The following is a 115343-nucleotide window of genomic DNA, read 5'->3' as shown; positions in this document are numbered from 1 at the left end:
CGAGTTAATGAAAACGAGGTAGAAGGAAAAAAACCAAATCCAGCCGTGTTCAATCCCCCAAGCTTCCATACCTTTTCGAACGGCTTCAGGTCTTCCCGGTTCCTGCAGGAGCAACCAAAGTCCAGCCAGCACTCCTGTCAACATAAGAACGCCAAATGCAAGTCCGTATAAAGTACCCTGCCATTCAAAACTTCCCCATGCGAAACGCCAGTGCTTTCGCAAATCACCTTCCCACCATCCGTGAATGACGGGAATACAGATGCAAACGAGCACATGAAAAGAAAAGAACGTGACAATGACGCTATGCTTTTCCATCAGTCCGTAAAAGATCGTGAGTGTCGCAGCAAATCCATACACGATCAACAGTAGCAACGTTCGTTTTCGCGCCATTTACGAATAGCTCCTTTTGGGCGTAATGGCCGCAGTATTGTGTTAGTTTGTCCGTTATGAATACGAAGAATACCCACAAAGACAATAAATATACAAGCGTTTGCATGAATGCTATACTAGAGAAATCGTTTTTTATCAAATGAATGGATCTGTTCAAATTTTTACCTATCTAACGAATGTTTGGAGTGGCTCTCATGTTATGGCGTAATCGTACCTTTCTGCTTTTAATGAGCGGAGAGATCGTCGCGGGAGCGGGCATGTGGATTTCCATTATTGCCAATCTTTCGTTCATGCAGAAACTCGTTCCTTCTGATACGGTGAAGGGCTTGATTCTCATGTGTGGATTGGTGGTCAGCATCCTCCTTGCCCCTAAAGCGGGTGTGGTAATTGACATGTACGACAAAGGCAAGATCATGCTGTTTGCCAGCGTGGTCCGAACACTCAGCCCAGTCTTCATGTTCCCCGCTCTTGCAAACGATTCTCTTCTGTGGATGATCGTATCTTTGATCGTGATGCAATGCTCTGCTGCGTTTTATTTTCCAACCGTGCAGGCTTCCTTGCCAGCCATCCTTTCCCAGGACGAGTTACTCAAGGCGAACAGCGCATATTTGAATATTTCTACCCTCTCGCGTATTGGGGGAACAGCAATCGGGGGTATACTCGTTGCCTCCATGGACCTGTCCATGCTGTATGTGTGCTCCATCATCGCGTATGCTGTACTCGCTGTCGTCACGCTTTTTCTCCGCATTCCGCAAGTGACTTCTCGGAAAATTCAGGAAAAGGTGGAATTTCGCGAAGTACTGACGATCTCGCGACAGGACCCGGCCTTGTTTGTCGGATTGATTAATAACGGGTTGATCACCTTGTTCCTTGGCGGAGTGAACCTGATGATCTTGAACTTTAGCGAGCTGCAACAGGAACCTCAGCTCATGGGATGGATCTATGCAGCAGAAGGAATCAGCATTTTGATTGGGGGTCTCTTGGCAAAACGTTGGATAGGCCGAAGAAACCTCGTGGCAGCGTCCACCATCATGCTCTTTTTCTTCGCGCTGTCCCAGTTTGGCATGTCATTCGCCGATAACAAATTCATGGTGCTTGCTTCCTTCTCCGTGTTCGGCTTTGTCGTTGCTTTCTTCTTCCCGGTCATCGCAACGATTTTCCAGAAGCGCCTGCCTCCACACCAACAAGGGCGATTCTTTTCTTTCAAAAGCATGCTGGATCGTGGATTCTTCTTGTTGGCTCTCGCGATTACAGGAGTCGGGCTGGACCTTCTCGGCATTAGCGGCTACCTCCTCTTCATCGGCTCGGTGACATTGCTCTTTGGCTTGTTGACTTTCTTATACAGTAAAAAGCATAAGCTGGATGTTCGCTCCCACGATGAAGCAGCTGCCTAGCCTCGGAATGTAACATACCATGACAAACGCTTTCCCACAGACCATGCTTTGGTGTACACTAGTGAAAGTATGTTGAACACTTATGGAGGCGTTTTTCCATGCAGATCCTTTCCTCTCCCGTTTTGGGAATCCTGCTGCCTCTCGTGATGGCTATCGCAGTGATCTTTGTGAGAATGCGTCGGCAAAAAAAGCCGGCTTCTGCAAAAAGCATTATTTTACCACCCTTCTTTATGGCGACAGGCTTTGCGATGTTTTTGTTCCCAGAGGCGCAATTACCGCCCAAGTTTGATATTGCTGCCTTTGTGGTTGGGCTAATCTTTTCGATTCCGTTGATTATGACTTCACGCTTCGAAATCATCGGGCAAGATGTGTATTTAAAACGGTCCCGTGCGTTTTTCTTCATTTTGTCCGGTCTGTTGGTCATCCGGTTGATTATTAAACTGGTGATCAATGACAGCTTTACACCGATTCAAACGGGTGGACTGTTCTTCTTGCTTGCATTCGGTATGCTCGTGCCTTGGCGTATCGCGATGCTGGTGATGTACCGGAATTTAACCAAAAAGACGTTTGGCACCTAATAGAAAACCACCTCTAATCCGAGGTGGTTTCTTACATGAGTCAGTCATCAAAAAAGAAATCTGCATTCGCTTCACATCTGTTTGCGACTCCAGAGCCAGTCGGTAATTCGTAAGGCTTCCCTTTCCCACAAACATTGATGGGGTACCCTTCCGTCGGAAGTTGATCCCTGGTAATGGTTTTGATTTCTTTCCCCAGGATCACATATTTTTGCTGATACTCGTTAGCATCTTTTATCCATTCTCCATCGAATCTGAGGGTATACCCTTCAAATGGTTGTTCCAGAGAAAGGTTTCGAACCTGAACCTCATCCAAAACTTCAAAAAATCTCGAAGCCTCTACAAATTCCACATATTCTAACCCTTCAACTCCAATTTTCTCAGCGCGGATTATATATCGATTTGTGTCAGCAGAAAAATTGATATCATAATAAACAGAGCCCTTTTCCGAAACGTCGACTACATAATAGGACAAGCGATCTATCTGACCACTTTTTTGATAATCCGCCCTAAAATATACCAGACGTGCATACTCGTCGATTTTGATTTGATCTCGTATCGTCATCCAATCGTTTGTGAAATCAACTTGAAACATATTGTTGCTGGCAGCCACTACATCTCGTGGACGTTCAAACAGCTCCCTCTCCACTGCTGGAAAAATCACATGCATGATGAGGAAAAATGCTAAACCGAGATAAGCGGAACGGTTTTTTGTTTTCACATTCGTCACCGGACGGAAAAGCAAAAGAAATAGCAAAAAGCCTAAAGGTAACGGGATCTCGTTTACCTTAAAAGCAAATGCCCCTAACCAAAAATATCCAACAACTTTCCATCCCAGGTTTGTTTCGGTTTCTTCACGCTTTTTGTAAATAAAGACAAGCAGAACAATTAGAATTATGGTCAATAAGATACTCATTATGAGCATCCCTATCACCTTCACTTCCTCAGATCAAAACTCTACATAAAACGGATGCTCTTCTTCTCGCAAACACAACTCAATGCGTTGCCGAAAATTTTTCCATGTTACCTTCTCCAGCGCTTCCTCTACCGGAAAAAAGCCTGCCTCCAAGCATTCCGGGGTCGTGATCAATTCTCCACCGACTGGTTTTGCCAAAAATAACGCACTGCAGAGGCTTTTCCTAACATTTTGAAAAATACCGCAAAACTTCGTCACTTCAATCTCTAGCCCGCACTCTTCCTTCGTCTCTCGAATGGCTGCCGCCATGAGAGATTCGCCCTCTTCTACTTTTCCACCGGGCATTTCCCATCCTCTGCGCGGACCCTTAATCAATAAAATCTCCTGACGCTCATTGATGATAATCGCTGCTGCAGAAATCATATGCCGAGGTGATCCCATAAGTACGCCTCCATCTCTTCTAACCGACTATTCCAGCGCTGCTAGAAAGTAAGATCCTCCACCAATCTTATACTCGCTATTTTTGCTTGCTCCTGCCAGCCTCGCAAAAAACGGTCTTTGCCCGCGATTTTTTAATGCAGTCTGCGCCAGTCCCTCCTCAGTCGGTTGGCAAAGCACTACATTTCCACCCGGAAGTTCAAATTCTTGGCAGATAGCCCCCAGTTCTTTATCGTGGAATACTGCGCTCTTCTTCCATCCAAACCAGCTTTGCCAACGTGCGGTTGCTTCTTCCAGATCCTTTACGGCAAAGCCTACTGACTGGAGATGGGCTGCACCGTTTGGATGTGCGCCAATGATCCCACGATTCGTCAAATCTTCCAGTCTCTCTTCATCCGTTTGCGACCATTCAATGAGAAATGGCGGTAGAAGGGCACTATCTGCATCTTCGAGGAACAGCATCCGCCACCGAAGCGTCGTGCCATCATCACGCGTACGACTTCCCGCAACAGGTCCAGTAACCTGCAACCCTTGACTTCGCAGGCGCTCTGCCCATGCATCCATCTCGTTGGTCCGAAGCGCAATCTGACCGAATCCTTCTCCCTTTGCTTTATCCTCAATGCATTGACGTACGAGCGGATTATCTGATTGTCGAGCAAGCTCTTCGCGTTCAACCGCCAAAAATTCAACATACGAAAGCCCGAAATAACTAAGGCTATTCCATGTCCCCCAAGACGCATGACGCCCTCCAGCTACCGCATGAAATCCCGCTTGGCAAAATTGTTCCGATGCTTCCTGTGGAGTTCGCTGTACAAAATGAACCAAATGATCAAAAGTTAATCGCACCTTTTTTCGCCTCTTTTCGTATTACTTATAGGATATCAAAATTCATTTATGTAAGGATAGAAATACAAGGGGGAAAAATGAACGATACCAGATCAAGCCGGGTAAAAGCTCGGCGCAAGCAATCACGCAGAAAATGGGTACGGGCTGGAAAGAGCACACTCCTATTTAGCGTGTTGGCCATCTTCGTCGTCGGAACCTACTACCTATTCCAAATTGCCATGGATGGAGAACATGCCAACCCGGACACGCAGCCTGCTCCTGACAATACGGTGAACCAAAAGTCTAATGTGCAGCTCACTTTTGTTGGTGACATTATGATGTCAGGGAATGTAGAGAAAACCTTACTCGCAAACAGCTATGACTACCCATATAAGCATGTAAGCTCGCTCTTTTTGCAAGATGACCTCACGATTGCCAATTTGGAGACGCCGGTCACTGCCACAGGTGTTGCTGCACAGAACAAGGCGTATGTCTACAAGTCATCGCCACTTGCTGTTCCTGCCATGAAAAACGCTGGGATTGATGTGGTGAATCTCGCCAATAATCACTCCATGGACCAAGGAGTCCCGGGATTGCTGGATACTTTTGACGCTTTGGACGAAAACCGGATTGAATATGTCGGCGCCGGTAAGGATGCCAGCCGTGCCTATTCACCTGTATTCGTTGAAAAGAATGGCATCAAGATCGCGATTCTCGGCTTCAGCAGGGTCATTCCCGAAACAAGCTGGTTTGCAGGGGATTCCCAGCCAGGTATGGCCGCTTCCTATGATCCGACGCTGGCAGTGAAAGCGATCCAAGATGCGAACAGCCAAGCGGATCTCGTCGTGGTGATTGCACACTGGGGCAAGGAACGCTCCGATTATCCTGTCGATCATCAAAAAGAGCTGTCTCGTGCCTACATCGATGCTGGTGCAGATTTGATTGTCGGTGGTCATCCCCACGTACTTCAAGGCTTTGAACGATACAACGACAAATGGATTTCGTACAGTCTTGGCAATTTCATTTTCACACGATCAAACGAGCCTAAGACATGGGAGACGATGGTCCTGCAAGCAAGCTGTACGAAAAACGCTGATTGTGAGCTGACGATGCTCCCCGTTCACGCAGAATTGGGACAAGCCGTACCGATGAACGAAAGCAACGGCGCTGCCCTGCTAAAACGCATTGAATCCATTTCGGAGAGTGTCGACATACAAAGTGACGGGCGTGTACAGCCGCGTGCAAAAGCAGTGGAGACTGCCCCCTGACAAAAGAAGCCGTGTTTCCAGGTAACTAGAAATACGGCTTTTCTTCTTATTATTCCTCTAACTTACGCAGATTCGATAATGGGGAAGCAGCGCACATCTAAGCCAAAATCATTTTTCAATAGGGACTCATGCTCTTCATTGATTCCTGTCACGATCAAACCTGCACGCAAGACGCCACCCAAGTCGAATTGGACTTTTAGCTTATGCACGTTTACTCCTGCCTGCTGAAGGAAATGCAAGACACGATCTGGCGTAGCAGTATGACATGAGCCCTCAAGATAGCAGAGGACGTGTTCTGCCGAGTCCAACGTGACTCCAGCTTTGTCAGCCGTTTTTTCTTTCCAGGTAGGATGCGGTGTGAATGGCTGCGTCAATAAATAGGCCAAATCCTCGACGACAGCACTTGCTGTAGGGAGCTCTCCTGCCCCTCTTCCTGTAAACAACAAGTCTCCCACGATGTTGCCGGATAGTTGTACAGCATTAAACGCGTCGTGGATTTGTGCCAACGGATGGCTCAGCGGAAGCATGGTTGGTTCAACAGATAGGCGAATTCCTTTTTCAGCTTGATAGGCCTGCGCGATCAGCTTGATCCGGTACCCCAGCTCGCTCGCAATCCAAATGTGACCTGCTGACAAATCTGCAATTCCTTTGCGAACAACATCAGCTAAAGGCAGCGATTCCCCGTAAACAAGCTGTGCCAAGATATACAACTTGTACATAGCATCAAAGCCTTCCACATCCGAGCGAGGGTCTGCTTCCGCATAGCCAAGCTCCTGCGCTTGCTTGAGCACCTCCTGGTAAGAGAGCTGCTCTGCCTCCATTTTCGTCAAAATGAAATTCGTTGTTCCGTTGAGAATACCGCGAACCCCTTGAATATCGTTCGTGCGAAGGAACTGCCTGAGCACGCTCAAGATCGGGATGCCCCCTGCGACACTCGCTTCATAGGCAAGATGTACTTGATGCTGATTTGCCAAATCGACTAGCTCTGTTCCTTTTTTCGCCAGGAGTTCTTTGTTGGCAGTTACTACATGGCAGCCCTTTTCGATCAAAGCACGGACGTAGTCATAGGTAGGTTCTACACCGCCCATGACCTCCACCACGATGTCCACATCGCTTCTTAATACATCCTCAAAGTCAGTTGTCAGTAAAGCAGGGTCGACTTGAACCGCCCGCTCTTTTTCCGAGTCACGTACCAATGCTTTGACGATCTCAATTCGTTTTCCCAGACGAGAAGCCAACTTCTCCTGTTGCGAACGGATCGTTTTGATTACGCCTCCACCCACTGTTCCCAATCCCAATAATCCCACGCGTACCACTTCTGCACTCATTCTGACCACCCCATACCCCGAATTTTAGATAAAAAGAAAAGCCATCTTCGATAAGAAGAAGGCTTGTTAGCAGCTAATGCTCCCCCTCCTTATCTCCCAGGACGTATATGTCCTGCAGGAATTGGCACCTTGTCACAAAATATGTGTGACGGTTGCCGGGCTTCATCGGGCCAGTCCCTCCACCTCTCTGGATAAAGAAAATATGAAATTGAAAAAACCTTCTTCGCTAAGAAGAAGGTTCATCTACTAATGGAGTAACCCGCTTCTTATCTTTCGAGACGAAACGTCTCGCAGGAATTGGCACCTTGTCGCAATATGCAACGGTTGCCGGGCTTCATCGGGCCAGACCCTCCACCTCTCTGGATAAGAACCATTTATGCTGTTGAGCTTTATTCTAAGAAATTCCAAGGCAAGCGTCAACAAAATTCTTTCTTTTCTGATTGCATGCTGATTTGGCAAGGCTTTCAGTTGTGGGTGAACAGGCTTTCTACCTCTTCCATACTGCAGCACGTGCAATGAAACACGCCCTAAGGAACCTGTTTCCACCTATGAAATTGTCTTTTCTCACTTCTACTCTCAGATTTTGCCTTACCCCAAATACCGCTCTTTTAAAATGGTACTGTGGTGAGCTTCATGTCCTGCAATCGCATAGGCCAACGTCCTTGCAGATAGCTTGTTTCCGTTGGCAAGTCCTGTACGCAACCACGCTTCTGGAGAGATTCCGCGGACCTGCGCGATGGTGGAGGCCCGGACAGCCTTATACTCTTCCAATAAATCTGAGAAGTCTCTTAGCTGAAAACATCCGTGTTCGACAAAAGCATTCTCATCAAAACCGACGAGGGGTGTCTGATCTCCTCTCGCGATTCTCAGCAAACGATAGCTCATGATGCGTTCTGCATCGACGAGATGACCCAAAACCTCTTTTACCGTCCATTTGCCTGGTGCATACCGATAATCAATTTGCTCGGGCGCAAGTGACGAAAATAGCGCTACTTGCCTCTCTCCTTGCTGCGTGAGGATCGTTTGCAGCTCCCCCTCTGGTACAAGTCCAATATAATAGTCGAAATAAGCAGCGTATTCATCGCGCTCTGGTCGTCTGAGCATGTGCTTCCCACTCCTCGTTATTTATTTTATCTGCAAAAAAGCCACGCTTACACCAAGCCCACTATGAATGAACCCGCCTGATCTTCATAGGGGTGACTGTCACCATTACACGCTATGTAAGCCTTCAAACAATAGGACCCTTGCCGGGGCTGCATCCGTGCCGATCAGCTTGAGTGGTGCAGCTACCAGAAAATACTCACCTGGCGGGACCTCTGCGAGCCGCAAGCCTTCCACGACAATGACTCCCGCTGCAAACAGCTTTTTATGTGTGGGGTGCCCTTCCTGGCTGCGTTCGATTCCAAGTGCATCGGTACCAATGCCCCGTACCCCCAGCTCACTTAAATATTCCGCACCTTCCTCTGACAGAAAGATGAATTCAAAAGAAAACGCCTCTTCAAATGAGTTTTTCGTTTTAAACAGGACAAAATCTCCTTGCGCAAGATCGAAGCTCTCCAAGTCGGAGCGAGTGATCCTGTCCTCTACCGCTGTGAGATCGAGAACCTTGCAACTGCCTACCAGCTTCTCCAATGAAATACTCTCAAATGTATCACCAGCATTCACCATGTGCAGGGGAGCATCTACATGGGTACCCGTGTGAAGGTCCATGTCGATTCTCGATTCTGTTACATAGCCACTGGTAGCAGTACGTATTTTCGGCTGCTTTTCCGGCTTGTTTTTATACACCGTCATTCCTTCGTATACGGTGGCGGTAACATCATACATTTTCATCCCAAACGCCCTCCCCTTGCTTACTGTTTTTTTCGATCCGCTGGAAAAACAATCCCCATCTGTCTTCTCGCTTCATCCATGACCTGCATGGCCATGGATCCGCTGGAAAAACAATCCCCATCTGTCTTCTCGCTTCATCCATGACCTGCATGGCCATTTTAGAGACTTCATGCGAATTCGTTGCAGATTGTCTGCCCCCGCTCCTCGCCAAGTGCAGGAATTCTCTTATTTCATAATGCATGGTCTTCGGGGTTTGAGGCCTTGTCACTTGCTCGATTCGTCCGTCCCTGTAACGAATGTCCACTTCTTTGAGATGATTGATTCGATCGATCACCATCGTAGCGTCCTCCCCTTGAATTTCTGCTGGCTGATAGGAGGTCGTAATTTTCGAGAAGCTAATGATCGCATCCATCTCTCGATACTTCAAAAGCATACTGCCTTCCCCGTCCACGCCAGAATCGAGCACAATTCCTTCTGCTTTGATGTCGTCTGGTCTGCCAAAAAGGATAAGTACCGGATAAAGACAATAGATTCCGATGTCCATCAAGGCTCCGTTTGAAAAAGCAGGATCAAAAGCACGTAAAACCTTCCCTTCGCGATAGGCGTCATAGCGCGAAGAATATTGGCAATTGCTAGCAATAAAGCGTCGTACTTTTCCCAGCTTGTGCAGGTTGTCTTGTATCGCAAAAAAATTGGGCAGCAGCGTAGATTTGACAGCCTCCATGAGCAGCACGTCATTTCTTTTCGCTGCTTCGATCATTTCTTCTACCTCAATCGCATTGGAAGCCAGTGGCTTTTCACACAATACGTGCAGCCCCGCATCCATGCATTGGATCGCTTGTTCAGCGTGGCAGGAGTTGGGGCTCGCAATATAGACCGCGTCAATCTTTTTGCTTGCAGCCATTTCTTCTAGGCTGTTATAGGCGAATGGAGCATGGTACTTGTCAGCGAATTCCTTGGCGCGTTCGATGGTACGTGAATAAACAGCCTGAAGGGAAAATCCTTCTACTTCTTGACCAGCCTGGATAAATTCCTCGGTAATCCAGTTCGTTCCGATTACGCCAAATCGCATCTCATCCGCTCCCTTTTCTTTTGTCTATCTCGTTGCAGTGACCGGTACTCGTTCTTCGACCTTATCCAGCCACCACACGAATCCGTCTGCTTCAAGCAATTGCTCTGCGGCCTTCGGTCCGAATGAGCCAGCTTCGTACGTAAAGAGCGGCACCAAATTTTCAGCGAAGGCTTCCAAAATCGGTGTCACCCACTCCCACGATAGCCGGACCTCATCCCAATGCGCAAAGTAAGTGGAATCCCCTCGGAGTGCATCGAACAAGAGCAGCTCGTACGCTTCTGGCACGTCTTTTGTCCCTGCACTGAAATCTACCGTCACCGGCTCAATCTTACCGCTATTTGTCGGATTCTTTCTATTTACTTGCAACGCGATTCCTTCATATGGATTCACGCTAATGATCAGCAAATTAGGCAATGTTGTTTCATTTTGCTCCTGATATAGCTGCTCGTGCGGATTTTTAAACTCAATGACGATTCTCGTTGATTTTTCTTGCAGTCTTTTTCCGGTGCGAATATAAAATGGCACCCCTTGCCAAAACGGATCATCAATCCAGACTCGAGTCGCAATGTACGTTTCCGTCATGGATACTGGATCAACACCAGGCTCGTCCCTGTAGCCAATGACAGGCGTACCTTGGATATGTCCTGCACAATACTGCCCGCGAACGACATGGTTGTGAACTTCTTCTGTCTTTATCGGGCGAACGGCCGCCATCGCCCTGCGCTTCTCTTCGCGAATATGTGCCGATGTGATCCGCTTTGGGAGTTGCATCGCGATCATCATCAGCATTTGAAGCATATGATTTTGCAGCATGTCACGCAGTGCACCGGAATGGTCATAGTATCCAGCCCGATCCTCAACCCCAACGGCCTCGTTTGCTGTAATCTGCACATTGGCAATGTATTGGTTGTTCCAGAGAGCTTGGAAGATTGGATTGGCAAATTCGAGTGCCTCGAGGTTTTGAACCATCGGTTTTCCCAAGTAATGGTCAATGCGATAAATTTCTTCTTCCAAAAATGCTTTCCCTAGCTTTTCATTCAATTCTATGGCGGATTGCAAATCATGTCCGAATGGCTTTTCAATGATCAGACGTTTCCAGCCTGTCGTTGAACCGAGTCCGCTGGCTTTAACATTGGTTGCAATTCCCTCGAAATATTGCGGGGCTACTGACAAGTAAAACATCCGGTTTTGCGGGATCTGCAGCTCTTGCTCTCTTTGCAGGACCAGATGATGTAACGTTTCATAAGCACGCGGTTCCATGACATCTACTTCCGCATAGCGACAAGCAGACAAGAAAGCGTCCAGCTCGTGGGAATCAATCTCGGTGCGACGGGAAAACTCATGGACAGACTGGCGAACCGAGTCCTGAAATTCGTCATCAGACCAGGCCCTTCTCCCCACACCGATAATCGAAAAGGCAGCAGGTAACTTTTGATCTACATATAAGTTAAAAAGTGCAGGGAAAATTTTGCGTTTGGCTAAATCTCCTGTCGCGCCAAAAAGGACAAAGGTCATCGCTTCCATCTACTTTTTCATTCCCTTCATACCGTACGCCGTAATGATGGTTTTGTGGTTACACTGTTATTATTCGAGAAAATCACTGCTTTATCAATACGCAGGGTTACGAACGACGCAAGATTGCACGTACCGGACTTCCATCTGCTTCCATCAAAAGCAGCGGCAGTGCGATCAGTTCGTAATCACCCGATTCCACATGATCGAGCAGGAGCCCCTCCAAAATATGAATATCATGCTGGTGAAGTCCATGATGAGCAGCCAGTTCCTTGCTGTCCAACGGATCGACGGATGGGACATCCACTCCAATCAACCGAATGCCTTTTTTGGCGAGGAACGCTGGCAAATCTGCTCGCAGATGACAGATGGTTGACGGAAACTGATTGGGGTCGCTCCATGATAACGTTTTGAGCAGCAAGCGTTCCACCCCCTCCAGATCAATCTGGGCAAAATCTTCTGGACCAATGCTGGAACGTCCAGTAAGCTCTACCACTCTTGCCTTTCCCATGTACAGGTCCAAGGGCAATGCCGCCATTTTTCGGCCATCATCATCGAAATGGAATGGAGCATCCACATGTGTACCCGTATGTACACTCATCGTTATTTTACCGACATTGACTGAGCCACTCTCCGCTTTGGGCCAGTTTACGACATAGTGAAAGGGAGTGTCCCCTGGCCAGGTCGGCATACCTGCCATGAGCGGACGGGATATATCTATTATTTTCATCGCGTATCCTCCACCTTCCAGCAACTGTTCGCGCCTATACTCAGCGTACAAAAAAGAGAATATTGAGTCAATATTCTAATATTTGTGTCAAAAAAGAAGACCGCAGCCTTACAGAGAGCCGACAGTCTTTTCGTTGATTTCAGATTCTACTATGAAGAGACAGGTAGTCCCACACTTCATCATAAATTCCGTTGTAATCCACTTGTTTCAAATGTTCCTTCAAGGTCCTCAACCACTCAATGGTTGTTGGATAGGTAGCTGCAATAGCCTCCCGTAGATCGCTCATCTGAATCGGGCGATCTACCCCTTTTGTTACGATATCATGCCATACCTGCTCCGTCGCAAGCTCCACTACATACTCGATGTCTGCCCCCGAATAAAACTCTGTCCATCCTGCTAATTGTTCATAATCGAGCATCTCAGAAGGACGGTCCTCCAGTTTTAAGCGAAAAATATCCTCCCGTGCTTGCCGATCTGGCGGTCCGACAAAAATCCAGTGATCAAAACCAGCCGCTCGGAGCAGGGAAGGCTCCAATTCCCATGGAACGTTGGTTGCGCCCATCAGGACGAATCGTTCGTCGCACTCGCCTGCCTCCGCTATCTGCTGAAGCCATTTGGAATCGATCCCCTGTCTACGTTTGGAGTTCGGATGCTCTTCGTCATGGCTGGAAGCGTCTAGCTCATCTAAAAAGAACAGAAGCCGTTTATCGGCAGGGACTGTTGCCAGTAAGTCATGGATGTTGAACTGCCTGTTCGAAGTATGCATACGTCGACCGCCTGTGATCTCCATGGAGAAAAAACGAGCTTGGCATTCTTCTGCGGTTGCTTTTGCTAACAAAGATTTTCCGCATCCCGATGGTCCGTAAAGTAAAATGGTACTTTTCTTTTGAGGCAGCCGTTGCGAAATAGGATGTAGGAGTCTTTGAAAGATTGCCTCTTTTACTCGTCCAAGCCCGCCGACCATTCCAAAACCCGCTGTTTTCTTAACGAGTTGAACCGATTTCGCGGTGGTCTTCCCTTTGCCCCCTTCGATGACGCGTATCTTAGGTGGAAACATCGTCGTATATGTAGAGGAATCCTTCTGGCTGATCCCTTTTAACGTCCGCGAAAATGGGGATTCCTTTTGTAGCTTGTTGAGCTCGATCACAATTTTTTCCTTCATCGCTTCATTTCCATAGGCAAGCGCCTGCGTAAACGCCTGTAAAGCCTCCGTACGATCCCCCTGCTCAGCATGCTCTAACCCTAATAACAGCCATACTGGCGCATTGCGTTGATCGCTCGTCAACATGCTCTTCAGTATTTCTATCTTCGTCATCTGCTTCATCCTCTGCGATCGTTCTGCTTCAAGCGATCGTTTAGTATCACGGACATATCCATTATAATGCATACGTCTCGCAAGAAGAATACGAAAAGTAGGAAAAGATGGAAGAAAGGGCTGTGACTGTCATTTTAAAAAAGACGCCTCCTGCTACACAGCATCGGGCGTCCAAGCTACGGTTCCTATCCTCTCGACGGAAAATTTCCGCCTCTCACACAAATGATAAACGAGAGTCCGAGATAGGGTTGCATATTATTATGTGGTTGAGTCCCGCCTGTCATGCCGATTGCCTCTGGGCTAAGCTGTGTTCCATCACTCGTGTTGGAGTAAGGAATGACAGCTCCTCGGCCAACGGTAGAAGACCATTTCGCTCCTGTTGGTGTATCCTCTGTAGGAGTTACGCACGCATTCGGAACATGAGTATGCGCCGGAATATCGTTTTGCAGCAGCGTGATGTTGGCAGCACCACCTGTCTCACCTGCCACACGCGGTGTCAATCCAGGTCCTTCCCCCTGGTTCATCGGGGCTGTAGCTCTTAAGTTAGGAAGGGCGAATGTCGTTTTGCCATCTCCACCATACTTCGTGCCCAATATTGAATACAATACAGGATTGGAAGAGATCGGGATCAATTGTCCATCACAAAAAGCCCAGTCCCTCGGTGCGAAATTGCCACCGAAGATACGAATTTCTCCAATATACGGATCCATATGATAGTACCTCCTCTAGTCTCTTGACGGGTAAATCCCTTGAATCGCGATACAAAAATTCCCGACCAAATACGGCTGCATATTATAATGAGGTGCACTGTTTCCTATCGTTTGCAACGCGCTCTCGCTCATCGTCGTATCAGGGGTTGTCCCATAGGTTGTAGTGGAAGCTTGTGCCCAGTAGTTCCCAGCGCATACTTTTTCATTGGCAGCTGCATTTGAGCCGGTTGCCGTATGGGTATGGGCGGGTATCTCGGTTGTCGTTAATACATGCGTTTCTTCGCCAGCTAACATACCAAGCGGTACGATTGGACGATCCTGTTGATTGTTTTTATGAACAGGGACACGCCCTCTTAAATCGGGTAGAGCAAACGTGGTTGTCCCGTTCCCCCCATAAGTAACTCCTAGCAAGGAATACAGTGCCTGGTTTCCGTTGATAGACAGCACCGCACCATTACACAAAGCCCAACCCTTTGGCGCAAATGAAAATGGAAAAAATCGAATTTCTCCAAGAAATGGTTCCATCTAAAACCCTCCTGTTCGATTGGAATGTTAATTTTGTTGAGGATAAATCCCATACAGAGCGATGATGAAATTAATAACCGTATACGGCATCAGGTTACTGTGTGGTTGATTTCCACCTACAGCACTCAAGCTGGACGCGTTCATCACTCCATCAGGTGCATTCGCTGAATATTGCTGCGCATTCTTTGCCCATACCGCATTGGCAGGGCTGTTCTGCGTTCCTGGCTGCGATGATGCGTGGACCGTATGCGTATGCGCGGGCAATTGCGGGACGGTTAAGACGACTGATTCTACACCATTTTTTTCACCCATCACGTAGGTAGTTCCTGTACTCGGATTTTTGCCTTGATGGAGCGGGATACGTCCCCGTAAATCAGGCAACGCAAAAGTCGTTTGTCCATCCCCGCCATATGTGGTTCCAATCAAACTAAACAGCGTGTCGTATTCAGAAATAGATAAGATCTGTCCATTGCATAATGCCCATCCTTGTGGTGCATAATCTCCTCCAAACATCCTGATTTCTCCAAGAAATGGCTCTGCCATGTTGCTTCCTCCTTATGTAAAGTGGTTATTTCCCTTGTCGAACGAACAGATTGGTCATTTTTGCAGAAGTGGCTGCCATTCCATTTGGATATACAGACCCGTTGAGTCTGTCACGCTGAAATGGAGTCGTTCATATAGTCGAAAGGCGGGATTCCCTTGTAGAACACATAAACGGATTGGTAATTGCAAAGCTAGTGCCTCTTTTTGCAGATCGCCAATCATACCTGAACCAACACCCTGTCCCCGATAAGCAGGCAGCAAAGAAATATCTACGAGATGCAGTGCATCTCCTCTCGCATCTGTAATCATACGACCGATAGGCTGCTCGGATCGGAGAATGATTTGATGATTTTGAGCGGGAAACTGCATTTGGTAAGATTTCTGCTGCATGATAAACTGCGACTGTAAAAAAGCAAACTTTTCCGACTCACTCCAACCCCAAAGAGCCATTTCTTCGGTTCTCGTAGAACAGTACAATTCCCAAATAAAGGCTTCGTCTTGCTCATATTCAAAAGGTCTGGTATGTACCATAATCCTCCTTGCATGCAATCGTTGTACTTTTCTGTCATTTGATCGGTTACCTGCTTGCATCCTTTCAGGCCTGGATACGCCGACTTGTCCTTCCTATGTGTGTACTGCTCTTCCTCCTTCGAACTTTTTCTGATATCCTGCCTGATTTAATAGCCATCATGAATAATGATATCATTAGCCAATTTCCTTCTAACACTAACTAAAGTTAGCTCTTTTGCATGAAAAACGCTTCGGCAGCAAATCGTCTTGAAAATATTAAAACAAGCGGGCCTAGTGAGCCGACAATATACTCCAGTTCTATCGATCCGAAGGGGTCCAGATTATGATCCACGACGAAACAAAAAAGAGTAGGACGGTTTGACCGCAGCCCTACTCTTCATCATGTATCTCTTCTTATTCAAAAAAAGTACGTGGAGATTTCCGCCATTCGCCCAATACTTTTTCCTGTTCGCTAGTAATGACTCCTTGCTCTGATGCTACTTCCAAAAGTGCTGTGTAATTCGAGATGGTGGAGCAAGGAATGCCTGCTTCCTCAAACAAGGCTTGGGCATCCGGGAATTGGTAGCTGAAAATGGCTACGACCCCCAGTACCTCTCCACCCTCATCCTGTACCGCTTGCGCTGCTTTCAAGGAGCTGCCTCCTGTGGAAATCAGGTCTTCAATTACGACTACCTTTTGACCAGCTGCCAATGCGCCCTCAATCTGATTTTGGCGACCGTGGCCTTTTGCCTTGTCCCGTACGTATATCATAGGCAGATCAAGCAGATCTGCAACCCATGCAGCATGTGGAATGCCAGCAGTCGCTGTTCCCGCCACGACTTGCGCATCTGGGTACTGCTCTTTGATCAAATCAGCAAATGCTTTCGCAATAGCACGGCGCACATGCGGATAGGACATCGTGATCCGGTTGTCGCAGTAGATCGGGGATTTGATCCCGGACGTCCATGTAAAAGGTTGCTCCGGTCGCAGATGAACTGCCCCGATTTCAAGAAGATTCGCTGCAATTTGCTTAGCGGTTGTCATTGTCGTCATATCACTTATTCCCTCCAGCTGGCTACTTTACGAACGGTCTTTTTCCACTGCTTCGACGATACTTTGCCAAACCCCTACCGGATCTTTTGCACCCGTAATGGCACGTCCGATCACAAGGTAATCGCTGCCCAAGCGGAATGCCTGCTCTGGCGTCGTGATGCGCGTCTGATCGCCTTGATCCGCTCCCAGTGGACGAATACCTGGCGTAACGGCTACAAATGCGTCTCCAGCAGCTTTTTTGATCATCGGTACTTCTAGTGGAGAAGCAACGACCCCATCCAAACCAGCTTGCTTGGTCATCAGCGCATAGTGCACCACAACATCTTCTACCGCACCTGGAATCGCCAATTCTTGATTCATCGTTTGCAAACCAGTGGATGTCAGCATCGTCACACCGATCAGGAGGGGACGAGCAGCACCTGCCGCTGTCCCTTGCTCCAAGCCTTCTCTCGCTGCCGCCATCATGGCTACGCCGCCTGCCGCATGAACGTTTACCATGTCTGCTCCCAGACGCGCAAGGCTTCTCATCGCGCCTTTAGCGGTATTGGGAATATCGTGAACCTTCAAGTCGAGGAATACTTTGAGTCCTTTTTCCTTCAAGAAGGAAACGATCGCTGGCCCTTCTGCGTAAGCGAGCTCCATCCCCACTTTTACATAGCGGATATGCCCCTGTAGAGGCTCGATGCACTTCTTGACTTCATCCAGTGAGGAAAAGTCGAGCGCAACAATCATGCGTTCGCGAATATCGGTTAGTTGTTGTTGCACGCTGCTCTCCCCTTTTTATACAGTTACTGCCACTTTTGCACCAGCACGCTGGGCTGGCATTGCTTCTGTAGAGAATGTGATCGTCTCCAGCACGTGCAGGAGAGCGGAAGCTGTATCCAGTGATGTCAAGCATACGGCGCCGTTCTCTACTGCTTCCCGACGAATACGGAAGCCGTCGCGTTGTGGCGTTTTGCCTTTTGTCAGTGTATTGAGTACGATGTTCGCTTCGCCTGTATGGATGACATCCAACAGGTTTGGCGTGCCTTCGGACAATTTGCTTACGCGTGTGACTTGCAGTCCCGCTTGCTCCAAATAATCGGCTGTGCCTGCGGTCGCCATCAGCTTGAAGCCGAGGTGGCGGAAGCGTTTCACGATGTCTAACGCTTCTTCCTTGTCTTTATCAGCAACAGTCACGAGTAAGGTGCCTTGTGTCGGGATATTCATGCCTGCTGCGACCAATCCTTTGTACAACGCTTTTGCCAGCGTGCTCTCGCGACCCATGACTTCTCCGGTCGATTTCATTTCAGGGCCGAGCGTAATATCGACGCGGCGCAGCTTTGCGAAGGAGAAGACTGGTACTTTGACAGAAACCATCGACTCCTCTGGATGGTAGCCCGGTGTAAAGCCTTGTTCGATGATCGAGTGACCAAGGATCGCTTTCGTTGCGATGTTCGCCATTGGAATCCCCGTTACTTTGGAGAGGAATGGCACCGTACGAGACGAACGCGGATTGACCTCGATTACGTATGGGCGGTCTTTATAGATGACGAACTGGATGTTGAGCAAGCCTTTGATTTGCAGGGCACGCGCCAGCTTCGTCGTCATGTCGATCAGTTCATCCTTGATCGCTTGGGACAAGGATTGCGGAGGATATACAGCGATAGAGTCACCAGAGTGCACCCCTGCGCGTTCGATATGCTCCATGATGCCTGGGATCAGGACGTTTTCGCCGTCGCAAATTGCGTCGACTTCTGCTTCCACCCCGACCATGTAACGATCTACCAGTACGGGGTGATCAGGATTTACCTTCACCGCTTTTTCCATATACTCCAACAGTTCGGACTGGTTGTAGACGATTTCCATCGCACGTCCGCCAAGTACGTAGGATGGGCGAACCAGGACAGGGAAGCCAAGACCTTCTGCTGCTACAACTGCCTGCTCGACTGACGTTACCGTTTTGCCTGGTGGTTGAGCGATTTCCAGCTCGCGCAGCAGCGCTTCGAATTTCTCGCGATTTTCCGCTGCGTCGATGTTTTCCAGACTCGTACCCAAGATTTTGATTCCGCGTGCAGCCAGCTTGTCAGCCAGGTTGATCGCGGTTTGTCCGCCGAATTGTACGATGACACCCTCTGGTTTTTCCACATCGAGAATGTTCATGACGTCTTCAATGTACAGCGGCTCGAAGTACAGGCGATCAGAAGTGTTGAAGTCTGTAGAAACGGTCTCCGGGTTGTTGTTGATAATGACCGCTTCATAGCCCGCTTCTCTCAGTGCCCAGACAGCGTGGACAGTTGCATAGTCAAACTCGATTCCTTGACCAATGCGGATTGGTCCGGAGCCCAGCACGACCACACGTTTTTTGCCAGTCTCGATGCGCTCGTCTTCCACTTCATACGCGGAGTAGTAGTACGGTGTTTGCGCTTCGAATTCTGCCGCGCAAGTATCTACCATTTTATATACAGGTACAAAGCCTTTTTCTTTGCGCATTGCGTGTACCGCTTCTTCTGTCTCACCGCACAGCTCAGCAATTTTGCGATCCGTGAAGCCCATGCGTTTAGCTTCGTACAGCTTTTCACTCGTCAAGCCTTTTGCCAGTTCCGCTTCAAAGGCAATCATTTTATGGAACTTGTGCAGGAAGAACAGATCGATCTTGGTCAGGCTGTGCAGTTGTTCGATCGTCCAGCCACGGCGCAGTGCTTCTGCCAGCAGGAAGAGGCGTTCGTCATCCGCGTGCACCAGTCGTGCTTTCAGTTCTTCCTCGCTGATTTCGCCTGCTCCCTTGATCTCGATGTGATAGCTGCCGATTTCCAAGGAACGGATGGCTTTCATGATCGATTCTTCAAAAGTCCGACCGATCGCCATGACTTCTCCGGTCGCTTTCATTTGCGTACCGAGCTTGCGGTTGGCGGATTGGAACTTGTCGAACGGCCAGCGTGGAATTTTGCTGACGATGTAGTCCAGTGTAGGCTCGAAGCATGCGTATGTTTGGCCTGTCACCGGGTTTTTCAGTTCATCGAGTGTGTAGCCAATTGCGATTTTGGCTGCCATTTTTGCGATTGGGTAGCCCGTTGCCTTGGAAGCCAGTGCGGAAGAGCGGCTCACACGCGGGTTTACTTCGATCACATAGTACTGGAAGCTGTCCGGGTCGAGTGCGTATTGTACGTTGCAGCCACCCTCGATACCGAGCGCCCGTATGATGTTCAGTGCGGACGAGCGCAGCATTTGATATTCGCGGTCAGCCAGTGTTTGGCTAGGCGCTACTACGATGGAGTCACCTGTATGCACGCCGACTGGGTCGATGTTTTCCATGTTGCAGACTACGATGCAGTTGTCGTTGGCATCGCGCATCACTTCGTACTCGATTTCTTTCATGCCGGCAATGCTTTTCTCGATCAAGCATTGCGTAATCGGAGAGTATTTCAATCCGCTTGCAACGATCTCGCGGAGGGTTTCTTCATCTTCACAAATTCCGCCGCCTGTACCACCCAAGGTGTAGGCAGGACGAACGATGATCGGATAACCGATTTCATTTGCAAAATCGACAGCTTCTTCTACCGTGCTCACGATGACTGATTCAGGTACTGGCTCGCCCAGTTCATTCATGAGGGAGCGGAACAGGTCGCGGTCTTCTGCTTGCTTGATCGATTCCAGCTTGGTTCCGAGCAGCTTTACATTTTCTTGCTCGAGCACGCCTGCTTCTGAGAGGGCAACAGCCATGTTCAAGCCTGTTTGACCTCCAAGCGTAGGCAGAAGTCCATCCGGCTTCTCTTGACGAATGACGCGCGCTACGAATTCAGGTGTGATTGGCTCGATATATACTTTGTCTGCCATGTTTGTATCGGTCATGATGGTCGCCGGGTTGGAGTTGATCAGAACTACCTCCATGCCCTCTTCTTTTAACGCTTCGCAAGCTTGCGTGCCCGCATAGTCAAATTCTGCAGCCTGCCCGATGACGATAGGTCCAGAGCCGATTACGAGGATTTTTTTCAGATTATCTTGTTTTGGCATGAGTTTTTTCCTCCTTAGCGGTTTCCATCATCGCAAGAAACTGGTCGAACAGGTAGCCGGAATCATACGGCCCTGGAGCTGCTTCTGGATGGTACTGTACTGAGAATGCATTCTTTGCTGCATGTCGTACGCCTTCGATGGTGCCATCATTGAGTGCGATATGTGTAACTTCCAGTTCCGTGCCTGCCAGTGAGTCTTCTTTGACTGCATAGCTATGGTTCTGGGATGTGATATAGGTGCGTCCGGTTGGCAGCTCTTTTACCGGATGGTTGCCGCCACGGTGTCCAAATTTCATTTTCGTCGTGTCAGCGCCAGATGCCAGTGCGAACAGCTGGTGACCGAGGCAAATTCCGAACAGCGGATATTCACCCAAGATTTCGCGAATCATCTCTACGGCTTGCGGTACATCCTTCGGGTCTCCAGGGCCATTGGACAAGAGGATCCCATCCGGCTGAATGCGGCGAATCTCTTCTGCTGTCACATTGTAAGGCACAACGACTACGTCGCAGTTGCGCTTGGTCAGCTCGCGCAAAATCCCGTGTTTGGCACCGAAGTCTACCAGCACTACCCGATGACCTGTACCTGGGCAGCTGAAGACGCTTTTCGTAGACACGCGTGATACTTGGTCTGTCATCAATGTCGTGCCGTTTAAGGCAGCAACCAATTCAGCCAACGGGGCTTCACTGGTTGTAATCATGCCCTTCATCGTGCCGTGGTAACGAATTTTTCTCGTCAGCATTCGAGTGTCGATACCAGCAATGCCTGGGATGTCGTATGTTTTTAGCAGTTCATCGAGCGTGTTCGTATTGCGCCAGTTGCTTGGCGCCTCGCAATGCTCGCGAACAACGAAGCCGTGAATGTATGGACGAACAGCTTCAAAGTCGTCTCGATTGATCCCGTAATTTCCAATCAGCGGGTATGTCATGGTGACGATCTGTCCGCAGTAGGATGGGTCGGACAAAACCTCCTGATAGCCAGTTAGCCCTGTATTGAAAACCACTTCCCCGTAGGACTCCTTTGTCGCTCCAAATGCCGTCCCGATAAATTCTGTTCCGTCTTCCAAGATCAATCTTGCACGCATCTATGCTCCTCCTCCATTGTCGCGTAAAAACTTGTGTCTCTTGTCTGTCAGTCGTTTTTACACGTTTTGATATACGATCTTCCCATCTACCAGCGTCAGGGTTGGCCAGCCTTTGCATGCCCAACCAGCAAATGGTGTGTTGATTCCTTTACTTGCGAATGTGCTTGGGTCAATTGTTTTTTCTGTTTCCAGATCAATCACCGTCAGGTCTGCTGGTGCGCCTACTTCCAGGCGTCCGTATGGCAGTTTGAATGCTTCTGCTGGCTTCACGGTCAACAGCTCAACCAGCTTTTTCAAGGTCAGCTCTCCAGTTTGCACGAGATTTGTGTACAGAAGCGGGAATGCTGTCTCCAGTCCGACGATTCCAAATGGTGCGCGGTTCATCCCGTTTGCTTTTTCCTCTTGGGTGTGTGGTGCATGGTCTGTTGCAATCATGTCAATGGTGCCATCTTTCAATCCTGCAATCAGTGCAGCGCGATCCTCACGAGAGCGCAGCGGCGGGTTCATTTTCCAATTCGTATCCAAATTGTCCGGGATATCCTCGTCACACAGCAAGAGGTGATGCGGACTGACTTCACACGTTACATTTACGCCAGCGCTTTTCCCGTCTCGTACCAGACGCACCGACTCTTTCGCGCTGATGTGGCATACGTGGTAGTGCACACCTGTCTGTTCTGCCAGCAAAATATCGCGGCCGACGTGGATGGACTCTGATTCAGAAGGAATTCCAGGGAGTCCGTGTCGAGCTGCTACCACCCCGTCATGCAAGGCTGCTCCCGGGATCAACAGGTCTTCGTCCTCGCAGTGAGCAACGATTGCGATACCGAGCTCTGCTGCTTTTTGCATGGCCTTTTTCATCATCGCTGTGGATTGCACACCCACACCGTCATCTGTCAGCGCGAAGATCCCCGCTTCTTTTAACCCAGCGAAATCCGTCAGCTCTTTTCCCAATTGGCGAACGGTAATCGCACCATATGGGATCACGCGCGCCATACCAGCCTCGCTCGCTTTGTCAAGAATGTAGGTCACGGTCTCGACACTGTCGATGGACGGTCGTGTGTTCGGCATGCATGCTACTGTTGTAAATCCGCCTTGGACCGCTGCTTTTGCTCCTGTTTCGATCGTTTCTTTATGTTCAAAGCCTGGTTCACGCAGATGGACGTGGACATCGATGAGGCCTGCGCTAATCATACCGCCGTGGCAATCGATCCATTCATGCCCATCGCGATCGAGCGTTTCCCCCATCGCTGTGATTCTTCCCTTTTCCACCAATATTTCCATCGGGGTAAGCTCCCCCGCCTGATTTAGTACGTTGCCGTTGCCAAGGATGATTCCCATGTCATTTCGCTCCCTTTCAAAAGAGTTTCTAGAACTGCCATTCTTGCTGCGACTCCGTTGGTCACTTGGGTTTGAATCAAGGACGTTTCGCTTTCTACCAAATCGGTATGAATCTCAACCCCGCGATTGACGGGTGCCGGATGCATGATGACTGCGCCGGACTTCATCATTTTGGCTCTTTCCAGAGTCAGCCCGTGTGCCTTGTGGTACTCTTCCTTCGATAGATAGAGGGATTCCGCATGGCGCTCCAGCTGAACGCGCAGCATCATGACCACATCTGCGGTTTGAACCGCTTCTTCCATTTCCACGATTTTGACACCTTGCGGAATATGCGCCGGCATCATCGTAGCTGGACCTGAGAGCAGCAGATTCACGCCGAGCTTCGGCAGCGCATGCAGATGAGAACCGAGTACGCGGCTGTGGCGCAAGTCTCCAATGATCGCTACCGTGAGACCAGAGAGCTTGCCAAACTTCCTTTTCATGGTCAACAGATCCAGCAGGCATTGGGTCGGGTGCTCATTCGTTCCATCTCCCGCGTTGATCAGCTTCAGGTCTACGCTTTCTGCCAACTCTTGCAGCAGGCCTTCCTTCTTGGTGCGGATAACGGCTGCTTCCACGCCCATTGCTTCCAAGGTGCGGATCGTGTCATAGACCGTCTCGCCTTTTACGGTAGAGGAGGTTTCCGGAATGAAGTTCAAAACATGTGCGCCCAGTCGCTTTTGTGCTACTTCGAAAGAAAAGCGGGTTCTGGTGCTGGCCTCGAAGAACAGATTCGCGACAAAACGTCCGCGCAGGATATCCGCTTGCTCAGTTGGTCTGGCAGCCCAATACTCTGCTCGCTCGAGGAGCTGGATGATTTGTTCTTTCGATAAGTCTTTGAGGCCAATCAGGTGCGCTACATTTTTCATCATGAATCCCTCCGATTCTTTATGTTCAAAAGAAAAAGCTTCTTGGCATCGCTTTGCATCTGGAGGCAAGCGAGACAAGAAGCTGGTTGAGTGCCTTTTTTGGGCAGCCAAAACAGCGTTCTTTGCCTTGCCAGCCTCTCTGGACTGGATTTAAAGGATTGGGAACGTTTAGGCTATTTGTTTTTGTTCTTCGCGGTGCGCTTCGCCCATCGCGGACTCTTTTCCCGGAAGGATCAGGTGCAGAATAATTCCCAGGAAGGTAGAGAGTGCGATATTATCGATGGTCAGATCGTTCAGGAAAGCGATACCTGTACCTGCAAAGCTGATTTTGTATCCGCCGATTCCCGTGACGAGGATGACCGCTGCGAGAATCATGTTGCGCTTGTCTGCAAAATTCACTTTGTGCTCGACGTACATCCGCAAGCCTTGTGCCGCGATGATACCGAACAGGATGATGGAGACACCGCCAAGTACCGGCGTTGGGATCGTCATCAAGAAGGCACTGACCTTACCAGCGAAGGCGAACATAATCGCGAGCACAGCAGCCAAACCGATGACGACGCGGCTGTATACCTTTGTAATCGCCAGAACTCCGATGTTCTCACCGTACGTCGTTGCAGGTGGACCGCCCATAATCGCAGCGAGTGACGTTGCAACCCCGTCCCCAAGCAAGCTGCGGTGCAGTCCAGGGTCTTTCATCAAATCACGATCCATGACTTTGCTTGTTACCAGCAAGTGACCCAGATGCTCCGCCAGTGTGACGAAAGCGACTGGTGCGATAACCAGGGCAGCGATCCATGCGCTCGGATTCGCCATTGCACTCGTTACCTCTGCAAATTTGAAGTGGGAGGTGAACATTTCACTGAATCCAACAACCCAAGGAGCATCTTTCACTGTTTGGAAATGAATCAGATCAGGGTGACGCAGCAGCGTATATACATAACCAGAAACCATTCCGATCAAGATTGGGATAAGACCAAGGAAACCGCGCAGCATGACCGCAGCTAGCACTGTTACGACTACAGTAACGAGCGAGATTTCAATCGAAGTCAGTGACATTTGCGATTGACCGTCTACGGTGACTTTCGTTGCCATGTCTACTGCTACGCCAGCCAGGCTCAGACCGATCACAACGATGACGGATGCGATGACAACTGGTGGCAGTACCCGATCGAGCCATTTGACTCCTGCCTTCTTCACAATCCCGGCGACGATGATGTACACAATCCCGGAGAGGAAGCAGCCCAAGAGTGCCGTCCCTACGCCATGCGATTGACTTACGACGATAATCGGACCGATGAAGGCGAAGGAAGAACCGAGATAGTTCGGAAGCTTTCCTTTTGTGATCCACAGGAACAGAAGTGTCCCGATCCCACTCGCCAAGAGGGCCGTTGCAACATCCAGACCCGTCAAGATCGGTACGAGTACAGTCGAGCCGAACATCGCAAACAAGTGTTGAATACTAAGTGGCAGCAATCGCGAAATATGTGGTGTTTCGTCTACATCGATGTAATTTTTTTGGCTCATGCCTGTATGCCCCCTGTTTTGTTTCTTTCATTCAAAAAGCTTCTTTTATACAAAAAACCTCTTTGTGCGGACACAAAGAGGCTAGCTTCGCCATACTCATGGGAAGTTTGTTGCCTCTTGCCGACCTCACGGGATCGTTTTTAAAGAGGAGTTATTTTATTTTTACAGGAGCTGTCGGATGGACACAATGTCCATTACATCCACTTCTGCCAATTGTACATCGACAATTTCCGTTCGAGCAGTTGGGAGGTTTTTTCCGACGAAATCAGGGCGGATTGGCAGTTCGCGATGACCGCGATCAACTAGGACAGCCAGTTGAATCATTCGTGGGCGGCCGTTATCGATGAGTGCATCCAAAGCAGCACGAACGGTGCGTCCGGTATAGAGAACATCGTCCACCAGAATCACAGTCTTGCCTGTGATTTGATCCGGGAGCTTGGAGCCTTGCAAAATGGCATCTTCGGACTTGTGTTGCAGATCGTCACGATAGAACGTAATGTCCAGCTCACCGACTGGTACCTTCACATTCTCGATCATTTCGATTCTTTCCACAAGACGTTGCGCGAGGTAAATCCCTCTGGTCTTGATGCCCACGATAATGAGATCCTCAACGCCTTTGTTTCGCTCGATAATTTCATGTGCGATTCGAGTGAGCGCGCGGCGGATCGCCGCTTCATCCATAATAACGCTTTTGTTGATCATCTCAATATCCCCCTTCTCGACGGGAACAGTGGACCTTACGAAAAAAGGCTCCTTGTCAGGAGACAAGAAGCCCTCGGACAAACTGACCGGACTATTAAAGTCCCGCCTATTTGTCATTCCGTGCCCTTGCCAGCCTCACTGGACTGGATTTAAAGGTTCCATTCGTCATGTAGAATTATGTCACGATTCTGGACGGGTGTCAATGCAGCACGAAAAAGTCTAACTATTCCCAATAGACGCTGACCCACGGCGGCAAATAGTTGGCATAATAACCAATGTCCCCTGTAATGTCTTTGATGAGCTCGATTTGTTTGTCCGCATCCTCGCCTATGCCTTGGATAAACAGGGAGCCATGCTCCGCTCGATCCAAGCGCAAGAAAAGGAGTTGTCTCCCATCTGGAGACGGCGCAGGATAGTAGTCCGCTGTATTTGCTTCCCCTTTTGTCACCTGCTGCTCAGCTCCATCTGCGGACCGCCGCCAGATGCCTTGTTCCGGTACCATGACCTTCTTTGGATCGTATGAATACTCTGTAGCCAAGCCTCTGGTGAAAAGCAGCGAGTACGGAGCTTTTGGAATCCATACCGGATAAGTATCTACCACGATGGGACCAGGACTGACTGTTTTGACCTTTCCTGCTCGATCCGCCAGCTTCAACTGCTTGTTAGTCGTGGCGATCCGGTCAGTGCCATCGACAAAAGCGAGCTGTTCGCTATTTGGTGTCCAGGCAAGCCAATCAGGATAAGCCAATCCTGTACCGAGCTCTATTGGCTTTTTGCCAGGCTGAGTCAAATCAAACCATTGAATAGGTACGCCATCAGCAGACAAGGAGCCGGAGTTATACCGGACAAAGTAGGCCACAGCCTTCCCATCCGGAGATACTTGTAAGCCTGTCGCTGCCCACGGGTAGATGCCTTCCTCCACTTTTGGCGGTTCCGCAATCGGGTAGGCAGCCAACGGTTTACCTGCAAGTGTACGCAAGGCCAGCGTCATCGACTTATTTTTTTCGGCAGGTAGCGAGACAAGCATGTTTTCCCCATCTGGCATCCAGGCAAAATCTTCGAAATCAGCCTTCGTTGTACTTTGTAAGGCTAATTCTCCATGCTCTTGGACGTCTTTTACAATCAGCAATGGTCTCGGCGCTTCATTACTGCCGATATTCACGGTGTACGCTAGCTTATTCGCTTTCGGGGACCATTTTGGCGTTTCATAAATCGGGCGTTCATCTACCTGCACAGCTTTGCTGCCGTCAGCTCTGACAATCCACACGTAGCCTGGTTTCGAGTAATTGTCGTTGCCTTCGTATTTCACGAACAGGAGCCACTTGCCATCTGGCGACCAGCCCACGATCTGTGCATAGCCGTCCTTGGTGATTTGCTTTATCTTTCCCGTCGTATCCCGTCCGTCTACCAAAAACAAATGCTGGTTGCTCGTAAATGCAATTTTTGCCGGAACGCTTATTTCCTTGTTCACACGCTCTGGCTGTTGGCTGTGAGCTGCCACTTTTGCTTCACCGTTTGCTGTGACAAGTACAACCAAAAGGACAAAAAGGCTGATCAGCTTCCCCCATTTTCCGTTCACAGGCATTCACTCCTTACACTCTCTATTGAATGATGAAAAAAACGCCAGAAGAAAGTAATAAACTCTCTACTAGCGTTTTCCAATCCAACTACCATTATGTAAGTGTCATAGGAAGACTGGCTGCAACAACAAAAAACGATTGCCATACAGATCCTCGAAAACAACCTCCATGCCATACATCACTTCGTTTGGTTCACTCACAAACTTCACGCCGCGTTGGCGCAGTGTTTCGTATGTGGACCCAAAATCATCCGTCTCCCAAACCCACATTGGATTTTTGCCGACCTGACGAAGCATTTCCTGCGCAACGTCTTCCCGATGCCAATGGGTAGGGTCATGCAATACGATCTCGATCTCCTGCCCAGGAAGACCGACGGTGAGCCAACGAGAACCATCATCCATACGAGAATCCATGCGTTTTTCGAAACCGAGTTTTTCCGTGTAAAACCGCAATGCCTCTTCACAATCGTGAACATACAGCGTCACATGCGCTAATCTTTTTAGCACGGCTTTTCCTCCTGTTCACTTACGCTTGTCTGAGAACTTCAATGACGTCAAGCATTTCCTTCGGCATTGGCGCTTCGAATTCGAGCTGCTCTCCTGTACGTGGATGGATGAAGCCCAGTGTTTTCGCATGCAGCGCTTGTCCATCGAGCTCCAATGTATTTTTCGGACCGTATTTCGGATCGCCTGCCAGTGGGTAGCCAATGTACTTCATGTGTACGCGAATTTGATGGGTACGTCCTGTTTCGAGTTTCAATTCCACTAACGTGTACTCTTTGAAGCGTTCCAGCACGATAAAATGCGTAACAGCTGGCTTGCTGTTTTCAAAGACGACCGCCATTTGCTGGCGATTTTTCGGATCGCGCCCAATCGGTGCTTCAATTGTTCCCATTTCATGCGGGATGACACCATGAACAATCGCGACATACTTCCGATTAACCGTATGTGCTTTCAATTGTTCAGCCAAACCCATGTGTGCCTTGTCGTTTTTGGCTACCATCAACAGGCCGGATGTATCCTTGTCAATGCGATGGACAATTCCCGGACGCAAAACGCCATTGATTCCGGACAAATCCTTGCAATGTGCCAAAAGCCCATTGACGAGCGTCCCACTGTAATGACCAGGAGCAGGATGCACGACGAGGCCACGTGGTTTATTCACGACCACGACATCGCTGTCCTCGTATACAATATCAAGCAGCATCTCCTCTGGCTGGATCGCCATTTCCTTTGGCGGCGGAACACGGAGGGTCACTTCGTCCTCTGCCTGCAGCTTGTAGTTATTTTTGATCGGTTCACCATTGACAGTGACACGGCCTTCCTTCACCCAAGCCTGCACCTGTGAACGGGACCAATCTTCATTTTGCAGCGTGATAAACTTGTCGATGCGCTCGCTCGTATCCGCTGGCTCTACCGTCCAATCGTAACGTTCAAACAATTGCGTGTCATTCATGTATGTTCTCCACCTATCCGAGCTTTCCCACTATTATTCTCATGACTATCTGTTTTTCTTCCCATCCAGAAAAACATCGAGAAGCAAAATCCCTACACCAATCGTGATGGCCATATCAGCCACGTTAAAGATCGGGAAGTTAATCAACGTAAAATCGAGAAAATCTACGACTTGACCGGTCATTGCACGATCAATGAAATTCCCGACGGCTCCACCCAAGACTAATGACAGCGCCAACGATGCACGAGGTTGGTTTTTTCCCAATCGAATCAAGGAAATGACAATCCCAATCACAACGACAATGGTAATGACAATAAAAAACCAGCGTCGATTTTGCAGGATGCCAAATGCCGCTCCCATGTTTCGATGGGAAGTCAGATGAAAGACGTCCGCGATCAAAGGAATGGATTGTCCCAGTTCCATATACTTCACGACTAAATACTTTGTAAACTGATCAAGCGCAATAATTACTGCCGCAATGAGATAGTACAACAATGGAATGTCCTCCTTATTCTGCTTCGACCAGCAACTGTACAAACACAATGTCAAATGATCATTTTACCAGAGACAGTCTACGTGAACAAGCGTTTTCCTTTTTTATACAGTCGATAGCCTTTGCGCACGACTTCCAGCATCCACAATGGAATTTTCCATCCACGATCCTTGATAAATGGCAGGTACACCTTGTAATACGCCTTGCGCAAATCACGCCATTTCGTGTCTGTCTCATTGACATAGTAATCCGATACGTCAATCAGATAACCTCGTCCCTGATCCATTAAAACGTTTTTCCCATGGACATCATGCGGAAACAAACCCTTCCTGCGGGCCTCTTCTAGCGCGTCCTCCACGTCTTCAATCACCTGCGGAGGAATGGGAATACCAAAGCGGACACAGTCAAACAGGGGTATGCCGTTCATCCGCGTAATGACCAAGTATCCTTCCCCATAATCATAACAGACGGGGAAGGAACGAGTCTCCCCAAGCTTGCGATAGACTTCGATTTCCTGTTCAGCTCCTGGTCTTCCAGGTGCGTACAGCTTGATCACTACCTTTGGATAGTCCGGGTGGGCAAATACGGCAGCATAATTGCCGGTACCGACCAGCTCCCACGGGTATGGTGTGTGGTGAACTACGACTGGATCATCCGGTGACAGACTCTCCACTTTAACTTCCTGTAAAAAAGCTTGCAATATATGCTGATCGATCCGCATCGTTTCTCATCATCTCTCATCAGTTACCGACTTCGAACTACGTTAAAACAAAATTATTGAAGGTTCATCTACTACGATCATTCAGACACTTCCTATAAGGGGCAAAAAATCCTTTACACTGGTGAGGCCAGGAGATCCTGTCCGATTCCAATGAAAGGATTGCATATGGACAAGAATACCTCATTTTTTTAATTTGGTAAATGGGTAGTGAATGTCCACCATTTGCACCTGTTTCATGTAGTGTATAACGAATGATTGTATATAATTCATTTAGAAATAAGTCGTTGGTTTACGTTGCTGTTGTGGTGGGGAGGAAACAGGAGAAAACGCTCAGCTTCTAGGGCCACCCCCTGCGGGATTGACTGCACGACTCCATGCAAAAAGCGAAACCGCGTCCAAAGTGGTTCTCTCAGGATGTGTTTCAGAGGTGGACGCTTAAGAACGTGTTTCGCTTTTTGCATTGCGTCTCGGTCGGTGTCCCTAAGATCTTCGCTGTTTTCTCCTGTTTCCTCTACGAACTTTCCGTGTTTCCCCCACTTTTTAAAGCTTTGAAAGAATGAAGAAAGACATCCGTTACACCAGAGAAGAATATTTCCAAACGTAGCGACTTGTGGAGTCCTACCAAGCGGAGAAGGGATTCGCGGGCAAAAGAAACGCAACGTGCTCGTGCTACGAAGCGGCTACCACTTTTGCGTTTCCCCGCGAATCCCTTCGGAGCGGACAGTCTTAGCCCCCAGCAGGACGGAGCCTGGAGCCTAGACTGGAAATATTCTTCTCTTCACCGCAGCCACCTAACAGGAGCCTCAAGGAGCTGTCGTGGTGGGGAGGAAACAGGAGAAAACGCTCAGCTTCTAGAGCTACCCCCTTGGGATTGACTGCACGACTCCATGCAAAAAGCGAAACCGCGTCCAAAGTGGTTCTCTCAGGATGTGATTCAGAGGTGGACGCTTAAGAACGTGTTTCGCTTTTTACATTCCGTCTCGGTCGGTGTCCCTAAGATCTTCGCTTTTTTCTCCTGTTTCCTCTACGAGCATTTTGTGTTTAACGAGCTTTTAAGACTTGAAAGAATGAAGAAAGACATCCGTTACACCAGAGAAGAATATTTCCAAACGTAGCGACTTGTGGAGTCCTACCAAGCGGAGAAGGGATTCGCGGGCAAAAGAAACGCAACGTGCTCGTGCTACGAAGCGGCTACCACTTTTGCGTTTCCCCGCGAATCCCTTCGGAGCGGACAGTCTTAGCCCCCAGCAGGACGGAGCCTGGAGCCTAGACTGGAAATATTCTTCTCTTCACCGCAGCCACCTAACAGGAGCCTCAAGGAGCTGTCGTGGTGGGGAGGAAACAGGAGAAAACGCTCAGCTTCTAGAGCCACCCCCTTGGGATTGACTGCACGACTCCATGCAAAAAGCGAAACCGCGTCCAAAGTGGTTCTCTCAGGATGTGATTCAGAGGTGGACGCTTAAGAACGTGTTTCGCTTTTTACATTCCGTCTCGGTCGGTGTCCCTAAGATCTTCGCTTTTTTCTCCTGTTTCCTCTACGAGCTTTCCGTGTTTCCCCCACTTTTTAAAGCTTTGAAAGAATGAAGAAAGACATCAGTTACGACAGAGAAGAATATTTCCAGACGTAGCGACTTGTGGAGTCCTACCAAGCGGAGAAGGGATTCGCGGGCAAAAGAAACGCAACGTGCTCGCGCTACGAAGCGGCTACCACTTTTGCGTTTCCCCGCGAATCCCTTCGGAGCGGACAGTCTTAGCCCCCAGCAGGACGGAGCCTGGAGCCTAGACTGGAAATATTCTTCTCTTCACCGCAGCCACCTAACAGGAGTCTTAAGTTGTCGTCAAAAAAAAGAAGAACCTCGCACATCCATGCAGGCTCTCCCCTTCATGATTTACACATTAATCTCCAAAAACCATTCGCGAATCGCATCTTCCAGCTTCTGCAATGCAGTCGCATTCGTTGCTTCACAATAGATGCGCACCAACGGTTCTGTCCCAGACGGACGGATCAAGACCCAATGTCCTTCCTCGAGCAACAGCTTGACCCCATCCACTCGTTGAATCTCCAAAACCTGATAAGGACCAATTAGTGCAGGTGGCTTGGCGATCATTTGCTGTACCCATTGATCTTTTTCCGGCAATTTCATATCAAGACGCGTATGGAACAGCTCGCCGAATTGCTCGTATACGTCTCGCAGTATTTGATCGATTCCTTTGTTTTCATACGCGCACATCTCGGCGAGCAACAAATTGATGAGTACGCCGTCTTTTTCCGGGATGTGACCGAGAATACTCGCCCCGCCACTTTCTTCTCCACCAATGAGCACGTCGCCTTTGCGCATTTCCTCGCCGACGTATTTGAAACCGACTGGCGTCTCCACCAGTTCAAGACCATAATGCGTAGCCATCCGATCCAGTAGATGCGTGGTCGCTACTGTCCTGACAATCCGTCCTGTCAATCCACGATTTTTTCGCAAATGATAGGTCAGGAGGACGAGCGCTTCGTTTGGCGTGATGTACTGTCCAAAGCGGTCGACGACTCCGAAGCGGTCCGCATCCCCGTCATTGGCAAGACCGAGAGACGCTTGGCGTTCTACCACTTCTTTTTTTAGCAAATGCAAATGCTTATCGTTTGGCTCAGGCAAATCTCCTCCAAAAGCCGCATCCGGGACTTCTCGGATTCCGACGTTTTTCACCCCCGCCTCAGACAAAAAACCGCTCACGTAGCCCATACCGGCACCATGCATGGCATCGACAACAACGGACAGGGAAGAGTTTTGCAAAACGTCCATATTTACCATCCGTCTAAGATGCGCCTCGTAATGAGGACGCAGCACAATGACTTGCAGCAGCTTGCGGGCCTTTGCTTCCGCGAGGGAAATCGTACGCACCGAGTTGGCCTGGCAGGTTTCGGTGATCCACTCTTCCAATCTTTGCGTGATCGCAGGCGTTGCAGGTCCAGCGTACTCCGGAATGTATTTGATGCCGTTATATTCGGGTGGATTGTGACTGGCCGTGATCATGATTGCGCCACTCGCTGCAAAATGCTTCACTCCAAAGGCTACGGCAGGTGTTGGCGCTGCTTCGTTCACCAAATAGGTACGAATGTCATTCGCGGTCAGGACAGCTGCAACCTCTTCCGCAAAGCGTCTCCCCAGAAACCGCGTGTCGTGCCCGACCAAAACAGGCTGCTCCTGTTGTCCGATTTCTTTGGTATAGCTGGCGATGGCTTGTGCAACAATGCGGACATTCTCGACAGTAAAGCCATCTGCGATGATATCGCGCCAACCGTCCGTACCGAAACGGATCGTTGTCATCTCCTCATCTCTCCCCTCGTTACCGCAACTCATTCACCTTCTCCAAATAACGCAAAACAGTGGCAACATAAGTAGCATGCGACCACGTCAGCGGTGCAACGGATACGGGAGCACCTGTATACGGATCGAGCTGTTCGGATAGCACGCCGCTTTGCAGGGCATAGCGTACGACCCAGGCCAATCTGTTCTTTGGCTCTTGGAGTTCATCGAGTGATTTCGCCTTGGCAATTTCCCAATCAGCCACCCATAAGGTGCAAATGATCCATGGATTGCCCGGCACCTTCGCCGTGTCATGTGATTTTTTAAAATAGTAATCCCCTTGGTAGCGAGCAATTCCACCAATCGCCGTGTCTACTTGCAAACTCTTTTTGACAGCTTCCATCGTCCGCTCCACTCTCGCATCCTCTACGGAAAACACATCAAGCGCAAACAAGGCGAACAAGCTGCTCTCCACCGTGAAATCTTTTTCGACACTCCCATCTGCTCTTACATAAATCCCACGCAGAAAACGCCCGATATCAGGGTCGTACAGATGTTTTTCCATTGCCCCACGAATGCGCTCTGCCCCTTCTGCGTAGCGTTTGTAGCGTCGATCATCACCGAACAGCTGGGCAAAACGAGCCGCGGCCATTAAGCCCGCGAAAACCGTAGCACTGGTAAACGTAAAAATTCCCCGTCGCTCTTCCCATAAGTCGTAGCTTGGTTTTGGGAGTTGCAGCTCTGGATGGACATACTCCAGCAAAAAGCGGGCCGCCGGACGAACCAGCGTGGGATAGAGTGCCTGGCAGTCTTCAATTTGCTTGCCGCTCTTGTATTGCTCCCAGAGCGCGTACAGCACAAGCGCAGTCTCATCCTCCTGAATCGGGAGCTGAATGTCTCCGTCTACAATATACGGATGCCAACTGGAGCCGACAGACCCGTCTGGATTGTACTTGTGCAGCAAATACCCGTCCTTATTCAATGCGTCTGCGCAAAATCGAAAAAATGGTGCGACTACTCCCGTATAGCCAGCTTTGGCCATCGCACTCGCAATCAGTGCCCCGTCTCTTGGCCACATGTAGCTGTAATGGTCGCGATTGAATTGGAGAATATCCGAGTCATTCGCAGCGAGAATCGCTCCGTTCTGATCGATTTGCGTGCGCACGAGAAGCAAGCTGGTCTTGTACAGATTGACAACCTCTGCCGGTAGATCAGCAAAGTCCCGTTCTTCCTTATTAACCCAACGCTGCCAATACACCGCTACCCGATTGAGCAAACGTTCCGGATCACTTTCGAGTACATATTGGTTCAATACTTTGACATCCTCATACGATTCACCAATGCACATCCAGTAAAAGAGCGTCTTCTCTTGTTGCGGTTGCAGCATGAGGGAAAAAGAGATCGTACTATCTACGGAGCCCTGTGCAATCGGATTGCCGGACAAAAGCCCATCCTCCGCGTCCCTCCAGGTCCCCTCCGCATAGTTGAACCGCTTGATCCCGACACTATATTGATCGATCCCACCCGTATCCGTTTTTCCATTCGCCATGATGTACACATTGCGCTTGTAGTGATAAATAGTGCCCAGGATGGGATCAAAAACAGCGGTATCCCCTACCTCCGTTTCATTCAAGCTGAAATCGTGATTAAAAAACAGCCTGACCTCCCGCATCTCGCTCGTCAAATTCCGAACGCACACCTTTTTCAAATAAATCGGGTCACGCTGATGCACCCCATCTGCGATTTGCAAGGAGATGCCCAGATGTTCATGATGCGCATGAACATCTGTCACCAAAGACTCCTGTCCGTATCCGAGCTTCCGCGTCCAGCCGTCTTCATCCAGCCAGGAAAAACGACCTTGTACCCATATCCCCAGCTTGCTAAAGTGTCCCCCGACATGATTCAGCTGACCGACATACGGGAAGTAGAGATCTCGCATATGCAGCTTGTCATCAAAATTAATCAGCAGTTTTCCGTTCCCGACGACGAGCGGTCTCGGCATGCCTTCACGTCCTTTTCGTTATAGGCTGTCGATCTCTCTCTTTTCGTGAAACTGATATTCGGCAATTCGCCTCGCGTAGGAAGAAGCAAGCGTAGCCGCGGTCTCTGCCGTCGCCCCTTGCGAAATCACTTTTACGTGCGAATCCTCTGAATCGGGTAAAATCAGCACCCAGCCATTCGAATCGTATACCTTGATTCCATCGACGAGCTCCAGCAGCTTGCCTTTGTTTTCTTCCATCACTCTGCGCATGACCTTCCCTTTTGCTGCCCATGGGCAAAAGACAGTCTTTTTCTCCATATGGCACGCTGGCAACAGCTCGAGCAAAACGCTGAGCGGTTTTTCCTCAGAAGCGAGATACGAAAGAATTCTCATGAGGCTGTACACGGCATCAAACATCGGATGAAAGCGCTGTTCGCTAGATACCTCCATCATGGAACGCGGAGAGACCTTCGTGCGTACAACCTCCATTTGCAGCAGCTGGGCCATATGCTCCAATTCAATCGGTGCACTTACAGGAAGGCCGATGCGCCGGTGCTGACCACTGCAAGCCAGCAGCTGCAGCGCCGTGATTTGCTCGTTCGAGAGCTTTTCTCCGTGCTCGGTAAACAAGACAAATTGCTCGCCATTTTTATCGAGACGAACTCCTAAATCCGCTCCCTTTTTACGAATACCTTCTTGTATGGAGCTGTAATGGACAGTGACTCCCAGTGCATGCAGAAGTGGCGCAAGAAAAGTCGGAAAAAAACGCTGTTCACAATCGATCAGCAGGTGGAAGCGCTGACGCTGGATGGACGATACATTCAACTGTTGGCTCAAAGCGTGAAGATAAGCTTCTTGTACCTGATGCTCGACTTGTAGTGCTCCCAACCGATGCAGGTTGCGAACATAAGTCTCTTGCCAGTAAGCATTCTCAATTTTGCGCTCCATATCACGGGAAATCGGCAAGCCCGCATGATCAATGAATTGGATGACAATCTCTTTATCATCGACTGGCTCTGCCATAAAAACATGAATGCCGCCTTTGCAAGCCAGGGAGCGCACGCCGTATCGGATCAAGGGTGAATTGCCAATCCCGAGATCGACTGTATCAATTCCGGAAGAGCACAAACTCGTCATGATGCTATGCTTCAATAGCTGAGCAAATGGGTGTGAGCATGCCGAGAGCGCAATTTTATCCCCCGCTTGTAGTAAATACGCGTAGGCAGCAGCAAGTCTTGTAACAAATTCGGGCGTGATGTCAACGTTGCCAATGCCCTTGATTCCATGCGTCCCAAACAAATTTTTGGTTTGCTTGGCACCGTAGATGAGCGAGGTGGTGACAGTCGCATTTTCCCCGACTTCCTTATCCGGCCAAATTTTGACCCCTGCTTTTACCACCGACTTCGCTCCAATGAGGCACTGGTCTCCAATGACCGCCCCATCCCCGAGTTGTACGCAATCTGCAATCCGGGTGTTGCGGCAGAGGGTCGTTCCTGTGATCTCGGTTTTTTTCCCAATGACACTATTTTCCCAAATGATCGTCCGGGACAGCTTCGTACCGGAAGAAATGACCGTATTTTTTCCCAGAATGGAATAAGCACCAACGGCTACTCCAGCCTGCAAGTGTACATTTTCACCGATATAGACAGGGCCTTCCAAACGGACCGATGAATCGATGCGAACATCATTTTCCAAGAAAATGCGCGGCGCAATTTCCTGTGCTTTTATTTCGAGATGCACGCGTCCATCCAGCAAATCAAACTGGGCTTGCTGGTAAACCTCCAAGGAGCCAATATCAGACCAATAACCGCTTGCCTCATATCCGTATAGAGGCTTTGCTGCTTGTAAAAAGGTCGGGAAAATATCCTTGCTGAAATCCACTTCCCGCTCTTCTTCTATATAAGACAAGACCTCAGGCTCGCAGACGTAAATCCCGGTATTCACCGTATCGCTAAAAACCTCCGCCCAGCTCGGCTTTTCTAAAAAGCGGGTAATGCGCCCGTCCTCATCTGTCATGACAACTCCGAATTCCAGCGGTGTTTCTACGCGCGTCAAAATTAACGTAGCCAGTGCGTTATTATGCTCATGAAAGCGTATGGCTGCCGACAAATCGATGTCTGTCAACGTATCCCCACTGATCACAACAAAGCGATCATCGAGAAAATCCGCACAGTTTTTCACGCTGCCTGCGGTGCCCAAAGGAATTGTTTCTTCAAAATAGACGAGCGAAACACCGTAGCGAGATCCATCACCAAACGTATCGCGGATGACATCGGGCAGATACTGGAGTGTCACTGCTATCTCTGTAATCCCATGCTTTTTCAATAGATCAATCGTGTACTCCATGCAAGGCCGGTTTAAGAGTGGCACCATTGGTTTTGGCGTGTGGCATGTTAATGGACGTAGTCGTGTACCTTTTCCCCCAGCCATGATTACTGCCTTCATCTTCTTTCCTTCCTCCTTCATCGTTGCAATCTATGTTGTCATGCTGATTTCCGCGGGGACGCCAAGTGAACGGTATAGCTCGATGGTTTGACTAGCCAGAAGTGTCCAGTTATAAAACTGTTTGACATCTTGCATTGCCGTCTGGGCCAGTTGATGCCGCTGAACAGGGTCGCGCAGTAGCCAGCGGAGTTGATTCGTCAAGGATTCGGGGTCGCCTGTGTACATCATGGCGCCGTTCTCTCCATGGCGAACGATCTCTCGCAGCCCTCCCGTATCCGCAACCAGAACAGGCGTACCCAAAGCCATCGCTTCCAGCGCAACAATTCCAAAAGGCTCATACAAGCTCGGGAATACCGCCACATCTGCCAAGGCGAACAGCTCATTTCGCCTTCCATCGTCTACGAAGCCCAAGAACCGGACTTGTTCAAAAAGTCCCAGCTGATGAACCAACTGCTTCCACTCGTCTTGCATCGGTCCTCTGCCGGCCACAAGCAACTTCGCATGCGGAAACTCATCGCGCAGCCTTGCCATGGCTTCCAACAATAGGTGAACACCTTTTTCCTGGACCAAGCGCCCTACAAAAAGGAGAACAGGGCCATCCCCAATCGCTAACTCCTGCCGAAGCTGCTCACGATTGACATCCGGTAGGGGAATGAGATCGACGCCATTGTGAATGACACGTAATTGGGAGGATGGTGGTCCGAACAGGCGCATGACTTCCGACTCCATATACTTGCTGCAAACGATAATGGAGTCAGAGCTTTGTGTTAGCGTACGTTCACACTCATGAATCCTTCGCTGCAACGGTGTATGAATGCCATGGTGCCGACCATGTTCCAAAGCATGAATCGTGCTGACGAGTGGAAGAGAGTACCTCTGTTTCAGTTCGATCGCAGCCCAGCTGACAAGCCAATCGTGAGCATGGATGACATCTGGTCGCACCCCGAGTGACCAGATATGCTCAACTGCATCGACCATCGCCAAATTCAGTTGAAACACCCATGCCAGAAAGTCAGCTTGTTCAGAGGGAATGTACGTAGGCAAACGGTGTACGTGAACCCCTTCCATCGTCTCATCTATGGAGCATGAATCTGTCGCACGTGTCAGGACGTGCACCACTATTCCTTGCTGGACAAGATGCCTGGCGAGATCGTAGACAGCCCGACCAAGCCCCCCTACCACATGAGGGGGAAATTCCCATGCAAGCATCAACACTGTTTTTGTCGAAGACTGGTCTTGCGCGGCCGCAACCAATTGACGCGATACGTTCACTCTATGCGTTTGTTTAGGCAAATAGAACGTGATATCCAAGTCAGGAAAGATCGGAAAGTCAGCTTCTGCTTGGGTAATTGCCCCTTCATCCAGTTGATGCTCGCGATACATCGCCAAGAGAGCCCGCATGCGAACCAAATGGTCATGAATGCGTTGCAACGCATACCGGGTGACCGTTTGACCGTCTAAAATAAACGCCCAATCACTGCTTTGGGCCAGCATCAATTCGCGGGCAGCCTGCTTGAGGCATCGTAGGGCAAGCTGATCTCCTTTCTTTTCATAAAACGTAGTAATCGCTGCGATCAGTTCGCGCTCTGCTTGATGCAGATGCCTGTATATCCAGCCATTGTTCTCATTCAGCCAGACTTCTCCGTAGCCATTTCTTCCCCATGTAGACATCGGCAAGTAACCGCGATCCTGCTCTGGATACTCCTCCAAATATTCAGATGGTGTCATTAATTTCACTACTTTTGAATCACAAACCGTTTTTCGTATGAGGTCATCCAAAAACTGCGGACCCTCGAACCACCAATGACCAAACAGCTCCGCATCATAAGTGGCGACGACCAGCGGCTTGCGATCCATCCAGTGACTGGCTTCCTCCACTTGGCGCTCTCGGTGATACAGGAAGTGTCCCGCATGTGACGCTGCTTTTTCACGAGCCCAGCTTGGCTCATACCAGTCTTTATCCCCTTCTTTTCCGGTGATCCGATAGTATTTCAAACCGGTATGCACGCGTATGCCGTCAGGATGGATGTACGGCTCGATGTAGCTCATCTCCCTGTCAAATCCGATATCCCGGTAGTATTCACGATAGTCATAGTCCCCTGGATAACCATCGATCGAGCTCCATACCTGACGGGAAGCCACTTCATCTCGGGCAAAGGCAGCTACATCATGCGGTGTGAACAAGGGAGCCAGCACCCCTCTGCGAGGTAAAGGCGTCGCATGCTCTATCGTGTGACTGTTTACAAAGAAATACCGAAGCCCTGCCTCTTTCAGCAAACGGTCCAGTCCAGGTGCATACCCGCACTCTGGCAGCCAAATTCCCTTCGGACGTCTTCCCAGAAGCCGCTCATGCGTATCAATGCCCACCTGCAGCTGTGCACGAATCGCCTCTTCTGTTTCGACATAGGGCAAAAAGGAATGCGTCGCTGCGCAAGTGATGAGTTCGAGGCATCCGCTGTCCGCGATATGCCGAAAGGCCTTAATCAGTTGAAAATCCCACTTGCGGCAATAGGCAATGATGGTTCGAAAACGCTCCACGTACATTTTGGCGATACGGTGTTCTTGCGGTTGACCTGCGGTTCGTTTGACTTCCTTCCCAGCCAATTCAACGGTCTTCGTTAGATGTTTGCGAAAGCGTGTCACGATCAGATCATCATCCAGCATGGAAAGTAATGTCGGAGAAATAGCAAGGGTCATGCGAAAAGTGATGCCGTCTGAGAGGAGCTTGTCGAAAACCATGAGCAAGGGAAGATAGCATTCCAGCATGGCTTCATACACCCAGCGCTCTTCCAGGCGATCGTCCCGATCCCCGTGTCGGACATAAGGCAAATGGGCATGCAACACGAGGGAGAGATAACCTTTGTGCACAAATGACACCTCACTTATTTGATGTTTTGGCATACAACGAGTAGGAGGAAAAGTTCTCAAACCAGGAAGGTGTAGCTGGATCATGGACGGGCTCAACTAACGGTTCCCCCCAGTTCGCTTTTGAATGGCGCGGGGTAACTACCGTTTCCGAGCGCAATATCGGGCAAAACCGATTCTGTTCATATAAACCAAAATCAACAATGTATGTACGTCCTGGCTCTACATCTTTCACGTACCAGGAATGAGCCTCTTCATGTACTTGCACATCTCGGACGGAATGCGCATTTTTCCCATCAAATAAGCGTTCCGTTACATCATACAAGCGCAAGCCCTTCTGGATGTGACGATAATCGGCTTGCAGGTACGATGCGACCATTCTCATGCGTGGCCAAGTGATTTCCCAATAGATGAATAACACAGTCGGTCCTTGTGGCATGACTTTGACAATGTCCCGGCCGTAAAACGCAGGCAATTGCCATTCCAATTCCGTTCTAGCGGGAGGTAGTGTCACTGGCTTCGCACGGTCTTTTTGCAGGCGATACTTAACTTGACCAATCGTTAAGCCGCATTCTTTGGCAATTTGTGCAATGGACATGGATCGTGAACGCAGTTCGAGAATTTTTTCCAGCATCTTCTAGCACTCCCCTCCGCCAACTTCGCCTATCTGTGATTTCCCAATGTCAATCATAGCCAATGCTGCTAACAAAGACTGTCGAATGCTGGATGCACATCCCTTCTTCTTTTGTCGATCAACAATCATGTTTTCGTCATACGCAAACAAAAGTCGCTCTCCTTTCATTCTTACAAAGCTACTTCTCTAGACATTCTTTTCTTTTTTGACAAATAGGAAGAAAGAGCTATATTCCCTCATCATTTGTTTTATTTGTAAGGATTTTCATATTGGATACCGATACTATAAAATATTCAGTTCTACTACCAAAAAGAATGAAAAAGGAGTCAACGAAAGAAATGAATCGTTCATGGATTAGCATGGTAACAGCAGGATCAATTGCAATTTCTACGGTAGCGGCAGGCTTGCCACTAGCAGCTCAAGCCAAAAGCACACCGCTAAGCACCTCCCAAGAGCCCATTGATTCGCAGATTGGTCATACACCGGTTCAGGAAAACATGTCGAAGAGTCAGTTACGCCAAGCAGCCAAACAGGAGAAGTACAGCATCTCGCACCTGAATACATTGGACAATTCAGAGCTTGTTGAATTGTTGAAGGAAATTAGTTGGACGCAAATCCCTGAGCTGTTTACTTACAACGACGACACCCAGGAATTTTATGAAGATCGGGAGCGGGTTCAGTCCATCATCGATGCCTTGCAAGAGAGTGGCAAGAACTTCACCAAAGACGACGAGCAAGGCATTCATACATATGTAGAGGTTTTGCGTTCGGGGTATTACTTGGGGTATTACCATAATGAATTAAAGTATTTGTTGGAGCCAAAGTATAAGCAGAAGATTATTCCAGCACTTCAAGCAATTACTTCCAATCAGTATTTCGCCTTAGGTACAAAGACTCAAAATGAAATCATTAGTTCTACGGGAAAATTAATTAGCAACACAACTGTTGATTCGGAGACAATCGGTGTTCTGTCAAAAGTAATGGAGGACTTTAACGACAATCGAGATCAGTGGTCAGAGGATCGCGAAGCAAGCGAGGCCTTTTACAGCGTCCTTCAAGGTGTTGGCTATGTTCTGATTTGGGGAGTAGATGATTCCCAAAAAGATGAGCTGGAAGGCAGCATCGATGCATTTCTCAACCCCATTTTTGACCTGGCGGAAAATGGTGACACTTCCGCTGATCACGTATGGTTGACGAACAATGCCTTGTATTACACAGGGAAATTAGGAAGCTACTACAGTGATCCAGACAAAGCCAATGACATATTGACGAAAGCGATGAAAACTTATAAAAAGTGGAGCGAGCCATACTTCACTGCCGCGCAACAAATCGAGGAAACGTATGGCGAGGATACCAATGGTAAAAAAATCGACCTCGAGGAAATGAAAAAAGAAGGGAAAAAGCATTATCTTCCGCAGCAATTTACTTTTGATGACGGAGCGGTTGTGTTCAAAACGGGAGATAAACTAACAGAAGAACAGGTTGAGCGCTTGTATTGGGCATCCAAGGAAGTGAAAGCACAATTTCATCGTGTGATCGGCAATGACAAGGAGCTTGAGAGCGGTAATCCGGATGATGTACTGACCATTGTCATCTACAATACGCCTGATGAATATAAAATGAATCGCTTCTTGTACGGATACGACACAGATAATGGTGGTATCTACATCGAGGGTACCGGCACTTTCTTCACCTACGATCGGACAAAAGAACAAAGCATTTACAGTCTGGAAGAGCTGTTCCGTCATGAATTCGTCCACTATTTGCAAGGCAGATATGAAGTGCCCGGCATGTGGGGACAGGGAGAGATTTATGAGAACAGCCGCTTGCCTTGGTATGAAGAAGGCGGAGCTGAGTTTTTCGCTGGTGCAACCCGAACAGAAGGAATCAAGCCTCGCCAGTCAGTTGTAGGCAATATTCGTAATGCAGCGTCTTATCTCGATTACACCGCGGCGGATATGATGCGTGCCAAATACGGTACCCTGGCATTCTACGACTACTCTTTCGCGCTTCAGTACCATATGTTCAAAAATGATCTTGCTCGTCTGGATAAAATCAATGATACGATTCGCTCCAATGATGTATCTGCTTATGATGACTTGATCGAGGAATTCAGCCGTGATCGCTCTCTTGAACGTGGCTATCAAGAAACGTTAGAAGAATTGATCGACCAGTATGAAGAGTTGGATGTCCCTCTCGTTTCAAATGATTACTTACAAAAAGTGGACGTGACGAGCAAAGAAGAGGTTTATCGTCAAATCACAAAGGTCGCCGCTCTGACCGATGTAAAAACAGATGAAAAAGACTCTGGAGATTTCCGCAGCTTCACGTTGCGTGGGGTCTATACGGGAGGAGCTTCCCAAGGGGAATATCAGGATTGGCAAGAAATGAACCGCCTCACAGATGGATTCCTCAAGGAGTTATCGGATCTTTCCTGGAATGGCTATGACACGGTTACGAGCTACTTCACCAATTATCGTACGACAAAAGATGGACGCTTTGCCTATGATGTCGTGTTCCACGGGAAGCTGTCTCATGAAGATGGCTCCGAAACGGAACAGCCAAATCCAAATCCTGAAGACTCGTCTATTTCATTGGGTAAGCCGATCACCGGTATCATCCATCCACAAAAACCAAGTCAGGAGTTCCGTCTCGATGTGAAATCAGCCCAACAGCTTCAAGTAGAGATGGAAACAAAACAAGGAAATGGAGTGGCGTGGCTCTTATTCCACGAGTCCGATAGAGAGAACTACATCGCCTATCCCAACAAGCGTGAAGGCAACAAGCTGATCGGATCATTCGATGCGAAACCAGGGACTTACTATGTAACTGCTTATACGTATGGTACAGGGCAAGAGGACCGACCGTTTACCTTAATGGTGACGGGTGAAGCTAGTCCGCAAGAGCAACTCTATCAAGAAAGCGAGAGCAATGATTCTACCGAGCAAGCAAATGGTCCATTGCCGATAGGTACGACTGTTTCAGGCGACATGAAAGGAAACGATTGGCAAGATATCTTTGCCTTCCAAGTAGATAAACCAGAAGACATACGTATTTCTCTCAACCCTCAGCAGGGACAAGGTGTGACATGGATGCTATTCCACGAAGGAAATCCAGATCGGCCTGTAGCGTACCCGCAAGAGATAGAGGGAAATCTGCAAAGTGCCCACTATCAAGTAAAGCCAGGCCGTTACTACCTGTATGTGTACAAATATCAAAATGAAGGCGTTGTGTATACAGTAGAAACCAAGCAGCGCTAATCTACAAAACAAAAACAGCCCCAAACGAGTTACAAAAATCGTTTGGGGCTGTTCGTTTCTCACCTATTTTTTACAGTTATCGGCGCTTTGTAATTCGCCCGGAGCCCCCTACCTTCGTTCGTGGGGGCGATTTACTTTTCGGCGGTGAAAAGCTCGAGCGTTTGGATGAGACAGAACCACTCGACTTCGACGATTGACTGCTGGAAGAACGAATAATTTTACCTGAACTACCGCTAGAAGACGAATCCCCCTGCTTCTTGAAAAGGCTGCCGTCAGAACCTACCGTACCATCCGCGTTCTTTGCATTACTCCGTTTGAAAATACTTCCCGTACCCTCTTTGGTAATCGGCGGCGCTACTTTTTTGTCCTCGGTTGTAGGCACGCGATACGTTCCGGAAGGCTTGTATATGTCCTTGCTAGAGTAGCCACGATAGCTGCCCTTTGTACTTTTCTTAAGCCCGTCGAACAAATCGTCCAGTACGCTGGCTACAATGTATCCCTGCAAAAACGAAGAATCGTAGTTTTGCCGGACGTACTCTTTGCTGTCGACCTCGATCAACGTATCCGTCGGCTTGGCAGCGTCTTGCTGCAAATGGTATACCTCGTCCGGGTAAATGAGGAACATATGCTGCGGATCTTCTTTGGAGATTTCATCTGGCGTATTCTGCTCCGCCAGCTCCAAGGCTACTTCCGGTACAGTCTTGTCTTCCGCACGATAGATGCGTGACGACTGTCCATTGTCCTTGGTAGAGACAGATTCAAGCGGATATGTCTCGCCAACCGCTGGGCTGCCACAACCCGCTAGCGTAAGGAGGAACAACGCCGGAATCAGCAGGAGCTTGATTGATTTCATCCATGGATTTGGCATGTACTTGTCCCTCCTCTCTACGTGCCGCGCAGTACCTGCACGTCCGCTGGCAGAACACTTTCTCCCTCATAGAGCATGAACCGGCCATCCTGCCACTCGATTCGCAGCAATTGGCGTTGATCGGATTGGAATTGCCAGATGTACTGCTCCCCTGATGTGTGAAACGGCGCTTTCCCCACAGTTTGGACGGCGCCATTATATTGCTCCTCCAAATGGTAGGTGACATCGTCCATCTCGATTGTGGTCGGTACTTCGTCTATTGAATCCAGTCGTCCATCAATCACGCTATACAGATGATAGACAATCTTCTCCCGTTCCTCGATATACAGGTAGCAAATGGTCGTTCCATCCTGCAAGGTAAGCATCGTGGCTTTGCGACTCGCATTGCTCGCCTTTCCTATTACTTGATAGGTAACGAGCGATACATCGACCACATCACCCGGCCCCACCGTCAGGATGCTCTTCTCCGGTGCAGGAGGCTCATGCTTGGCAAAAATGTTTTGGATTCGCTTCATCAAACTCATGCTGTACTCCCTTCCCTATCACGTCTTACAGACATGCAGCCAAAATCAAGGCACCCACTAGATGGAATGAACCAGCCATCATGGCATGTGCCACTTTTCCTTCCTGCGTCCCTTTTTCCAGGTCCAGTCCGGCCACTTGCTTTAACAGCCATTCCACGATTCTCTCCAAAAGGAACAGAATGATAAATGAGAGCACAGAAACGAGCAGTGCTGTCCACAATAAATTGGAGGTAATGATGGATTGCGATAAGATATACCCTTGCGCAAACAGCTTCATGACAAAACGCGTCGTGACCGCTATGTTTCCATTTTTGATTTCCGTAATGTCCTTGTATTTCGTAAACAACGAATCGATCCACATCAAAACAAAAAGCAAAATGCCGCCGGCTCCTGTCCAAACCAGCATCCCTAGTATTTCTGTCCACGTCAAAGCGAATCACTCTACTTTCGTCAAGGTGTTTAAGGTCTGAAAAAAAGGGAAACCGCCTGAAGCGGTTTACCCCTCGTATTTTTTCATCAGAGCAGCCAGTTCGTCCTCGACGGCTTGATCCTTATTCAACTTCGCAATTTCTTCATCTAAAGAGCTCTGTTTTTTGTAAATCTCGCCGCTGGCTTCTGCTTCTGCTTCCATTTGCAGTGCTTTTTCTTCCATGCGTTTCAAGCCAGCCATAGCCGAGTTCGTATCGAAGCCACCCATCGCCTGATTGATCGTCTTTTGCGCTTTGGCTGCATTGACACGGGCAACTAATGTTTCGCGCTTGTTTTTCAGTTCGGTAATCTGTTTTTTCATCTCAGCCAGCTTCTCGCGCAATCCATCGGCTGCCAGCTTGTTTTTCTCGTAGCTGTCCTTGTATTCGTTCATTTTTTGCTCGGCAGCTTTCTTTTCTTCCAGAGCTCGGCGAGCCAGATCAATGTTCTGCGCTTGTGCTGCGATGTGCGCTTGCTCATCACGCTTTTTCACCAAGGCTTCCTGTTCTTCATACAGCACCTTGAATTTCTTTTCCAAGGCAATTTGGCCGGCAACCGCTTTTTCTGCTTCATTCAAGTCTTCTTGCATATCACGCAAATACTGGTCTGTCATTTTGATTGGATCTTCTGCTTTCTCAATCAAAGCGTACAAATTGGACATGGTCAAATCACGCAGTCTTTTAAAAATGGACATGGATTATTCCTCCTTAAGTACGTGCTAGGTAGTTCGGCCTAAATTTGCCGCCCCCGTTATACCTGTATTTACGATAGTTACGCAAGTAAGTTTCAACAATTTATTTTTTATTGGTTCCCTTACTACTCGAAAGTAAGTTCGCCCGATTCTACACTTTTCAAAATAAGTTTTGCTTGAAATTGTGTCCCATCCTGACGTTCAAGCTTCATTTTACCCGTTTTGCCTTTTTCAATGAGTGCTTTAATCTGTGTATCCGTCAGCATACGTCCATAATTCTCTTTCCAAATGACGAATTTACAGCCCACGTTGTAATTCGAACAACCGTAACCTTTTCGTCCCATGAAAATGGAGCCTCCGCAACCCGGTCGTGGACATTTGGTGATGATACTCGAAGTTGTACTAGCGGTCTTTGCTGCCGTTCGAGTTGAAGCCTTTGTTGTGGCAGTCCTACCCCCTGACCTGCCTGTACTTCGCCCGCCAGCTCGTCCTCTTGTTTTGGAAGATCCTTTCTGAGTGGTACTCTCACTCTCAAACAAGGTCTTCTCAGCACGAGATTGTACGCGAACCTTTTCTACGATCATCGTAGCGAATTTCTTCACATTCTCCATAAATTGCCCGTCGGAGGCGGTCCCTCGGGAGATCTCATTCAAGCGGCGCTCCCAATGCCCCGTCATTTCAGGAGAGGTTAATAGTTCGATACCTGCTCCCCTAATCAATTCGATAACGGTACGGCCTTTTTGCGTGAGTTGAACCTTTTTCCCCTGCATCTCAACGTATCCGACCTTTTTCAGTCGTTCGATGGTAGCGGCACGAGTTGCCGGGGTTCCGAGACCTGATTCTTTCATCGCATCACGCAGTTCCTCGTCCTCGATTTGCTTGCCTGCGCTTTCCATGGCCTTTAGAAGCGTTCCTTCCGTAAAATGCTTGGGCGGCTGTGTTTCTTTTTCCTTTACCATCGCATCCGAGCATACTACGCTGGCATCAGGTAGAATGATAAAAGGCTCGTTCACTTCAATCTCTTCTTTATCCTCTTCTTCTTTGGCCGCACCTTTCACATTCTTGGGCTTTTCCTTCTGCTGATCGGCATAAATAATCTTCCAACCGAGACTTTTACGCTCTTTCACCGACGTTTTGAACATTTCATTTTCCACATCGGTTATGACCGTATGCATCTTATATTCAGCTGGTGGATAAAACTGTGACAGAAAGCGGCGAACGATCAAATCGTATAGCTTTTGCTCATCTGGCGTAAGCCCTGAAGCCTTGCGATTTGTCGGCAGGATCGCATGGTGGTCGTCTACTTTTGCTGGATTACATATAAATTTGTTGCCTTTGTGAACCAAACTACGGTTTGCACCCTTTACCAAGTTGTCATATCCAGTGCCTTGCAACGACGACAAGGTGTTGTGCATTTCGGGAATATTTTGCTCTGTCACATAGTTGGAATTCGTCCGCGGATAAGAAATCACCTTATGCTTTTCATAGAGTGCCTGAGCTACATCCAAGGTTTTCTTGGCGGAAAATCCGTACTTGCCATTGGCCTCACGTTGCAGCAATGTCAGGTCATACAACTTGAATGGATACTCCTTGGTATCCTTTACTTCGTAGGATGCTATCCGCCCTTGTTTTCCTTTCACTTTACGAGCCAACATTTCTGCTTTAGATGGATCGGTTAAGCGATCACCTTGCCAAATACCCTTGTATGTCCTCTCCCCCTGCGAAAAATGCCCTTCCACTTGAAAAAACGTAACTGATGAAAAAGCCTCAATCTGTTTCTGTCGATCATAAATGAGTGCAAGGACAGGGGTCTGTACTCGTCCGACCGAAAGGAGCACATTATGTTTGGTTGTAAATGCACGTGAGCCATTCATCCCGATTAGCCAATCTGCTTCACTACGAGCTTTTGCTGCCCTCGTCAAGTTTTCATAGGCTGCGGCATCCTTCATCTCCGCAAATCCTTTCCTGATCGTTTCAGGGGTCAAGTCTGAGATCCACAGTCTTTTAACGGGGTGGCTCAACTTTAGATGTCGCTGAATGAGTGAAAAGATGTGTTGACCTTCCCGCCCGGCATCGCATGCATTAATCAGCAGATTGCTTCGTTTGGCCAACTGCCCAATAATTTTTAGCTGATCGATTGTTTTCCGATTGGGCACTAGCTTAAATGGATTGGGAATGATAGGAAGATCATTGATGTTCCACTTTTTATATTTTTGGTCGTACGCCTCCGGTTCCGCCAGTTCAATTAAGTGCCCGATTGCCCACGTAATGATGTATTTTTCACCTTCTAAATAGGTACGGTGATTTTTCGCTTTAGGATCTATTGCGGCGGCAATATTTCGTCCCATGTCAGGTTTCTCCGCAATAATTAGTGTCTTCAAATGGTTATCGCTCCTTCTAAAACTCTCTAAGCAAATGTACCTTTCCTCTTCTGCCATGATCATTTTTATCGAATAAATACCTCTCTATTTTACTACAAGTTAGCCAAGTATTCTCGTTCTGGCTGCGACAGCCCACTCGATTTTTGCCAACGCCTGGCAATACGCCTCACTCATCTCCGCTGCATTTGCTGTCTCCTCCGGTCGAGTCAGCACACGCCAGACGTCGCTCTTGTTTTTGTACCAATCTAACTCCTTTGGCGGCTCATGGTGAATAGGCCTCCAAACTTGACGCAGCGTTGGGGAAAACAGCCGCTTTGCCCTTGGGTGCAGCTGACAGTTCATTAGTTTTAGCTGATAAGGCTTGCCAGGAGCTGTATCATTCACATCGTGAAAAAGATGGGGCCAATAATCTTTTCGCGAACCTGTGTGTGGCTGATCCAATGCCCAAGCGTATGCTGCCTCCTGCCTATTCGTACCCCCGAACAGCAGACTGTACAGCCTTTTTCCCAAGCTGATTCTCTCTCGTAAGGAGGCAAAATGAAACACTCGCTCACCCGCGAGCTGCAAGGAGCCTCCTTGCCCATCAGCCACTTTCCGCTGAGGAAGCAAGATCATATTCAGATGCAAAAGCTCCTGCAAGGCAAACGGGAGTGTGCGGACAACTGAATTTTGATAGCCCGAGTCTTTCATGACCTGTTCTTCCAAGTAGTTTTGTTCATTGATGATCAAACCAATGGCGAGCAGCTCTTTGTCCGTTGTTTTCCAAAAATGATTCCAGATCGCCTGCATGAAAGTGGAGACGCCCAGATGAGGCAGCAAATAAAAAAGGTTGGTCTGTCGCCTGACACTCTCTTCATACAGTAACAATTGAGGGTACGCATCGTTAAAAATCAGCCAGTTTCCCCGCTCCAAAAACGAAAAATAATCCTGCTGCTCTTTTGTTCGAAGCAAGCGAGGCAACAATTCTCCCCGCAAATCAGTCATACTCCATCCCGCATTGCGCGATACGAGATGTGCCAATAGCGCCCAATGAATTTGTGGATGCTTTTGATAAAACGACAAATAGGCGCGCGTTCTGTCTATATTGTCTCGGTTGTGGGCGAACGTCTCCTGACTAATCCGCTCTACCGTCTTTTGATCTTGTGCTGGCAACGTGGCAGTCGCCGTACGGACTTTCCCCAGATTCATAGCAAGCGGCAAGCGAGATGCGTATTGGTACCACGACAAACCCATCGATGCTCTTCCCCCTCTCTTCCTGAGGCGTGTGTATTTTATCGGGAGGTGAATGAGTTGCGCGAAGTCCAGCAAGAAATTAGCCGCATGCAAGCCTTTTTGTTACAGCGCCAGCAAGCGGATGGCACTTGGCGCTTTTGTCTGGAAAGCTCACCGATGACAGATTCTCACATGATCATCCTATTGCGCACACTTGGCATTCATGATGAGCGTTTGATGGAGAAGCTCACTGCTCACATTACGTCTCTTCAACACGATAATGGGGCATGGAAGCTGTATCCTGACGAGCATGAAGGCCATCTGTCTACGACCATTGATTCGTATTACGCTCTGCTGTTATCAGGCAAATATACGAAGGATGAACCGAGAATGGCTCTGGCTCGCTCGTTTATTTTGGAAAAGGGTGGGCTGACACAAGCGAACATGCTGACCAAATTTGCTACAGCCTTGACAGGCCAGTACCAGTGGCCCTCGCATTTTCTCGTTCCCGTCGAGATTGCTCTCTTGCACCCGAGCTTCCCTGTCAGCTTTTACGATTTTGTTGGGTATGCACGTGTCCATCTTGCTCCCATGATGATTGTGGCTGATCGCAACTATGTAAAAAAGCCTGACGATGCGCCAGACTTGTCCGATCTATACACGGATACACCGATCACTCGCGGGCTATATCCGCATCGATTCCTAGAGAATTTCCTCAAAGAGGGCCAGTCGTTCCTCGCCACCATCCACGATTCCTTGCAACGTCTCCCCTTTTTACCCGGACAACTGCACAAGCTCGCCCTACGGCGCCTGGAACAATACATCCTGGCGCGAATCGAGCCGGACGGTACTCTGTACAATTATTCGACCTCTACCTTTTTCATGATATTTGCGCTGCTCGCTCGGGGATTTTCTCCGCAAGACCCCCTCATCCAAAAAGCGATGCAGGGGCTTACGAATAGTGTCTACGATTATGAAAGCGGCGCACACCTGCAGCTGGCTACCTCAGCCGTATGGGACACGGCCCTCTTGGCTTCTTCTTTGCAAAAAAGCGGACTTTCTCCTACACATCCCGCGATTCAAAAAGCAAATCGGTACCTTCTCCAAAAGCAGCAGCATACGTACGGCGACTGGAAAATCCGCAATCCAAAAGGAAAGCCTGGCGGTTGGGGCTTTTCTGACTACAACACCATGAACCCGGATATTGATGATACGACAGCTGCTCTGCGCTCTCTGCGCCTGCTCGCCCGTACGGATATAACAACAGCTGCTGCCTGGAAGCGCGGTCTCGAGTGGCTATTATCCATGCAAAACGACGATGGAGGCTGGCCTGCTTTTGAACGAAACACAGACGCTGATTTCATTCGCCACCTGCCAATCGAAGGAGCCGATACCGTCAGTACAGATCCGTCCTCTGCCGATTTGACAGGGAGGACTTTAGAGTTCCTCGGAAACTATGCCGGACGAACATTGACTGACCCGCATGTAGAAAAAGGAGTCCGCTGGCTTCTCAAACATCAAGGGTCAGACGGCTCCTGGTATGGACGTTGGGGAATTGCTTACCTATACGGCACTTGGGCTGCCATTACCGGGCTGATGGCGGTTGGCTTTTCCCCTACTGATCCCGCCATCCAAAAAGCGGTTGCGTGGCTGGTTGCCAGTCAAAATCCTGACGGCGGCTGGGGGGAATCTTGCCAAAGCGACCAGAAAAAAACGTACGTCCCTCTCGGAGCAAGCACACCCTCGCAGACGGCATGGGCAATCGATGCACTGATAGCCGTGTCATCCAAGCCGACCCCAGAGCTGCAACGAGGGATTCACTACCTGCTTACTCACAATCAAGCAAACGACTGGACGACTCGCTACCCGACTGGCGGGGGGCGTCCTGGCGGCACTTACTTTGCTTATCACAGCTATCGTTGGATTTGGCCGTTGCTGGCTCTCAGCCACTATCAGACCAAATACGCGAACACGTAAAAACTACCGCTACCCTCTTCGCAAACCAAGACCTAACGGTTGAAGAGGAACCTGGGGTGAATAAACCACGGCGTGTGGCGGCGTATCAAAAATAGAGTAGCAAGACAGGACATCGGTGTCCCCAATCAGCACAATCGACGACTGAGACACTCCCCCAAAGCTGAAATCACCGACGTCTATTTTTTTATTCGTCACCTTCATATTCATGGAACTTTTTCTCCTTTTCCTAAAACTCGTGCCATCCATACAACGTATGCGGATCTCACTGGTTCGGTCGCAAAAACAGGTATGAACACCCAATGGCCTACGACATACAATACAGAGAGGATCTCTCCCAAAAGGATGTGCCGAACATGCCAGCATTCGTTGGAGTCATCAATGTAAACAACGTGGGCGGCGTTTTCAATGTCGGAGACGTCCGTAAAATCGCACCTACCAGCTATGCCAAAACCTTCGCGGGTGGAGGATCATTCAATTCTGGTACCAATCTGTCCTTTAAAATTCCACGTAGCGTCGTCTACATCAATGAACAATCCGATAATGATATCCCGCTTTTTGTAGAAGAAACGAATGATTTCCGGGCAAAGGGACGAGATTTCGCATGAACTTTTTTGTTACGCAACATATCGTAATCAATTCGCTCAAGATCGAAGGCATAAGCAACTCTTCAGTGTGCCAAATAGGAAGCGCAGGGATTATCAAACCCGTATCCAAGCTGTACAACACCGGCGGATTCACAGAGCCAGCTCCACAGGTGGGGCCTCTGCCCACAACTGGTTCGGAAGAATTCGTGCCCCTCATCCCGTTGGTTTCTCCCTCGCCCTTACGCCCTGGTATGCCTTCGCGGTTTGCCTAATTCGATGTATGTTAGATGAAGAAGGATGGTCGTCATGTACATGGATCCCGAAATGATGCAGTATCTTCAACAGTTACATGACTATATACAATTGCAAGACAAAAAGATCGAGAAGATGAAGCAAATGCTTGAACAGCTGCAGCAAGACGTAAATGAACTCAAGGAAAAACAGATTCCTTCCGTCATCAAGAACGAGTACAAATTCGATCTGCTAAAGGTTGAGCGACTGGAAGGGACTCTCAATATCGGCTTAAACCCGAAAGGAAATGACGCTGGAATCGGTGATTTTTCCATCAATCAATCGATGGATGTCCCTAATCCGCACCAAAGCAATGCCCCACTTTTTGACCGTGTCCAGAAAGAAATTTATCAATACCTGGAGACAGATGCCTACCACGTTCTTGAAAGAATCGAAACAGAGTGCAACTATCCACTGGATAACAATTATCGTGCCTTTATCTTGGATGACATTAAAAAGCAGATCGATCAGCGGATTAAGTATTACCTGAGCGAGCTCCCTGCCGATGAACTAGAACCAGAGCAACTCGATGTTTTCGTGCAAAATACAGTCCAAAAAGTGAAACGGGATATCGACAAGACCTGCGAAACATTCGTGAAAAATTTGCCTCGTGAGGTGAACGAACCATGATGAGGTATCAAGTGATAAACGAAGCCATTTGTGTAAAAAAAGTCTCTGTTAGTGCTCTCTCTTCTGCTGCTTCCTTGTTTATTGGAGACACACAGACTGTAGACCTCAGAGCGATTTATGAAACCCCACCCGAAAAAATGATTGTCGGAGCTTCGATTCCGATTGATACTGCTCTGCGTGCTTCTTAAGGAGGGTTGTCTCCATGTACCGAAGGACCAGTCATGTCCATAAGCTGGATGTTCTCTCGGTCGATACCTCATCTGTTCTGCAAATAGGTGATTCCCGGCAGATTGATGCAGTCTCGAACATTTTAGCCGTCCAACGCGAGCAGGCCATCTTCTATGAAAATGAATTTATGTTCGAGGATTACTCGGTCTTTTCCGTTCCCTTAATTCCCCCTAGTCTCTCAGAACCGATTTGCATTGATACGTTCCACGACTGTCCGTACATTTTCATTCGAAAAGTGGAAGTCCCTTTCGTAGCAGGAGCGTCCGTCGTCCATGTTGGTTCTAATGAATCCATTACACTCGAAACGCGAGTCGTAAATATTCGTCACATTTTCCAAGACGAGCCAAAAACCAGAGGGAGGGGGTAGGCTGTGCCTTCTGTCATTGGAGCTGTCAATATCAATAGTAATTCGGGTACCGTTAACTTCGGAGATACGCTCAACATATCGCCAAAAACAGCCGCCAAGACATTCTCCGGTTCAGGAGGCGGCAACACAGGCAACGTCGTCAATACGCTCAATGGTGTCAACGCAACGAATACACTAGACCCCAATGTCGTCGATCAACCGATGTTTGGGAACATCTAATCCCTGCAGTGTTAATGTCTTTTCATTGACACTGTTTTTATTTTGGCTGAAAAAGGAAACAAAAAAGGAGGCACGAGGCCTCCTTACTACAATATTTCAATATACCCTTCTGTTCCATGCACGCGAATTCGTTGCCCGTCTTTTATCAGGGTGGTGGCATTTTCCACGCCGACAACTGCTGGTAAGCCATATTCACGCGCGATAACTGCTCCATGGGTCATCAGTCCACCAACTTCGGTGACTAGACCTTTTATGGATACAAACAATGGTGTCCAGCCAGGGTCAGTAAAGGAGGTGACTAATATATCTCCCTCTTCTAGATCAGCATCTTCCATGTTTAAGATGACACGTGCTCTTCCCTCTATAACGCCGGAAGAAACAGGTAGACCTACAATCGCATTGGCTGGCAGATTTTCTCGTTTGTACTCACCTGCAATGATTTCACCATCAGACGTGATTACACGCGGGGGAGTCAGTTTTTCAAAAAACTTATAATCGTCTTTTCGTTTGCTGATGATCTGATCATCCAGTTTGTTTGTGCGTACGGCTTCGTGAAATTCTTCAAAAGTGAGATAGTATACATCTTCTTTTTCATGAATAACGCTTGTTTGGACGAGTTGTTCGGCTTCTTTCAGTAAAGCCTGCTTATAAACGAAGTAGCGATTCACCATGCCGTATTTTGGGTATTCCCGGTAGCCGATGAAATTCCGGATGAGGTCGATCTTTTGTTTTGTTTCTTTGGCTTTTTGTTCACCATCCGGTAATTGCTTTAATCGATCTAATAACTCTTGCTCTTTTTCCAAAGCTTCCTGTCGCCCTTGTTCGAATTTTTGTTTGCCAGCATTCGGCTCAAAGTTTTTGATGTTACCTAGAATCATGGGGACAAGCGTCATTGGTTTTTCACTCCAACGAGTTTTTGTTATATCGATTTCTCCGGCACATCTCATTCCGTATTTCCTGAGATAAGCATAGATTGCGTCTTGCGTTTCCTGTCCACCTTCAAACTGAACCAGTTCATCCAAAAAGTCATCGTCTTTTGCATGCTGCAAAAAGTCAATTACTTCTGGATAAGGACGAACCACATCTGCAACATCCATGAGCGCCAGTCCCATTTCCGAAGTAATATTGTGTGGCACAGATTGAGAAAGCGTGTCTGCTACGTTTTTTTCCCCCAACCACTTGTTCATTTTTTCATTGATCCATTTTGAAGCATCCATAGCAGCCGTAATCACACCTATGTTTTGTGGATCAAATAAAATCTTCTTTAATTGCTGGATGTCTTCTCGAATAAAATCAAATAACTCCGGTCCTGATTTCGTTTGGATGTGATGCTTTAACTCTTCGATCGATGTTTGACTACGCTTAATCAAATCAGCAACAATTGTCGGATCGTTTTCGAATTGTTCTTGAAAACCCAAAGACGACAAACCTTTATTGCTATTGTTGGGACTCTGTTCTTTTTTATCTATGGGTAATAATTGTATAAAATCTCCTCGCTCTATGACGGTCATAAGCGCGTCTTTAATAAGCGGATCGGATTGCCCCAGGGTATCTAATATGGTTTGTCTGCTGTCAGGTGAAGCCAGCATATTTGTAACATCAACAAACAGCCTTCCACCCGCTTTGCTCATGGGTGCAGGAGTTGTTAACAGGAAAAAAGACAGTCCCAATGGTTTTATGGGGTCGGTCATCATTTGTTGATGGCCAACAGATACATAGACGTGATTTTCTTGATCATTCGCTTTAGGAATGGGGTATAAAGTCGTGATTGGACGACTCTGGACAATATAAAAAGTATCATCAACCAAACACCATTCGATATCTTGTGGGCAACCAAAATAAGCTTCGATCTGTCTTCCAATGCGTGCCAGTTGTAAAATTTGTTTTTCAGTAAGGGTTTGAGTCTGTTGCTGATCAGGATCGATCGGCAGTGTCTCTGTTCCCCCTTCTTGTCGTCCATAGATAGCCAGTTTTTTGGTTGCTATCCTCTTATCGACGATTTCCTCTTCCTGTACTTTATAACAATCGGCAGAGACCAAGCCAGAGACCAGTGCTTCTCCAAGTCCATAACTGGCATCGATTGATAGCACCTTCCGGTTGGATGTAATTGGATCAGCGGTAAATAAAATCCCGGAAGCCTGTGGGAAAACCATTTTTTGAACAATAACGGATAAATAAACGTGTTTGTGGTCAAATCCATTTTGCATCCGGTAGATAACCGCGCGATCCGTAAATAGAGATGCCCAACATTTGCTGATATGCTGCAAGATTGCTTCTTTGCCGATGATATTTAAATAGGTGTCTTGTTGACCTGCAAAAGAGGCATGTGGTAAATCTTCAGCAGTCGCACTAGAACGCACTGCATAAGCATACTCCTCTCCGAATTGGGAGAGATAGTGAGTAACGGCTTTCACAACATCGGAAGGAATTTCTACTTCCATTATGAATTGGCGAATCTTCCTGCTGATTTCACCAATTTGATCTCGATCTTGTACGTTTAGCATGGTTAGTTGATCCAGCAAAGCATGGTACATTTCGTTTTGTTCGATGGCCTTTTGGTATCCCACTGTTGTCACACAAAATCCTTCTGGTACTTGTATTCCTTGAATTTTTGACAATTCCCCTAAATGCAACCCTTTTCCGCCAACGAGCAAAAGCTGCGTTTTTTCCATTTCCTCAAAACCGAGAACCAAAGAACTCATTCAACATCTCTCCTAACCATTAAAATTGAGAAAAAACATTTGACAGGAGTTCACCAGCATGGTACGATTAAAGTGTAAGATGCGTTAACTATGACTACATAAATTAAAACAGTCGTGATCTGATTATATCATCGCGTCTGTTACTGTGCAATAAAAAAGAACCTGGGCAGAAATATCCAGGTTCTTTTTTGATTTTCCACTACCACCTGCTTTTACAAGCTTGCTTTAAATGTTGTTTTTCGTTCATTCGCCGCTCCATCCCGCATCAAATAGATTTCTAACAACCCATCCTGATACTGGGCCCTCATCCCTTTTGAACTGACGGAAACCGGTAAAGCCAGCTTGCGATAAAACGGGCCGTAGCTTCTTTCCCCTTGTGTACGAAGCCCGTGGTGCTCACTTTCTTTGATGATCCCCTTGACCTCCAGCCACCGTTGGTCGGAGAGGGTAATCTCCAGACTATCGCGATCGAAGCCTGGCAGTTCACAGGAAACAATGACCATTTGCTCTGATTGGAAGATATCCGAGGCTGGGGAAAAATGCGAATCGTCTACCTGCACGAAACGCATCGGTTTTTCCTTCGTCTTTTTTTTCCCCTTTTTCACGGGTGGTACATTTGGCGCGGCTGCGGCAGTCGTCTTTTGTGTTGCTTGCTTATTAAGCGTCGCAATATTCTCCCAAAAATTCGTATCCAGCACCTGCCCCATCTGGCTTAATGCTTTCCACGGATGATCTGGGTCAAAGCCGAGCTTGGACAAACTTTCGGATGCTTTTTGTAACTGCTTCATGGTCTCTTGCAGGTTTTTCATCACTTCCGCACTCCCTCCCCAGTTAAGGCAAGACTGTCTTTGTACGATAGAATATGTGCTTTTGCCTGGGGAGTGTGCTCATGATCATCCAGTTTGACCTACATCAGCACTATCTGTCGCTGGTGCAGGCGGAGCCAAAATATCTGGTGGTGGCATGTTACTATCCGTCGGCTCAGGATTGGATTCGCCGCCATTTCCATCTGGTACAGTCGGCGGTGTTACAGGCTCCTGTGTTGGTTCTGGAGCCGTATTTGGTGATGGTTTGGCTGGTTTCTGTGTTTTTGGCTGTTCTTTTGTACCTGTCGTGGGCTTTGGCTTCGAAGCTGGTGTTCTCTTCTCTGCTTTCATTTCGACCTTGGCTACTTCCGCTACAGCTGCATCACTGAGCTGTTCGCTCTGTCCAGCTACACCCACTTCTGTTTGCAGGGCAGTTCGAACAGCTTGCATGTTCTCCCTCGGCCATAAGGAATAAGGAGAACTCCAGATCGCCCCATTATCCAAAGTAACCATGTTGCTGGACGAAAAGCTGGCAAAATCGAGTGCCAATCCTTTTATTTGGTTTTGTGAGAGATCGGTTTTGATATGTTGACCAACGGTATCCAGTACGGCTGTCAAACTCGATATCCCATCCAGAGACATGCTCTTTTCTGCCACAGCTCGGATTACCTGCTGCTGCCTGCGATTGCGATCGAAGTCGCTCGAGTTGTAAGCGTCTCCACGTCTATCGATGCGATGGCGAACGAAGCCGAGTGCCTGCTCTCCGTTCAATACTTGCTTTCCTTTTTTCAAATTGCGGTATACACCTTGCTTCGGCAATTCATATACAAGATCGCGATCGACGTCAACCGTAATGCCGCCAAGCTTATCTATGACCGCTGTGAAGCCCTCAAAGTCAAGCTGCACGTAATGCTCGACAGTGATCCCCAGCATGTGATTCAATGTTTTTTTGAGCATCGTCATGCCATTTTCGGTAACAGGCTTTCCTTTGATTTCTGCATCTTTCCTGATATTTTCCCCTAATGCAAATACTTCATTGACTTTGTGATAACCTGGATATCCTGGGATTTGAACGCGGGTATCACGTGGCAACGATACCATGCTCAGCTTTTGCGTAACCGGATTGGCGACCGCGACGACGAGGACATCCGTGTTTAACATGCCGATATTTTTGCGCGTATCCACCCCGACGATGACAAAGGCAATTGATTTTTTTTGCTCATACGGCTTTTCTACAACAGGTTGATCCGGCAGCTTGTAAGGGTCTTCCGTTACAATGTCCAGTGTCTTGTTTAACTGGTTGAGGGCATAGCCTGCTCCTACAGCCAACAAACAGAGGAATAAGCAACCCGCCAAGAGCAGATACATCCGCTTGCTTCGCTGGCCACGCTTGATCCGTTTACGCGGCTGTTTTGCAGGAGCTTGAGGCTTGTCATTCTTGGCTTGCACGTTCGGTTCACTCCTTTTTAAAATCACGTGGTCCATAGTGCTTTGGGCTTTTCATTTTTCAATATATTCTGGAAAACCATGTCCCATTTTACCACAATCTGCCGTCAAATTGTAGAATCCTGCCGATTCAACTCGATCGGTTTTCCCTGAGAGTTCTTGCACTTGCGAATCGAAACAGGTAGTCTAAAACTGAGGAAAATCGGATAGATGAATAAGGGAATCGGAGGGACTTGTGAGTGGAACACATACAGGTGCTGATCGCGGGTGGCGGCATCGCAGGGTTGTCCGCAGCAATATGGTGCCAACGATTGGGTCTTTCTTGTCTTCTTATTGAAAAAACGGATCGACTCGGCGGTCAACTGCATCACATATACAACGAGATTACCGACTTTCCGCCCCTTGTATATGACCAGGGAGCTGCCCTTGTAAAGGTACTGATCGCACATCCTTACATCCAACAGCCAAACATACGATTGAACGAAGCCATTCTTTCCATTGATCGGGAAACGAAGCAGGTAATTACTTCGAAATCCGTTTATCGTGTCGACTATTTACTCATCGCCACAGGAGTCGGCTGGAATGAAATACCGGCCCTAGCTGACTGTCCGAGCGTCCTGTCGCCTTGGTTTTCTACAACTGCCCAAGCGCACAGCATCGCCGGGCAAGATATCGCCGTCATTGGCGGAGGAGATCGTGCATTAGAAAGTGCAGCAAATTTGAGCTTTCATGCCCGACAAGTCTATCTGTTGGTTCGGAGCAGTGGGTTGCGCGCTCGTCCCGAATGGCAAAAGAAAATCACAGGCCAGCCCAACATCCAAGTCCTGTGGGAAACACAAGTAAGTGATTATCAGGAAGAAGAGGCACGGACTGTTTTGACACTCACCTCTACGCGGGCAGGCAATCCGCAGACGATCGCAGTCGATTGGATTCTGCCGCGAATTGGTGTTCATGGAAACACAGCGGGTCTCGAAGGCTTGGACACGTTTGGCGATGATTATTTGCAAACGGATTCGTATCAACGAGTCAACTCTCCATGGATATACGCAGTCGGAGACGTGAGCAACGGAGCCGCTTATGCGAGTTTGTCACTGGCAGTTGGTCAAGCGATGAAGGCGGTCAAGCATATTTCCTTGCAAATTCAAAACAACAGATCAAAGAGCCTGTAGAAGGAGAGCTTTGCATGTACGCTTTTTACGACGATTTCGGCTTACCTGTCAAGCTAACCTTTTCCCCCGAAGAGTATCGTAACCACCAAGCAGGTCACGTGCTGGTCTTCGCTTTTTATCAAGGAAAGCTGTTATTTACTCGCCATCGTACACGCGGTGTAGAGCTACCCGGTGGAAAAGTAGAAGCGGGTGAAAACAGCTTGGCGGCAGCCGTTCGTGAAGTCTATGAAGAAACCGGCGCCATTCTGGAAGGGATTGAGCGCATCGGACAGTACACCATCGACGATTCGATGCGAAAAGACATTTATATCGCAAAGGTAGCTGACTATACAAACCAGCCAAACGGCTCAGACGTGCTTGCCACCATTGTGTTTGCGGATATCCCGCGAAATGTAAAAGGCAATCAGGAGTTTAGTCGCATTCTGCAAGATGATGTGTATCCGCTCGCACTCGAACGAGCTTTACGTCATCCCTTCGCTACCTCCTAGCCATCAAAAACAGGCTCGTCCCTGTCGCTCTCCACATTGTACCCGGTGAGTATGACCGACAGAGACAGCCTGTTTATTGTTTTTCCTTTTCCTTTTTTCCCGACAACACGCGTTTGACGAGCTCATTTGGATCAAAGCCATACTTTTCGATGGCTCTTTCACGTTGTACCTCATGTACCGTTTCTCGTTCAATTCCCAGTACCTCTGATATTTGCCGCCACGCTTGCGTCTCGGTGTCTTTTGTCCCTTGTCCTTGCTGCTCGACCTGCTTAGGCTTCAAGAAGAAGATCGCAACTACAGCGAAAACGAACGATAAACCTGCGATTGATAGAAACATGACCGTTCGAGAAATCTCGAGCAACCAGGTAAAAATAGGCGGGCCGATCGCAACACCGATAAAACGGACACCGCTATACAAAGAAGTAATCATGCCCCGCTCTGTTTTTTGTACGGCCCCAACGATCATCGAGTTCAGGCAAGGTAAAATCATCCCCGTCCCCACGCTGCCGATAACCAAAATGCCAATCAGGACATAAGCCCCTTTGACAAAGCTGGCCAGAATGTAGGACGTAGCGAGCAAGAACATGCCGACAATCACAAACAGACGCATCAGCTTCAGCTTCTTTTTGATGATGATTCCTGTTACATAAGCCGCAATACTCATTACGAGCAATGGAATCGCCAAGAAAAAGCCTTTGATGACACCATCGATCTTGTATTTTTCCTCCAATAAATCAGACAGGTAAAAAAGTACACCAAACAACGTGAACAGGCAGATGCTCCCAATAAAAAACGCGGGGACAAGCCATTTTCCGTGCTGCTTAAACACTTGTGAGATCGAATGCATGTATTGCTTGACAGGGAGCGGCTTTTTCTCCTGTTTCTTTTCCTTGGTCAGAAATAAAAACATCAGGAGGACGACACCGCAAATCATCGGAAAAGCTAAAAAAACCATATACCAAGAAATGAGAGCAAGCAAGGAGCCAATTATCGGGCTTAATACTTTTCCCATCCCGTTTGATGTCTCCAAAAGCCCCAATGCCCTACTCTCCGAAGCGCCATCGAACAGATCCCCTACCAAAGCCATCGCGATAGGGGCTGTCCCGGCGGCCCCGATCCCCTGCAAGACTCGCCCTCCCATTATGGCCATATAAGGTTGATCCAACCACAGCGCGGAAAGCCCTGCGACCAAACCACCCAGACCGTACAAGGCAAGGGAGATGATAATGACAATTTTTCTCCCAAATCGATCCGACAAATAGCCGGCAAAAGGGATAACAATACCTGCAGCAATCGAAAAAGCGGTGATCAACAAGCTCGTCTGTAAGGCGGTGAGCTTCATTTCCGTTTTCATTGTAGGCAGTACAGGGATCAGCATCGAGTTGCCCAACACCATAACTAATGGAACCCCGACTAGCCCAATCAGGTTTTTCGCATTTTGTGCCATACGAAACTCCTTGTCTTACGCATAAGCGCTACCGTCCCAGCGCATCGCGTTAATAATCTCCCAGTCAGGCTCGACGCCAATTCCGACGCCAGCAGGAATTGTCACTTTGCCCTTTATGGGTTGAAGCGGAAACAATTGTGTAAACGGGTTCTCCATGACGTCCCATTCGACAGGCTCAATCGGAAGGCTATCCATCTTGGTCCAAGCCAGCAAGCAAGCTTGTGCAAATAACGTGTACAATCGTGCCAACGAACCATCAAAGGAATGCGGGGACACACGATAGCCAAACTGACGGGCCATTTGCAAATGCGTTCGATAATCGTCAATACCTCCCGTATGCATCAGGTCAGGCTGTGCAATATCAATGGCTCCCCCCTCATACAAGGGCAAAAACTGCGCGCAGCGGATCAAGTTTTCTCCGCCTGCAAGCGGGATAGATAGTGACGAACGAAGCTTGACGTACTCGTTTGTACGATCCAAGGGCATCGGCTCCTCCAGCCAAAGCCAATTGCCATAACGGGAAAAAAGCCCCTCCCACTTCCTTGCAGTCGCACAATCGTAGCTCTGATTGGCATCTACCGCTACTTGAACGTCTTCGGGAAGCATATTCATCAGTTTTTCGATATGCGTCTGATCCTCTTGAACAGACCGACCGCCAATCTTTACTTTCACCATCTTGAAGCCGTCGTCGACTTGCTGGCTGACTTGCTTCCATGATTGTTGCATCCAGTCTTCTGTTTCACGGTAGGATTGGAGGGAGGCATATACCGGGATGCCAGAATGAATCTGGCCTCCCCACAGTTGGCACACAGATAGCCCCGCCGCTTTCGCCAAAATTTCCGTGAGTGCCATACTGACACCTGAAGCCGATCGCTGATGCCACTTTCCTATGACATCAACAAGGGCTACTCTGTTGTCGACCTGCTTATCCAGCAAGTACGGAATGATTCGCTCACAAAAGCCCTTATGGAGCGTCGGCAGCCAATCGATAATTTCTCCCCAGCCATCTATTCCAGATCTTGTGATAATCCGAATGAGATAGCTGGTTCGATAACGCTTAAACCCATTCGCATCGCCGTAAGCTTGCGATAGACGTTGAAGTAGCGGATACGTTTCTACGCGCTCAATTTGCAGGTCTGCGACCTCTACCTTGTCATGAGTAGTCATCCATGCCCTCTCGTTCTGCTTGCTCTCCCTCATAATCGTCATAGGAGAGGAAGTTTCCTTTCCCTTCTCCTTTTCTCATATACTCCTCATACGTCCCGCTTCTCATGAAATGCACACTGTCCGGTCCGTGATATCCTTCAATATCGGTATAACCGATTTCTTCTACGGCTTCTACAAAGCCATCCGGCTCATTGCTCTCGATATACATTTCGTCGTAATCCGTTTTGTCGGGTTCCTGGTACGAGAAAGGAGTGCTGGATGTCCCCCATGACTCGACAATTTGCCAAGCATCCTCACCGTCAAATCCGTTCTGTCCTTCTTTTTCATCCAAAGACGTACGTCCAAACGGCGGCTGCAAAAATTCTTCTTCAATCGGGCGAGACTCGTTGACTGACGGCGCCGGTGCGTGCTCCTTGCACGTTTGTGCCTGAGGCAGTGCTTCCAGTCGCTCCACGGGTATTTGCTCCCCACAGACCGTACACAGGCCGTAGGTACCTTCCTCCATGCGCTGTAGCGCCTGATCAATCTCTTTTAATGTCTCGCGATCGAGACTGTCTAGGGCTAAATCTTTTTCCCGCTCAAACATCTCGCTGCCGATATCTGCCGGATGATTATCGTACATGGCAAACTCCTGCAAAGAGGTTGTCATCGGTTCTCTCATGCCATAATGGTCCTGTACGCGGTCTTCCAGTTCTTTTTTCTGTTCCAGCAGCTTTTCCCGGAAGCTGGCCACCATCTTTTGGTCCACGCTGTACACCACCTTTGTTTGGTTTCCTCAACAGGTAGTATGTCTTGGTCCCGAAGGAAATATGACCAACAAAACGGTCATGACCTTTTTGTTGGTCCGCTATCGCTCACATCTACTTTTATGAAAAACGTCTCTACGTTTTTCACAGCAAAAAACCTGCCATCCCCAAAGGGAATGACAGGTTGATCAACCGTTTTTATTCTGTTACATGTGCGTAGTGTTGTTCTACGATATCAGCGCAACGTACGCAGAGCGACGCGTGCGACTCGCGGGTACCAACATCAGGTTTCACTACACGGCAACGCTCGCATTTTCCACCGTCTGCGGCTGAGACCACTGCAGCAATTCCTTCGAGTTGTACCGCTTCTGCCGGAGCAGACCCGCTGTGTACATCCACGTGAGCCACGATGAACAGGTCAGCCAGATCGTCCATGGCTGCCAATGTTTTCGCGACTTCTTCCGTTTGTGGGTACAGAGCCAGCTTCGCATCAACGGAGTTACCGAACACCTTATTGCGGCGCGCTTCTTCCATCGCTTTGAGAACCTCGTCACGGATCGCCAGGAACGCATCCCATTTGCTCTCTGCTTCTGCTGCAAAGCTGAGATGTTGCTCGTCGCCTTCTGGCATATCTGTGAGCTGTACACTCTTCTCTTCCACGCCTGGAATGAACGCCCACACCTCATCGGCTGTATGCGGCAACAGTGGAGCGACCAGCTTCACCAGACTGAGCAAGCAATCGTACATCACGGTCTGTGCAGCGCGTCTTTTCAGACTGTCTGGCGCTTCTACATACAGACGATCCTTGCAAATGTCCAGATAGAACGCGGACAAATCAATGACGCAGAAGTTGTGAACGGCATGGAAAACGGTATGGAACTGATATTCATCGTACGCTTTGCGTGTACGCTTAGCGACTTTTGCCGCTTTCGCCAGAACATAACGGTCCAGCTCTCCCAGCTCTTCGTACGCTACGCGGTCTGTTGCTGGATTAAATCCATCCAGGTTACCCAACAGGAAGCGGAACGTATTGCGGATTTTGCGGTACACCTCAGCGATCTGGTTCAGAATCGCATCGGAAATGCGCACATCAGCCTGATAATCAACAGAAGCTACCCACAGACGCAAGATATCTGCGCCCATCTTGTCAATCACTTGTTGAGGCACGATGACGTTACCGAGGGATTTGGACATTTTGCGTCCTTCTCCATCCAATGCAAAGCCGTGACTCAGGACGGATTTGTAAGGAGCTGTGCCATACACGGCAACACCCGTCGAGAGAGAAGAGTTGAACCAGCCACGATACTGGTCAGAGCCTTCCAGATACATGTCGGCCGGCCAAGAAATGCCTCTTTCGCGCAATACAGCCTGGTGGCTGGAACCTGAGTCGAACCAAACGTCCATGATATCCGTTTCTTTGCGGAAATCCTTGCAATCGCATTTCGTGCAAGAAAGTCCTTCTGGAACCAACTCATTCGCTTCACGGGAGAACCATACTTTCGACCCTTCTTTGCGGAACAGATCAGCAACATGGTTGATCGTCGTGTCGTTAATGATTGGTTCATTACACGATTTGCAGTAGAAGATTGGAATCGGTACACCCCATACACGCTGACGGGAAATGCACCAGTCGCCACGATCCGCAATCATGTTTGCCAGACGCGTTTCTCCCCAATGCGGAATCCATTTTACATTTTTAATCGCTTCGAGCATTTGCTCACGGAATCCGTCGATTGATGCGAACCATTGCTCCGTCGCGCGATAAATAACCGGTTTTTTCGTACGCCAGTCATGTGGATAGGAGTGCGTGAAGAAATTGAGCTTCAAGAGTGCTCCGTTTTCTTTCAGCTTTTCTGTAATCACTTTGTTAGCATCTTCGTAGAAGAGGCCTTCAAAGCCTGGTGCCTCATTGGTCATTTTACCTTCGTGATCTACTGGGCAAAGAACACCCAAATTGTATTTTTGACCAACGTTAAAGTCATCTTCCCCGTGTCCTGGAGCAGTATGAACGCAACCAGTACCTGCATCCAAGGTTACATGCTCACCCAGGATGAGTGGAGATTTGCGATCGTAAAACGGATGCTGAGTTTCTACGCCTTCCAGATCTTGACCTTTAAAGGTCGCGAGAATCTCTACGCCTTCCCAGCCAATTTCTTTGCTCGCAGCTTCAATCAGACCGTTTGCTACTAAGAATTTGCGGCCATCTACCTTCACTACGTTGTACTCGAGTTCAGGGTGCAGGCTGATCGCGAGGTTTGCTGGCAATGTCCACGGAGTCGTTGTCCAGATAACAACGCCTGTTTCTGTATCCAGCTTGCCTTTTCCATCTGCTACCTGGAAGCTGACGTAAATAGAAGGAGAGCGCTTGTCTTTGTATTCGATTTCTGCGTCAGCCAGAGCCGTCTCAGAAGACGGAGACCAGTACACGCAGCGAAGACCTTTGTAAATATAGCCCTTTTTCGCCATTTCGCCGAATACGCGAATTTGGTTGGCTTCATATTCAGGCAGGAGTGTCACATAAGGGTTTTCCCAATCTCCACGAACACCCAGACGCTTGAATTGGTCGCGTTGCTTGTCGATATAGGACCAAGCATACTCTTCACAGCGCTGGCGGAAATCGTTCACTTCGATGCTGCGACGATCCAACCCTTGTGCATTGATAATCGCTTGCTCAATTGGCAAACCATGTGTATCCCAGCCTGGGATGTACGGCGCATAAAAGCCTGCCATGGATTTGTAGCGAACGATGAAGTCCTTGAGGATTTTGTTCAGTGCGTGACCGATATGGATGTCTCCATTCGCATACGGAGGGCCATCATGCAAGACAAAAGACGGGCGGTCTTTCGTACGATCTAACACTTGTTGATAAATATTTTGCTCTTCCCATACCGCTTGCATCTGTGGCTCGCGGCTTGGCAAATTTCCGCGCATGGGGAAATCTGTTTTTGGTAGCGCTAAGGTTTTGCTGTAATCCATGGCCTGATTCACTCCTTAAATAAATAAAAGCCTTCACTCATCCCATAAAAGGGACGAGAGAAAGCTCCCGTGGTACCACCCTGATTGAACAAACCCGTACGACAAAAAAGCCTGCATCGGATTCGTTCCACTTCACTCATTCGTAACGGGAATGACGCGCTCACTTACTCACCTGTTTACCATCAAGGTTTTCTGGGCTTTCGGATATTGAACTCCCGGGTGATTTTCTGCGAAAGCAACTGGCCGGGTTTTCACCTTTTCCCGACTCTCTAAGCAGTGCTGGCTCACATACTCTTCCCGTTCATCGTCTATGATTTGTATAAACGTGTTGTCAACCTCTATAAGTGCCTATTTCAAAAAAGTTGTTTTTCATTATAATACCATCATTGGTCGAACGTCAATGATTTATTCAACAGTGACAGCAGAATCTGTCTGTGGCTGTTCAATTTGATCCCAATCGCCATTCTCCAACATTTCCAGCTGTGCCTCCAAAAGCGTCCGGAAGCGCATGCGGTAAACAGAAGCGCGTTTCTTCAGTTCTTCGATTTCGATTGCAATTTTGCGTGACTTCGCGAGTGCTTCATTGACGATGCGGTCTGCATTTTTCTCAGCTTCTTTTAAGATGAGCTGCGCTTCTTTGCGGGCATTCGACTTCACGTCCTCCGCCGTCTCCTGCGCCACCAGAATCGACTTGCTCAAATTTTCTTCCAAGCTCTTATAGTAATCTACGCGCTCATTCAGAATGGCTACGCGTTCTTCCTGTTCTTTTTTCTCTTTTATCAAGAGCTCAAAATCTTTGATCACCTGATCGAGAAATTCGTTCACTTCGTCAATGTTATACCCACGAAAGCCTGTGCTGAATTCCTTATTGTGTATATCCAACGGCGTTAATGGCACATGAACCCCCCACTTTTCCCGATAATTCGTCCTTAATCATTTCGACAGGATTAGCAGTGTTTCCTGCCGTATTTTACAATTTTTTGCCTTGGTCCATCTTATGTAACCAGTCCGACGATCATGCGAAGTCTTCCGCTGCGTGTTGGACCGGCTACCTCAATAATTTTGAACCGGCCATAACCTGCAAGTGAAACCATGTCCCCCATCTGAAGTTGATAAGACGGGTCTTCGATTACTTTCCAGTTGATTTTTACTTTTCCCGCCCGAATTGGCACCAGCGCTTTTGCGCGAGACATATTGTGTACTTCTCCGATGATCGCGTCAACTCGCGGTGATGGCACAGTGATCGTTTTCTCTACAAACTTGGGTGCAGGCGGTGTAAACGCCTCCCATGGTATCCGCTCAAACTGAACAGATGTCCGATGAATTTGCCTCACCTGCGCACAGACAAAATCAGCGACTTCCTCAGCTACAATCGCGTAGCTGCCAGCTGAATCTGTCAGCATATCTCCGAATTTCTCCCGCTTCATCCCGACACCCAGCATCGCCCCCATCACATCTCGATGCTCCAGCACATGAAAGCGCTGATCAGCCCTGATTGCCAATAAGGTAAGGCGATAATCCTCAGGCTCGACAGGAAGGTACTCCGGATGGATGATAATACGAACACGCTCGGCACCCTCGTAGCCTCCATAAGGAGAAACCTTCACATCTCTTACTTGTGAGGATAGACTCTGAATAATCATCAACTGCCTGGGGTCTACAAAATCAGTAAGGCGCATGGCCTGCTTCCGCTCTACTTGCGTCAGCATTTCCAGCGCCCGTTCAACAAAGGGACGTTCTTCTTTTGAAAAATGGTCAAATATGCTCATCGTTTCACTCGCCTACAGGATTTGTTGCAATATGGCGTACAGGCCAGATTGGGCAAAGCGCAGTGCAATCAATGCGACAATGGGAGAGATATCGATGAAGCCGAGGGGTGGGATAAACCGGCGAAATGGCGCCAAATAAGGCTCAACCAGTCTTTCGAGTAACTGGCCGATGCCTGTACCTCTTATTTGAGGAACCCATGACATCAAAATGTAAGCAATAATCATGTATTGATATACCGTAAAGGCAAAATCTAAAATATCCAAGACAACCTTCATTAGCTCACCCTTTTACATTCGTCTTAAATGGCTACTCTTCCAACACACTGGAGATTGTCCCCTGAATATCCACATGGTCAGGCGTACATACAAAGATCGTGTCTCCTACCTTTTGAATGTCGCCGTTCAGCGCGTAGACTGTTCCGCTCAAGAAATCGATAATTCTCTTGGCTTGATCTTTTTCCACGCGATGGAGGTTCACCACAACGGGTCTACGATGACGCAGGTTATCAGCGATATCCTGAGCGTCACTGTAATGACGGGGTTCACAGAGAATCAAACGGATTCCCTCCTTTTCCCGCGCTTGAAACGGTACCACGTTGTTAGCTCGGCCGATCGCTGGCTGGCGTTTGTGCGAGGATTCTTGCTCTTCCCTTTCCTCTTCAACCGTTGTTGTCTCTTCGATGTATTCCTCGTTTTCCAACCCCAGAAACCCCATCAATTTATTCATAACACCCATACTCTTCCTCCTCTCTTACTCCGTGGTTTGGTCAGATTTCCTTTACTCCGGCTTGACCAATACCGATCCCAAACGAATATATGTAGCTCCCTCTTCAATGGCCACTTCAAAATCACTAGACATGCCCATGGACAGCTCTTCCACCTGTGCGTGCGGGAATGCCATTTCGTTAATCCGTTGCTTCCACTCATAGAGGCCACGGAACACCTGTCTGGCTTCCTCTTGATTTTCGACAACAGGCGCCATCGTCATTAATCCGACGATACTTATATGTTTCATATTACTGGTTTCGTGCAAAAAAGCCAATACGTCATTGGGACTAAGCCCAAATTTTGTCTCTTCGCCTGATATATTGATCTGCAAAAAGCATTTTACGACATGATCCAACGCTTCACCGCGTCGATTCAGCTCCTGTGCCAAAGAAAGCCGATCCAGGGAATGAATGTACGGGAATCGTCCTACGACTTCTTTTGCCTTGTTCGTTTGAAGGTGTCCGATAAAATGCCAGATCCCTTTATCGCCGTGTAGCTGGTGCTTGGGCAGGGCATCCTGCACGCGATTTTCCCCAATATTCTCTACGCCTACAGCGAGCAAGTCCCCAATGGCATCTGCATCGACATACTTGGTCACGGCAATAATTTTTACTTCCTCACGTTTGCGGTTCGCCCGATCGCAAGCAGCCTGAATTCTTGCTTCGATGGATTGCAGTCGTTCTTTTAACAATTCTTGTTCCTTGGTCATTACGAACCTTCCTTTCTTTTACAGGTTTTCCTTCCAGCCGATATAGGAAGCCATACGTCCGGTAGTTCCTTGTATCCCGGCTTCCTTGCGATGAGAGAAAAACAAGTCTGTTCTGCAGCTTGTACACCAATCCGTGGATAAAATATTCCCGGAAGAAATTCCTGCTTCGAGCAATATCTCTGTGTTCAGCTGACGAAGGTCCAGCATATACCGCTCCCCTGTGGAGGAGATGACTGCTTTTTCCCAATCGCCTGCACAAGTGCGTACCTGCGTCATGATTCGCTCATCGACTTCATAGCAACAGCCGCCAATGGATGGGCCAATTGCGACGCGGATGTCCTCTGGATTTGCCTCATAGTGCTTCGTCATTGCCTTCACCATTTCCTCGGCAATACGGCCCACTGTCCCCTTCCAGCCTGCGTGGGCAAGTCCGATTGCTCCCGATTGGGGATCAAGAAAATAGAGGGGAACACAATCTGCATAGAACGAGGTCAGCATAACACCTTTTTCAAGGGTAAACAAACCATCTGTTGCAGATATGACATCCTCCAAACTTTCTTTTCCCGCACCGCCTGCTGTAACCTGACAAACCCGATTACCATGCACTTGATCAGCGCATGTCCACGCTGCAAAAGACATCCCGACTTGTTCTGCGAGCTTGCGTCTATTGGCTACTACGTTTGCAGATTCATCACCCACATGCAGCCCCATATTAAAAGACCCGTACGGTTGTTCACTTTCCCCACCTGAGCGAATCGTAAACCCCGCCACTAATCCAGGAAATTGTTGCTCCCACTCTGTTAACGATAAGATTGACTTATCCTCTACCCTGACAAATGGTTCTCTCATGTTGTCACCTTCCTCATATGGCTAATCATACCATAGCCGAAAAGAAAAGAAAGGCTATCCGTGCCTTTCTCCCTTTACTCGCTAGTATTCATCTCCACCAGATGTTTTCACTTCAACTTTAAGTGCTTCTTCCATCCGAACAAGCACCACATCTTTCCCGATCTTCACAATATTACGCCAGGGTATGACGTAATCGTTCCCGGCAGAAAAGAAGCCGAGAAACTTGCCTGGTCCCGGTACGACGATAGCCTCTACGCGACCGTGACGCAGATCGATCTCCAAATCTGAAATTTGCCCAAGCCGTTTCCCATCGAGAATATTTACTACTTCTTTGGTCTGGAAGTCAGAGATTTTTACCATTCTTCCTCACCTTCTTTTCTCCGTTACTTTCAGTATATGAGTCCACTGAGGAATATGTCCGCTTCTTTGGCAAAAAGTAAGGCGATGGAAAACGAACTTTTCCGCTCGTACAAAAAACCCGAACGGTACAAGACCGCCGGGTCGCCTATGTGGTTTCTCATTACGATTGAACGTGCTTTTGCATATGGGCAATTGCCGCTTTTTCTAATCGGGAGACTTGTGCCTGTGATATACCGATTTCCTCTGCTACTTCCATCTGCGTTTTTCCTTCGTAAAAGCGCATGGATAATATCATTTTTTCTCGATCACCTAGCCGCTGCATTCCCTCACGAAGCGCAATTTCCTCTACCCACGTGACATCTTTGTTCTTCTCGTCACTAATCTGATCCATGACGTAAATCGGATCGCCACCATCCTGATAAATCGGTTCAAACAATGAAACCGGATCTTGGATCGCATCGAGCGCAAACACGACATCTTCTTTTGCTACGTTCAATTCCTGAGAAATCTCGATAATGGTAGGCTCTCGCGAATGTTTGTTGGTCAGATTGTCACGCACCTGCAAGGCCTTGTACGCGATGTCTCGCAAAGAGCGGGAAACGCGAATCGGATTGTTGTCCCGTAAATAGCGTCGAATTTCTCCGATGATCATCGGTACGGCATACGTGGAAAACTTCACATTTTGACCGAGATCAAAGTTGTCGATCGCTTTCATCAACCCGATGCAGCCCACTTGAAACAAGTCATCTACGAACTCTCCGCGATTGTTGAATCGTTGGATTACGCTAAGCACCAGTCGCAAGTTGCCGTTGACCAGCTTCTCGCGGGCAGCCAGCTCCCCACTTTGCAGGCGCTCAAACAATTCCCGCATCTCTTTGTTTGTCAACACCGGAAGCTTGGAGGTATCTACCCCGCATATCTCTACCTTATTGCGCGTCACGTCTTTCCCTCCTCGAAGCAAGAAAAAAGTCCCTAACCCGGTTGTCTTGAAAGGCCGCGTAACTGACGCGTAGCCGACCAAGAAGGTGGCAAAAACCACCATCTGTTTCGGTTTAGGAACAGTATCCCCCCAAGCTGGGAAAATATGCGTTAGACCATCTTGTTGAATTCTTTTCGTAACCGTTTTATAATTCGCTTTTCCAAACGTGAAATATACGACTGTGAGATCCCCAACAAATCTGCTACATCCTTTTGGGTCTTTTCCTCTTCTCCCGCTAAGCCGAAGCGCAGCTCCATGATAATTCTCTCGCGGTCAGACAGCTTATCCAGTGCTTTTTTCAGAAGCTTCCGATCCACTTGGTCCTCGATGTTTTTATAGATCGTGTCATTCTCCGTACCCAAAACATCTGACAGCAACAGCTCATTACCATCCCAATCAATGTTAAGCGGTTCATCAAAAGATACCTCTGAACGAATTTTATTATTGCGGCGAAGATACATGAGGATTTCGTTTTCGATACAACGAGAAGCATACGTTGCCAGCTTGATGTTCTTGTCTGGATCAAAGGTGTTCACTGCCTTGATCAAGCCGATGGTGCCAATGCTGACCAAGTCCTCAATATTAATTCCCGTATTCTCAAACTTGCGGGCAATGTATACGACCAGACGAAGATTGCGTTCAATTAGCATACCGCGGACAGCCGGATCACCAGACGGCAGTCGTCCGAGCAAGAGCTCCTCTTCTTCTCTGGTCAACGGTGGAGGCAATGCTTCACTCCCGCCAATATAATAGACTTCTTCGGCGCGTACACCAAGCCAGAGCAAGATTCGGTACCAGGTCAATTGGAGTTGTAGGCGAAGTTTTACATACATGATTAGCCCTCCTGTTTGAGAATAAAGGTTGATTCCTCTGTATAAGTCTCCATCATGGCTGGGTGCACGATGGCCTGATACTTGCCGTCAGCGGCCAATGGGATCGGGTTAAGCCCGATTAGCACCCGTTCTGTTTCAAAACGAATCCCGTCTTGCACGACCATGACATGGTCTGGTTTGATTGCGAGTAAAAAATCCATACCTCTTGACACGCTGCGATACGGGATCAAGCGTACCCGAGACTGCCATTCCAGCGGCAGATGGTCCCAAGATCCGTCCAGCTTCTCCCACACTCCACCGTTTTCATCGGCTTGTCGGAGAAGCGACGGCGGAAGCAAATGTGCGAACATGCGATTTTCCATAATCATGACGGGTATGCGTGTAATCGGCTCGTGGAGCTGGTTTCCAGTATCCACAAGTCCACGGCAAATGACTTTTTCCCCTGCCAACGCAACGACGACATCCACAAGAAAGGTTTCGATTCTTCGCGGCTCCTGGATCGCGCGGTAGCTCTTTTTCCCGAGGAAAAAGACCAGGATAAACCCGATCAGGACAATCCCCAAGGTTGGTTTGAACCCAACGCCAAACCCATCATTATGCGTGACAACCAGTCCATTCACAATTTCACTCTGCGGTGCCAAAAAATACTGTAGCCCAAGCACTCCCCCTCCAAACACAAATGCGACAAAGTAAAAAATGATCAAGTTTTGCGCAAAGGACAACAACCTCCTGTTCCCAAAAGCAATCCATAGCATGATGACAGAAAAGAGCAGTTTGACCCACCATTGATACATCGAAGAAAACACAGGAAAAAAGAAAAAGACCAGATATGCGGAGCCAAACAGGGAGGCAAGTATCATTTTCCACCACACCATGCGCTCTTTGCGAAAATAAGCAGTAAACCAGAGTAACAAGGTATCAATAGCCACATTCAGGAGTAGAATGATATCAAGATACACAACCACTTGCTTTCCCCCTCATCTTTTGACCGACTTGGCAGCAAGCATGTGTCCTAGCAAAAATGGCAAATAGTAGGACGACTTCTATCAGTAAAAGCAGTATATATCAATGTGTATGTAAAGTCTGTCAATTCTTGACGGTGTTTTTTTGGTTTTTTTGTCTAACATTTTTCATCCAATCAACGAAAAAAAGCCTTGTCCCCACTGACGGGAACAAGGCTTTTGACAGTCGTTTATCGCTTTAGTTTTTGTTGCGGCGGCGATTGCGCAGGAATGCTGGAATGTCCAGATTATCCAGGTTGCCCATGGAGAAGAAGGACTTGTCTTCCTCTTCTTCCTTCGCACGGCTGTTATTCGTATTGGAAACTGGTGTCGGACGATTGCCAGGCGTGTTGACCGGCTGTTGTTGACGGCGAGGAGCTTCCGGAGCCCGTTGAGCATGCTCGAAGCCTGTGGCAATAACTGTCACGACCAATTCATTCTTCAATTCCTCGTTAATAACAGCACCGAAAATCATATTAACATCTGGGTCCGATGCGGAAGCCACGATGTCTGCTGCTTCGTTTACTTCGTACAAGCTGAGGTTGGTACCACCTGTGATGTTCATGAGAACCCCACGTGCACCATCAATGGAAGTCTCGAGCAATGGGCTGGAAATAGCACGGCGAGCAGCTTCAGCTGCACGATTCTCCCCACTGCTCACACCGATTCCCATTAGTGCAGAACCGCGCTCAGTCATGATTGTCTTCACGTCAGCGAAGTCCAAGTTAATCAAGCCAGGTGTTGCAATCAAATCGGAAATACCCTGAACCCCTTGTCGCAGTACATTGTCAACTTCACGGAATGCTTCGAGCATTGGCGTATTTTTATCAACGATTTCCAAAAGGCGGTCGTTAGGAATCACAATCAGCGTGTCTACTTTTTCTTTCAAAGCTGCGATACCAATTTCACCATGCTGGGAACGTCTACGACCTTCAAAGGAGAACGGACGGGTTACGACACCAACTGTAAGAGCACCCATTTCCTTGGCGATCTCTGCAACAACAGGTGCTGCCCCTGTACCTGTACCTCCACCCATACCAGCAGTTACGAATACCATGTCAGCTCCACGCAGAGCGTTCTCAATCAGATCGCGGCTTTCTTCCGCCGCTTTTTTACCGATCTCAGGATTCGCACCTGCTCCCAGTCCACGTGTCAGCTTTTCACCGATTTGCAGCTTGATATCGGCATTAGAGAGTTGGAGTGCTTGCGCGTCAGTGTTCAAGGTGATGAATTCTACACCTTTCAATCCTCCAGCGATCATTCGGTTTACTGCGTTGCTACCTCCGCCCCCGCAACCAATAACTTTAATTCGTGCAAAGGATTCCATATCCATATCAAATTCCAGCATATTGCTAGTCCTCCCCAATTCAACATAAGAAAACTTCGTGGCTACAGAAGCCTGTCAACTAAACACAATGGAACGAATCGATACTCGTCTTCGTCATTGTAGTTAAGCTCGGTAAAGCGAACTCCATTAAATAAATTCGCTAAACCAGTTTTTTACTTTTTCCATCAAACCGCCGCCTTCTTTTGGCTTAGACGAGACGGTTTGCTTCTGAGTGCCCTTGAATGAGGGGGTGACGCGAATGCTGCGGCGCTCCATCAACTGCAAGGCATATTGAATCAAACCTACCCCGGTGGTGTAGGCAGGATCTCGCACTCCGATGTAATCAGGAATCGCAATTCGAACAGGTGCGTCCAATTCTTCTTTTGCCAATTCCAACATGCCCGGCATGGCTACGGTACCACCCGTAAGAACATAGCCACCTGCAATTTCGTCGCGATAGCCCAATTTGTATACAGCATCCTCGACTAATTGGAATATTTCCGCAGCGCGCGGCTCGATAATATTGGCCAAATCCACTTGCGTAAATTGCTTTTCAACTTCACTGCCAATCCGGTTTACCTTGAACTTCACATCTTCGGATGCTTCGTCAATAAGGGCACAGCCGTGTTTGGTTTTCACACGATCTGCTACATCTGTATGCGTACGCAGTCCCAGTGAAATATCGCTCGTAATGTGGTCGCCACCGATGCCGATCACGGTGGTCGCTGCCAGTTTCCCCTGCTCGAATACACCGATCGTGGTAGAACCCGCACCGATGTCGACAAGAACGACACCCATGTTTTTGTCATCTTTGGATAGAGCAACAGTGCTAGCCGCAAGCGGTTGCAAGAATATTCCAGCTACACGCAGATTGGTTCGTTGAGCACAGCGAACGATGTTATGTACGACCGTTTTCAACCCGGTCACAATGGTCCCTTCCATTTCCAGTCGGACACCAATCATCCCACGCGGGTCCTTAATGCTCCCTTGTCCATCAACGATGTACTCCTTTGGGACTACCTCGATGATTTCACGGTCTGGAGGAATAGCCACAACCTTCGCTGCCTGAATTACGCGTTGAATATCTTCTTCTCGTATTTCACGGTCTTCGCTGGATACAGCGACAACCCCTTGGGTTTCATGCAGATCGATATGGTTTCCAGTGATCCCTACATACACTTCTTCGATTGAAACGCCAACCATGCGCTCTGCATGATCAACCGCTTCCCGGATGGCATGCACGGTTTGGTCGATGTCTACAATCACTCCCTTCTTGATGCCTTCTGAGTGTGATTGTCCGACGCCGATGATGTTGATGGAACCGTTGTTGATCTCGCCGATCATGACGCGTACTTTGGATGTTCCAATGTCTAGGCTGACTATGAGTTCATTGCTTACCAAACCTGTGACACCTCCCCTGCTACGTCTTTTTTCTTGCTAAAATGAGAACACCTGCATAAATTATTCCACACAGGACAACCATTCCCTTTTTTTCTTATTGATTTTTTGTAAAAAAATGACCATCTTCCCATTTTTCTTCGCGTTATTCTTGCTGATTGATCCATTTGGATAGAACAATTCTCCTAATGACAGCGAGATTGTTGAACAAGCGGACCCCGAAAGCCACGATCGCAGCCAAATACAGATCAATCCCCAAGAACCCTCCGATGAAGGCCAAGCCTGCTGCAAAAAGTGTGTTAAAAAAGAATCCAGACATGAAAATACGAACGTTAAAAGTACGTTCTAAAAACGAACGAATCCCCCCAAAGATCGTATCCAATCCAGCCAAGAGGGCTATTGATAGATAGCTGCTATACTCCTGGGGCACACGCCAATCCAGCAGGAAGCCGACAACAAGACCGACAATCAGTCCGATAAGCGGGAGCCACATGGTTACGAATCTCCTTTTTCTTTCACAGGTTTCATAAATTGAATGACACGTGTTTCGTTATTCGCTGAAATCATCAGCTTGTCCCGTTTTTCGGCCAGCACCTTTTTATTCGCCAGCTGGAAGTTCTCCTCTACGCCCTCCAGTTTCAATGCGGACAACAATACTTCAGGTTCCCCCAATGCTTTTATCTCATACGGAGCCCTGATCGTCCTGGTATCGATTTGGATGACGTCTCCCACATTGCGGATCGCAGTGGTAGCAATCAGTCGATGACCATTAATGGAAACAGCTTGTGCTCCGTTTGCAAACAGGATATTTACCAACCAGCGCAAATCTTCATCGTCAATCGTATAGTCTCCTACAACAGGCACAGGCATATGTTCATCCATAACTGGCTCTTCAGGCGTATGGGCGTCGACAACATCAATAACGATGCCTTCTCCCTCCATTCCTACCATACCAGCCATTCGGCGAGTCCGTGCCAACTCCTCTTTCATAACGGAGATACTTTCATCTTCACTGAACGAGGTTTCGTATTGGTAGTACAGCTGATTATACTTTGAAATGTCTGCGAGCAGGTTTTTGTGTTTCTCCAGTTCTTTTTGCAACGTGGTCCGAAGTTCCGCGATGCTGCGAGACTCTTTATGAATAGGATGAAGACTGCTTCGTAATTGCACAGTCAACATCACACCTATGATAGCACTAATAATGGCAAGAATAAATGTGATTTTACGGCTTTTTTGTAACATAGGTAAACGCATCCTTTTATTTAGGAGTGTTTCGTTTTCGCGTCACCAACAAAGGCAGGCAACTCAACCCGTTCTTTTTTGGCTACGTTTATTTGGACAAAATCTTGCAAGGAGTGCAAAACACCTCCCGGCAAATTCAAAGCACTGTCTAGTGTGTCGGGATTCCCGATCGCTGTTACGACGAACGGAGCGGCCGACTTGATGCCGTTTACGATGATTGTTGGTCCAATGCAACGAATCTCGGAATTGCTCACCACACGCTGCCCGTTAATGCTGATTGCCTCTGCTCCTGCTGCACGCAGTTCATTGACGACCAGGCGTACATCCTGCTCATGCACGATGTAGTTCGCGATGTCTGCACTGTTCGCTGCATTCTGGCTATCCTGCATCGTTATGACGATACCCGGTCCTTCGACAGCGACTACCCCTGCCAGCATCCGCGCTGCATCCAGTTGACTGAGTGTCTCTGCAGCCTCCGATTTACGCTCTGCCATCGCTTCTTCCACTTTTCCCACCTGACGCTGCAAATCGAGCAGTTGATTTTCCAGATGCCGATTTTGCTCCTTCTCAGCCAATATCCGGTCATTCAATTGCGTTTCCTGTTGGAACAGCTGATCATTCATCCGTTCTTTGCGCGTAAGCTTGTTCGTTTCGAAGGAAGTGGCCACTAGAAAGCCGGTAGAAAACGTCACGATGGTTAAATACAAATGAAATTTGCGACGACGACTCATTGTCTACTTTCCCCTTTTTCATTTACTGCTGTGGCTGCTCTTGCCCTTCCTGTATAGGAATAGCCCCTTGAGCCCCGTACGGAATAAACCACGGCTGCTCAAACAAAGAGAGCACCCCTTTTGTATCTGGCGGCAATTCTTTCACAATAGCCGGGTACCAGTTCATCATTTTGTCCAGCTTGTAGATGACGCTTCTTACTTCATTCCCGTCGCGCATATACAGCGTGACGCGTTGCTTGTCATAAACCGTTGGCGTCAGTGTAATATCCGAAATCTCCGCGAGTACATCTGGCGATAATTTCGATAGCGACTTGGCGAGATGGGGAAGGAGCTCAGGTGAGGCCCACGAGCTAATCAATGGCCTGTCCACTACGCGCTTGGCGAAATTGACCTGTTTGAGCACATAGCCATTGTCCAGTAAGGCATAGCGGCTTCCGTCCTGCCCACTCCAAAAAGCGACGCGCTTTTGTTCGGTAATATGTAGCGTGATCAATCCGGGGAAAGAGCGGCTCACCGTCACATCTTTAATGGCCTCTAATGGCTTCAAGTTATTTCGTACACTGTTCTCCCATACGTTTAGAAACTGCATGTCCTTTATTAAGCCCGATTGTGTAATGATTTGCTCCGTCGTATAAATATCATTACCAATCACTCGAATCTCTTGCACCTTACTGTAAGGGGAACGGATAAAAACGATGATGAGAATGGTAAGAAAAAACAATACCAGTAGAAAGACCAGCTTGCGGTTGCCCCTTCTTCTGGGGCGTTGTTGCTTGACTTGCGGAATGCGTTCCTCATATACCGCCATGGCCGTACCCTTCCTCATGTTTTTTAGGCTCATTGCCCAGAGCAAAGTAAATTACTGGATGTCTTCCAAATAAATGTCATTGAACAAAACAGGGAAAGCGGCATAACATTATGCCGCCCACTCTCCCTCGGTTACATCGATACTCGTGATATATCGGCTCCTAATTGACGCAACTGCTCTTCCAGCCGATCGTATCCGCGATCGATATGATGGATCTGGTTCACCGTGGTAATACCTTCTGCAGCAAGCCCTGCGAGGACTAAGGCAGCACCTGCTCGAAGATCAGTAGCTTCGACATTCGTAGCGGTCAATTTGTTGACACCCCGAATAATAGCGGAGCCAAGATCTACGTATATAGAGGCGCCCATTCGCGCCAATTCATTCACATGTTTGAATCTTCCTTCAAAAATGGTCTCTTTGATGACACTCGTTCCCCTAGCCTGTGACAGAAACACCATCAGCTGCGCCTGCAAATCGGTTGGAAACCCAGGATACGGCGAGGTGATGATCCGGTCGTAGGCACGTGGACGGGAGGTGCTTTTGATTTCCATTATATCATGGCGGGTCTTGATTTCAACACCGCAGCTACGGGCGACCTCAATTAATGCCGTCAATTGCTCAGGCAGTGTATTGGTCAATTCGATATGTCCCTGTGAAATACCGACAGCCAGCAGATAGGTTCCTGTCACAATCCTGTCCGGTATGATCCGGTAGCTGACGGAACGCAAGCGAGGTACACCACTGATTTCAATCGTATCGGTGCCTGCCCCTCTGATCCGCGCTCCCATTGCATTCAGGAAATTCTGAAGGTCGATGATTTCCGGTTCTCGCGCTGCATTACAGATTCGGGTCGTGCCTTTTGCCAGCACTGCCGCCATCATGATATTTTCCGTCGCGCCCACACTGGGGAAGGAAAGAAAGATATTGGACCCACGCAATTGTTTGGCCCGAAATGTAATGTAGCCTTCCGATTCTTCGATTTTGGCTCCTAGCGCAGTCAATCCAGCCAAATGCAAGTCAATCCTGCGCTCTCCAATGTCACATCCACCTGGCCTGGAAATCGTGACCTCACCCAGACGTGCAAGGAGTGGTCCTGCCAAAAAAATCGAAGATCGCATTTGGCTCATTAAATCATCCGGCACCTGCGGGACACAGACAGATGTTGTATCCAGATCGACACATCCGTCCTCATGCTTCGTATTCGCCCCAAGCAGCGTCAAGATTTCGAGCATGACCTTAATGTCTTTTAGATGGGGGACGTCATAGATATAGAATTGCCCTTCCGCAAGCACAGCAGCAGCAAGAATGGGAAGAGCAGCGTTCTTAGCACCTTGGATCCGAAGCGAACCGGACAGAGGTCTTCCGCCTTCGATCGCAAAAGTCTCCAAACTTTCACCTCCGTGTTACCCCTCGCCCACCACCAGGACTTCCGGATGCAGGTCAATCCCATTTTTCTCGAGAATGGTGCTCCGAACGTGATTAATCAAGGTGAGGACGTCGGCAGCCGTTGCCCCTCCGCAATTCACGATGAAGTTGGAGTGTTTTTCTGAAACCTGAGCTCCTCCGACCTGATAGCCCTTCAACCCAGCCGCCTCAATCAGGCGACCTGCGTGGTCATTTGGCGGATTTCGGAACACGCTGCCGGCACACGGCATCTGCAGTGGCTGCGTATTGCGCCGTCGTTCCTTATTGGCAGCGAGCGTGGCCGCAATCTCCTTGCGGTCGCCCGTCCTCAATTGAAAACGGGCCTCTAGCACGATCCCTTTTTGCTTTTGCAAAAGAGAAGTTCGATAACTAAAGCTCAGTTCCTCGTTACTCAACACTTTACTTTCGCCGTTTTCGAAAAGGATCTCGGCATCAATAAGAATACGTGAAAGATCAGATCCGTGTGCCCCCGCATTCATATAGACGGCGCCGCCTACCGTACCAGGAATCCCTCCTGCAAACTCCATACCTGTTAATCCCATCTTGCCTGTCTCCACCGCCAGGCGGATCATGGAATATCCGGCACCCACACACACCTCTTCGCCCCTGAACTCACAGTGGCTCAAGCCCTCGGCCACTTTAAGCACGGCTCCACGTATCCCTCTGTCCCTCACCAGAAGGTTTGAACCGCGCCCGATTACACTCCAAGGAATTTCATGACGATGGATGATCTGCAAGGCTTTTTGCAAGGATGCTTTATCCTTGGGTTGGATTAACAAATCAGCAGGACCCCCGATCCGCCACGTTGTATGATTAGCAAGGGGTTCATCGGTCCACACTTTTTCGATTCCTGCTTGCATGAGTTCATCTGCGATCATTTTCATTTGTGAACCTCCTGATACGTTTGCTAGGTCGGACCTAGTCTTCTCACGTGTTTGCTCCATACTATGCGTTCGCCCAGATCGGCGTGACAATCGCCCATCTGATCATTTTTTTCGTGTAATCGCACCTAATTGACGGACAATCTCCGTCGCAGCTTGCGGCATCCCCAAGGAAAGAGAGCTGTTTTTCATCTCTTCCCATTTTGCTGGATTGGCAAGGATATTTTCCAAGGAAAGTAGCAAGCTCTCTCCGGTAAGCTCCCGCTCTACGATGACATGAGCTGCCCCTGCGCGTTCCAATCCCCTTGCATTTTTCTCTTGATGGTTGTTCGTGACATATGGGGACGGAATCAAGATCGAAGGCACACCGAGTGCTGTTATTTCTGCCAAGGTAGATGCTCCTGCGCGACCAACCAGCACATGCGTCGCTGCCAAAACATCCGGCATATTATGGACGAAAGGAAGCACAGAAATGTTACTTGGAAGTGTTCCCAGTTCGCGAAGCTGTGCCGAAATCGTTTCAAAATGAACGTCGCCCGTCACATATACAAAATGAGTATCGGCATATTTGCCCAACTGCGTAACAACGGAAAGCACCGCCTCATTTATTGCGCGCGCTCCCCTGCTGCCACCAAAGATCAGCACGATTTTTTTGTTGTTGTCCACGCCCAAAAAGCTGCGACCCGCCTCTGCATTACCGTGCATGACTTCCGTTGCACGCGGATTTCCGGTTAGCACCGTTTTGGACGGGGGAAAATGGGCAAGCGATTCTTTGAACGAAACGGCCACCCGTGTAGCTGAGCGAGAAAGAAACTTGTTGGTCAAGCCCGGCACTACGTTTTGCTCATGAATGAGAGTCGGAATTCCCAATCGCGAAGCAGCATATACGACTGGACCACATACGTAGCCACCCGTCCCAATTACGACATCGGGTTTGAACTCGCGCAGCATTTTCTTGGCATCGCCAACTGCTCGGACGAATTTCCATAAAGTCTTCAGGTTGTCCAACGACAGCTTGCGTTTCAATCCGCTAATTTCTACGGATTGGAAAGGAATATTTGATCTCGGAACCAAACCTGCTTCCAAACCTTTTTTACTGCCAATATACAAAAAGGCAGCCTGCGGATTTTGGCGGGAAACTTCCCTCGCCACCGCAAGCGCCGGATAAATATGTCCACCTGTGCCACCGCCTGTTAAGACGACACGCATACGTTCACACCCTTTTTTTGAGAAGGAGTAGCAATAGGCTGATTTACTTGCTTATTGCGTACTCCTTTTGAGGTTTCTATTATCGAGAAAAACGCGAGATGTTCAACAAGACGCCAACTCCAGTGAGCATCAGTGTCAATGATGAACCACCGTAGCTTAAGAACGGCAACGTGATTCCTGTCACGGGAAACATCCCAGTCACAACACCGATATTGATGACTACCTGGATGGCAATCATGCCAATGATTCCTAGCGCAAGCAGGCTTCCGAACAAATCTGGAGCCGTAATCGCCGTCCGCATTCCCCTCCACAACAAGAGGAGAAAAAGCAGGAGAATGAGTGTGCCTCCGATGAAGCCCAACTCCTCCGCGACGATTGAGAAAATAAAATCATTGTAAGGCTCAGGCAAGTACAGATGCTTCTGTCTGCTTTGTCCAAGGCCAAGCCCCAACAAACCGCCGGGACCTATTGCGTAAAGGGATTGGATGATCTGATAGCCGGTATTGAGCGGGTCAGACCACGGATCGAGGAAGGACGTAATCCTTTTGATTCGGTAAGGTGCTGACAAAACCAAGCCGATGAAGCCAACAACGCCGATCATTCCCAACCCGACAAAATGACTGATCCGCGCACCTGACGCAAAAATCATGACGACAGCCGTTCCCATCAAAACTGTCCCTGTGCCCAAATCCGGTTGCAGCATGATCAAGCCAAAACACAGAACCGGGATTCCCAAGGCAGGCATAAGACCTTTTCGGAACAAGACAATTTGCTTCTGATTATCGGAGAGCCACTTCGCCAGGAATGCAACGACGCCAAGCTTTGCAAATTCACCTGGTTGAATTCCAAAGGCTCCAAAACCAAGCCAGCTTTTCGAGCCATTTACTTCGATCCCGATGATCAGAACCAAAATCAACAGACCGATGCTCACCAAATACCCTGGCTTGGCCCATTGCTTCCACACCCAGTAGTCGATATTCATCGTAATGTACATGGATGTAATCCCTAACAGTGCGAAGATCAGTTGCCGCTTGGCGAAAAAATACGGATCAGAAAACGGCGGCTTTTGTGCCACGATCGCGCTGGCGCTGTACACCATCACGATGCCAATTCCCAATAAAAAAAGTGTTGCAAAAATAATTACGAAGTCGGGGGCAGAGCGTACCTTGCTCATTGTGCCAGGTCATCCTTTCTCATGCCGTCCCGCTTTTGTCATATTCTTGATTGTACCAGTGGGACGTTATGCTAGGCTTGTTTTAAGTCTATGCACGCCGTCCTTAAACATGCTCCCCCTTGTCTCAAACGAAGGAAACATGTCCCAACTCGCACAAGCAGGGCTCAGTAAGACCACATCACCTGATTCGGCCAACTGGGAAGCAGCAAGAACGGCTTTTTCCACAGTATCGACATGGATACGCTCATTAATCCCTGCTTCCTGAGCACGTTCCAGTAAAATCGGAGCCGTTTGCCCGAGAGCGATGACTGCTTTTACCCGGCCTTGGATCACAGGCAGCAGTTCCCGAAAGTCAACACCACGATCCAGCCCGCCGCAAATCCATACGACCGGCTCCTTGCATGCTTGCAAGGCGCGCGATGCCGCTTCCGGGTTCGTTGCTTTTGAATCATTGAAGTATTTGACACCGCGAATCGAATCCACGAACTCCATCCGGTGCTCTACCCCTGGGAAAGTAGTAAGAACTTGTATAATTGATTGCTTGTCCGCTCCCGCGAGCTTCGCAACAAGAATCGCTGCCAGTGCGTTGTCCAGATGAGGAACGGTAATATCCGCTATCGCAACGATTGGCTCTGTATTCCCATTCCCATCCGCAAACAGAATCAAACCATCCTTGACAAAAGCTCCCTTTGGCACCTCTTGACTCTTGCTAAAGTAGTAGATGGCTGCGGGGAGGTCTTTGCATTTTTCTACAATCTCTGGTTGGTCATATGGCAAAATAGCTGCGTCATCTGCGGTTTGGTTGGCAAACATTTTCAGTTTGGCTGCCAAATACTCTTCCATTGTGTGATGGTAATCCAAATGAGCAGGATACAGATTGAGCAAAACACCGATATGCGGGCGGAATTCCCATGTCCCCATCAACTGGAAGCTACTCAATTCGGCAACGAGCCATTCGTCGGGACCAGCTTCCTCAGCCAGGCCGCACAACACGGTACCAATGTTGCCTCCTACTTTCGCATCCAGACCCGCTTCTTTGAAAATCAGTCCGACGAGTGTAGTAGTGGTGGTCTTGCCATTGGAGCCTGTAATGCCGATAATCGGTGCCTTGGCAATCTGGGAGGCCAGCTCCACCTCCGTCACAACAGGAATGCCTAATGCCTGCGCCTGCTTGACGGGTGCTGCTTCATACGGAATCCCCGGATTTTTGACCACAAGGGATACGCCTTCATGAATGAGATCATCGGGGTGAAAGCCGCAAATGACCGGTATCCCCAACGATTCCAGCTCTTCTATACCCACTGCTTCTTCACGTGGCTTTTTATCATTTACGACGACATGAGCACCAAAGCGGTGTAGCAGTTTTGCCACTGCGACACCGCTCTTTGCCATACCAATAACGACGACATGCTTATTATGAAAACGCATCATCTGATTGTCACCACCTCAAGGTATACACCCAATCCAGCAAAGAACATACCGACGAGCCAGAAGGTGACAACCACGCGCCACTCTGACCAGCCTGTTAATTCAAAATGGTGATGCAGGGGACTCATACGGAAAATACGCTTTCCACGTGTCTTAAAGGAGACTACCTGCATGATAACAGAGAGCGTCTCGACAACAAATACCCCACCGATAATAGCCAATAGCAATTCCGTTTTGGTCATGATTGCAATTCCCGCCAGGGCTCCCCCCAGTCCGAGTGAACCCGTATCACCCATGAACACGCGTGCCGGATGTGCATTGAAGACGAGGAAGCCAAGTACCGCACCTACAACAGCCGCACTAAAAATAGCGGTGTCATAATCTTGACCAAACCATGCGATGATCGCATAAGCACCAAAAGCAATTGCTCCCGTCCCTGCCAGTAGTCCATCCAATCCATCTGTGATGTTAACGGCATTCGTTGTTCCTACCAAGAGGAACAACAGGAATGGGAAGTAAAAATAGCCGAGCTCCAGCTTCCACGGTGTACCTGGCAGATGGATGGACGTGTCATGCCCCATCATGAGCAGCAAAATATATGCGCCGATTGCCAAGACAATCTGACCAGCAAACTTCTGTTTGGCGGTCAACCCGAGGTTGCGTTTTTTCCTGATTTTGATGAAGTCATCCAAAAAGCCGATTAAACCGTATCCGAGAGTCACCAATAACAGGAAGTAAATTTCCATTTTCGCATTGGCAAACTTCAACACGGTAAATATGAGTGCCAAAAGAATGATGGTGCCTCCCATCGTGGGAGTTCCAGCCTTCTTAAAATGGGATTGCGGTCCTTCCTCACGAATTGCCTGCCCAAATTTCAGGCGGCGAAGGAAGGGAATAAACAATGGGCCAATGAGTACGGCGATGAGAAACGCAGCGACGATCGTGACGATTAGGACGTTGTCAACGAACATGCCCGAGCCTCCTTTCTTTCGATGCAGTGTGTGGCATCTGTTCTATTCTTGGTTGTACCGGGCAATCGCTTCGCGCGCAACTTCACGGTCATCGAAGGGCAACACCTGGTCTTTCACAATTTGATACGTTTCGTGTCCTTTTCCGGCGATCAAGATCACATCGTCCGGCTTCGCAAGCGAAACTGCATGCGCAATTGCTTCACGTCGGTCAGTCAGTGCCGCATAACGATCAGGTGCCACTTCCGACAAGCCAGCCAGCATGTCATCGAGAATCGCCTGCGGCTCCTCCGAGCGCGGATTATCTGATGTTAAGACGGTCAGATCAGCATATTTCGTTGCAATTTGCGCCATGATTGGGCGTTTCGTTCGATCCCTGTCGCCTCCGCAACCAACGATGCAAAATACGTTGCCACGGGCAAATTCCTTGACGGTTATTAATGCATTTTCCAAGCTGTCTGGCGTGTGGGAGTAGTCGACGAGTACCGCAAACGGCTGACCAGCATCCACTGCTTCAAATCGCCCATTTACGCCTGCCACCTCTTCCAGACTCGCTTTGATCTCTTCTAGTGGAATACCTTCTGCGAGTGTAACCGCGATGGCTGCCAATGCGTTATACACATTGAACTTTCCCATCAGCTTCAAGTTCAGACGCGCACTACCAGCGAAGCTTTCGACTGTAAAAGAAGTACCTTTACTTGTGATTTCGATTTGCTTTGCCCTTACATCTGCTGGCTGATCGATGCCGTATGTAATGACTCGCGCCGGTGTAACGGTAGCATATAATTCAGACGCCTCATCATCCGCATTCAGTACAGCCGTTTTTAGACGCTCTGCGTCATAGCTGTTGCCCAGCTGGGAAAACAACAATGATTTGGCGTAGCGATAGTTTTCCATCGTTTTATGATAGTCGAGGTGATCCTGCGTCAGGTTGGTGAAAACCGCTGTATGGATTTCGCAACCGCGGACTCTTCCCAGCTCCAGCGCATGAGAGGAAACCTCAATAATCGCATAGTCTGTGTTTACATCGCACATGCGACGAAAGCTTCTTTGCAAATCTATGGCATCCGGAGTCGTATTTTTGACTTCCTCCGTTACGTCCCCAATTCTCATATGGATCGTTCCGATTAAGCCTGTTTGCTTGCTTTGATCGCGCAAAATTTTGTCGATCAGATGCGTAGTGGTCGTCTTTCCATTTGTCCCCGTTACGCCGATGACTTTTACTTCTTTCGTAGGAGATCCGAAAATACGATCAGCCAGCATAGCCATTGCCCGCCGGGTATCCGGTACTTTGACAATAGTCGCTGGCACGTCCAGATCTTGTTCGGATAACACGGCGACGGCACCATTCTTCACCGCCTGGGCCGCGAACGTATGTCCATCCACGGTATATCCAGTCAGACAGACAAACAAGTAGCCGGGCTTTACCTGGCGCGAGTCTGCTGTCAAACCCGTAATCTCCATGCTGTCATCCCCCGAAACCGTTACTGGCAACAAAGGCATGAGCAGATCCCGTAGAAACATGAAACAGGCACCCCATTCTCCAACTAGTATAGACAGAAATTTGAACATTTGTACTTGGCTACGCCGATCAATTAGGCGCAGTCTTGACGAACAAAGGCAGAGCGAACGTAGACAAGCCTACTCCCCTCCGCCTTCGAAATCTCATTTTATAGCTAATTGGTCGATTTGTCACCAAGGTATATGCGAATTTTTCCGCCCTGATCAATTTTTACTCCAGGTGCCGGGGACTGCTGAATGACATACTGACCTTTACCTGAAACGACTAGCGGCAGCGTATCATACGTTGTCACTACGTCTCTCATGGATTGTCCGACCATGTTTGGCACTTCGATTGGCGCCTTTTCACCAAGTGCTTTGTTAATTTCCTTGGGAATGCCATCTTTTCGTTTGGGGACATTCAAATGTTGAAGGGAGGACTCCATGATACTTTTTACACTCGGGGCGGCAATCAATCCACCAAACGCCAGTGCTTTCGGATTGTCTACGGCGAAATATACGACGATCTGTGGATCATCAGCTGGCGCAAAGCCGATAAACGACACGATGTATTCCCCATCGACGTAACGGCCATTTTTTACTTTTTGCGCTGTTCCCGTCTTTCCTCCTACTCGATACCCTTCAATATATGCCTTATTACCCGTTCCTTGCGCGACCACGCTTTCCAACGCATGCCGAACTTTAGCTGAGGTCTCCTCGGTAATCACCTGTCGAACTTCTGTCGGCAAGGTCCTCGCTACAACATCGTGCGTCACGCTATCCCGCCATTCTTTTGCGACAAACGGCTTCATGAGTTTGCCACCATTAATAGCAGCTGAGACTGCAGCCATTTGTTGAATCGGCGTTACCGATACCCCTTGACCGAAAGAAGTCGTCCCAAGCTCTACCGGTCCTACTTTATTCAAATTGAATAACAGCCCGTTTTCTTCGCCAATCAAATCGATCCCTGTCTTTTGTCCGAAGCCAAATTTTTTGATATAGTCAAATAGTCGTTCTTTTTGCAGTCGCTGGCCCATCGTAACAAAGCCAGGGTTACAAGAATTTTCTACCACTTCCAGCATCGTTTCCTGTCCATGCCCCTGCCGCTTCCAGCAACGCAATCGCTTGCCTGCCACGTTTATGAATCCCGGATCGTAAAAGCCCTCGTTCAAATTGATGACACCTTCGTTTAAAGCAGCTGCCAGTGTCACAATCTTGAATGTGGAACCAGGCTCGTATGTTTTCCAGATAGGGAGATTTCTATTGTACACCTCCGAAGGATAGTCCCTGTAGGCGTCCGGCTGAAAAGTCGGGCGACTTCCCATTCCCAATATCTCTCCTGTCTTTGGATTCATGGCGATCGCCAGAACATCATCAGGCTGATAAGCGACCACCGCCTGATCCAGCTCACGTTCGATAAAAGATTGGATGGTACTGTCCAGCGTTAAATACATGTCCATGCCATTCACGGGTGCTACGTAGTCTTCGGTTCCACCTGGCAGCACGCGCCCTTTGGCATCTGACGGAAATGAGATATGCCCCTCGGTCCCCATCAAGAAGGGATCATAAATTTTTTCAAGCCCTGTCAACCCTTGATTGTCAATGCCTGTGAAACCAAGAATATGGGCTGCCATATTTCCATTCGGGTAAAAACGCTTCGTATCCCCTGCCAAGTATATGCCTGGCAAATTCAATTCTTGTATTTTTCTCGCCTTTTCAATAGACAGTTTTCTTCCGCCTGGAATCTGGTTGTTGCTCATTTCTTTTTTCGTAATGGCACGAAATACATCTTCTTCTTTTTGCTCCAAAATGATGGCGAGCTGTCTCGCTGTTTCTTTCGGGTCTTTGATTTGCGCTCCTACCGATACCAGTGTGGGGACGGTCATATTCGTCACGAGCTCATTGCCACTTCTGTCTAGAATGCGACCGCGATTGGGTTGAAATTTAATTTCCCGCTTGAGCAGTTCATCTGACATTTGCGAGAGTTTCGGTCCTTCTATCAATTGAACATAACCCAAACGGGTGACAAGCGCAGAATACAAAACGACTCCTACAATCAAGATGATAAAAATGCGACGGCGTACAGTAGCATTGGATACCCGCAAAGCGAGTCCCCCCTCAAATAGGTTGTCTCTTCTTAACCTTATTCGCAGGGGGGACTAGTTAGAACTATGGAGTTGTCGGTGTTTGCGTTGTTTGGTCTCCTGGTTTGTCAGAAGGAGGCGCCTGTCCAGATGCTGGCGGCTGTGCTGCCTCACCTTGCCCAGTTTGCTGACCGGAAGATGGCGGAGCCGGATTATTTCCACCTGATTGATTTGTAGTCGTATTCTGCCCCGGATTGTTTGGCGTCGTTGTAGCAGGCACTGTGCTGCCCTCCTGACCTGGAGAAGGCGCTGCCGGTACAGGTGGTTCCGACACGGATTGCAGCGTCACCTGAAGCAGTTCTGTACCCTGGAGCACCGTTCCCGGAGGAATACTTTGCTGGGTGACGAATCCAGTTCCAGTCGATTTCATTTCGAGATTGATCAAAGAGCTGAACTCCATGACATCCCGCAATGATTTTCCTTTGAAGTCAGGCATCTTTGTTCCTTTGACCCTGTCTGTTACAAGGATAATCTGTTCACCTGGAACGACCTGCTCATAGGCTTCCGGATACTGTTTGACGATTTTCGTACCTGTCCCAGCTACCGTGACCGTCAAATTGTCCTGCTTCGCCCGCAATTGTGCAGCTGTCGTGGACATCCCTTCAAACTTAGGCAATGTCTTCGGTGTAGTAGGTGAGGATGCCAGCGCTGCCTGCGCTTCTTTTTTCTGCGTTGTCTTTTCACTCTGTTTATTCTTGACTAACGACAGATCAGGCTGCTGCTGCAAATATTGCAGGCTGCGTTCCATAATGGATGTAAACATAGGAGCGAGCATCATTTGGCCCCACAATGCATACCATGCATCTGTTTGCGGATCGTCAATGACGACATAAACCAACAGCTTCGGGTTGTCTTTTGGCGCAAAACCGATGAAAGAACCAACGTAACGGCCATCCATAATTTTCCCTGTGTTGGGATCGTATTTTTGCGCAGTTCCCGTCTTTCCTGCTACTTGGTACCCTTCGATCTGATATTGTCTACCCGTCCCGGGTTTCTCTGAGACAACCTTCCCCAAAATGTCGCGTGTCTGTTTCGCAGTCGCTTCACTTACAACCCGCTCCACAACCTCACGTTGTGTGCGATTAACGACTGCTCCCGTGTGAGGATCGCGCATTTCTTTTACAATATGAGGTTTTAGAAGCTCTCCTCCATTCGCGATCGCCCCCACAGCGGCAACCTGCTGGATCGCCGTAACCGTTGCTGCTTGACCATACGTTGTTGCAGCCCAGTCACGTGGTGACCGAGGTTTTTCCAGGTTGATCAAACTTCCTTTTTTCTCGTAGGGAAGCTCAATTCCGGTTTTTTCACCCATCCCGAATTTTTTGAAGTATTTCTTCAGACCTTCCAGCTTCAACCGTTCATATCCCAACTTAGCGAACAATACGTTACTGGATCGCTGAACCCCTTCCAAAAAGGTGATGGTTCCCCAACCGGCACCATTGTTATGGTCGCGGATCGGAATCTGCCCCTTGATGGTATAAGCACCTGATTGATAGGTTTCATTCTGATTAAACATTTTTTCTTCAATCGCTGCCGCCAGCGTAATAATCTTAAACGTAGAGCCCGGCTCAAACATGGTGGTGACAGCATGGTTATTGTAGTTTTCAATCCCGTTGTAGTACGTATTCGGATTAAACTGCGAGCGGTTGCCCATCGCCAATACCTCACCCGTTTGCGGGTCGGCCACAATGACCGTCATGCCCTTCGGCTTGTACTGCTGTTCCACCTTGTCAAGCGCTTGTTCTACATAATCCTGTATTTGTCGATCAATGGTAAGATATACATCTAAGCCGTCTTTTGCCGGAATGTACTCCCCTTCTCCGTCTGGGAGCTGGTAGCCAGCACGATCCCTTTGGTAGGCAATATGTCCCTTTATACCAGCCAATTCTTCGTTCAATTGCAGCTCAATTCCCATTTTCGGTTCATCGTATAAATCCAGATAGCCGATCACATGGGAGGCAAAGGCATTATTCGGATAGACTCTGCGAGTCGTTTCAGTCAAATAGATGCCCGGGAGCTGGTTCTTTTTGACTTGCTCTCCACTTGGCAACTTGGGATATTGCAATGCCAGAATGCGGTTCCTCTGCTCTTCACTGATCTTTTGCCCGTAGCGTCCCAATTCCACCACTTTGTTCTGCTTGGTCAAATTCTTTACCAATTCTTGAACAGGCGCATTCAAAATAGGAGCCAGCATATTCGCTGTGTAGTAGGGGTCTTTCACCACATCTTCGTCTCTCGCGTCAAGTGGCTTCAGCCTTGCATTAACCGTGTATGCCTTACCATCATACGCCAAAATTTCTCCGTTTCGATCATAGATCGCTCCACGCTTCGGCTTCAAAACATGCTCCCTGTCCCACTGCTTTTGTGCAGTTTCCATGATTCTGGCAGCCTCTGCTGTTTGGATCCAATAAATTCGAAAGCTCAACGTCGAAAAGGTCAAGATCAGGCATAAGGCTACCACGAGAATTCGCCAATTTACTTTTCGTTTCCATTCCATCTCCATTCAACTCCGTCGCATCAAAGATCGCCCGTCTCCCATGAAAGGTTGATAGGGGAGACGAACGCAACCTAGCCGAGTCAGGAGCAGACTCGAGCCCAGCTAAGAAAAAATGTTACCGCACATAAGGAGCAGTAACATTTAAGGTTTTTTGGGTTGTGTTTGTGGCAGAGAACTCGCCTGTACCTCTGGCTTCCCAATCGTATGTACAGCTGCTGGATTGTATACCATCCCCTGCTTCTCTGCTTCTTTTTGCAGGCGATCCCGGTTGGTCATTTGCTCAATTTGCAATTTCAACGTTGCATTTTTTTCTGTCGTCAAACGATTTTCATGTTTGGTGCTTTGGATTTCGTAGTTCAACTGGGAAATTTGCGAGTAGCGGACACCCACTAGACCCAAGCCGACGACGGTTAACGAGATAAATAAGAGATACAGCAATTTTTCTCCGGTCGGAATCGTTGGCTTGATCCGAACCGTGCGCTTTGTTGTTTTCGTTACAGAGCGGGATTGTTGTTCCAACTCCATAGCTAGATTTCCTCGGTAGTAACTCATCGCTTCTCCCTCCCCTTTCTCGTCGATCCCGGTCTACAGCTTCTCCGCTACCCGTAGTTTAGCTGATCGTGCACGATTGTTTGCTTCCAATTCTTCTTCTGATGGCAAAATCGGCTTCTTTGTAATGACTTTTACAACCGCTTTATTTCCGCATGTGCAAATCGGAAAGGCTGGCGGGCACGTGCACCCTTTTGAAAAGTCTTGATAAATTTGCTTGCAGATTCTGTCCTCTAATGAATGAAACGTGATGACACTTACGCGACCTTCTGGATTCAAAACCTCAATAGCATCGACGACGGCCTCTTTGAATGCATCCAATTCATCATTGACTGCGATCCGAATAGCCTGAAAGGTACGCTTCGCCGGATGGGGTCCGGTACGGCGCGCAGCGGCAGGAATTCCTTCCTTAATCAACTCAACAAGCTCACCTGTTGTTTTGATCGGCTGCTTCTTCCGTTGTTGAACGATTTGCCGGGCAATTCGCCGGGAAAACTTCTCTTCTCCGTACAGCCAGATGATCTTGGCAATCTCTTCTTCATCCCACTCATTGATAATGTCATAGGCGGACAATGGCGCTTGTTGGTCCATTCTCATATCCAAGGGCGCATCGGCATTGTAGCTGAAGCCGCGCTCTCCCTCGTCCAATTGCGGAGAGGATACCCCGAGGTCAAACAACAACCCGTCTACACCAGCCAAGCCTAAATCTCTCACAATGTCTTTGATATGGCGGAAGTTGCTCTTTACCAGCGTGACTCTATCCATATAGGAAGCGAGTCTTTCGCGGGCATTATCCAGTGCCCAGTCGTCCTGATCGATGGCGATAAGTCGACCGCCCTCCGTCAGCTTGGAAGCAATCAAACTGCTATGCCCGGCTCCACCGAGTGTACAGTCTACATAAATGCCTCCAGGACGAATATTTAGCCCTTCGACAGCCTCATCCATCAAAACGGTTACGTGATGAAACGACAATGTCGTCACTCCTGTTCTTCTCGCTGCTACAAATTAAAATCAACCAGTTTTTCGGCAATTTCTCCAAAAGAGCCTTCTGACTGGGCAAAATAATCTTCCCAGCGTTCCTTGCTCCATACCTCTACACGGTTTGATACCCCAATGATCACACATTCCTTTTGCATGCCTGCATGCTCACGTAAATTGGGTGGTATGTTTACCCTTCCCTGCTTGTCCCACTCGCATTCGGTGGCACCTGAAAAGAAAAATCGTGTAAATGCGCGAGCATCTGCTTTTGTAAATGGGAGAGACTTGAGTCTTTCCTCTAGTTGTTTCCACTCATCTTGCGGATAAGCAAACAAACATTGGTCCAGCCCGCGGGTAATAACAAAGGAAGTGCCTAGCCCTTCACGGAATTTGGCTGGGATCGTCAGGCGGCCTTTTTCGTCGATGCTGTGCTGATATTCCCCCATGAACACGCCCTGGTCCCCCACTTTCCTGTCGGTTGGCTCCACTTTCCCCCACTTTTCCCCACCTGGTACCTATTTGTTATTATAAAAAAAAATCCTGCGTTTGTAAGCAGGATTTTTTCGCATATTTTTTTGCCGGGAAAAGACGGGATTCGCGGGACTATTCGACCCAGCTTTCCAGGTAGGATTTTTGCTCATCCGTCAATTTGTCGATTCCGATGTTCAGAGCTTCCAACTTGTACTGAGCAACCATTTGATCCAATTCGAATGGTACGTTCAGCACTTTTTTGCCAATGTTTTTGTACTGTTCATTGACATAAGCCAAGGATACCGCTTGCAGAGCAAAGGTCATATCCATGATTTCAGCCGGATGTCCGTCGCCAGCAGCCAGGTTCACGAGGCGGCCTTCTGCGAGCAGGTACACTTTTCGACCATCAGCCAGGACAAATTCTTCAATATCTTTACGCACAATGCGGGAAGAAGTCGACATTGCATTCAGATCGACCTTGTTTACTTCGACATCGAAGTGACCCGCGTTGGACAAGATTGCGCCATCTTTCATCACAGCAAAATGCTCTTTGCTGATGATATCACGGTTACCTGTCACTGTTACGAAGTAGTCACCATGCTTCGCAGCTTCGAGCATTGGCATTACTTCAAATCCATCCATGTAAGCTTCTACCGCTTTGATTGGGTCGATTTCGGTTACGATTACTTTTGCGCCCAAGCCTTTTGCACGCATCGCTACACCTTTACCGCACCAGCCATAGCCAGCTACAACAACAGTTTTACCAGCCACTACGAGGTTCGTTGTACGGTTGATACCATCCCATACGGATTGACCTGTACCATAGCGGTTGTCGAACAAGTATTTGCAGAATGCATCGTTTACGGCAACCATCGGGAATTCCAGCTTGCCTTCTTTCTCCAACGCTTTCAGACGCAGAATACCTGTTGTCGTTTCTTCTGCACCACCGCGTACTTGAGACAACAGATCACGGCGCTCACTGTGCAAAATGGTGATCAGGTCGCCACCGTCGTCAATGATCAGATCAGGACGAGTTTCCAGTGTTTTGATCAGGTGCTCTTTGTATTCAGCAGGATCTGGATTGTATTTCGCAAATACGCGAATACCGTCTTCTACCAATGCTGCGCAAATGTCATCTTGCGTGGACAGCGGGTTGGAACCGGTAATGGTTACTTCAGCGCCACCAGCTTGAACTACTTTTGCCAGATAAGCCGTTTTCGCTTCCAAGTGCAAGGAGATCGCAACTTTCAGGCCTGCAAACGGCTGCTCTTTTTCAAAGCGCTCACGAATGCGGTTTAAGACAGGCATGTGTTCTTTTACCCAATCAATTTTCAGATGGCCGTTGTGCGCCAACGACATATCTTTTACGATGCTTTCAGAAACAGTGTTCATGTACGGATGGACCTCCTTTTATCTCATAAAGCAACCTTGTCTATCATATCATACGCAAGTTCAACCATCATCAGTTTTTCCAATTATTTTCCTATTATCGGCAATTTACGCTCTGCGGTTTCTACCGTTAGCAGCTCCAAAAAGCGCAACAAAGCCTGAGGCATCCATTTCTTTTTATGGTAGACCAACTGTCGGAAAACACGGATATCCGGATGGGAAAACGAGAGTATCACTAGTGTACCATTTTTTACTTCTTCTTGTACGACAATTTTCGGAAGCAACGCAATTCCCAAATCATAGGCAACACATTGTTTTATTGCTTCCAGGCTGCCAAATTCAAAAGAAGATTCCACGGTGGCTCCTGCTTCACGCAACACCGATTCCATCATTCCTCGGTAACTGCATCCCTTTTCTGTAAAAATCCAGGTTTCCCCGGTAAACTCGTGCGTTTCTACCTTCTCTTTTTTGACCAGTGGATGGGTAGGTGCAGCCACAACAACTAGTTTTTCCTCACCTAAAACGACATTTGTCAGCTCAGATTGATCATGGAGCCAATCGAGCACAAAGGCGAAATCGTACTTCCCTTCCTTTACTCCCTGTCTCAAGTCTTGGCAGATGCCCGGCGCAAGCATGATCCGCATACGTGGCTGCTCCAAGCGAAATTTTTGCAAATAAGGTGGCAAATAAAAGGCTGCCAATGACTCCACTGTTCCGATACTCAACGTTCCCGCCAGATGTGCCTGCTCTGACAGATTCGCTTTTGCCTCATCTAATACAGCTTGCAGCTGTTCGCTGTAGCCGAGAAGCACTTCGCCCGCGTGGGTAAGCCTGATTTTTTTGCCCCAACGCTCGAATAGGCTGACACCGAACTCCGATTCCAGATTTTGAATTTGGGTCGTCACACTTGACTGCGCGTAGCCTAAAATTTCGGCTGCACGAGTAAAGCTCTGGCATTTTGCTACTTCACGGAATGTTTGCAAATAACGAGTATCCAAATTTCCTCCTCTTTTCATCGAAAAAACCGATTTGAATTATCTAATATTATAGATAACTCCGATGATTAAGTCTATGCTACACTTCAGTTACCAACGACAAGGTAAGTAAAAAAGTGAGGGATCTACCTATGGGGAAATTGTCCACGCAAGCCCCCGGCCTAGCCAAAACACTGCGACTTCCGCAAATCGTCGCCTTATACATCGGGGCGGTGATCGGTTCTGGCGTACTGCTCATTCCCGGACTTGCAGCGCAAAAGGCTGGTCCAGCTTCCATTTTAGCTTGGCTCGTCATGTCTATTCTCGTCCTGCCCATGGCCATTACGATGGGTCTGTTATCTGCTCGTTATCCGAGCTCAGGTGGAGTCTCTACATTTGTACGGACAGCCTACGGAGATCGTTTCGGAAACATGGTAGGCTGGTTCTTTCTCTTGTCTGTCCCGATTGGCGCACCCATTCTGAGTGTTACAGGGGCCAACTACATTGCGATCCTGCTGAACTGGAGTGAGTCGCAAGTGTATGCGGCGGCGGCTCTGCTTCTTCTCGCTGTCCTTCTGATGAATGTTGTAGGCTTGCATGTAGCTGCACGTGTCCAAACAATTGTTGTCTCGCTGATTATCACGATTTTGATTTTGGCCGTTGTCGCAAGCATTCCGCATGCATCTGTCACGCACTTTACCCCTTTTATGCCAAACGGTTGGTTGAGTGTCGTGCAAGCCGCAGGTCTGATGTTCTGGTGCTTCATTGGGTGGGAAGCCGTGACGCATCTCTCAGAGGAATTCGTCGATCCTGCGAAAAACGCGATTCGCGGTGTTTTGTGGAGTGCGGGAATCGTCGCTCTCTTGTACTTTGCCGTGGCCTTTATGACTGTGGCTACGCATAGCTACGGGGTCGGCATCTCCGCTGCCTCGCTCAGTGTCATGGTTCAACTCTCCCTGGGTCCGATCGGGGGATGGATTGTAGCCGTAACCGCCTTGTTCATTTGTATCGCAACAGCCAACGCTTACATTGGAGCTGCGTCACGCATCGCCTATTCGTTGGCGCAAGAAAAGATCGCTCCTCGCTGGTTTGGCACCCTCCATACCAAGTACCGGACACCAACCGGCGGACTTTTGTTTCTCTCTCTTTGTTTTGTCGTCGTTCTCGGCGTACTCTATTTCGACGTGATCGACTTGTCCAGACTCATCGAACTGCCCAATGCTACCTTTTTTGCGACTTACATCGGCGGGTGTCTGGCTGGGGTCCGACTCTTGCGCAATAGTCGCGTAGGCCGAATCGCTTCCTGGACTTCTCTCGTCTGTACAGTAGGACTCTATCCTTTCTTGGGATGGTCCGCTCTCTATCCCCTCGTGATTGCACTCGTCCTTTTTATCTGGCAAAAACGTCATGCCTGACACGAAAAAAGGCTGGGGTCATGTCCCAGCCTTCTTTTCTTATTCATCTTTTCCAATCAGTCGAAACGTTTTGCCATCGCTCGAGGAAAGGTAAAACGTGCGATCGACGCTTCCCCCCAACTCCCCTGCGTAATATTGAACCGTCATTCTGTATTTATTCATTCCGATTTTTGCAAAGTACATCAGCTCATTAAACTGCGGAAACCGGACATAATCATACACTTCATACTGCATAAACGAAAAATGCTCGCGTAAAAACGATTCACTGACAGGCAGATTGTTTTTCTTTACATATGCGACCAAGTCATCAAAGCGACGAATCTTTTGCGTATCCATCACGTCCCCTACAAATGACGAGACAGCTTGTGTCATTGCCTTCTTCTCGCCCTCTGTGACATTGCCAGGGTACAGTTCGGCGATTTTGGTTTCCAAACGATTTAACAGGACGACTGCCTGTGCTCTGCTGATTTTGTCATCAGGACGAAAGCTTCCATCTGGAAATCCAGCCAAAATTCCCATTTTGTAAGCAGGGTAGACTGTCATCACCTGTGTTTCATTGTCGACCGAAAGATCCGTGAAAAATTTCGCTGTCGTTCCCCGATATTTTTCTCCTTCTGATTGATGCCCGATGGCTGCCAGCAAGGTTCTTGCCGCTTCCAACCGCGTCATGCTATCCGTCGGTTTTCCGGATGGCATGATACCCGCTGAAGCCAAATGGTGATAGGTTTTTTCCGACCAACGTCCCGCAGCAGCCTGCAAGTAGGTCTCTTTGATAAAGCTGTCAGGCTCATGACCTGTAAAGGAAGGAATGACGCGTTCAATCAGGGATAAAAACTGTTCTTGCGTCACCGTTCGCTCTGGCTGAAAGGTTCCGTCGGGAAAGCCCTTGATCAATCCTTTTTTGGTAGCAATCCCTATTTCTTTTGATGCCCAATGTCCATTTGTGTCAATAAATGCAGGTGAATTGGCCACGTATTCTTCCCGTGCGTCGGCCTTTTTCAATCCTGCGGTTGCGATGCCCGTCAAAAAAACGGATAAGCTCACAACTAGTAGAGTGGCTTTTTTCCCGATTTGTTGTAATGTAATCTGCATCCCGAGTACCACCTTTCCCCAAAAACAATCCATTACTACTAAGACGCAGAATTTGTCGGAAAAGTTTCGGCATAATTTGAAGAAATGTTTTCCATCAGCTTAAACAACAAAAAAATAGCCGGGTCCACTTCTAGGACGATCCGACTATTTTGTGCTGCACTTTACAGGTAATAAAGTTGATGAGTACCATCATGCGCGAATGGCGCATCTACTAATCGGTCAATCAAACCAAGACCATACTTATTTGCAAACGGGAAAAACGAATGCTTTCTTTCTTGCAATCCACCTTCGGGCAACAAAGAGGTCTCAATTCGTTGGATGCGCACATGCTCTACGTCATCTTTTTGCTGGAGTGAACGAATCAAACGCTCTTCCAAAAAGGATACTTGCTCTAACAGCAGCTTACTATTTTTCTCGGCCAGACCACGCAATCCGCCATCCAGAGAAACGACCTCCTCTACCAGGGGACGATAGATCGACATAATCGACTCCCGTGCTGATGCGAATTGCTGCTCCAACGGATGTGGCGCCTGGTTTGTGGACCACTCGGTTTTCCATGCGGTGAAATCAGTCAAGACTTGTTCAACAGAAAGCCCCAAGCTATCCAGCAGTCTCAGTTGAGCACCTTCCACAAGGGTAACGGACAAACGAGGCAATACGATCGGCATCTGCATCCCGAATAGCTCGAATACCTCCCGATAAAACGCCCAATAAGCAATCTCACCCGGACCTCCAATGAAGGCAAGCGTAGGAAACAGATGCTCCTGCATCAACCCGCGAGTAACGACATTTGTGCTAAAACGCTCCGGTGAATCTGCAACCTGCTTGAGCAATTCATCGCGACTGTAAGCACGTCTCCGATTGATAAAGCGCTCCCCGTGACGTTCTAGCAGCAATCGATCATCGCCCTCATAGACGAACAAATTGGCTTGATGCTCTTCCACTTGCAATTGAAGCGGATACCCAGCCGTTGAAATCCGATCCGCTGCCCGTAGCAACACCTTCGTCAATTGCTCATTGTTTTCAATGATCTGTGAAAAGATGGGTTGCTGCAGTTCACGAACAAACGGCAACGAGGATTCAACCAGAACAAGACCGTGCTTGCCAAACAGTTTTGCCATCAAGCGGGCAAACCACTCTGCGACTGTGCGCGAATCTGCTGCAGTCTGCGTCAGTAGCTCACGAATCTGTTTGGTTTCGGCAGTCTCTGTTTGTCCCTGGAAAAAATTTTCCAGAAACTGCGTACACAGTTCAGGGTCCAAGGGTAGGGTACTTGCCGATTGACGGCCCTTTTTGTTCAGAGCCAGTCGCTCTTTATGCAGGCGCTTCCCATCGTCCGCTCCCCAGTACACATGATCGATCTCATCGATGTCATGGTCTTCGCCAGCAATCCAGAACACCGGAATGACGTTCGCTTGAAGCTCGGCAGACAGCCTCTTTGCTGCCTGGATCAGATGAACAGCTTTGTTGATCGTATAGAGGGGTCCACCCAGAACTCCTGCTTGCTGACCGCCGATGACCACATATGTGTCTGGCTGTTTGAGCAACTCGATATTTTTCAGTGCTTCAGGGTGAGTACCCATCTCTTTATTAAATCGATATAAACCTTCCACGAGCTGGTTCCGGTGAGGATAGGATTGACTTTGAAGCCATTCCACGCGTTCTCGGTAGGACTGTTCACGGTAGGGATTATGCGCAAAAAACTGTAATGCAGAGGCATTTTGCTGCTGGTACTCCTGTGCCAGCGGATTCGCCAATGGAAGCGCGAGACATTCAACATTCATGCTAGCTCACCTTTCTTAGGGCCATGGTCAACCAAAATTATACCATGCTCCACAGCCACAAAAAACAAGACAACCCACTTTAATGGGTTGTCAAAGTGTAATACAGGCTCGTTCGCGCTTGCATTAAAATTGTGGAGGGGTAACGGACCAGATTAACAAAGCTTCCGTTTCTCCCGTATTTTCGATTGCGTGTGTTTTGCTGCTGTCAAATGAAATACTGTCTCCTGCTTCCAATACATGCTCTTCATCGTTGAAGCGTGCTGTCACACTGCCGGTAATGACCGTAAAACACTCTTCTCCCTCTGACTGCACGAACTTGTCGACAGCCATTTCTCCAGGCATAAGTCGCACTTCCAGCATCCCCAGCTTGGCACTACCTCCCATCGAGAGCAGCGAATAAGTGCCCGTCGATTCAGGAAAGACCAGTTGTCTACGTTTTTGCAAGCGAGTCACATGCACCTGCTTTTGATCAATATCTTCGAAAAAATGAATGATGGGTGACTCCAGAGCTTTGGTGATTTTCCACAGCGAATCCAGCGACGGCTGCGAAATTCCACGCTCTACTTGGCTCAGCAAACCTTTGCTTAACCCTGTCTTGCCTGCCATAATTTCCAAGGTAAAGCCGCGTTCTTTCCGAATCATTCGAATCTTGTGACCGATGGTCTCGATGGGAAGTCGCATAGTTCCAACCTTCTTTCTTATCGGAATAAATACGATATGTATCAACAGTGCTTTACACGACACCCATCGTTTTGATAATTCCGGTCGTAAACAGCACTATGTAGACGATTCCAAACCAGAGAAACGACAAACGCCAGGCCGAAAATCCTACCCTTTTGAGGGAGAGCCGCCCCTTCCACTTCATCTGTACCCACCCAAGGAGCACGGTTACCACCAGGTAAAAGCAGAATACCCACCACCAAGCGGAAAATGCCTCGGGCCAGATCAGTTCGTAAGCAGAAACGGCAGAACGAATCACCAAAAGATTCGTGATATTTATCGCGAAGCGGCCTGCCAATTTCTTGTTCCGCGTCGCCCCATACAAGATGAAATAAACGAGCGGAAACCCGAGAAACGGCACAACCGTCAGCGTACCCCACAAATAGGCCCAGACATTCGCCAAAATGGTCATCTACTGTCGCCTCCCTCCTTCCGTATTCCCATGTCTGACTTCAGAAGGATAACGCGAAGCAAGGTTTCGTGCAGCGGAGTCGGAATCCCGGCCTTTTTTCCTACTTGGACAAGATAGCCGTTGATAGACTGCACTTCCGTCGGTCTGCGCTTCTTTATATCCTGCAGCATGGAGGAAAGATTACGGGAAGTATTTCGGCAAATGGAGACAATTTCCTGCAAGTCTGCATCCTCGATTTTTTGTCCGGCATACGCAGCCACTGCAGCTGCTTCCACAAATAAAGCACGCATGAGCTGTAGCGTATGTGAATTTTCGAGGAGAGCACCATTTGGGATTTCAAAAAGCGCGGTTAACGGATTGATCAGCGCATTTGCGATGAGCTTGCGCCAAGCGAAGGGCTGTATTGCCTTTTCATAGACAGCCTCCATGCCTGTTGATAATGCCCACTCGACAAATGTGTGAATCAGTGGATCATTGCGATCAGAAGTCTCCCAAGAGCCTACCCGCAAAGTACCAGTACCGGTATGCATGACTTCTGTAGGCGACAATCTCCTTGCTCCTTCCGTATTAATCGCAAAGAAGCACTGTGTCTCCGTTAAAACGGTTCGAAGCAATTCGTAATGACCCATGCCATTTTGCAAAGCGATCACCCTTGCCTCAAGGTCTAACCCTTGTAAGGCTGGAAGCACGCTATGCATATCTGGCTGCTTTACAGTTAACAGATACAGATTCCCTTCAGGCAATCCTTCTTCAATCGGGCTGGCGGCAACGGGAACAGTGACTGTCTCGCCATTCAGCCGTTGAAAGCTGAGCCCGCGTTCATTTAGCTGATTCGCCTGGAGTGAACTGCGTGTAACAATCGTAACAGGTTGTCCAGCGAGTGCGAGCCTTGCTGCATACAGCAGCCCGACAGACCCTCCACCTATGACTACCACCCGACACGTCATTGGTTCTAGCAGCATTTGTTCACCCACATTAATCAATGCTTATTTTTCAAGAATAACAGAGTTTTCGGGATTGTTCAATTGATTGCCACAAAAAAAGATCGAAATTATCGAAATATTCCTAGGTTATTACACATTTTCTGTAAAAAAAATCAGGCTATCGCCTTTTGACGACAACCTGACTCCTGATTTATACCGGATAAACCGCATGCTTTCTGTCCGAAAAAACGTGACGCTTTTCCTTGTAAACCTCGTAGCGCTGGATTAATTCTCGTCTCAGCTCGCTTGGAGGCACAACAGCATCTACAATCAAGTTCGATGCCAGTAAGTATAAATCGATGTCTTCCTGATATTCTCTGCGTTTTTCTTGAATAAACGCTTGACGCTCTGCCGGGTCCTCAATCGCCTGTATTTTGTTACTGTAGACGGCATTGACTGCTGCTTCTGGACCCATTACGGCGATTTGGGCACCGGGCAGTGCGAGGCAAGCATCTGGTTCAAATGCCGAGCTGGCCATTGCGTACAAGCCAGCACCATACGCTTTGCGTACAATGACAGATATTTTTGGTACCGTGGCTTCCGCCATGGCGGAGATCATTTTTGCCCCGTGTCTGATAATGCCTGCCCGCTCTACTGCTGTCCCGATCATAAAGCCAGGAACATCTGCCAAGAACAAAAGTGGGATCGAAAACGCATCGCACAACGTGATGAACCGAGCTGCCTTGTCAGCCGAATCGACAAACAGGACTCCTCCCTTCACACGCGGCTGATTCGCAATGATTCCGACAGGCTTGCCATCCAGACGCGCCAATCCAGTAATCAGCTCTTGGGCAAATAACTTTTTGATTTCAAAGAACGAATCCTCGTCGACCAATGCTGTAATCACATCATGCATATTGAAAGCTGCATTTTGATTCTCCGGCACGATGCTGGTGATTTCTTTCGCGGTAGACACAGGGGCTTTTGCCAGTGCAGTCGGTGGCGTCAACGTATAGTTCGCCGGGAAGAAACGAAGATAGCTGCGCGCTGCTTGAATCGCTTCTTCTTCATTGGCAGCCAGTACGTCGCCGCATCCGCTGACGGAGCAATGCATGCGTGCGCCGCCCAACTCTTCCAAGCTCACTTTTTCTCCAATCACCATTTCCGCCATGCGCGGAGAGCCCAAGTACATGCTCGCGTTTTTGTCGACCATGATGACAATGTCACAAAAAGCTGGGATATAGGCGCCACCAGCCGCAGAAGGTCCAAACAAAATGCACACTTGTGGAATTTTGCCAGAGAGCTTCACTTGGTTGTAAAAGATTCGCCCAGCACCCCGTCGGCCTGGGAACATCTCCAATTGGTCAGTGATACGCGCTCCTGCTGAATCGACGAGATAGAGAAGAGGAACACGCATTTTTTCAGCTGTCTCTTGAATGCGAATAATTTTTTCGACGGTCCGCGATCCCCAAGACCCTGCTTTCACTGTCGAATCATTGGCCATCACGCAAACAGTTTGACCATTTACCTTGCCGATTGCGGTCACAACTCCATCCGCCGGCAGATCACCTGCCATGACATTCGCGAACAGCCCATCCTCGACCATGAACTCGTCATCGAACAATAGCTTGAGGCGATCGCGGACGAACAGCTTGTTTTGCTCCTTGAGCTTGTCGTGATACTTGGCATCGCCCCCTTGCACTACTTGGGCGATTCTTTCGTGCAATGTGTCTTCCAAATGTTTGGTCATCAGCGTAATCCCCCTCGTCACTCTCCGCGGTATATCGGTTTTCGTTTTTCTTGAAAGGCTGCGAGTCCTTCTAGGCGGTCTTTCGTCGGGACGAGCAGCTTGTACGCGTTGCTCTCAATCTGAAGTCCGCTAGCTAGTTCGACTTCCCCTCCACAATCGATGGCAAACTTGGCTTGGGCTAGGGCAAGTGGAGCATTCGCTGAAATTTGCTCGGCCAAAGAAATCGCTGTCTCCATGAGTTGATCAGCAGGAACAATCCGATTGATCAACCCAATGGACAGTGCCTCCTCGGGAAATACACGCCTTGCCGTAAAAATCAGTTCCTTGGCGACGCCTTTTCCAACCAGCCGAGGCAAACGCTGTGTTCCGCCGGCACCAGGGATGATCCCGAGCGATGTCTCCGTTAAACCCATCTGGGCATGTTCACTCATGATCCGCAGATCGCACGCCAACGCCAATTCTGTACCGCCCCCCAGTGCCAGCCCGTTAATCGCCGCGATGACTGGTTTCGGTAGCTTTTCCAGCTCTGTGAACGTATCTCGAATCGTTTGGATGTATACTTCGACCTGTTGTGGTGACATGGAGCGCCGCTCTCTTAAATCTGCACCAGAGCAAAACGCCTTGTCGCCAGCCCCTGTAACGATGACCGTCCGGATGTCACGATCATGGCTGATTTCACTGATCAAGCCGCGCAATGTCACGAGCGTTTCAAGATTGAGGCAGTTAAAAACTTCTGGCCGTTGCAGCGTTAGTACGCCGATTGCGCCCTCTCTTTGAAAGGAAACCGTCATCTTCTATCCCCTCTTTGCGAATGTGTGGAAAAAACAGATCATCCAGCTGGTTTGCTTGCGAGCGATGCCTGCAGCACTTTTGAGGGGAGCTCTTTGCCCAACTGCTGCCCAATATACGCACCAGCCTCAATCAACTTCTCGAGATCGACGCCTGTTTCATAGTCCATACCATGCAACATGTAGACCAAATCTTCAGTCGAAATGTTGCCTGCAGCTCCTGGCGCATACGGGCATCCGCCGAGGCCGCCAATTGAGCTGTCAAAGATTCGGATTCCTTCATCTAGCGCTGCTGCTACGTTCGCCAATCCAGTTCCTCTCGTATCATGGAAATGGGCGGCTAAGCGCTCGTTCGTAACATCTTTCACAAGTTCTCTAAAAACCTCATGAACCTGCTTCGGTGTTGCAACCCCTATCGTATCCCCGAGAGAAATCTCGTACACTCCCATTTCCAACAGAGCCTCTGTCACCCTGCGGCTATTGTCCAGCGGAACGTTTCCCTCGTACGGACAACCGAACACTGTTGAAATATATCCGCGAACTTTCATCCCGAGAGCCAGCGCTTCCTGGGCAACCTCCCGCAGGATCGGATACGTGTCTTCTATACGTTTATTGATGTTTTTTTGATTATGCGTTTCAGAGGCAGACATGAACAGGGCAATCTCTGTCAGTCCGCATTGGCGTGCCCGCTCCAGACCGCGAATATTTGGAACCAATGCGCTAAGCGTTACGTCTTGACTGCGATTGATTCCCTGCAAGACCTCATCTGCATCGGCCAATTGCGGTATCCATTTCGGATTCACAAACGAACTGGCTTCTATCCGCTTCAAGCCTGCTGCCATCAGCTTATGAATCAGCTCAATTTTTGCTGCTGCCGGAACGATCGCGCTCTCATTTTGCAGCCCGTCACGAGGACCGACCTCCACGATTTGCACACGCACAACAAGTCACCCCCCTTGCCTAGCGGTCGCTCAGTTTAGAAGTATTCTAATCCTATTCCAGAACGACAATGATATCGCCATCGTTGACAAAATCGCCAATATTCGCTTTTACTTCCACAACCTTGCCTGAGGCTTGAGCCTGTACAGGAACTTCCATTTTCATCGATTCCAGTACAAGGACGTCTTGTCCCTCATTGATCTCGTCACCTGGCTGCACCAGGACATTAATAACGGTCCCTGCCATATTGGCTGCTACTTGTTTCATGGATGGTCCTCTCCCTTACATATCATTCTTATTAGCTTAGCGTTTTTCCGTGTTTGACGCAGCTCCGCGCTCAGTAACAAACCATGTCGTATAGTTGCCTTCTCGGAATTGATCGTCCTGTAATACTCCTTGCAAAAACGGAATGTTCGTTTTAATGCCAGTAATCAGAAAATGATCCATAGCTTTCTGTGCCTGTTGCACAGCCTCTTCTCTAGTCGCCCCGGATACAATGACCTTTGCAATCATCGGGTCGTAAAAAGGAGTCACCTGTGTACCTGTCTCTACCCCATCATCAATTCGTACATGTTCGAATGCAGGTGGCTGGTACAACGTAATCGTCCCTGGCGATGGCAGGAAGGTGACAGGGTCTTCCGCATAGACACGCAGCTCAATCGCGTGGCGCAGAGCCTTGACATCCTCTTGCTTGATCGACAGCGGATGACCATCGGCAATGTCCAGTTGGAGCGACACGAGGTCAATGCCCGTCATTTCTTCCGTTACAGGATGCTCCACTTGCAAACGTGTATTCATTTCCAAGAAGTAAAAATTTTTCTGCTCATCTACGATAAATTCAACCGTTCCTACACCCGAGTAGCCCACTGCTTTCGCTGCTGTAACCGCTGCATCGCACAGAAGCTCTCTCGTTGCTGTGTCCAAAAAGGGCGAAGGGCTTTCCTCCAGCACCTTTTGATGTCTGCGCTGTATGGAGCATTCCCGTTCGAGTAAGTGGATGACGTTTCCATGCTGATCGGCAACGACCTGCACTTCGATGTGGCGCGGACGTACCACGTATTTCTCCATATACATCGCATCGTTACCAAAATACGCTTTTGCACGGCCCTTCGCCGATTGGTAGGCTTGTCGCAGCTCGGCCTCGTCTCGGCAAATGTGCATCCCGATGCCTCCGCCGCCAGCACTGGCCTTTAGCATCACGGGATATCCGATGGACATCGCGATGACAGCTGCTTCATCTGGAGAATCGATAGCCTGTTCGCACCCTGGAACGACTGGTACTCCCGCAGCCTCCATAATATGGCGGGCAGTCAGCTTGTCACCCATTTGACCGATGACCTCGGGGGTAGGCCCAATGAATAGAAGGCCTTCCTCCAAAACGCGACGGGCAAAAGCTTCGTTTTCTGACAAAAGACCGTAGCCTGGATGAATGGCATCGGCACCGGTGCTTTTCGCTGCTGCAAGAATGGCCTCTACGTTCAGGTAGCTGTGTGGCACAGGCGGTGGACCAATATGGACTGACTCATCTGCTTCACGTACAAACGGCAGATCCTTGTCTGCATCCGAATAGACAGCAACCGTAGCCACTCCTCTTGCCTTGCATGTACGGATAATTCGTCTGGCAATCTCACCACGGTTTGCGATTAATACCTTGTTCATGGCAACGCTCCCCTCTTTGACAAACCGACTACAACCGTAAGCGCTTCCAAATTGTTTGCCTGGTTTGTATCATGTGATGCTACTTTCTATTTTGCCACGAGAATGATCATAGTTCTAGGATGAAATTTTAAATTTTTCCAAGGAAGCGAAATCATTTCCTGACAATCCCTCCAATAAAAAAAGAAAAACACTTCGGAAAAGCCAATCATCGTGTATAATAAAGGGGCGGGGCCAATAGGTGGCCAAGGCAAAGAGCTGTGAGAGGAGTGGCTAACCATGTTTGAAGTAAGACGTTTGCAAATCAACTATAAGACACTGGAGGAATTCCAGAAGTTTCGCGAATTTGGCCTGGAGGAGCTTTCTATGAAGGAAGACCTGGAGGCGAACATCGTGGAAAACGATTCGGAATCTCCATTTTACGGTATTTATGACAACGATCTTCTGGTAGCACGTATGAGCCTCTACAAAATTGACGGAAAATACGACCGTTACTTCCAACCTGCCCAAGACTATTATGAGCTGTGGAAGCTCGAGGTCCTGCCTGACTACCGTCACAAAGATTACGGGACTGCTTTGGTCAACCACGCGAAAAGCTTTGGAGCTCCTATTAAAACCAACTCCCGCTGTCGCGCAGACGATTTTTGGTTGAAAATGGGCTTCACGCCTGTGAAGTACAACCTCATGCGTGATCGTGGTGAAAACCCATATGTGTGGTTGCCAGAGAGCGTAGAGCTGCAAGACTAGCTCCCTATTTACTAAAACATGAATGACAGATGAATGCGTAAACAAAAAGAAGCGGATCAATGACCGCTTCTTTTTTCATGGCCTTGCGCTTATTTTTCCACGCGCTCTAAATTTCCGTTTTCATCCATTTTGAAGATCGCTTTGTTGGAATCCTCTTCCTGTAAAAAAGCAAGCTTGCGTGCACGTTCCATGATCTGTACCAACGCACGGTAGTCATCATTGACACCCTGCACCTGATCCAGCTCTTTTCTAGCGCGTTCGTGGGCTTCTTTCAATTCTTTTAACTCCAACTCTTTTCCTTCCAACTCTTGTTCCAATTGTCGCAAGCGACGAGTCATTTCTTTTTGATTGACGAGCATGCGAATGACTGCTTCAATCTGCTGCTCCTCTACATCCGCGTACTTTTGCACCTCTGCTACTGGCGTCTCAGAACATTTTGTATGCAACGTGACGACCTCGACCTCAGCCACCACAGGAGGCGGTGCTTGAATCCTCCCGAGCTTTTTCAACTGCTGTCTTTGGCTTTTGGCAATCGAAATGGCCGCATCGTACCGTTTGCGAACGCAACTGTTCCAGCGGAAGCCGCACGCAGCTGCTGTCCTTCCCAACCTTTGACCCACTTCTTCAAATGCAGCAAGCTGTGTGCCGCCTTCGCGTATGTGGCGCAAGGTGACTTCCGCCAACACTAGATCGTCATCTTCGGTCCATGCGTCTTGTCTGGAAGCTACCATATGAGTCCCTCCCGTTACCTTTAAAAAGGATGATGTAATTCATCCTATGCTTTTCCCTACTCTTGTAGAATCGCTTTCTACTAGAAAAAGTATGTCCAAGCAAATAAATGTTTAAACGAAAAGGACCACATCAATTAGGACGTTGGACGCTTTGTCAGGAAGCTTTCCACTACGGCGACGTGTTCAGAACTACCCCATAGATGCGCACATTGACTCACTTCGCGCCGGATTCGTTCTTCTTGCGGAAGGCCCATACGCTTCCACTGCAAGATCTTCATGTACGCCTCAATGCCAGCTAGCGGCTGGGCAGCGATTTTTCGAGCGAAACGATATACTTCCTCATGCAGCTTCTCTTCTGTATATACCTCGTCAACAAAACCGTAGGACTTAGTTTCCTCTGCACGCAATCTGTCACCAGTCAGAAGGAGAGCGAGTGCTTTTGACTCAGGCAGCAAGTCCAACAACCGACTTCCTCCACCCCAGCCTGTCGTAATATGCATGCTGATTTGCACAAACCCGAAGGTCGCTCGCTCACTGGCAAAACGAAAATGACACGCGCCCGCAAACTCACAGCCACCTCCGACTGCGGCACCGTTTATCATAGCAATCACCGGTTTGGAATACTGATCGATGGCCGACAAAAGCTCCGTCACTTTACTGAGCAAAGGATGCGCCTGTTCAAAGCCGCGTGCTGCAATAAACTGATTCAAATCACCGCCGGAAACAAAGCTTCTGCCCGTCCCCGTCACAATCAAAACCTTTACCTCAGGATCAACGTGGCAGTCTTGCAAGACCTGATGCAGTTCGTCAACCAGCTCCACGCTGATGGCATTATGTACATGCGGCCGATTTAATGTGATCGTGGCGATACCGTCCTGTTTTTGTAAAAGCAAGGTCTCCATAAAAACACCCACCTTTTTATCAGCTTGATGCTTTATTTTACCTTTCGATGGACAAACAAAAAAGAGGAGGCTTTCCCCCTCTTCATTAGGACAACAGATTTTTCATGGCGGAAGAATTGAATCCGACGATCAGGTTTTCACCGTCAGTCAGGATCGGACGCTTCAAAAGCTGAGGCTCTTCACTAAGCATTTCGAGCAGTTCCTTTACCGACATATCATTAATATCGACATCCAGGTTTTTAAAACGCTGACTTCTCGTCGACAAGATTTCATCCAAGCCATTTGAAGTCATTTTGATAATATCCAGCAGTTCTTCTGCTGTCGGTGGATTTTTGAACAAGTGACGCTCTTCATAATTCACTCCGTTTTCTGCCAGCCATGCCTTCGCTTTGCGACAGGATGTGCAGCTCGGATAAGTGAAAAACGTTAATTTTTGTGTTTGTGTACGTTCAGCAACGGCCATTGGATACCCCTCCATCTCGTCTATCACGAGTGATTTCATCTATAAAAGTCTTGCCATTTGCAGTTCTTGATGTTTCGTTCAAGCTCTTACAAAAAGTTAGCCAATAAAATTTCCTTCCTTACTTTGGATTTTAATGCTTCATTAACACTATGTCAATAGTAGTTAATTTAAAAACTAGATGAAAATGAGAACGAAATGCTGTTGTAGCACACTGCTACCTTAACAAGTAACACAAAATGGGATACACTTATGGAGATTGTTCAAAAATTCGTCTTTTGATCACGAAGAAGTCCTGAAAGCTTGGGCAACATCGAAAGAGGCGTTCACCTTCAAAGTCCGGTGCTCATGTAGGTCCCCTACACTCCGCTCCTCCTTTTTCAGGTTCTCACCACTTTCTCGGTGCTGAAAAGACGACTTTTTGAATTTGATCTTATGGAGATTGTTTTGAGAAAGGGGTATCGGCATGGACCACGATGCGCAAAAGTTAACCAGTGCTTTAGCTGACCCCACCCGTTTTTCCATTTACCAATTTGTCGCCTACAGTAAAGATCCCATCACGGTTCAGGATATAGCTGATCACTTCTCTATCCATCCTAATGTGGCACGCTTGCACTTGACGAAGCTGGAGGACGTGAATTTACTCACTGCTGTTACAGACAAAAGTGGTAAGGGAGGACGTCCCAGTCGGTTGTACTCACTGTCTGAACAGGTTGTGAGTCTGCAATTCCCACCTCGTGACTATCAGCTGTTGGCCGATATCGCGATTGAAAGTCTGCTCTCGCTCGGTGAAGCTGGCGAAGCCGCTCTAATTAAAATGGGACATCGCATTGGAACAGAGATGGCAAAACGGGCGGTTGTCCAAAGCGGACTCAATTTAGAAACAGCCTCTATGGAAGAAAAATTGGACCTGATCCATCGGATTGTCGTGGCTCAGGGATTGAAACCAGACATCGAAGCAATGGCTGAAGGAAAGCTGCGATTTCGCGTGAATAATTGCACCTTCTCTGACAGCGCAAAAAAATATCCGAATGCCGTATGCCAGATGCACAACGCTCTTTTGATGGGAATATTCGAAACGTACTTGGGGAACATTGAATTACGTGAGGATGATTCCAAAATTCGCGGTTGCCAATCCTGCAACTATACGGTGATTCAGTATTAGCACTGCAAGTCCAGTCTCTCCTCCCCGGGTGACAATAATCCGTCATACCTTTATCGTTTACACGTGTTCACCTGTCCTATATAATGGGGGAGGAATCTTGTAAATCTTACCGGTCGAGGCAAAAAGGGGGGACAAAAATGGATCGTATGTATCGCGTTCTTGGTTTCTGGACCATCGTGATCGCGTTGATGGCGTTTTGGGCAGAATTGTACCCGATGGCGCTCATCTTCTTCAGTTTGACTGCTTTCTTCGTAGCGTTGAGCTACATGAACCTGACTGAACGAGTATACCTAAACATTTTCTTCGGCTTCATGTTCCTGTCTTTTGTTGGATTCACGTATTACACGTTCTTCGTGATGCCTGTTGGCCCACAAGAACACGCTTTCCTACAACTGATCATGTAAGAAAAAAGATGCTCGCCATGAGCATCTTTTTTTGTGTCCTCTTCTTCTTTTACTCCCGCGTGCCTTTCTCTTGGACCATGACCCAAAAACGCCCACCCAAGCCAGCAGGATCAATCAACTGCTGAATAGCCCGATTCCGTTTCATCGCAACGCTCGTGAAAGGGTCTGTATCCATATGTGCGACCGCTTTATGAAGCAAGCCATTTCGCATTAAAAACCGATCCTGTCTCATATAGTCTATTTCCCGTAAGCCAGCCTTTTCTCCATACTCTTGCCACGCAGAAAAATTCACATGTGTCGTCAAGTCTTGTTCGCCTATGTTGATATACGGATTCGTATGAGCCTGATGACGATGGTAGCACATCAGTGTTCCGTTTTTTCGACTGGGATGATAGAGCTCCTCTTGCAGGTCACCGTAATCAATCGTGATGACGAATCCTTTTTTCAATAGGCAGGAAACTTCTTGTGCAGCTTGCTCCATCGCCAAATTTATC

Annotated in this window: 108 protein-coding genes, 2 riboswitches and 1 other annotated feature (2 of these 111 running past the window's edge); of the genes, 17 read left to right on the top strand and 91 right to left on the bottom strand. The window is 48.5% G+C overall.

The features are described 5' to 3' along the window. Nucleotides 1-390: the 5' portion of a CPBP family intramembrane glutamic endopeptidase gene (locus FB479_RS01855; RefSeq protein ID WP_142061922.1), read on the bottom strand. It extends 291 nt beyond the left edge of the window; 390 of the gene's 681 nt are visible here — the first part of the coding sequence; its start codon is at nt 388-390; its stop codon lies off the left edge, out of view. Between the two features lie 194 nt (nt 391-584). Between FB479_RS01855 and FB479_RS01850 the strand changes: the two genes are divergently transcribed. Both FB479_RS01850 and FB479_RS01845 read left to right on the top strand, forming a co-directional pair. Further along, nucleotides 585-1784, top strand: a complete 1200-nt coding sequence (locus tag FB479_RS01850) for an MFS transporter (protein ID WP_142061919.1) — start codon at nt 585-587, stop codon at nt 1782-1784. A gap of 98 nt (nt 1785-1882) precedes the next feature. After that, nucleotides 1883-2362, top strand: a complete 480-nt coding sequence (locus tag FB479_RS01845) for a CcdC family protein (RefSeq protein WP_106653298.1) — start codon at nt 1883-1885, stop codon at nt 2360-2362. A 40-nt stretch (nt 2363-2402) separates the two neighbouring features. Here the strand turns inward: FB479_RS01845 and FB479_RS01840 are convergent, their stop codons facing one another. The 3 genes from FB479_RS01840 to FB479_RS01830 are packed head-to-tail and all read right to left on the bottom strand — an operon-like array spanning nt 2403 to nt 4559. Then, entirely contained in the window at nt 2403-3275 is an 873-nt protein-coding gene (locus FB479_RS01840; RefSeq protein ID WP_255438246.1) for a hypothetical protein, read from the bottom strand. Between the two features lie 33 nt (nt 3276-3308). After that, nucleotides 3309-3716 carry an NUDIX hydrolase gene (locus FB479_RS01835; protein ID WP_106653296.1) on the bottom strand — a complete coding sequence of 136 codons (408 nt, stop codon included), beginning with the start codon at nt 3714-3716 and terminating at the stop codon, nt 3309-3311. Between the two features lie 27 nt (nt 3717-3743). Continuing rightward, on the bottom strand, nt 3744-4559 hold the full coding sequence (locus FB479_RS01830; RefSeq protein ID WP_142061916.1) for a VOC family protein: 816 nt from the start codon (nt 4557-4559) through the stop codon (nt 3744-3746). A gap of 77 nt (nt 4560-4636) precedes the next feature. On the opposite strand from FB479_RS01830, the gene FB479_RS01825 reads away from it, so the two are divergent. After that, nucleotides 4637-5806: a CapA family protein gene (locus FB479_RS01825; RefSeq protein ID WP_142061913.1), complete on the top strand. Its 1170-nt coding sequence runs from the start codon at nt 4637-4639 to the stop codon at nt 5804-5806. A 62-nt stretch (nt 5807-5868) separates the two neighbouring features. Here FB479_RS01825 and FB479_RS01820 read toward each other — a convergent pair whose 3' ends face one another. From FB479_RS01820 to FB479_RS01665, 29 genes are all read right to left on the bottom strand, one after another. Beyond that, nucleotides 5869-7134: a homoserine dehydrogenase gene (locus tag FB479_RS01820; RefSeq protein WP_142061910.1), complete on the bottom strand. Its 1266-nt coding sequence runs from the start codon at nt 7132-7134 to the stop codon at nt 5869-5871. Nucleotides 7135-7220: 86 nt separating this feature from the next. After that, nucleotides 7221-7332: riboswitch (SAM riboswitch) on the bottom strand. A gap of 65 nt (nt 7333-7397) precedes the next feature. Then, a riboswitch (SAM riboswitch) is annotated at nt 7398-7504 on the bottom strand. A 218-nt stretch (nt 7505-7722) separates the two neighbouring features. After that, nucleotides 7723-8238 (bottom strand): DinB family protein, encoded by a 516-nt coding sequence (locus FB479_RS01815; RefSeq protein ID WP_142061907.1) that lies wholly within the window; start codon nt 8236-8238, stop codon nt 7723-7725. A 105-nt stretch (nt 8239-8343) separates the two neighbouring features. Further along, the gene (locus tag FB479_RS01810; protein WP_142061904.1) at nt 8344-8967 is read right to left on the bottom strand and encodes a cyclase family protein; all 624 of its coding nucleotides are present in this window, start codon (nt 8965-8967) and stop codon (nt 8344-8346) included. Then, nucleotides 8954-10039 (bottom strand): Gfo/Idh/MocA family protein, encoded by a 1086-nt coding sequence (locus FB479_RS01805; RefSeq protein WP_255438245.1) that lies wholly within the window; start codon nt 10037-10039, stop codon nt 8954-8956. Before FB479_RS01805 ends, FB479_RS01810 begins: the two co-directional genes overlap by 14 nt. Before the next feature lie 24 nt (nt 10040-10063). Beyond that, complete coding sequence (zwf, locus tag FB479_RS01800; RefSeq protein ID WP_142061901.1) at nt 10064-11563, bottom strand: glucose-6-phosphate dehydrogenase; 1500 nt, start codon at nt 11561-11563, stop codon at nt 10064-10066. A 97-nt stretch (nt 11564-11660) separates the two neighbouring features. Further along, the gene (gene kynB / locus FB479_RS01795; RefSeq protein ID WP_142061898.1) at nt 11661-12281 is read right to left on the bottom strand and encodes an arylformamidase; all 621 of its coding nucleotides are present in this window, start codon (nt 12279-12281) and stop codon (nt 11661-11663) included. A gap of 139 nt (nt 12282-12420) precedes the next feature. After that, the gene (locus FB479_RS01790; RefSeq protein WP_142061895.1) at nt 12421-13596 is read right to left on the bottom strand and encodes an ATP-binding protein; all 1176 of its coding nucleotides are present in this window, start codon (nt 13594-13596) and stop codon (nt 12421-12423) included. A 185-nt stretch (nt 13597-13781) separates the two neighbouring features. Beyond that, the gene (locus tag FB479_RS01785) at nt 13782-14306 is read right to left on the bottom strand and encodes a phage tail protein (protein ID WP_106653286.1); all 525 of its coding nucleotides are present in this window, start codon (nt 14304-14306) and stop codon (nt 13782-13784) included. A gap of 15 nt (nt 14307-14321) precedes the next feature. Beyond that, the gene (locus FB479_RS01780; RefSeq protein WP_142061892.1) at nt 14322-14831 is read right to left on the bottom strand and encodes a phage tail protein; all 510 of its coding nucleotides are present in this window, start codon (nt 14829-14831) and stop codon (nt 14322-14324) included. A gap of 27 nt (nt 14832-14858) precedes the next feature. Beyond that, a complete protein-coding gene (locus tag FB479_RS01775) occupies nt 14859-15374 on the bottom strand; it encodes a phage tail protein (protein WP_142061889.1) in 516 nt (171 codons plus the stop codon). A 54-nt stretch (nt 15375-15428) separates the two neighbouring features. After that, nucleotides 15429-15905 (bottom strand): GNAT family N-acetyltransferase, encoded by a 477-nt coding sequence (locus tag FB479_RS01770; RefSeq protein WP_142061886.1) that lies wholly within the window; start codon nt 15903-15905, stop codon nt 15429-15431. Nucleotides 15906-16298: 393 nt separating this feature from the next. Further along, nucleotides 16299-16937, bottom strand: coding sequence for an orotate phosphoribosyltransferase (gene pyrE / locus FB479_RS01765; protein WP_142061883.1), 639 nt, complete (start codon nt 16935-16937; stop codon nt 16299-16301). A 27-nt stretch (nt 16938-16964) separates the two neighbouring features. Next, nucleotides 16965-17702: an orotidine-5'-phosphate decarboxylase gene (gene pyrF / locus FB479_RS01760; protein ID WP_142061880.1), complete on the bottom strand. Its 738-nt coding sequence runs from the start codon at nt 17700-17702 to the stop codon at nt 16965-16967. A gap of 15 nt (nt 17703-17717) precedes the next feature. Then, nucleotides 17718-20930, bottom strand: a complete 3213-nt coding sequence (carB, locus tag FB479_RS01755; RefSeq protein WP_142061877.1) for a carbamoyl-phosphate synthase large subunit — start codon at nt 20928-20930, stop codon at nt 17718-17720. Next, nucleotides 20914-22011 (bottom strand): carbamoyl phosphate synthase small subunit, encoded by a 1098-nt coding sequence (locus tag FB479_RS01750; RefSeq protein ID WP_142061874.1) that lies wholly within the window; start codon nt 22009-22011, stop codon nt 20914-20916. The genes carB and FB479_RS01750 overlap by 17 nt, the downstream gene beginning before the upstream one ends. A gap of 57 nt (nt 22012-22068) precedes the next feature. Further along, nucleotides 22069-23349 carry a dihydroorotase gene (locus FB479_RS01745; protein ID WP_142061871.1) on the bottom strand — a complete coding sequence of 427 codons (1281 nt, stop codon included), beginning with the start codon at nt 23347-23349 and terminating at the stop codon, nt 22069-22071. Beyond that, nucleotides 23316-24257 carry an aspartate carbamoyltransferase catalytic subunit gene (locus FB479_RS01740; RefSeq protein ID WP_142062903.1) on the bottom strand — a complete coding sequence of 314 codons (942 nt, stop codon included), beginning with the start codon at nt 24255-24257 and terminating at the stop codon, nt 23316-23318. The genes FB479_RS01745 and FB479_RS01740 overlap by 34 nt, the downstream gene beginning before the upstream one ends. A gap of 168 nt (nt 24258-24425) precedes the next feature. Beyond that, nucleotides 24426-25784 carry a solute carrier family 23 protein gene (locus FB479_RS01735; protein WP_142061868.1) on the bottom strand — a complete coding sequence of 453 codons (1359 nt, stop codon included), beginning with the start codon at nt 25782-25784 and terminating at the stop codon, nt 24426-24428. Between the two features lie 162 nt (nt 25785-25946). After that, nucleotides 25947-26486, bottom strand: coding sequence for a bifunctional pyr operon transcriptional regulator/uracil phosphoribosyltransferase PyrR (gene pyrR / locus FB479_RS01730; RefSeq protein WP_007728461.1), 540 nt, complete (start codon nt 26484-26486; stop codon nt 25947-25949). Nucleotides 26487-26709: 223 nt separating this feature from the next. Further along, nucleotides 26710-28071, bottom strand: coding sequence for a TolB-like translocation protein (locus tag FB479_RS01725; RefSeq protein WP_142061865.1), 1362 nt, complete (start codon nt 28069-28071; stop codon nt 26710-26712). Nucleotides 28072-28170: 99 nt separating this feature from the next. Beyond that, nucleotides 28171-28572: a VOC family protein gene (locus FB479_RS01720; protein WP_142061862.1), complete on the bottom strand. Its 402-nt coding sequence runs from the start codon at nt 28570-28572 to the stop codon at nt 28171-28173. A 19-nt stretch (nt 28573-28591) separates the two neighbouring features. After that, complete coding sequence (locus FB479_RS01715) at nt 28592-29521, bottom strand: RluA family pseudouridine synthase (protein ID WP_142061859.1); 930 nt, start codon at nt 29519-29521, stop codon at nt 28592-28594. Between the two features lie 45 nt (nt 29522-29566). Next, nucleotides 29567-30016: a signal peptidase II gene (gene lspA, locus FB479_RS01710; protein WP_106653272.1), complete on the bottom strand. Its 450-nt coding sequence runs from the start codon at nt 30014-30016 to the stop codon at nt 29567-29569. 77 nt (nt 30017-30093) lie between these two features. Continuing rightward, the gene (locus FB479_RS01705; protein WP_106653271.1) at nt 30094-30735 is read right to left on the bottom strand and encodes a serine/threonine-protein kinase; all 642 of its coding nucleotides are present in this window, start codon (nt 30733-30735) and stop codon (nt 30094-30096) included. Between the two features lie 1889 nt (nt 30736-32624). Then, the gene (locus tag FB479_RS01685) at nt 32625-34049 is read right to left on the bottom strand and encodes a phosphoglucomutase/phosphomannomutase family protein (protein ID WP_142061853.1); all 1425 of its coding nucleotides are present in this window, start codon (nt 34047-34049) and stop codon (nt 32625-32627) included. 19 nt (nt 34050-34068) lie between these two features. Continuing rightward, nucleotides 34069-36030 (bottom strand): glycoside hydrolase family 15 protein, encoded by a 1962-nt coding sequence (locus FB479_RS01680; RefSeq protein ID WP_142061850.1) that lies wholly within the window; start codon nt 36028-36030, stop codon nt 34069-34071. Nucleotides 36031-36048: 18 nt separating this feature from the next. Next, entirely contained in the window at nt 36049-38454 is a 2406-nt protein-coding gene (locus FB479_RS01675) for a sugar phosphate nucleotidyltransferase (protein WP_142061847.1), read from the bottom strand. 30 nt (nt 38455-38484) lie between these two features. Continuing rightward, complete coding sequence (locus FB479_RS01670) at nt 38485-41322, bottom strand: 1,4-alpha-glucan branching protein domain-containing protein (protein WP_142061844.1); 2838 nt, start codon at nt 41320-41322, stop codon at nt 38485-38487. 10 nt (nt 41323-41332) lie between these two features. Next, nucleotides 41333-41953, bottom strand: a complete 621-nt coding sequence (locus FB479_RS01665; protein ID WP_142061841.1) for a DUF4912 domain-containing protein — start codon at nt 41951-41953, stop codon at nt 41333-41335. Nucleotides 41954-42291: 338 nt separating this feature from the next. Here FB479_RS01665 and FB479_RS01660 point away from each other — a divergent pair, with 338 nt between their 5' ends. Continuing rightward, entirely contained in the window at nt 42292-45213 is a 2922-nt protein-coding gene (locus FB479_RS01660) for a collagenase (protein WP_255438244.1), read from the top strand. A 76-nt stretch (nt 45214-45289) separates the two neighbouring features. Here the strand turns inward: FB479_RS01660 and FB479_RS01655 are convergent, their stop codons facing one another. From FB479_RS01655 to FB479_RS01630, 6 genes are all read right to left on the bottom strand, one after another. Then, complete coding sequence (locus FB479_RS01655) at nt 45290-46081, bottom strand: DUF4247 domain-containing protein (RefSeq protein ID WP_106653264.1); 792 nt, start codon at nt 46079-46081, stop codon at nt 45290-45292. 17 nt (nt 46082-46098) lie between these two features. Then, nucleotides 46099-46605 (bottom strand): DUF4178 domain-containing protein, encoded by a 507-nt coding sequence (locus FB479_RS01650; RefSeq protein WP_142061835.1) that lies wholly within the window; start codon nt 46603-46605, stop codon nt 46099-46101. 25 nt (nt 46606-46630) lie between these two features. Further along, entirely contained in the window at nt 46631-47035 is a 405-nt protein-coding gene (locus FB479_RS01645; RefSeq protein WP_007717777.1) for a DUF350 domain-containing protein, read from the bottom strand. 66 nt (nt 47036-47101) lie between these two features. Further along, complete coding sequence (locus FB479_RS01640) at nt 47102-47767, bottom strand: PspA/IM30 family protein (RefSeq protein WP_142061832.1); 666 nt, start codon at nt 47765-47767, stop codon at nt 47102-47104. A gap of 122 nt (nt 47768-47889) precedes the next feature. Further along, a complete protein-coding gene (locus tag FB479_RS01635; RefSeq protein WP_142061830.1) occupies nt 47890-50145 on the bottom strand; it encodes a type IA DNA topoisomerase in 2256 nt (751 codons plus the stop codon). A gap of 99 nt (nt 50146-50244) precedes the next feature. Continuing rightward, entirely contained in the window at nt 50245-51378 is a 1134-nt protein-coding gene (locus tag FB479_RS01630) for a DUF2515 domain-containing protein (protein ID WP_142061827.1), read from the bottom strand. A 57-nt stretch (nt 51379-51435) separates the two neighbouring features. Here FB479_RS01630 and shc point away from each other — a divergent pair, with 57 nt between their 5' ends. Then, nucleotides 51436-53334, top strand: a complete 1899-nt coding sequence (shc, locus tag FB479_RS01625; RefSeq protein ID WP_142061823.1) for a squalene--hopene cyclase — start codon at nt 51436-51438, stop codon at nt 53332-53334. 9 nt (nt 53335-53343) lie between these two features. Here the strand turns inward: shc and FB479_RS01620 are convergent, their stop codons facing one another. Beyond that, complete coding sequence (locus FB479_RS01620) at nt 53344-53541, bottom strand: hypothetical protein (protein WP_106653257.1); 198 nt, start codon at nt 53539-53541, stop codon at nt 53344-53346. A gap of 146 nt (nt 53542-53687) precedes the next feature. On the opposite strand from FB479_RS01620, the gene FB479_RS01615 reads away from it, so the two are divergent. From FB479_RS01615 to FB479_RS01590, 6 genes are read left to right on the top strand one after another with little or no spacing between them, the layout of a single operon-like run. Next, complete coding sequence (locus FB479_RS01615; protein ID WP_106653256.1) at nt 53688-53939, top strand: spore germination protein; 252 nt, start codon at nt 53688-53690, stop codon at nt 53937-53939. After that, the gene (locus tag FB479_RS01610; protein WP_106653255.1) at nt 53936-54190 is read left to right on the top strand and encodes a spore germination protein GerPB; all 255 of its coding nucleotides are present in this window, start codon (nt 53936-53938) and stop codon (nt 54188-54190) included. Before FB479_RS01615 ends, FB479_RS01610 begins: the two co-directional genes overlap by 4 nt. 34 nt (nt 54191-54224) lie before the next feature. Then, a complete protein-coding gene (gene gerPC / locus FB479_RS01605; protein WP_142061820.1) occupies nt 54225-54839 on the top strand; it encodes a spore germination protein GerPC in 615 nt (204 codons plus the stop codon). Continuing rightward, nucleotides 54836-55027, top strand: coding sequence for a spore gernimation protein (locus tag FB479_RS01600; RefSeq protein ID WP_106653253.1), 192 nt, complete (start codon nt 54836-54838; stop codon nt 55025-55027). Before gerPC ends, FB479_RS01600 begins: the two co-directional genes overlap by 4 nt. A gap of 14 nt (nt 55028-55041) precedes the next feature. Continuing rightward, nucleotides 55042-55434 carry a spore germination protein GerPE gene (locus FB479_RS01595; RefSeq protein WP_106653252.1) on the top strand — a complete coding sequence of 131 codons (393 nt, stop codon included), beginning with the start codon at nt 55042-55044 and terminating at the stop codon, nt 55432-55434. A 3-nt stretch (nt 55435-55437) separates the two neighbouring features. Further along, on the top strand, nt 55438-55653 hold the full coding sequence (locus tag FB479_RS01590; RefSeq protein WP_017249535.1) for a spore germination protein: 216 nt from the start codon (nt 55438-55440) through the stop codon (nt 55651-55653). A gap of 86 nt (nt 55654-55739) precedes the next feature. On the opposite strand, the gene ppsA is transcribed toward FB479_RS01590, so the two are convergent. The 3 genes from ppsA to FB479_RS01575 form a co-directional block, all read right to left on the bottom strand. Continuing rightward, nucleotides 55740-58355: a phosphoenolpyruvate synthase gene (gene ppsA, locus FB479_RS01585; protein WP_142061817.1), complete on the bottom strand. Its 2616-nt coding sequence runs from the start codon at nt 58353-58355 to the stop codon at nt 55740-55742. 212 nt (nt 58356-58567) lie between these two features. Beyond that, nucleotides 58568-59164, bottom strand: coding sequence for an Hsp20/alpha crystallin family protein (locus FB479_RS01580; protein WP_142062900.1), 597 nt, complete (start codon nt 59162-59164; stop codon nt 58568-58570). Between the two features lie 84 nt (nt 59165-59248). Beyond that, nucleotides 59249-60610, bottom strand: a complete 1362-nt coding sequence (locus FB479_RS01575) for an LCP family protein (protein WP_142061814.1) — start codon at nt 60608-60610, stop codon at nt 59249-59251. Between the two features lie 236 nt (nt 60611-60846). On the opposite strand from FB479_RS01575, the gene FB479_RS01570 reads away from it, so the two are divergent. After that, nucleotides 60847-61776 (top strand): NAD(P)/FAD-dependent oxidoreductase, encoded by a 930-nt coding sequence (locus FB479_RS01570; RefSeq protein ID WP_142061811.1) that lies wholly within the window; start codon nt 60847-60849, stop codon nt 61774-61776. Between the two features lie 14 nt (nt 61777-61790). Further along, a complete protein-coding gene (locus tag FB479_RS01565) occupies nt 61791-62264 on the top strand; it encodes an NUDIX domain-containing protein (RefSeq protein WP_142061808.1) in 474 nt (157 codons plus the stop codon). 73 nt (nt 62265-62337) lie between these two features. Here the strand turns inward: FB479_RS01565 and FB479_RS01560 are convergent, their stop codons facing one another. The 34 genes from FB479_RS01560 to FB479_RS01395 all read right to left on the bottom strand — a co-directional run bounded on the left by FB479_RS01560 (nt 62338) and on the right by FB479_RS01395 (nt 99003). Next, on the bottom strand, nt 62338-63711 hold the full coding sequence (locus FB479_RS01560) for an MFS transporter (protein ID WP_142061805.1): 1374 nt from the start codon (nt 63709-63711) through the stop codon (nt 62338-62340). Nucleotides 63712-63726: 15 nt separating this feature from the next. Further along, nucleotides 63727-64878 carry a mandelate racemase/muconate lactonizing enzyme family protein gene (locus FB479_RS01555; protein WP_142061802.1) on the bottom strand — a complete coding sequence of 384 codons (1152 nt, stop codon included), beginning with the start codon at nt 64876-64878 and terminating at the stop codon, nt 63727-63729. Then, nucleotides 64865-65638: a TraR/DksA C4-type zinc finger protein gene (locus FB479_RS01550; RefSeq protein ID WP_106653245.1), complete on the bottom strand. Its 774-nt coding sequence runs from the start codon at nt 65636-65638 to the stop codon at nt 64865-64867. Before FB479_RS01550 ends, FB479_RS01555 begins: the two co-directional genes overlap by 14 nt. 184 nt (nt 65639-65822) lie before the next feature. After that, nucleotides 65823-68600: an isoleucine--tRNA ligase gene (gene ileS / locus FB479_RS01545; RefSeq protein ID WP_142061799.1), complete on the bottom strand. Its 2778-nt coding sequence runs from the start codon at nt 68598-68600 to the stop codon at nt 65823-65825. Nucleotides 68601-68646: 46 nt separating this feature from the next. Next, nucleotides 68647-68914 (bottom strand) — a binding site (T-box leader). Between the two features lie 91 nt (nt 68915-69005). Continuing rightward, nucleotides 69006-69497: a DivIVA domain-containing protein gene (locus tag FB479_RS01540; RefSeq protein WP_106653243.1), complete on the bottom strand. Its 492-nt coding sequence runs from the start codon at nt 69495-69497 to the stop codon at nt 69006-69008. A 98-nt stretch (nt 69498-69595) separates the two neighbouring features. Then, on the bottom strand, nt 69596-70369 hold the full coding sequence (locus FB479_RS01535) for a YlmH family RNA-binding protein (RefSeq protein ID WP_142061796.1): 774 nt from the start codon (nt 70367-70369) through the stop codon (nt 69596-69598). Nucleotides 70370-70381: 12 nt separating this feature from the next. Next, nucleotides 70382-70645, bottom strand: coding sequence for a YggT family protein (locus FB479_RS01530; RefSeq protein WP_106653241.1), 264 nt, complete (start codon nt 70643-70645; stop codon nt 70382-70384). 31 nt (nt 70646-70676) lie between these two features. After that, nucleotides 70677-71105: a cell division protein SepF gene (locus FB479_RS01525; RefSeq protein ID WP_007717736.1), complete on the bottom strand. Its 429-nt coding sequence runs from the start codon at nt 71103-71105 to the stop codon at nt 70677-70679. A 42-nt stretch (nt 71106-71147) separates the two neighbouring features. Next, nucleotides 71148-71846, bottom strand: coding sequence for a YggS family pyridoxal phosphate-dependent enzyme (locus FB479_RS01520; RefSeq protein WP_142061793.1), 699 nt, complete (start codon nt 71844-71846; stop codon nt 71148-71150). Nucleotides 71847-71864: 18 nt separating this feature from the next. Then, complete coding sequence (gene pgeF / locus FB479_RS01515; protein WP_142061790.1) at nt 71865-72695, bottom strand: peptidoglycan editing factor PgeF; 831 nt, start codon at nt 72693-72695, stop codon at nt 71865-71867. Nucleotides 72696-72776: 81 nt separating this feature from the next. Continuing rightward, nucleotides 72777-73055 carry a YlmC/YmxH family sporulation protein gene (locus FB479_RS01510; RefSeq protein ID WP_015892085.1) on the bottom strand — a complete coding sequence of 93 codons (279 nt, stop codon included), beginning with the start codon at nt 73053-73055 and terminating at the stop codon, nt 72777-72779. A gap of 160 nt (nt 73056-73215) precedes the next feature. Then, nucleotides 73216-73995, bottom strand: coding sequence for an RNA polymerase sporulation sigma factor SigG (gene sigG, locus FB479_RS01505; protein ID WP_007717728.1), 780 nt, complete (start codon nt 73993-73995; stop codon nt 73216-73218). 149 nt (nt 73996-74144) lie between these two features. Further along, complete coding sequence (gene sigE, locus FB479_RS01500; protein WP_007717727.1) at nt 74145-74867, bottom strand: RNA polymerase sporulation sigma factor SigE; 723 nt, start codon at nt 74865-74867, stop codon at nt 74145-74147. 2 nt (nt 74868-74869) lie between these two features. Further along, the gene (gene spoIIGA / locus FB479_RS01495; protein WP_142061787.1) at nt 74870-75832 is read right to left on the bottom strand and encodes a sigma-E processing peptidase SpoIIGA; all 963 of its coding nucleotides are present in this window, start codon (nt 75830-75832) and stop codon (nt 74870-74872) included. Between the two features lie 235 nt (nt 75833-76067). After that, nucleotides 76068-77216: a cell division protein FtsZ gene (ftsZ, locus tag FB479_RS01490; RefSeq protein ID WP_106653237.1), complete on the bottom strand. Its 1149-nt coding sequence runs from the start codon at nt 77214-77216 to the stop codon at nt 76068-76070. Between the two features lie 126 nt (nt 77217-77342). Beyond that, nucleotides 77343-78596, bottom strand: a complete 1254-nt coding sequence (gene ftsA / locus FB479_RS01485) for a cell division protein FtsA (RefSeq protein ID WP_106653236.1) — start codon at nt 78594-78596, stop codon at nt 77343-77345. Nucleotides 78597-78738: 142 nt separating this feature from the next. Continuing rightward, entirely contained in the window at nt 78739-79086 is a 348-nt protein-coding gene (locus tag FB479_RS01480; RefSeq protein ID WP_007717721.1) for a small basic family protein, read from the bottom strand. A gap of 2 nt (nt 79087-79088) precedes the next feature. Next, nucleotides 79089-79835: a DUF881 domain-containing protein gene (locus FB479_RS01475; RefSeq protein WP_106653235.1), complete on the bottom strand. Its 747-nt coding sequence runs from the start codon at nt 79833-79835 to the stop codon at nt 79089-79091. A 20-nt stretch (nt 79836-79855) separates the two neighbouring features. Then, nucleotides 79856-80566 carry a DUF881 domain-containing protein gene (locus FB479_RS01470; protein WP_106653234.1) on the bottom strand — a complete coding sequence of 237 codons (711 nt, stop codon included), beginning with the start codon at nt 80564-80566 and terminating at the stop codon, nt 79856-79858. A gap of 22 nt (nt 80567-80588) precedes the next feature. Further along, the gene (locus FB479_RS01465) at nt 80589-81374 is read right to left on the bottom strand and encodes a cell division protein FtsQ/DivIB (protein ID WP_142061784.1); all 786 of its coding nucleotides are present in this window, start codon (nt 81372-81374) and stop codon (nt 80589-80591) included. Between the two features lie 131 nt (nt 81375-81505). Then, on the bottom strand, nt 81506-82762 hold the full coding sequence (gene murA / locus FB479_RS01460; protein WP_106653232.1) for a UDP-N-acetylglucosamine 1-carboxyvinyltransferase: 1257 nt from the start codon (nt 82760-82762) through the stop codon (nt 81506-81508). Nucleotides 82763-82777: 15 nt separating this feature from the next. Next, complete coding sequence (gene murB, locus FB479_RS01455; protein ID WP_106653231.1) at nt 82778-83683, bottom strand: UDP-N-acetylmuramate dehydrogenase; 906 nt, start codon at nt 83681-83683, stop codon at nt 82778-82780. 102 nt (nt 83684-83785) lie between these two features. Next, nucleotides 83786-84889: an undecaprenyldiphospho-muramoylpentapeptide beta-N-acetylglucosaminyltransferase gene (murG, locus tag FB479_RS01450; RefSeq protein ID WP_142061781.1), complete on the bottom strand. Its 1104-nt coding sequence runs from the start codon at nt 84887-84889 to the stop codon at nt 83786-83788. A gap of 79 nt (nt 84890-84968) precedes the next feature. Beyond that, a complete protein-coding gene (gene spoVE, locus FB479_RS01445) occupies nt 84969-86063 on the bottom strand; it encodes a stage V sporulation protein E (protein WP_016740726.1) in 1095 nt (364 codons plus the stop codon). A gap of 66 nt (nt 86064-86129) precedes the next feature. Further along, on the bottom strand, nt 86130-87494 hold the full coding sequence (murD, locus tag FB479_RS01440) for a UDP-N-acetylmuramoyl-L-alanine--D-glutamate ligase (RefSeq protein ID WP_142061778.1): 1365 nt from the start codon (nt 87492-87494) through the stop codon (nt 86130-86132). Then, nucleotides 87491-88462, bottom strand: coding sequence for a phospho-N-acetylmuramoyl-pentapeptide-transferase (gene mraY / locus FB479_RS01435; RefSeq protein ID WP_106653228.1), 972 nt, complete (start codon nt 88460-88462; stop codon nt 87491-87493). Before mraY ends, murD begins: the two co-directional genes overlap by 4 nt. Nucleotides 88463-88504: 42 nt before the next feature. Next, a complete protein-coding gene (locus tag FB479_RS01430) occupies nt 88505-89983 on the bottom strand; it encodes a UDP-N-acetylmuramoyl-L-alanyl-D-glutamate--2,6-diaminopimelate ligase (RefSeq protein WP_142061775.1) in 1479 nt (492 codons plus the stop codon). 152 nt (nt 89984-90135) lie between these two features. After that, nucleotides 90136-92064, bottom strand: a complete 1929-nt coding sequence (locus tag FB479_RS01425) for a stage V sporulation protein D (RefSeq protein WP_142061773.1) — start codon at nt 92062-92064, stop codon at nt 90136-90138. Between the two features lie 64 nt (nt 92065-92128). After that, nucleotides 92129-94600, bottom strand: coding sequence for a penicillin-binding protein (locus tag FB479_RS01420; RefSeq protein WP_142061770.1), 2472 nt, complete (start codon nt 94598-94600; stop codon nt 92129-92131). A 141-nt stretch (nt 94601-94741) separates the two neighbouring features. Continuing rightward, on the bottom strand, nt 94742-95152 hold the full coding sequence (gene ftsL2, locus FB479_RS01415) for a cell division protein FtsL (RefSeq protein ID WP_106653225.1): 411 nt from the start codon (nt 95150-95152) through the stop codon (nt 94742-94744). Nucleotides 95153-95185: 33 nt separating this feature from the next. Continuing rightward, nucleotides 95186-96130, bottom strand: coding sequence for a 16S rRNA (cytosine(1402)-N(4))-methyltransferase RsmH (gene rsmH / locus FB479_RS01410; protein ID WP_142061767.1), 945 nt, complete (start codon nt 96128-96130; stop codon nt 95186-95188). Between the two features lie 17 nt (nt 96131-96147). Continuing rightward, nucleotides 96148-96579 (bottom strand): division/cell wall cluster transcriptional repressor MraZ, encoded by a 432-nt coding sequence (mraZ, locus tag FB479_RS01405; RefSeq protein ID WP_007717680.1) that lies wholly within the window; start codon nt 96577-96579, stop codon nt 96148-96150. Nucleotides 96580-96730: 151 nt separating this feature from the next. Next, on the bottom strand, nt 96731-97990 hold the full coding sequence (locus tag FB479_RS01400) for an adenosylhomocysteinase (protein ID WP_047068374.1): 1260 nt from the start codon (nt 97988-97990) through the stop codon (nt 96731-96733). A gap of 83 nt (nt 97991-98073) precedes the next feature. Next, entirely contained in the window at nt 98074-99003 is a 930-nt protein-coding gene (locus FB479_RS01395) for a LysR family transcriptional regulator (RefSeq protein ID WP_185746312.1), read from the bottom strand. 110 nt (nt 99004-99113) lie between these two features. On the opposite strand from FB479_RS01395, the gene FB479_RS01390 reads away from it, so the two are divergent. Next, nucleotides 99114-100376: an APC family permease gene (locus FB479_RS01390; RefSeq protein ID WP_106653221.1), complete on the top strand. Its 1263-nt coding sequence runs from the start codon at nt 99114-99116 to the stop codon at nt 100374-100376. Nucleotides 100377-100415: 39 nt separating this feature from the next. Here the strand turns inward: FB479_RS01390 and FB479_RS01385 are convergent, their stop codons facing one another. The 10 genes from FB479_RS01385 to FB479_RS01340 all read right to left on the bottom strand — a co-directional run bounded on the left by FB479_RS01385 (nt 100416) and on the right by FB479_RS01340 (nt 110443). Continuing rightward, nucleotides 100416-101468, bottom strand: coding sequence for an S-layer homology domain-containing protein (locus FB479_RS01385; protein WP_142061761.1), 1053 nt, complete (start codon nt 101466-101468; stop codon nt 100416-100418). Between the two features lie 161 nt (nt 101469-101629). Continuing rightward, nucleotides 101630-103252, bottom strand: coding sequence for a bacillithiol biosynthesis cysteine-adding enzyme BshC (gene bshC, locus FB479_RS01380; RefSeq protein WP_142061757.1), 1623 nt, complete (start codon nt 103250-103252; stop codon nt 101630-101632). A gap of 123 nt (nt 103253-103375) precedes the next feature. Then, a complete protein-coding gene (locus FB479_RS01375) occupies nt 103376-103933 on the bottom strand; it encodes a helix-turn-helix domain-containing protein (RefSeq protein WP_106653218.1) in 558 nt (185 codons plus the stop codon). A gap of 52 nt (nt 103934-103985) precedes the next feature. Next, nucleotides 103986-104384, bottom strand: a complete 399-nt coding sequence (locus FB479_RS01370) for a DUF3397 domain-containing protein (RefSeq protein ID WP_142061754.1) — start codon at nt 104382-104384, stop codon at nt 103986-103988. After that, nucleotides 104381-105346: a ketopantoate reductase family protein gene (locus FB479_RS01365; RefSeq protein ID WP_142061751.1), complete on the bottom strand. Its 966-nt coding sequence runs from the start codon at nt 105344-105346 to the stop codon at nt 104381-104383. Before FB479_RS01365 ends, FB479_RS01370 begins: the two co-directional genes overlap by 4 nt. Nucleotides 105347-105518: 172 nt before the next feature. Further along, nucleotides 105519-107057, bottom strand: coding sequence for an acyl-CoA carboxylase subunit beta (locus FB479_RS01360; RefSeq protein WP_106653215.1), 1539 nt, complete (start codon nt 107055-107057; stop codon nt 105519-105521). 17 nt (nt 107058-107074) lie between these two features. Next, on the bottom strand, nt 107075-107848 hold the full coding sequence (locus FB479_RS01355) for an enoyl-CoA hydratase-related protein (protein ID WP_142061749.1): 774 nt from the start codon (nt 107846-107848) through the stop codon (nt 107075-107077). Nucleotides 107849-107886: 38 nt separating this feature from the next. Beyond that, the gene (locus tag FB479_RS01350) at nt 107887-108786 is read right to left on the bottom strand and encodes a hydroxymethylglutaryl-CoA lyase (RefSeq protein WP_106653213.1); all 900 of its coding nucleotides are present in this window, start codon (nt 108784-108786) and stop codon (nt 107887-107889) included. A gap of 52 nt (nt 108787-108838) precedes the next feature. After that, entirely contained in the window at nt 108839-109051 is a 213-nt protein-coding gene (locus tag FB479_RS01345) for a biotin/lipoyl-containing protein (RefSeq protein WP_015892116.1), read from the bottom strand. 36 nt (nt 109052-109087) lie between these two features. Beyond that, nucleotides 109088-110443 (bottom strand): acetyl-CoA carboxylase biotin carboxylase subunit, encoded by a 1356-nt coding sequence (locus tag FB479_RS01340; protein WP_106653212.1) that lies wholly within the window; start codon nt 110441-110443, stop codon nt 109088-109090. A gap of 276 nt (nt 110444-110719) precedes the next feature. Here FB479_RS01340 and FB479_RS01335 point away from each other — a divergent pair, with 276 nt between their 5' ends. Then, nucleotides 110720-111187, top strand: coding sequence for an N-acetyltransferase (locus FB479_RS01335; protein WP_048033769.1), 468 nt, complete (start codon nt 110720-110722; stop codon nt 111185-111187). Between the two features lie 89 nt (nt 111188-111276). Here FB479_RS01335 and FB479_RS01330 read toward each other — a convergent pair whose 3' ends face one another. The 3 genes from FB479_RS01330 to FB479_RS01320 all read right to left on the bottom strand — a co-directional run bounded on the left by FB479_RS01330 (nt 111277) and on the right by FB479_RS01320 (nt 113283). Continuing rightward, nucleotides 111277-111918 carry an RsfA family transcriptional regulator gene (locus FB479_RS01330; RefSeq protein WP_142061746.1) on the bottom strand — a complete coding sequence of 214 codons (642 nt, stop codon included), beginning with the start codon at nt 111916-111918 and terminating at the stop codon, nt 111277-111279. A gap of 134 nt (nt 111919-112052) precedes the next feature. Further along, nucleotides 112053-112820, bottom strand: coding sequence for an enoyl-CoA hydratase/isomerase family protein (locus tag FB479_RS01325; RefSeq protein ID WP_142061743.1), 768 nt, complete (start codon nt 112818-112820; stop codon nt 112053-112055). A gap of 85 nt (nt 112821-112905) precedes the next feature. Beyond that, entirely contained in the window at nt 112906-113283 is a 378-nt protein-coding gene (locus FB479_RS01320; RefSeq protein ID WP_016740704.1) for a Spx/MgsR family RNA polymerase-binding regulatory protein, read from the bottom strand. 463 nt (nt 113284-113746) lie between these two features. Here FB479_RS01320 and FB479_RS01310 point away from each other — a divergent pair, with 463 nt between their 5' ends. Both FB479_RS01310 and FB479_RS01305 read left to right on the top strand, forming a co-directional pair. Beyond that, nucleotides 113747-114445 (top strand): helix-turn-helix transcriptional regulator, encoded by a 699-nt coding sequence (locus FB479_RS01310; RefSeq protein WP_106653210.1) that lies wholly within the window; start codon nt 113747-113749, stop codon nt 114443-114445. Between the two features lie 137 nt (nt 114446-114582). After that, nucleotides 114583-114849, top strand: a complete 267-nt coding sequence (locus FB479_RS01305) for a DUF2626 domain-containing protein (RefSeq protein ID WP_017249582.1) — start codon at nt 114583-114585, stop codon at nt 114847-114849. Nucleotides 114850-114898: 49 nt separating this feature from the next. Here the strand turns inward: FB479_RS01305 and FB479_RS01300 are convergent, their stop codons facing one another. Then, a protein-coding gene (locus tag FB479_RS01300; protein WP_142061740.1) for a class I SAM-dependent methyltransferase crosses the window boundary here: on the bottom strand, nt 114899-115343 show its end. It continues 653 nt past the right edge of the window; 445 of the gene's 1098 nt are visible here — the last part of the coding sequence; its start codon lies off the right edge, out of view — the gene reads right to left on this strand; its stop codon occupies nt 114899-114901.

Source organism: Brevibacillus sp. AG162, assembly GCF_006715575.1.
Lineage (GTDB): Bacteria > Bacillota > Bacilli > Brevibacillales > Brevibacillaceae > Brevibacillus > Brevibacillus brevis.
The sequence above is the reverse complement of the archived record's forward strand: the minus strand, read 5'-3'. Positions and strand labels throughout refer to the sequence as shown.

Excerpts from the sequence above, each read along its gene's own strand:
- FB479_RS01340 (WP_106653212.1), bottom strand. The coding sequence starts at position 110,443 with ATGAACAAGGTATTAATCGCAAACCGTGGTGAGATTGCCAGACGAATT.
- murB (WP_106653231.1), bottom strand. The coding sequence starts at position 83,683 with ATGAAAATGATCGCAGATGAACTCATGCAAGCAGGAATCGAAAAAGTG.
- FB479_RS01630 (WP_142061827.1), bottom strand. The coding sequence starts at position 51,378 with ATGGGTTTGTCGTGGTACCAATACGCATCTCGCTTGCCGCTTGCTATG.
- FB479_RS01525 (WP_007717736.1), bottom strand. The coding sequence starts at position 71,105 with ATGGGTGTTATGAATAAATTGATGGGGTTTCTGGGGTTGGAAAACGAG.
- FB479_RS01620 (WP_106653257.1), bottom strand. The coding sequence starts at position 53,541 with ATGAATATGAAGGTGACGAATAAAAAAATAGACGTCGGTGATTTCAGC.
- FB479_RS01675 (WP_142061847.1), bottom strand. The coding sequence starts at position 38,454 with ATGAAGGCAGTAATCATGGCTGGGGGAAAAGGTACACGACTACGTCCA.
- FB479_RS01320 (WP_016740704.1), bottom strand. The coding sequence starts at position 113,283 with ATGGCCGTTGCTGAACGTACACAAACACAAAAATTAACGTTTTTCACT.
- sigE (WP_007717727.1), bottom strand. The coding sequence starts at position 74,867 with ATGTATGTAAAACTTCGCCTACAACTCCAATTGACCTGGTACCGAATC.
- FB479_RS01335 (WP_048033769.1), top strand. The coding sequence starts at position 110,720 with ATGTTTGAAGTAAGACGTTTGCAAATCAACTATAAGACACTGGAGGAA.
- FB479_RS01740 (WP_142062903.1), bottom strand. The coding sequence starts at position 24,257 with ATGAAAAATGTAGCGCACCTGATTGGCCTCAAAGACTTATCGAAAGAA.
- FB479_RS01470 (WP_106653234.1), bottom strand. The coding sequence starts at position 80,566 with ATGAGTCGTCGTCGCAAATTTCATTTGTATTTAACCATCGTGACGTTT.
- FB479_RS01560 (WP_142061805.1), bottom strand. The coding sequence starts at position 63,711 with ATGGCACAAAATGCGAAAAACCTGATTGGGCTAGTCGGGGTTCCATTA.
- FB479_RS01665 (WP_142061841.1), bottom strand. The coding sequence starts at position 41,953 with ATGCTGGAAAAAATTCTCGAACTGCGTTCACGATCCATGTCCATTGCA.
- FB479_RS01385 (WP_142061761.1), bottom strand. The coding sequence starts at position 101,468 with ATGCAGATTACATTACAACAAATCGGGAAAAAAGCCACTCTACTAGTT.
- FB479_RS01420 (WP_142061770.1), bottom strand. The coding sequence starts at position 94,600 with ATGGAATGGAAACGAAAAGTAAATTGGCGAATTCTCGTGGTAGCCTTA.
- FB479_RS01835 (WP_106653296.1), bottom strand. The coding sequence starts at position 3,716 with ATGGGATCACCTCGGCATATGATTTCTGCAGCAGCGATTATCATCAAT.
- FB479_RS01775 (WP_142061889.1), bottom strand. The coding sequence starts at position 15,374 with ATGGCAGAGCCATTTCTTGGAGAAATCAGGATGTTTGGAGGAGATTAT.
- spoVE (WP_016740726.1), bottom strand. The coding sequence starts at position 86,063 with ATGAGCAAGGTACGCTCTGCCCCCGACTTCGTAATTATTTTTGCAACA.
- FB479_RS01650 (WP_142061835.1), bottom strand. The coding sequence starts at position 46,605 with ATGAGTTTGATGAAGCGAATCCAAAACATTTTTGCCAAGCATGAGCCT.
- FB479_RS01555 (WP_142061802.1), bottom strand. The coding sequence starts at position 64,878 with ATGACTACTCATGACAAGGTAGAGGTCGCAGACCTGCAAATTGAGCGC.
- FB479_RS01430 (WP_142061775.1), bottom strand. The coding sequence starts at position 89,983 with ATGTTTCTACGGGATCTGCTCATGCCTTTGTTGCCAGTAACGGTTTCG.
- FB479_RS01355 (WP_142061749.1), bottom strand. The coding sequence starts at position 107,848 with ATGACGGTTTCCTTTCAAAGAGAGGGCGCAATCGGCGTACTAACGCTG.
- FB479_RS01660 (WP_255438244.1), top strand. The coding sequence starts at position 42,292 with ATGAATCGTTCATGGATTAGCATGGTAACAGCAGGATCAATTGCAATT.
- FB479_RS01610 (WP_106653255.1), top strand. The coding sequence starts at position 53,936 with ATGAACTTTTTTGTTACGCAACATATCGTAATCAATTCGCTCAAGATC.
- pyrE (WP_142061883.1), bottom strand. The coding sequence starts at position 16,937 with ATGACGACAATGACAACCGCTAAGCAAATTGCAGCGAATCTTCTTGAA.
- FB479_RS01825 (WP_142061913.1), top strand. The coding sequence starts at position 4,637 with ATGAACGATACCAGATCAAGCCGGGTAAAAGCTCGGCGCAAGCAATCA.
- FB479_RS01375 (WP_106653218.1), bottom strand. The coding sequence starts at position 103,933 with ATGCGACTTCCCATCGAGACCATCGGTCACAAGATTCGAATGATTCGG.
- ileS (WP_142061799.1), bottom strand. The coding sequence starts at position 68,600 with ATGGATTACAGCAAAACCTTAGCGCTACCAAAAACAGATTTCCCCATG.
- FB479_RS01480 (WP_007717721.1), bottom strand. The coding sequence starts at position 79,086 with ATGTGGCTCCCGCTTATCGGACTGATTGTCGGTCTTGTTGTCGGCTTC.
- FB479_RS01735 (WP_142061868.1), bottom strand. The coding sequence starts at position 25,784 with ATGAGCCAAAAAAATTACATCGATGTAGACGAAACACCACATATTTCG.
- FB479_RS01365 (WP_142061751.1), bottom strand. The coding sequence starts at position 105,346 with ATGCTGCTAGAACCAATGACGTGTCGGGTGGTAGTCATAGGTGGAGGG.
- murG (WP_142061781.1), bottom strand. The coding sequence starts at position 84,889 with ATGCGTGTCGTCTTAACAGGCGGTGGCACAGGTGGACATATTTATCCG.
- FB479_RS01535 (WP_142061796.1), bottom strand. The coding sequence starts at position 70,369 with ATGAGCATATTTGACCATTTTTCAAAAGAAGAACGTCCCTTTGTTGAA.
- FB479_RS01815 (WP_142061907.1), bottom strand. The coding sequence starts at position 8,238 with ATGCTCAGACGACCAGAGCGCGATGAATACGCTGCTTATTTCGACTAT.
- FB479_RS01395 (WP_185746312.1), bottom strand. The coding sequence starts at position 99,003 with ATGAAAAGAGGAGGAAATTTGGATACTCGTTATTTGCAAACATTCCGT.
- FB479_RS01595 (WP_106653252.1), top strand. The coding sequence starts at position 55,042 with ATGTACCGAAGGACCAGTCATGTCCATAAGCTGGATGTTCTCTCGGTC.
- FB479_RS01850 (WP_142061919.1), top strand. The coding sequence starts at position 585 with ATGTTATGGCGTAATCGTACCTTTCTGCTTTTAATGAGCGGAGAGATC.
- pgeF (WP_142061790.1), bottom strand. The coding sequence starts at position 72,695 with ATGAGAGAACCATTTGTCAGGGTAGAGGATAAGTCAATCTTATCGTTA.
- ftsZ (WP_106653237.1), bottom strand. The coding sequence starts at position 77,216 with ATGCTGGAATTTGATATGGATATGGAATCCTTTGCACGAATTAAAGTT.
- FB479_RS01655 (WP_106653264.1), bottom strand. The coding sequence starts at position 46,081 with ATGCCAAATCCATGGATGAAATCAATCAAGCTCCTGCTGATTCCGGCG.
- FB479_RS01680 (WP_142061850.1), bottom strand. The coding sequence starts at position 36,030 with ATGCCGAGACCGCTCGTCGTCGGGAACGGAAAACTGCTGATTAATTTT.
- FB479_RS01580 (WP_142062900.1), bottom strand. The coding sequence starts at position 59,164 with ATGAAAAACCTGCAAGAGACCATGAAGCAGTTACAAAAAGCATCCGAA.
- FB479_RS01805 (WP_255438245.1), bottom strand. The coding sequence starts at position 10,039 with ATGCGATTTGGCGTAATCGGAACGAACTGGATTACCGAGGAATTTATC.
- FB479_RS01745 (WP_142061871.1), bottom strand. The coding sequence starts at position 23,349 with ATGGGAATCATCCTTGGCAACGGCAACGTACTAAATCAGGCGGGGGAG.
- ftsL2 (WP_106653225.1), bottom strand. The coding sequence starts at position 95,152 with ATGAGTTACTACCGAGGAAATCTAGCTATGGAGTTGGAACAACAATCC.
- FB479_RS01750 (WP_142061874.1), bottom strand. The coding sequence starts at position 22,011 with ATGCGTGCAAGATTGATCTTGGAAGACGGAACAGAATTTATCGGGACG.
- mraY (WP_106653228.1), bottom strand. The coding sequence starts at position 88,462 with ATGTTCGTTGACAACGTCCTAATCGTCACGATCGTCGCTGCGTTTCTC.
- FB479_RS01715 (WP_142061859.1), bottom strand. The coding sequence starts at position 29,521 with ATGAATGACACGCAATTGTTTGAACGTTACGATTGGACGGTAGAGCCA.
- FB479_RS01310 (WP_106653210.1), top strand. The coding sequence starts at position 113,747 with ATGGACCACGATGCGCAAAAGTTAACCAGTGCTTTAGCTGACCCCACC.
- carB (WP_142061877.1), bottom strand. The coding sequence starts at position 20,930 with ATGCCAAAACAAGATAATCTGAAAAAAATCCTCGTAATCGGCTCTGGA.
- FB479_RS01810 (WP_142061904.1), bottom strand. The coding sequence starts at position 8,967 with ATGAAAATGTATGATGTTACCGCCACCGTATACGAAGGAATGACGGTG.
- FB479_RS01475 (WP_106653235.1), bottom strand. The coding sequence starts at position 79,835 with ATGTTACAAAAAAGCCGTAAAATCACATTTATTCTTGCCATTATTAGT.
- FB479_RS01705 (WP_106653271.1), bottom strand. The coding sequence starts at position 30,735 with ATGCGGATCGATCAGCATATATTGCAAGCTTTTTTACAGGAAGTTAAA.
- gerPC (WP_142061820.1), top strand. The coding sequence starts at position 54,225 with ATGTACATGGATCCCGAAATGATGCAGTATCTTCAACAGTTACATGAC.
- ppsA (WP_142061817.1), bottom strand. The coding sequence starts at position 58,355 with ATGAGTTCTTTGGTTCTCGGTTTTGAGGAAATGGAAAAAACGCAGCTT.
- FB479_RS01325 (WP_142061743.1), bottom strand. The coding sequence starts at position 112,820 with ATGGAGACCTTGCTTTTACAAAAACAGGACGGTATCGCCACGATCACA.
- FB479_RS01520 (WP_142061793.1), bottom strand. The coding sequence starts at position 71,846 with ATGACCAAGGAACAAGAATTGTTAAAAGAACGACTGCAATCCATCGAA.
- FB479_RS01360 (WP_106653215.1), bottom strand. The coding sequence starts at position 107,057 with ATGACCAAACATTTGGAAGACACATTGCACGAAAGAATCGCCCAAGTA.
- FB479_RS01330 (WP_142061746.1), bottom strand. The coding sequence starts at position 111,918 with ATGGTAGCTTCCAGACAAGACGCATGGACCGAAGATGACGATCTAGTG.
- FB479_RS01845 (WP_106653298.1), top strand. The coding sequence starts at position 1,883 with ATGCAGATCCTTTCCTCTCCCGTTTTGGGAATCCTGCTGCCTCTCGTG.
- FB479_RS01840 (WP_255438246.1), bottom strand. The coding sequence starts at position 3,275 with ATGAGTATCTTATTGACCATAATTCTAATTGTTCTGCTTGTCTTTATT.
- FB479_RS01685 (WP_142061853.1), bottom strand. The coding sequence starts at position 34,049 with ATGACAACGATCCGTTTCGGTACGGACGGTTGGCGCGATATCATCGCA.
- zwf (WP_142061901.1), bottom strand. The coding sequence starts at position 11,563 with ATGGAAGCGATGACCTTTGTCCTTTTTGGCGCGACAGGAGATTTAGCC.
- FB479_RS01640 (WP_142061832.1), bottom strand. The coding sequence starts at position 47,767 with ATGTCCATTTTTAAAAGACTGCGTGATTTGACCATGTCCAATTTGTAC.
- FB479_RS01465 (WP_142061784.1), bottom strand. The coding sequence starts at position 81,374 with ATGGCGGTATATGAGGAACGCATTCCGCAAGTCAAGCAACAACGCCCC.
- FB479_RS01790 (WP_142061895.1), bottom strand. The coding sequence starts at position 13,596 with ATGACGAAGATAGAAATACTGAAGAGCATGTTGACGAGCGATCAACGC.
- kynB (WP_142061898.1), bottom strand. The coding sequence starts at position 12,281 with ATGAAAATAATAGATATATCCCGTCCGCTCATGGCAGGTATGCCGACC.
- FB479_RS01370 (WP_142061754.1), bottom strand. The coding sequence starts at position 104,384 with ATGACCATTTTGGCGAATGTCTGGGCCTATTTGTGGGGTACGCTGACG.
- FB479_RS01725 (WP_142061865.1), bottom strand. The coding sequence starts at position 28,071 with ATGCCTGTGAACGGAAAATGGGGGAAGCTGATCAGCCTTTTTGTCCTT.
- FB479_RS01530 (WP_106653241.1), bottom strand. The coding sequence starts at position 70,645 with ATGAAGGTTGTCTTGGATATTTTAGATTTTGCCTTTACGGTATATCAA.
- FB479_RS01600 (WP_106653253.1), top strand. The coding sequence starts at position 54,836 with ATGATGAGGTATCAAGTGATAAACGAAGCCATTTGTGTAAAAAAAGTC.
- FB479_RS01785 (WP_106653286.1), bottom strand. The coding sequence starts at position 14,306 with ATGGATCCGTATATTGGAGAAATTCGTATCTTCGGTGGCAATTTCGCA.
- FB479_RS01820 (WP_142061910.1), bottom strand. The coding sequence starts at position 7,134 with ATGAGTGCAGAAGTGGTACGCGTGGGATTATTGGGATTGGGAACAGTG.
- FB479_RS01400 (WP_047068374.1), bottom strand. The coding sequence starts at position 97,990 with ATGAACACTGTTTCTGAAAGCATCGTAAAAGATATGTCGTTGGCGCAC.
- bshC (WP_142061757.1), bottom strand. The coding sequence starts at position 103,252 with ATGAATGTTGAATGTCTCGCGCTTCCATTGGCGAATCCGCTGGCACAG.
- pyrR (WP_007728461.1), bottom strand. The coding sequence starts at position 26,486 with ATGATCAACAAAAGCGTTATTATGGATGAAGCGGCGATCCGCCGCGCG.
- FB479_RS01390 (WP_106653221.1), top strand. The coding sequence starts at position 99,114 with ATGGGGAAATTGTCCACGCAAGCCCCCGGCCTAGCCAAAACACTGCGA.
- FB479_RS01780 (WP_142061892.1), bottom strand. The coding sequence starts at position 14,831 with ATGGAACCATTTCTTGGAGAAATTCGATTTTTTCCATTTTCATTTGCG.
- FB479_RS01565 (WP_142061808.1), top strand. The coding sequence starts at position 61,791 with ATGTACGCTTTTTACGACGATTTCGGCTTACCTGTCAAGCTAACCTTT.
- murD (WP_142061778.1), bottom strand. The coding sequence starts at position 87,494 with ATGATGCGTTTTCATAATAAGCATGTCGTCGTTATTGGTATGGCAAAG.
- FB479_RS01345 (WP_015892116.1), bottom strand. The coding sequence starts at position 109,051 with ATGAAACAAGTAGCAGCCAATATGGCAGGGACCGTTATTAATGTCCTG.
- FB479_RS01305 (WP_017249582.1), top strand. The coding sequence starts at position 114,583 with ATGGATCGTATGTATCGCGTTCTTGGTTTCTGGACCATCGTGATCGCG.
- FB479_RS01770 (WP_142061886.1), bottom strand. The coding sequence starts at position 15,905 with ATGGTACATACCAGACCTTTTGAATATGAGCAAGACGAAGCCTTTATT.
- FB479_RS01510 (WP_015892085.1), bottom strand. The coding sequence starts at position 73,055 with ATGGTAAAAATCTCTGACTTCCAGACCAAAGAAGTAGTAAATATTCTC.
- FB479_RS01615 (WP_106653256.1), top strand. The coding sequence starts at position 53,688 with ATGCCAGCATTCGTTGGAGTCATCAATGTAAACAACGTGGGCGGCGTT.